General features: G+C 63.7%; 115 protein-coding genes, 1 tRNA gene, 1 pseudogene and 2 riboswitches (1 of these 119 only partly in view). Of the genes and pseudogenes, 66 read left to right on the top strand and 51 right to left on the bottom strand.

Features of this window, described 5'->3' with window-relative positions; translation table 11 throughout:
* Window positions 1-66 precede the first annotated feature (66 nt).
* The 3 genes from DSM104635_RS00005 (at window position 67) to recF (ending at window position 3,837) form a co-directional block, all read left to right on the top strand.
* A complete protein-coding gene (locus DSM104635_RS00005) occupies window positions 67-1,404 on the top strand; it encodes a DnaA ATPase domain-containing protein (protein ID WP_158764214.1) in 1,338 nt (445 codons plus the stop codon).
* A gap of 175 nt (window positions 1,405-1,579) precedes the next feature.
* Window positions 1,580-2,695 (top strand): DNA polymerase III subunit beta, encoded by a 1,116-nt coding sequence (gene dnaN / locus DSM104635_RS00010; RefSeq protein ID WP_158764215.1) that lies wholly within the window; start codon window positions 1,580-1,582, stop codon window positions 2,693-2,695.
* On the top strand, window positions 2,692-3,837 hold the full coding sequence (gene recF, locus DSM104635_RS00015) for a DNA replication/repair protein RecF (RefSeq protein WP_228445776.1): 1,146 nt from the start codon (window positions 2,692-2,694) through the stop codon (window positions 3,835-3,837). The genes dnaN and recF overlap by 4 nt, the downstream gene beginning before the upstream one ends.
* Here recF and DSM104635_RS00020 read toward each other — a convergent pair.
* On the bottom strand, window positions 3,834-5,384 hold the full coding sequence (locus tag DSM104635_RS00020) for an MHYT domain-containing protein (protein ID WP_158764216.1): 1,551 nt from the start codon (window positions 5,382-5,384) through the stop codon (window positions 3,834-3,836). The genes recF and DSM104635_RS00020 overlap by 4 nt on opposite strands.
* Before the next feature lie 183 nt (window positions 5,385-5,567).
* On the opposite strand from DSM104635_RS00020, the gene DSM104635_RS00025 reads away from it, so the two are divergent.
* From DSM104635_RS00025 to gyrB, 4 genes are all read left to right on the top strand, one after another.
* Window positions 5,568-6,839, top strand: a complete 1,272-nt coding sequence (locus tag DSM104635_RS00025) for a cytochrome P450 (RefSeq protein ID WP_158764217.1) — start codon at window positions 5,568-5,570, stop codon at window positions 6,837-6,839.
* A 90-nt stretch (window positions 6,840-6,929) separates the two neighbouring features.
* Window positions 6,930-7,550 (top strand): exopolysaccharide biosynthesis protein, encoded by a 621-nt coding sequence (locus DSM104635_RS00030; RefSeq protein ID WP_158764218.1) that lies wholly within the window; start codon window positions 6,930-6,932, stop codon window positions 7,548-7,550.
* A 41-nt stretch (window positions 7,551-7,591) separates the two neighbouring features.
* The gene (locus tag DSM104635_RS00035; RefSeq protein ID WP_158764219.1) at window positions 7,592-8,179 is read left to right on the top strand and encodes an exopolysaccharide biosynthesis protein; all 588 of its coding nucleotides are present in this window, start codon (window positions 7,592-7,594) and stop codon (window positions 8,177-8,179) included.
* A 105-nt stretch (window positions 8,180-8,284) separates the two neighbouring features.
* Window positions 8,285-10,714 (top strand): DNA topoisomerase (ATP-hydrolyzing) subunit B, encoded by a 2,430-nt coding sequence (gene gyrB / locus DSM104635_RS00040; protein ID WP_158764220.1) that lies wholly within the window; start codon window positions 8,285-8,287, stop codon window positions 10,712-10,714.
* 44 nt (window positions 10,715-10,758) lie between these two features.
* Here the strand turns inward: gyrB and DSM104635_RS00045 are convergent, their stop codons facing one another.
* Both DSM104635_RS00045 and DSM104635_RS00050 read right to left on the bottom strand, forming a co-directional pair.
* On the bottom strand, window positions 10,759-11,325 hold the full coding sequence (locus DSM104635_RS00045) for an NUDIX domain-containing protein (RefSeq protein ID WP_158764221.1): 567 nt from the start codon (window positions 11,323-11,325) through the stop codon (window positions 10,759-10,761).
* 16 nt (window positions 11,326-11,341) lie between these two features.
* Window positions 11,342-12,664, bottom strand: a complete 1,323-nt coding sequence (locus DSM104635_RS00050) for a hypothetical protein (RefSeq protein WP_158764222.1) — start codon at window positions 12,662-12,664, stop codon at window positions 11,342-11,344.
* A gap of 217 nt (window positions 12,665-12,881) precedes the next feature.
* On the opposite strand from DSM104635_RS00050, the gene DSM104635_RS00055 reads away from it, so the two are divergent.
* Together DSM104635_RS00055 and DSM104635_RS00060 are read left to right on the top strand one after the other, a co-directional pair.
* Window positions 12,882-14,375 (top strand): DNA-packaging protein, encoded by a 1,494-nt coding sequence (locus tag DSM104635_RS00055; protein WP_228445777.1) that lies wholly within the window; start codon window positions 12,882-12,884, stop codon window positions 14,373-14,375.
* A 131-nt stretch (window positions 14,376-14,506) separates the two neighbouring features.
* Complete coding sequence (locus DSM104635_RS00060; protein ID WP_158764223.1) at window positions 14,507-14,704, top strand: hypothetical protein; 198 nt, start codon at window positions 14,507-14,509, stop codon at window positions 14,702-14,704.
* A gap of 1 nt (window position 14,705) precedes the next feature.
* Here the strand turns inward: DSM104635_RS00060 and DSM104635_RS00065 are convergent, their stop codons facing one another.
* On the bottom strand, window positions 14,706-15,473 hold the full coding sequence (locus DSM104635_RS00065; protein WP_158764224.1) for a sulfite exporter TauE/SafE family protein: 768 nt from the start codon (window positions 15,471-15,473) through the stop codon (window positions 14,706-14,708).
* 128 nt (window positions 15,474-15,601) lie between these two features.
* Between DSM104635_RS00065 and DSM104635_RS00070 the strand changes: the two genes are divergently transcribed.
* Complete coding sequence (locus tag DSM104635_RS00070; protein WP_158764225.1) at window positions 15,602-16,048, top strand: c-type cytochrome; 447 nt, start codon at window positions 15,602-15,604, stop codon at window positions 16,046-16,048.
* A 406-nt stretch (window positions 16,049-16,454) separates the two neighbouring features.
* Window positions 16,455-17,003, top strand: a complete 549-nt coding sequence (gene thpR / locus DSM104635_RS00075) for an RNA 2',3'-cyclic phosphodiesterase (RefSeq protein WP_158764226.1) — start codon at window positions 16,455-16,457, stop codon at window positions 17,001-17,003.
* 188 nt (window positions 17,004-17,191) lie between these two features.
* Here thpR and DSM104635_RS00080 read toward each other — a convergent pair whose 3' ends face one another.
* Window positions 17,192-17,713: a hypothetical protein gene (locus DSM104635_RS00080; RefSeq protein WP_158764227.1), complete on the bottom strand. Its 522-nt coding sequence runs from the start codon at window positions 17,711-17,713 to the stop codon at window positions 17,192-17,194.
* Window positions 17,714-18,004: 291 nt separating this feature from the next.
* Between DSM104635_RS00080 and DSM104635_RS00085 the strand changes: the two genes are divergently transcribed.
* Together DSM104635_RS00085 and DSM104635_RS00090 are read left to right on the top strand one after the other, a co-directional pair.
* A complete protein-coding gene (locus tag DSM104635_RS00085; RefSeq protein WP_158764228.1) occupies window positions 18,005-18,586 on the top strand; it encodes a hypothetical protein in 582 nt (193 codons plus the stop codon).
* Window positions 18,587-18,656: 70 nt separating this feature from the next.
* A complete protein-coding gene (locus tag DSM104635_RS00090; RefSeq protein WP_158764229.1) occupies window positions 18,657-19,019 on the top strand; it encodes a UrcA family protein in 363 nt (120 codons plus the stop codon).
* On the opposite strand, the gene DSM104635_RS00095 is transcribed toward DSM104635_RS00090, so the two are convergent.
* Window positions 19,016-19,411, bottom strand: a complete 396-nt coding sequence (locus tag DSM104635_RS00095; protein ID WP_158764230.1) for a metallopeptidase family protein — start codon at window positions 19,409-19,411, stop codon at window positions 19,016-19,018. The two genes, DSM104635_RS00090 and DSM104635_RS00095, sit on opposite strands and share 4 nt — an antisense overlap.
* A gap of 56 nt (window positions 19,412-19,467) precedes the next feature.
* Here DSM104635_RS00095 and DSM104635_RS00100 point away from each other — a divergent pair, with 56 nt between their 5' ends.
* The 3 genes from DSM104635_RS00100 (at window position 19,468) to DSM104635_RS00110 (ending at window position 21,697) form a co-directional block, all read left to right on the top strand.
* On the top strand, window positions 19,468-19,923 hold the full coding sequence (locus DSM104635_RS00100; protein ID WP_158764231.1) for a hypothetical protein: 456 nt from the start codon (window positions 19,468-19,470) through the stop codon (window positions 19,921-19,923).
* Between the two features lie 55 nt (window positions 19,924-19,978).
* Window positions 19,979-20,410, top strand: a complete 432-nt coding sequence (locus tag DSM104635_RS00105; RefSeq protein ID WP_158764232.1) for a hypothetical protein — start codon at window positions 19,979-19,981, stop codon at window positions 20,408-20,410.
* A 114-nt stretch (window positions 20,411-20,524) separates the two neighbouring features.
* On the top strand, window positions 20,525-21,697 hold the full coding sequence (locus DSM104635_RS00110; RefSeq protein ID WP_158764233.1) for a ferritin-like domain-containing protein: 1,173 nt from the start codon (window positions 20,525-20,527) through the stop codon (window positions 21,695-21,697).
* A 66-nt stretch (window positions 21,698-21,763) separates the two neighbouring features.
* On the opposite strand, the gene DSM104635_RS00115 is transcribed toward DSM104635_RS00110, so the two are convergent.
* A complete protein-coding gene (locus tag DSM104635_RS00115; protein ID WP_158764234.1) occupies window positions 21,764-22,591 on the bottom strand; it encodes a hypothetical protein in 828 nt (275 codons plus the stop codon).
* Between the two features lie 89 nt (window positions 22,592-22,680).
* Here DSM104635_RS00115 and DSM104635_RS00120 point away from each other — a divergent pair, with 89 nt between their 5' ends.
* From DSM104635_RS00120 to DSM104635_RS00130, 3 genes are read left to right on the top strand one after another with little or no spacing between them, the layout of a single operon-like run.
* Window positions 22,681-23,118 (top strand): MmcB family DNA repair protein, encoded by a 438-nt coding sequence (locus DSM104635_RS00120; RefSeq protein ID WP_158764235.1) that lies wholly within the window; start codon window positions 22,681-22,683, stop codon window positions 23,116-23,118.
* Window positions 23,115-23,798, top strand: coding sequence for a helix-turn-helix transcriptional regulator (locus tag DSM104635_RS00125; RefSeq protein ID WP_158764236.1), 684 nt, complete (start codon window positions 23,115-23,117; stop codon window positions 23,796-23,798). Before DSM104635_RS00120 ends, DSM104635_RS00125 begins: the two co-directional genes overlap by 4 nt.
* A 49-nt stretch (window positions 23,799-23,847) precedes the next feature.
* Entirely contained in the window at window positions 23,848-24,987 is a 1,140-nt protein-coding gene (locus DSM104635_RS00130) for a hypothetical protein (protein ID WP_158764237.1), read from the top strand.
* Here the strand turns inward: DSM104635_RS00130 and DSM104635_RS00135 are convergent.
* The 3 genes from DSM104635_RS00135 to DSM104635_RS00145 are packed head-to-tail and all read right to left on the bottom strand — an operon-like array spanning window position 24,984 to window position 26,427.
* Complete coding sequence (locus DSM104635_RS00135) at window positions 24,984-25,514, bottom strand: DUF1254 domain-containing protein (protein ID WP_158764238.1); 531 nt, start codon at window positions 25,512-25,514, stop codon at window positions 24,984-24,986. The genes DSM104635_RS00130 and DSM104635_RS00135 overlap by 4 nt on opposite strands.
* Window positions 25,511-26,092, bottom strand: a complete 582-nt coding sequence (locus DSM104635_RS00140; RefSeq protein ID WP_158764239.1) for a DUF1214 domain-containing protein — start codon at window positions 26,090-26,092, stop codon at window positions 25,511-25,513. The genes DSM104635_RS00135 and DSM104635_RS00140 overlap by 4 nt, the downstream gene beginning before the upstream one ends.
* 35 nt (window positions 26,093-26,127) lie before the next feature.
* The gene (locus DSM104635_RS00145; protein WP_228445778.1) at window positions 26,128-26,427 is read right to left on the bottom strand and encodes a BolA family protein; all 300 of its coding nucleotides are present in this window, start codon (window positions 26,425-26,427) and stop codon (window positions 26,128-26,130) included.
* Between the two features lie 42 nt (window positions 26,428-26,469).
* Here DSM104635_RS00145 and DSM104635_RS00150 point away from each other — a divergent pair, with 42 nt between their 5' ends.
* The 4 genes and pseudogenes from DSM104635_RS00150 to DSM104635_RS20115 all read left to right on the top strand — a co-directional run bounded on the left by DSM104635_RS00150 (window position 26,470) and on the right by DSM104635_RS20115 (window position 30,344).
* Window positions 26,470-27,093: a J domain-containing protein gene (locus tag DSM104635_RS00150; RefSeq protein ID WP_158764240.1), complete on the top strand. Its 624-nt coding sequence runs from the start codon at window positions 26,470-26,472 to the stop codon at window positions 27,091-27,093.
* Between the two features lie 76 nt (window positions 27,094-27,169).
* Entirely contained in the window at window positions 27,170-28,153 is a 984-nt protein-coding gene (cobS, locus tag DSM104635_RS00155) for a cobaltochelatase subunit CobS (RefSeq protein ID WP_407703500.1), read from the top strand.
* 21 nt (window positions 28,154-28,174) lie between these two features.
* Window positions 28,175-29,050: pseudogene (locus DSM104635_RS20110) on the top strand (polysaccharide pyruvyl transferase family protein); the annotation flags it as partial.
* A 1,003-nt stretch (window positions 29,051-30,053) separates the two neighbouring features.
* A complete protein-coding gene (locus DSM104635_RS20115) occupies window positions 30,054-30,344 on the top strand; it encodes a 2OG-Fe(II) oxygenase (RefSeq protein ID WP_407703501.1) in 291 nt (96 codons plus the stop codon).
* Between the two features lie 33 nt (window positions 30,345-30,377).
* On the opposite strand, the gene DSM104635_RS00170 is transcribed toward DSM104635_RS20115, so the two are convergent.
* A complete protein-coding gene (locus DSM104635_RS00170) occupies window positions 30,378-30,797 on the bottom strand; it encodes a lysozyme inhibitor LprI family protein (protein ID WP_158764241.1) in 420 nt (139 codons plus the stop codon).
* Window positions 30,798-30,917: 120 nt separating this feature from the next.
* Here DSM104635_RS00170 and cobT point away from each other — a divergent pair, with 120 nt between their 5' ends.
* Together cobT and DSM104635_RS00180 are read left to right on the top strand one after the other, a co-directional pair.
* The gene (gene cobT / locus DSM104635_RS00175) at window positions 30,918-32,807 is read left to right on the top strand and encodes a cobaltochelatase subunit CobT (protein WP_158764242.1); all 1,890 of its coding nucleotides are present in this window, start codon (window positions 30,918-30,920) and stop codon (window positions 32,805-32,807) included.
* The gene (locus tag DSM104635_RS00180; protein WP_158764243.1) at window positions 32,807-33,796 is read left to right on the top strand and encodes an esterase-like activity of phytase family protein; all 990 of its coding nucleotides are present in this window, start codon (window positions 32,807-32,809) and stop codon (window positions 33,794-33,796) included. Before cobT ends, DSM104635_RS00180 begins: the two co-directional genes overlap by 1 nt.
* Here the strand turns inward: DSM104635_RS00180 and DSM104635_RS00185 are convergent.
* Together DSM104635_RS00185 and rpmB are read right to left on the bottom strand one after the other, a co-directional pair.
* Window positions 33,760-34,479: a site-2 protease family protein gene (locus DSM104635_RS00185; RefSeq protein WP_158764244.1), complete on the bottom strand. Its 720-nt coding sequence runs from the start codon at window positions 34,477-34,479 to the stop codon at window positions 33,760-33,762. The genes DSM104635_RS00180 and DSM104635_RS00185 overlap by 37 nt on opposite strands.
* Window positions 34,480-34,776 carry a 50S ribosomal protein L28 gene (gene rpmB, locus DSM104635_RS00190; RefSeq protein WP_158764245.1) on the bottom strand — a complete coding sequence of 99 codons (297 nt, stop codon included), beginning with the start codon at window positions 34,774-34,776 and terminating at the stop codon, window positions 34,480-34,482.
* A gap of 192 nt (window positions 34,777-34,968) precedes the next feature.
* Here rpmB and DSM104635_RS00195 point away from each other — a divergent pair, with 192 nt between their 5' ends.
* From DSM104635_RS00195 to DSM104635_RS00215, 5 genes are all read left to right on the top strand, one after another.
* Complete coding sequence (locus DSM104635_RS00195; protein ID WP_158764246.1) at window positions 34,969-35,760, top strand: DUF3108 domain-containing protein; 792 nt, start codon at window positions 34,969-34,971, stop codon at window positions 35,758-35,760.
* A 250-nt stretch (window positions 35,761-36,010) separates the two neighbouring features.
* Window positions 36,011-38,530, top strand: a complete 2,520-nt coding sequence (locus tag DSM104635_RS00200; RefSeq protein WP_158764247.1) for a helicase-related protein — start codon at window positions 36,011-36,013, stop codon at window positions 38,528-38,530.
* Window positions 38,527-38,820, top strand: coding sequence for a S4 domain-containing protein (locus DSM104635_RS00205; protein WP_158764248.1), 294 nt, complete (start codon window positions 38,527-38,529; stop codon window positions 38,818-38,820). Before DSM104635_RS00200 ends, DSM104635_RS00205 begins: the two co-directional genes overlap by 4 nt.
* A gap of 52 nt (window positions 38,821-38,872) precedes the next feature.
* On the top strand, window positions 38,873-39,214 hold the full coding sequence (gene fdxA / locus DSM104635_RS00210; protein WP_158764249.1) for a ferredoxin FdxA: 342 nt from the start codon (window positions 38,873-38,875) through the stop codon (window positions 39,212-39,214).
* Window positions 39,215-39,454: 240 nt separating this feature from the next.
* Window positions 39,455-39,982 (top strand): CarD family transcriptional regulator, encoded by a 528-nt coding sequence (locus DSM104635_RS00215; protein WP_158764250.1) that lies wholly within the window; start codon window positions 39,455-39,457, stop codon window positions 39,980-39,982.
* Window positions 39,983-40,043: 61 nt separating this feature from the next.
* Here DSM104635_RS00215 and dinB read toward each other — a convergent pair whose 3' ends face one another.
* Window positions 40,044-41,288: a DNA polymerase IV gene (dinB, locus tag DSM104635_RS00220; RefSeq protein WP_158764251.1), complete on the bottom strand. Its 1,245-nt coding sequence runs from the start codon at window positions 41,286-41,288 to the stop codon at window positions 40,044-40,046.
* A 196-nt stretch (window positions 41,289-41,484) separates the two neighbouring features.
* Between dinB and DSM104635_RS00225 the strand changes: the two genes are divergently transcribed.
* From DSM104635_RS00225 to relB, 3 genes are read left to right on the top strand one after another with little or no spacing between them, the layout of a single operon-like run.
* On the top strand, window positions 41,485-42,369 hold the full coding sequence (locus DSM104635_RS00225; protein ID WP_158764252.1) for an RNA polymerase factor sigma-32: 885 nt from the start codon (window positions 41,485-41,487) through the stop codon (window positions 42,367-42,369).
* A gap of 58 nt (window positions 42,370-42,427) precedes the next feature.
* Window positions 42,428-42,844, top strand: coding sequence for a hypothetical protein (locus DSM104635_RS00230; protein WP_158764253.1), 417 nt, complete (start codon window positions 42,428-42,430; stop codon window positions 42,842-42,844).
* Window positions 42,837-43,043: a type II toxin-antitoxin system RelB family anti-toxin gene (gene relB, locus DSM104635_RS00235; RefSeq protein ID WP_158764254.1), complete on the top strand. Its 207-nt coding sequence runs from the start codon at window positions 42,837-42,839 to the stop codon at window positions 43,041-43,043. The genes DSM104635_RS00230 and relB overlap by 8 nt, the downstream gene beginning before the upstream one ends.
* Here the strand turns inward: relB and DSM104635_RS00240 are convergent.
* Window positions 43,031-43,870, bottom strand: a complete 840-nt coding sequence (locus tag DSM104635_RS00240; protein ID WP_158764255.1) for a thermonuclease family protein — start codon at window positions 43,868-43,870, stop codon at window positions 43,031-43,033. The two genes, relB and DSM104635_RS00240, sit on opposite strands and share 13 nt — an antisense overlap.
* A gap of 47 nt (window positions 43,871-43,917) precedes the next feature.
* Window positions 43,918-43,994: transfer RNA gene (locus DSM104635_RS00245), tRNA-Arg, on the bottom strand.
* Between the two features lie 117 nt (window positions 43,995-44,111).
* Here DSM104635_RS00245 and DSM104635_RS00250 point away from each other — a divergent pair.
* Window positions 44,112-45,941 carry an NAD-binding protein gene (locus tag DSM104635_RS00250; protein WP_158764256.1) on the top strand — a complete coding sequence of 610 codons (1,830 nt, stop codon included), beginning with the start codon at window positions 44,112-44,114 and terminating at the stop codon, window positions 45,939-45,941.
* Here the strand turns inward: DSM104635_RS00250 and DSM104635_RS00255 are convergent.
* Both DSM104635_RS00255 and DSM104635_RS00260 read right to left on the bottom strand, forming a co-directional pair.
* Window positions 45,938-47,998: a PhoX family protein gene (locus DSM104635_RS00255; protein ID WP_158764257.1), complete on the bottom strand. Its 2,061-nt coding sequence runs from the start codon at window positions 47,996-47,998 to the stop codon at window positions 45,938-45,940. The two genes, DSM104635_RS00250 and DSM104635_RS00255, sit on opposite strands and share 4 nt — an antisense overlap.
* A gap of 58 nt (window positions 47,999-48,056) precedes the next feature.
* Window positions 48,057-49,472 carry a protein adenylyltransferase SelO family protein gene (locus DSM104635_RS00260; protein ID WP_158764258.1) on the bottom strand — a complete coding sequence of 472 codons (1,416 nt, stop codon included), beginning with the start codon at window positions 49,470-49,472 and terminating at the stop codon, window positions 48,057-48,059.
* 117 nt (window positions 49,473-49,589) lie between these two features.
* Here DSM104635_RS00260 and DSM104635_RS00265 point away from each other — a divergent pair, with 117 nt between their 5' ends.
* Both DSM104635_RS00265 and DSM104635_RS00270 read left to right on the top strand, forming a co-directional pair.
* Window positions 49,590-50,666, top strand: coding sequence for a hypothetical protein (locus tag DSM104635_RS00265; protein WP_158764259.1), 1,077 nt, complete (start codon window positions 49,590-49,592; stop codon window positions 50,664-50,666).
* Window positions 50,667-50,768: 102 nt separating this feature from the next.
* A complete protein-coding gene (locus tag DSM104635_RS00270; protein ID WP_158764260.1) occupies window positions 50,769-51,941 on the top strand; it encodes an MFS transporter in 1,173 nt (390 codons plus the stop codon).
* On the opposite strand, the gene DSM104635_RS00275 is transcribed toward DSM104635_RS00270, so the two are convergent.
* The gene (locus DSM104635_RS00275; RefSeq protein ID WP_158764261.1) at window positions 51,938-52,987 is read right to left on the bottom strand and encodes a lysine-2,3-aminomutase-like protein; all 1,050 of its coding nucleotides are present in this window, start codon (window positions 52,985-52,987) and stop codon (window positions 51,938-51,940) included. The genes DSM104635_RS00270 and DSM104635_RS00275 overlap by 4 nt on opposite strands.
* Window positions 52,988-52,989: 2 nt before the next feature.
* Window positions 52,990-53,481, bottom strand: coding sequence for a GNAT family N-acetyltransferase (locus DSM104635_RS00280; RefSeq protein ID WP_158764262.1), 492 nt, complete (start codon window positions 53,479-53,481; stop codon window positions 52,990-52,992).
* Window positions 53,482-53,631: 150 nt separating this feature from the next.
* On the opposite strand from DSM104635_RS00280, the gene DSM104635_RS00285 reads away from it, so the two are divergent.
* On the top strand, window positions 53,632-54,360 hold the full coding sequence (locus DSM104635_RS00285; protein WP_158764263.1) for a hypothetical protein: 729 nt from the start codon (window positions 53,632-53,634) through the stop codon (window positions 54,358-54,360).
* Here DSM104635_RS00285 and epmA read toward each other — a convergent pair.
* On the bottom strand, window positions 54,357-55,280 hold the full coding sequence (epmA, locus tag DSM104635_RS00290) for an EF-P lysine aminoacylase EpmA (protein WP_158764264.1): 924 nt from the start codon (window positions 55,278-55,280) through the stop codon (window positions 54,357-54,359). The two genes, DSM104635_RS00285 and epmA, sit on opposite strands and share 4 nt — an antisense overlap.
* On the opposite strand from epmA, the gene DSM104635_RS00295 reads away from it, so the two are divergent.
* Genes DSM104635_RS00295 through arsC form a run of 4 tightly spaced genes read left to right on the top strand, consistent with a single transcriptional unit; the run spans window position 55,279 to window position 57,734 of the window.
* Window positions 55,279-55,992 (top strand): elongation factor P, encoded by a 714-nt coding sequence (locus DSM104635_RS00295; RefSeq protein WP_267129061.1) that lies wholly within the window; start codon window positions 55,279-55,281, stop codon window positions 55,990-55,992. The genes epmA and DSM104635_RS00295 overlap by 2 nt on opposite strands.
* 9 nt (window positions 55,993-56,001) lie before the next feature.
* Complete coding sequence (locus DSM104635_RS00300) at window positions 56,002-56,463, top strand: AAC(3)-I family aminoglycoside N-acetyltransferase (protein ID WP_158764265.1); 462 nt, start codon at window positions 56,002-56,004, stop codon at window positions 56,461-56,463.
* Between the two features lie 3 nt (window positions 56,464-56,466).
* A complete protein-coding gene (bla, locus tag DSM104635_RS00305) occupies window positions 56,467-57,378 on the top strand; it encodes a class A beta-lactamase (protein WP_158764266.1) in 912 nt (303 codons plus the stop codon).
* Window positions 57,378-57,734: an arsenate reductase (glutaredoxin) gene (gene arsC, locus DSM104635_RS00310; RefSeq protein WP_158764267.1), complete on the top strand. Its 357-nt coding sequence runs from the start codon at window positions 57,378-57,380 to the stop codon at window positions 57,732-57,734. Before bla ends, arsC begins: the two co-directional genes overlap by 1 nt.
* 108 nt (window positions 57,735-57,842) lie before the next feature.
* Here arsC and DSM104635_RS00315 read toward each other — a convergent pair whose 3' ends face one another.
* Window positions 57,843-59,771, bottom strand: coding sequence for a M61 family metallopeptidase (locus DSM104635_RS00315; RefSeq protein ID WP_228445780.1), 1,929 nt, complete (start codon window positions 59,769-59,771; stop codon window positions 57,843-57,845).
* A gap of 147 nt (window positions 59,772-59,918) precedes the next feature.
* Window positions 59,919-60,099, top strand: a riboswitch (cobalamin riboswitch).
* A 28-nt stretch (window positions 60,100-60,127) separates the two neighbouring features.
* Between DSM104635_RS00315 and DSM104635_RS00320 the strand changes: the two genes are divergently transcribed.
* From DSM104635_RS00320 to DSM104635_RS00330, 3 genes are read left to right on the top strand one after another with little or no spacing between them, the layout of a single operon-like run.
* Window positions 60,128-60,934 (top strand): ABC transporter substrate-binding protein, encoded by an 807-nt coding sequence (locus DSM104635_RS00320; protein ID WP_158764268.1) that lies wholly within the window; start codon window positions 60,128-60,130, stop codon window positions 60,932-60,934.
* The gene (locus DSM104635_RS00325) at window positions 60,931-61,893 is read left to right on the top strand and encodes a FecCD family ABC transporter permease (protein WP_158764269.1); all 963 of its coding nucleotides are present in this window, start codon (window positions 60,931-60,933) and stop codon (window positions 61,891-61,893) included. The genes DSM104635_RS00320 and DSM104635_RS00325 overlap by 4 nt, the downstream gene beginning before the upstream one ends.
* Window positions 61,890-62,657, top strand: coding sequence for an ABC transporter ATP-binding protein (locus DSM104635_RS00330; RefSeq protein ID WP_158764270.1), 768 nt, complete (start codon window positions 61,890-61,892; stop codon window positions 62,655-62,657). Before DSM104635_RS00325 ends, DSM104635_RS00330 begins: the two co-directional genes overlap by 4 nt.
* On the opposite strand, the gene DSM104635_RS00335 is transcribed toward DSM104635_RS00330, so the two are convergent.
* The 7 genes from DSM104635_RS00335 to DSM104635_RS00365 form a co-directional block, all read right to left on the bottom strand.
* The gene (locus DSM104635_RS00335) at window positions 62,654-64,450 is read right to left on the bottom strand and encodes a long-chain-acyl-CoA synthetase (protein ID WP_158764271.1); all 1,797 of its coding nucleotides are present in this window, start codon (window positions 64,448-64,450) and stop codon (window positions 62,654-62,656) included. The two genes, DSM104635_RS00330 and DSM104635_RS00335, sit on opposite strands and share 4 nt — an antisense overlap.
* An 83-nt stretch (window positions 64,451-64,533) precedes the next feature.
* The gene (locus tag DSM104635_RS00340; RefSeq protein ID WP_158764272.1) at window positions 64,534-66,534 is read right to left on the bottom strand and encodes a hybrid sensor histidine kinase/response regulator; all 2,001 of its coding nucleotides are present in this window, start codon (window positions 66,532-66,534) and stop codon (window positions 64,534-64,536) included.
* Between the two features lie 233 nt (window positions 66,535-66,767).
* On the bottom strand, window positions 66,768-67,565 hold the full coding sequence (locus tag DSM104635_RS00345; RefSeq protein ID WP_158764273.1) for a hypothetical protein: 798 nt from the start codon (window positions 67,563-67,565) through the stop codon (window positions 66,768-66,770).
* Between the two features lie 43 nt (window positions 67,566-67,608).
* Entirely contained in the window at window positions 67,609-67,866 is a 258-nt protein-coding gene (locus tag DSM104635_RS00350; RefSeq protein ID WP_158764274.1) for a hypothetical protein, read from the bottom strand.
* A gap of 44 nt (window positions 67,867-67,910) precedes the next feature.
* The gene (locus tag DSM104635_RS00355; protein WP_158764275.1) at window positions 67,911-68,567 is read right to left on the bottom strand and encodes a hypothetical protein; all 657 of its coding nucleotides are present in this window, start codon (window positions 68,565-68,567) and stop codon (window positions 67,911-67,913) included.
* A 220-nt stretch (window positions 68,568-68,787) separates the two neighbouring features.
* Window positions 68,788-69,348 carry a hypothetical protein gene (locus tag DSM104635_RS00360; RefSeq protein ID WP_158764276.1) on the bottom strand — a complete coding sequence of 187 codons (561 nt, stop codon included), beginning with the start codon at window positions 69,346-69,348 and terminating at the stop codon, window positions 68,788-68,790.
* Between the two features lie 44 nt (window positions 69,349-69,392).
* Window positions 69,393-69,755, bottom strand: coding sequence for a hypothetical protein (locus DSM104635_RS00365; protein WP_158764277.1), 363 nt, complete (start codon window positions 69,753-69,755; stop codon window positions 69,393-69,395).
* A gap of 147 nt (window positions 69,756-69,902) precedes the next feature.
* Between DSM104635_RS00365 and DSM104635_RS00370 the strand changes: the two genes are divergently transcribed.
* The 4 genes from DSM104635_RS00370 (at window position 69,903) to DSM104635_RS00385 (ending at window position 72,644) form a co-directional block, all read left to right on the top strand.
* A complete protein-coding gene (locus DSM104635_RS00370; RefSeq protein WP_158764278.1) occupies window positions 69,903-70,547 on the top strand; it encodes a DUF5343 domain-containing protein in 645 nt (214 codons plus the stop codon).
* Complete coding sequence (locus DSM104635_RS00375) at window positions 70,547-71,125, top strand: Swt1 family HEPN domain-containing protein (RefSeq protein ID WP_158764279.1); 579 nt, start codon at window positions 70,547-70,549, stop codon at window positions 71,123-71,125. Before DSM104635_RS00370 ends, DSM104635_RS00375 begins: the two co-directional genes overlap by 1 nt.
* Window positions 71,126-71,508: 383 nt before the next feature.
* Window positions 71,509-72,063: a hypothetical protein gene (locus tag DSM104635_RS00380; RefSeq protein WP_158764280.1), complete on the top strand. Its 555-nt coding sequence runs from the start codon at window positions 71,509-71,511 to the stop codon at window positions 72,061-72,063.
* The gene (locus DSM104635_RS00385; RefSeq protein ID WP_158764281.1) at window positions 72,060-72,644 is read left to right on the top strand and encodes a GNAT family N-acetyltransferase; all 585 of its coding nucleotides are present in this window, start codon (window positions 72,060-72,062) and stop codon (window positions 72,642-72,644) included. The genes DSM104635_RS00380 and DSM104635_RS00385 overlap by 4 nt, the downstream gene beginning before the upstream one ends.
* Before the next feature lie 136 nt (window positions 72,645-72,780).
* Here DSM104635_RS00385 and thiC read toward each other — a convergent pair whose 3' ends face one another.
* The 5 genes from thiC to DSM104635_RS00410 all read right to left on the bottom strand — a co-directional run bounded on the left by thiC (window position 72,781) and on the right by DSM104635_RS00410 (window position 76,912).
* Window positions 72,781-74,631: a phosphomethylpyrimidine synthase ThiC gene (gene thiC, locus DSM104635_RS00390; protein ID WP_158764282.1), complete on the bottom strand. Its 1,851-nt coding sequence runs from the start codon at window positions 74,629-74,631 to the stop codon at window positions 72,781-72,783.
* Window positions 74,624-74,728, bottom strand: a riboswitch (TPP riboswitch). Its footprint overlaps the gene before it by 8 nt.
* Window positions 74,729-74,754: 26 nt before the next feature.
* Entirely contained in the window at window positions 74,755-75,315 is a 561-nt protein-coding gene (locus DSM104635_RS00395; protein ID WP_158764283.1) for a hypothetical protein, read from the bottom strand.
* Between the two features lie 6 nt (window positions 75,316-75,321).
* Window positions 75,322-75,732, bottom strand: a complete 411-nt coding sequence (locus DSM104635_RS00400; protein WP_158764284.1) for a hypothetical protein — start codon at window positions 75,730-75,732, stop codon at window positions 75,322-75,324.
* Between the two features lie 27 nt (window positions 75,733-75,759).
* Window positions 75,760-76,182 (bottom strand): hypothetical protein, encoded by a 423-nt coding sequence (locus tag DSM104635_RS00405; RefSeq protein WP_158764285.1) that lies wholly within the window; start codon window positions 76,180-76,182, stop codon window positions 75,760-75,762.
* 25 nt (window positions 76,183-76,207) lie between these two features.
* A complete protein-coding gene (locus DSM104635_RS00410) occupies window positions 76,208-76,912 on the bottom strand; it encodes a hotdog family protein (RefSeq protein WP_158764286.1) in 705 nt (234 codons plus the stop codon).
* 99 nt (window positions 76,913-77,011) lie between these two features.
* Between DSM104635_RS00410 and DSM104635_RS00415 the strand changes: the two genes are divergently transcribed.
* From DSM104635_RS00415 to DSM104635_RS00425, 3 genes are read left to right on the top strand one after another with little or no spacing between them, the layout of a single operon-like run.
* On the top strand, window positions 77,012-77,164 hold the full coding sequence (locus DSM104635_RS00415) for a hypothetical protein (protein WP_158764287.1): 153 nt from the start codon (window positions 77,012-77,014) through the stop codon (window positions 77,162-77,164).
* A gap of 3 nt (window positions 77,165-77,167) precedes the next feature.
* Complete coding sequence (locus DSM104635_RS00420) at window positions 77,168-77,986, top strand: helix-turn-helix domain-containing protein (protein ID WP_158764288.1); 819 nt, start codon at window positions 77,168-77,170, stop codon at window positions 77,984-77,986.
* Window positions 77,987-78,014: 28 nt separating this feature from the next.
* Complete coding sequence (locus DSM104635_RS00425) at window positions 78,015-78,485, top strand: DUF6265 family protein (RefSeq protein ID WP_158764289.1); 471 nt, start codon at window positions 78,015-78,017, stop codon at window positions 78,483-78,485.
* Here the strand turns inward: DSM104635_RS00425 and DSM104635_RS00430 are convergent.
* The 3 genes from DSM104635_RS00430 to DSM104635_RS00440 form a co-directional block, all read right to left on the bottom strand.
* Window positions 78,482-79,330 (bottom strand): pepsin/retropepsin-like aspartic protease family protein, encoded by an 849-nt coding sequence (locus tag DSM104635_RS00430; protein ID WP_158764290.1) that lies wholly within the window; start codon window positions 79,328-79,330, stop codon window positions 78,482-78,484. The two genes, DSM104635_RS00425 and DSM104635_RS00430, sit on opposite strands and share 4 nt — an antisense overlap.
* A gap of 90 nt (window positions 79,331-79,420) precedes the next feature.
* On the bottom strand, window positions 79,421-80,605 hold the full coding sequence (locus DSM104635_RS00435) for a mechanosensitive ion channel family protein (protein WP_158764291.1): 1,185 nt from the start codon (window positions 80,603-80,605) through the stop codon (window positions 79,421-79,423).
* A 37-nt stretch (window positions 80,606-80,642) separates the two neighbouring features.
* Entirely contained in the window at window positions 80,643-80,990 is a 348-nt protein-coding gene (locus DSM104635_RS00440; RefSeq protein WP_158764292.1) for a DUF423 domain-containing protein, read from the bottom strand.
* 66 nt (window positions 80,991-81,056) lie between these two features.
* On the opposite strand from DSM104635_RS00440, the gene DSM104635_RS00445 reads away from it, so the two are divergent.
* Window positions 81,057-81,989 carry an aldo/keto reductase gene (locus tag DSM104635_RS00445; protein ID WP_158767968.1) on the top strand — a complete coding sequence of 311 codons (933 nt, stop codon included), beginning with the start codon at window positions 81,057-81,059 and terminating at the stop codon, window positions 81,987-81,989.
* Here DSM104635_RS00445 and DSM104635_RS00450 read toward each other — a convergent pair.
* The 5 genes from DSM104635_RS00450 to DSM104635_RS00470 all read right to left on the bottom strand — a co-directional run bounded on the left by DSM104635_RS00450 (window position 81,986) and on the right by DSM104635_RS00470 (window position 88,352).
* Complete coding sequence (locus tag DSM104635_RS00450) at window positions 81,986-83,452, bottom strand: alpha/beta fold hydrolase (protein WP_158764293.1); 1,467 nt, start codon at window positions 83,450-83,452, stop codon at window positions 81,986-81,988. The two genes, DSM104635_RS00445 and DSM104635_RS00450, sit on opposite strands and share 4 nt — an antisense overlap.
* A gap of 58 nt (window positions 83,453-83,510) precedes the next feature.
* Window positions 83,511-84,875 carry an APC family permease gene (locus tag DSM104635_RS00455; RefSeq protein ID WP_158764294.1) on the bottom strand — a complete coding sequence of 455 codons (1,365 nt, stop codon included), beginning with the start codon at window positions 84,873-84,875 and terminating at the stop codon, window positions 83,511-83,513.
* The gene (locus DSM104635_RS00460; protein ID WP_158764295.1) at window positions 84,868-85,830 is read right to left on the bottom strand and encodes a hypothetical protein; all 963 of its coding nucleotides are present in this window, start codon (window positions 85,828-85,830) and stop codon (window positions 84,868-84,870) included. Before DSM104635_RS00460 ends, DSM104635_RS00455 begins: the two co-directional genes overlap by 8 nt.
* On the bottom strand, window positions 85,827-87,767 hold the full coding sequence (gene acs, locus DSM104635_RS00465) for an acetate--CoA ligase (RefSeq protein WP_158764296.1): 1,941 nt from the start codon (window positions 87,765-87,767) through the stop codon (window positions 85,827-85,829). Before acs ends, DSM104635_RS00460 begins: the two co-directional genes overlap by 4 nt.
* A 96-nt stretch (window positions 87,768-87,863) precedes the next feature.
* Complete coding sequence (locus DSM104635_RS00470) at window positions 87,864-88,352, bottom strand: Lrp/AsnC family transcriptional regulator (RefSeq protein WP_158764297.1); 489 nt, start codon at window positions 88,350-88,352, stop codon at window positions 87,864-87,866.
* A 97-nt stretch (window positions 88,353-88,449) separates the two neighbouring features.
* Here DSM104635_RS00470 and ald point away from each other — a divergent pair, with 97 nt between their 5' ends.
* Together ald and DSM104635_RS00480 are read left to right on the top strand one after the other, a co-directional pair.
* Window positions 88,450-89,562, top strand: a complete 1,113-nt coding sequence (gene ald, locus DSM104635_RS00475) for an alanine dehydrogenase (RefSeq protein ID WP_158764298.1) — start codon at window positions 88,450-88,452, stop codon at window positions 89,560-89,562.
* Window positions 89,563-89,976, top strand: a complete 414-nt coding sequence (locus DSM104635_RS00480) for a hypothetical protein (RefSeq protein WP_158764299.1) — start codon at window positions 89,563-89,565, stop codon at window positions 89,974-89,976. It begins immediately after the preceding gene.
* A gap of 2 nt (window positions 89,977-89,978) precedes the next feature.
* On the opposite strand, the gene DSM104635_RS00485 is transcribed toward DSM104635_RS00480, so the two are convergent.
* Together DSM104635_RS00485 and DSM104635_RS00490 are read right to left on the bottom strand one after the other, a co-directional pair.
* Entirely contained in the window at window positions 89,979-90,479 is a 501-nt protein-coding gene (locus tag DSM104635_RS00485) for a GNAT family N-acetyltransferase (RefSeq protein WP_158764300.1), read from the bottom strand.
* Window positions 90,480-90,565: 86 nt separating this feature from the next.
* A complete protein-coding gene (locus tag DSM104635_RS00490) occupies window positions 90,566-91,390 on the bottom strand; it encodes a hypothetical protein (RefSeq protein ID WP_158764301.1) in 825 nt (274 codons plus the stop codon).
* Window positions 91,391-91,582: 192 nt separating this feature from the next.
* Between DSM104635_RS00490 and DSM104635_RS00495 the strand changes: the two genes are divergently transcribed.
* The 3 genes from DSM104635_RS00495 (at window position 91,583) to DSM104635_RS00505 (ending at window position 93,753) form a co-directional block, all read left to right on the top strand.
* A complete protein-coding gene (locus DSM104635_RS00495; RefSeq protein WP_158764302.1) occupies window positions 91,583-92,965 on the top strand; it encodes a M1 family aminopeptidase in 1,383 nt (460 codons plus the stop codon).
* A 2-nt stretch (window positions 92,966-92,967) separates the two neighbouring features.
* Window positions 92,968-93,330 carry an MmcQ/YjbR family DNA-binding protein gene (locus DSM104635_RS00500; protein WP_158764303.1) on the top strand — a complete coding sequence of 121 codons (363 nt, stop codon included), beginning with the start codon at window positions 92,968-92,970 and terminating at the stop codon, window positions 93,328-93,330.
* Window positions 93,331-93,561: 231 nt separating this feature from the next.
* Window positions 93,562-93,753, top strand: coding sequence for a hypothetical protein (locus DSM104635_RS00505; RefSeq protein ID WP_158764304.1), 192 nt, complete (start codon window positions 93,562-93,564; stop codon window positions 93,751-93,753).
* 52 nt (window positions 93,754-93,805) lie between these two features.
* Here the strand turns inward: DSM104635_RS00505 and DSM104635_RS00510 are convergent, their stop codons facing one another.
* The 5 genes from DSM104635_RS00510 to DSM104635_RS00530 form a co-directional block, all read right to left on the bottom strand.
* Window positions 93,806-94,063 (bottom strand): YjhX family toxin, encoded by a 258-nt coding sequence (locus DSM104635_RS00510; RefSeq protein ID WP_158764305.1) that lies wholly within the window; start codon window positions 94,061-94,063, stop codon window positions 93,806-93,808.
* Between the two features lie 287 nt (window positions 94,064-94,350).
* On the bottom strand, window positions 94,351-95,475 hold the full coding sequence (locus DSM104635_RS00515) for an aromatic ring-hydroxylating oxygenase subunit alpha (RefSeq protein ID WP_158764306.1): 1,125 nt from the start codon (window positions 95,473-95,475) through the stop codon (window positions 94,351-94,353).
* Window positions 95,476-95,530: 55 nt separating this feature from the next.
* Window positions 95,531-96,403, bottom strand: coding sequence for a sterol desaturase family protein (locus DSM104635_RS00520; protein WP_158764307.1), 873 nt, complete (start codon window positions 96,401-96,403; stop codon window positions 95,531-95,533).
* A 138-nt stretch (window positions 96,404-96,541) separates the two neighbouring features.
* Window positions 96,542-96,796 carry a GIY-YIG nuclease family protein gene (locus DSM104635_RS00525; protein WP_158764308.1) on the bottom strand — a complete coding sequence of 85 codons (255 nt, stop codon included), beginning with the start codon at window positions 96,794-96,796 and terminating at the stop codon, window positions 96,542-96,544.
* 243 nt (window positions 96,797-97,039) lie between these two features.
* A complete protein-coding gene (locus DSM104635_RS00530; RefSeq protein WP_158764309.1) occupies window positions 97,040-98,485 on the bottom strand; it encodes an NAD-dependent succinate-semialdehyde dehydrogenase in 1,446 nt (481 codons plus the stop codon).
* Between the two features lie 168 nt (window positions 98,486-98,653).
* Here DSM104635_RS00530 and DSM104635_RS00535 point away from each other — a divergent pair, with 168 nt between their 5' ends.
* The 3 genes from DSM104635_RS00535 to clpB all read left to right on the top strand — a co-directional run bounded on the left by DSM104635_RS00535 (window position 98,654) and on the right by clpB (window position 102,397).
* On the top strand, window positions 98,654-99,499 hold the full coding sequence (locus DSM104635_RS00535; RefSeq protein WP_158764310.1) for a universal stress protein: 846 nt from the start codon (window positions 98,654-98,656) through the stop codon (window positions 99,497-99,499).
* An 18-nt stretch (window positions 99,500-99,517) separates the two neighbouring features.
* Window positions 99,518-99,694 carry a hypothetical protein gene (locus DSM104635_RS00540; RefSeq protein ID WP_158764311.1) on the top strand — a complete coding sequence of 59 codons (177 nt, stop codon included), beginning with the start codon at window positions 99,518-99,520 and terminating at the stop codon, window positions 99,692-99,694.
* A 111-nt stretch (window positions 99,695-99,805) separates the two neighbouring features.
* Window positions 99,806-102,397 carry an ATP-dependent chaperone ClpB gene (clpB, locus tag DSM104635_RS00545; protein ID WP_158764312.1) on the top strand — a complete coding sequence of 864 codons (2,592 nt, stop codon included), beginning with the start codon at window positions 99,806-99,808 and terminating at the stop codon, window positions 102,395-102,397.
* Between the two features lie 214 nt (window positions 102,398-102,611).
* Here the strand turns inward: clpB and DSM104635_RS00550 are convergent, their stop codons facing one another.
* Complete coding sequence (locus DSM104635_RS00550) at window positions 102,612-102,857, bottom strand: hypothetical protein (RefSeq protein ID WP_158764313.1); 246 nt, start codon at window positions 102,855-102,857, stop codon at window positions 102,612-102,614.
* Between the two features lie 170 nt (window positions 102,858-103,027).
* Between DSM104635_RS00550 and DSM104635_RS00555 the strand changes: the two genes are divergently transcribed.
* The gene (locus tag DSM104635_RS00555) at window positions 103,028-103,726 is read left to right on the top strand and encodes a phosphatase PAP2 family protein (RefSeq protein ID WP_158764314.1); all 699 of its coding nucleotides are present in this window, start codon (window positions 103,028-103,030) and stop codon (window positions 103,724-103,726) included.
* Between the two features lie 9 nt (window positions 103,727-103,735).
* Window positions 103,736-104,656, top strand: coding sequence for a pirin family protein (locus DSM104635_RS00560; RefSeq protein ID WP_158764315.1), 921 nt, complete (start codon window positions 103,736-103,738; stop codon window positions 104,654-104,656).
* A 139-nt stretch (window positions 104,657-104,795) separates the two neighbouring features.
* On the opposite strand, the gene DSM104635_RS00565 is transcribed toward DSM104635_RS00560, so the two are convergent.
* On the bottom strand, window positions 104,796-105,533 hold the full coding sequence (locus tag DSM104635_RS00565) for a class I SAM-dependent methyltransferase (protein WP_158764316.1): 738 nt from the start codon (window positions 105,531-105,533) through the stop codon (window positions 104,796-104,798).
* Window positions 105,534-105,766: 233 nt separating this feature from the next.
* Here DSM104635_RS00565 and DSM104635_RS20120 point away from each other — a divergent pair, with 233 nt between their 5' ends.
* The 4 genes from DSM104635_RS20120 to DSM104635_RS00580 form a co-directional block, all read left to right on the top strand.
* Window positions 105,767-106,096, top strand: coding sequence for a pirin family protein (locus tag DSM104635_RS20120; RefSeq protein ID WP_407703502.1), 330 nt, complete (start codon window positions 105,767-105,769; stop codon window positions 106,094-106,096).
* Complete coding sequence (locus DSM104635_RS19820) at window positions 106,020-106,481, top strand: pirin family protein (protein WP_228445782.1); 462 nt, start codon at window positions 106,020-106,022, stop codon at window positions 106,479-106,481. The genes DSM104635_RS20120 and DSM104635_RS19820 overlap by 77 nt, the downstream gene beginning before the upstream one ends.
* 84 nt (window positions 106,482-106,565) lie before the next feature.
* The gene (locus DSM104635_RS00575) at window positions 106,566-106,913 is read left to right on the top strand and encodes a hypothetical protein (RefSeq protein ID WP_158764317.1); all 348 of its coding nucleotides are present in this window, start codon (window positions 106,566-106,568) and stop codon (window positions 106,911-106,913) included.
* A gap of 235 nt (window positions 106,914-107,148) precedes the next feature.
* On the top strand, window positions 107,149-107,904 hold the 5' portion of the coding sequence (locus DSM104635_RS00580; RefSeq protein ID WP_158764318.1) for an elongation factor G. It continues 1,245 nt past the right edge of the window; the window shows 756 of its 2,001 coding nt (coding positions 1-756); its start codon is at window positions 107,149-107,151; its stop codon lies off the right edge, out of view.

The following is a 107,904-nucleotide window of genomic DNA, read 5'->3' on the forward strand; positions in this document are numbered from 1 at the left end:
ATGGAACGTCATGTTGAGGGAGCCCGCCGGGAAACGGCGGGTGTCGGGGCGGCGCGAGCCTATGAATTGGTCCGGAAGGAGCTGTTTGGCGAGTTCGGTGCGGATTTTTTCCGCTCGTACATCGACCCACTGCGCCTCGTAGCGGAGATGGATGGGGTCCTTCTCTTCCGCGCGGGGTCACAAGTCGCCAAGGAGCGGCTGACGCAGCAAGTCCAGCACCGGCTTGAAGCACGGCTGCGCGCGTACGAACCGCGCGTCAGCGCAACTCAGATTCTCCTGGAACACGAAATTCCAGACGACGTGCGCGCGCTTGCGCATGCGCGGATCGAAGAAGCGCGTCCGCAGCCGGTTGCTGCGCCGATGCAGGCGCAATCATTTCTGTTCGACACCTTTTGCCAGGATGGCTCCAATCAACGCGCGTACGCCGTTGCGCAGATGATTGCGTCGGGCGACGGTGAAGCCTTCCCGGTTTGGCTGCTGCATTCAGCGCCCGGCTACGGCAAGACGCATCTTTTAACGGCGATCGCGCGCGAAGCCGCAGTCCGCACGCCCGACCGCAAAGTGCTCATGATGACGGGCCAAGAATATCTCGAACAATTTCAGTCGGCCTTGCACAAGAAACGCGACTCTTCGGCGTTCAAGGAAATGGTCCGCGCGCCTGACCTTCTGCTGATCGATGATTTTCATCGCATCTGCGGTAAGAAGGCAACCGAAGAAGAAGCGTTCGACACCATCTACGAACTGACGCGCCGCGGCGGCCAAGTTGTGCTTGCTGCTAATCATGGCGCCGCCGGCATCGAAGGCTTGGATGACGTGCTGCGTGCGCGTTTGAAGGGCGCGGCGTCGTGCGAAATTCTAGAACCTGATGCGCCATTGCGGCGCCGCATACTCGATATGCGCTTACAGCATCATGCACGCTTGACGCCGGGCTTCTCAGTGGCTTCGGATGCGTTAGACATGATCGCTGAGCGTGTGCACGGGAGTGGTCGTGATTTAGACGGCGCTCTCAGCCAACTTCTCATCGAATGGAAGATCTCGGGAGGGATACAAGTGACGCTAGAAGCCGCCGCAAATGCTCTGCAGCCGCAATTGTCCGAAGCAGCGGAGCGACGCATCACCGTTCAGCTGGTGCAAAAGGTGGTCGCCCGTTCGCACAATATGAGTGTGCAGCAGCTGCTTGAGCGAACCCGACGTCATTCGATTGCGCGTCCGCGTCAAATCGCGATGTTCCTCGCGTGCCGCATGACCCATGCGTCGCTGCCGGACATCGGCGCGCGCTTCGGTGGTTTTGATCACACAACGGTAATGTACGCACGGGATCGCGTCGCCGCTTTGGTCGATCAGGACCCGGCTTTCCGCGCCGAGGTCGAGACCATCGCCCGCGCCATCCGTCGCGAGCCCTAAAGCTAGTCATTCCTGGCCGCCGCGCGCCCCAAATCTTGCAAATGGGGCTTGGGGTTCGCGTGGCTTCTGATAGTTTCTCACCCCCTGCGGACCGCGACTCAGGCGCGTTCGCAGGGGGTTTTCGTATCCGGCCCCCGAGCGGCATGCCTGGCGGGCCGAAGGCCAGGATGATGCAATGCGGTTGACTATCGAGCGTTCGGCGCTTCTGAAGGCGCTCAACCACGTCCAGAGCGTCGTCGAACGGCGAAATACGATCCCGATCCTGTCCAACGTGCTGATGTCCGCGCAAGGCGATAGCCTGCGGCTCACGGCCACCGATCTCGACATCGAAATCTCCGAAGGCGCGCCGGCCGAAGTTGAGCGCGGCGGGCAGACCACGGCGCCGGCGAACTATCTCTACGATTTCGTCCGCAAGCTGCCGGATGGTTCGGCGGTGAAGTTCGACGTTTCGGGCGACGATCCGCGGCTCTTCATCTCCGCCGCCAAGTCGCGCCTTCACCTTCCGGTCCTGCCGGCCGGCGATTTCCCGTCGATGCCGTCGGATGGATTCGAGACTAAGTTTGAGATCGAGCCGACCGAACTCGCGCGCCTCATCGACAAAACCCGCTTCGCCATCTCCACCGAGGAGACGCGCTATTATCTCAACGGCATCTTCTTCCACACGATCGACGCTGGCGGCGCCAAGCTCCGCGCAGTCGCCACCGACGGTCACCGCCTCGCGCTCGCCGACGCGCCCGCGCCGAAGGGCGCGGCAGGCATGCCCGGCGTCATCGTCCCGCGCAAAACCATCAACGAGCTGAAGCGCTTGCTCGATGACGCCGCCGACATGGTCGAGATCGCCGTCTCGCCGCAAAAGATTCGTTTCACGCTTGGCGACGCGGTGCTGACTTCGAAGCTGATCGACGGCTCGTTCCCGGAATACGCGCGCGTCATTCCGAAGGGCAATTCCAAGAAGCTCAAGATCGACAACAAGGCGTTCTCCGAAGCCGTCGATCGCGTCGCCACCGTCTCCGCAGAGCGCTCGCGCTCTGTGCGCCTCGCGCTGGAGAAGGACAAAGTCACACTCACCGTCAACAACCCGGACGCCGGCGTCGCCACCGAAGATCTGCCGGCCGATTATAGCTCCGACAGCATGGAAATCGGCTTCAACGCCAAGTACCTGCTCGATGTGGCCCAGCAGATCGAAGGCTCGGAAGCGGTGTTCGAACTGGCCGATTCCGGCTCACCGACGTTGGTGCGCGACGAAGCCGACGAAAACGCGCTCTACGTGCTGATGCCATTGCGGGTGTGACGCTGCACTCCCTTTATGTCTCGCGCCTCATGCTTACGGATTTCCGCAACCACGCTGCGCTCGATCTTGCGCTTGATGCACGGCCCGTGTGTTTGTTCGGCGCGAACGGCGCGGGCAAGACCAACATCCTCGAAGCGCTGACCATGCTTGCCCCGAGCCGCGGTTTGCGCGCCGCGACGCTTGTCGATGTCGCGCGCACCGGGGGAGAGGATCGCGCACAGCCATGGGCAGTGTCCGCGCGCGTTGTGCAAGACGGCGAAGAGTCCGTGTTGGGCGCCGGCGCCGAGCGTACGCCGGAGGGCGGCGTAAAGCGTGTCGCACGTCGCGACGGCATGCCGGCGACTGCCACGGAGCTCGCGCAAGCCGCTCGCATGACATGGCTGACACCCGCAATGGACCGGCTCTGGTCCGGCGCCGCAGGTGATCGCCGCCGCTTCTTCGATCGGCTCACGCTCGCGCGCGCATCAGAGCATGGCTCGGCGGCGGCGCAGTACGAGCGTGCCATGCGCGAGCGACAACGGTTGCTGGCCGACCGCGTGTTTGACGACGCCTGGCTCGGCGGCCTGGAGCGCGAGATGTCTGCACACGGCGCCGCGATCGCGGCAGCGCGCGTCGAGACGTTGCAGCGTCTACAGGAGGCCATCGATGCGCGGCCCGACGGCGCGTTTCCCAAGGCGATCCTCTCCCTCGACGGCTTGCTCGAAGCGCGCTTCGAGCGCGGCGCAAAGAGCGCCGACGTCGAAGAAGATTTCGCCGCCTTGCTGCGTGAGGTGCGCGGGCGCGACGCCGGTGCTGGCCGCGCGCTCGACGGCCCTCACCGCAGCGATCTGCTCGCGCGTCACGCCGCCAAGGATATGCCGGCCGACCAGTGCTCCACCGGCGAACAGAAAGCGCTCCTCGTCGGTCTGACGCTGGCGCAAGCGCGCGCGCTGTCGAATGACCCGGGCGCCGGCGCTTCACTGATCCTGATCGATGAAGCTGCCGCACATCTGGATTCGGTCCGCCGCGCGGCTCTGTTCGACGAATTGCTCGCAAACCCCGGCCAAGCCTGGCTCACAGGTACCGACGAGAACTTGTTCGAAGCCTTCGGCACGCGCGCGCAGCGATTCGAGGTAAAGGACGGCGTGGTGAGCGCCGCCTAGGCGGCGTGGCGCAATTCCGCCATCGGCGCGGGCAGACGCAGCGCAAAGGTCGACCCTTCGCCGGTCGCACTCTTCACCGTCACGTCACCGCCCATCAATTGCGCGAAGCGGCGTGTGATGGTGAGACCGAGGCCCGTGCCGCCGAACATGCGCGCCGTGCTGGCGTCGGCCTGGACGAAGGGCTGAAACAGACGCGCGATCTGAGCGTCGTTCATACCAATTCCGGTGTCGGCGACTTCAAACACGAGCCAGTCGCGGGCGTCGACGCACTCACGACGCGCGTTCAGTACGACGTCGCCGCCCTTGCTGAACTTGATCGCATTCGAGAGCAGATTGAGCAGGCATTGTTTGATCTTGAACGCGTCGCCGTATCCGGCGTCGAGATCGGACGCCAACACGATGCGTAACCGGGCGTCGCCGGTGACCGCAGCCGGCGCGACCGTGTCGATCGCCTCACGAGCCAGCGCCGCGACGTCGAACGGCGCCTCCTCCAATTCGACGCGGCCCGCGTCGATCTTCGAAAGATCGAGGACGTCGTTGATGAGAGCGAGCAGGTGCTGGCCTGCTGTGACGATGCGCTGAGCGTCCTGGCGCGCGCCTGCGTCCTCCAGATCCTCAGAGAGAATTTCGCCGTATCCGATGACGGCGTTGAGCGGCGTGCGCAGTTCATGACTCATGTCGGCCAGGAATTGCGCCCTGGCTTCGCTCGCGTCCTCCGCACGCCGCGTCAGCTCTTGCTGCCGCTTCGCGAGCGCTTCGAGCTCCGCGGTCCGCGTGGCCACGGTGTCGCGCAAGCGGAGGTTTTCCAGGCGCTGCCGATCCGAGAGATAGATGTCGGCAAACCCTGCCGCTACCGCCGCGACAAGGCACAACAGCACGGCAAATCCGACGACCACGCCCAGCATGGATTGTGAGATGGCGTCGGGGTCGATATCGGCGGTCCCGAACGGCGTCAGCGTCAGCGCCGCCATCGCCGTAAAATGCAGCGCGCAAATCGCGAGCAGCAGCGCGCCGCCCGCTTGCACAGCACGCCAGACGTTCGTGGAGACGAAGAAGACGAGCATGGCGCCGGCCGCGAACAGAATGCTCATCGCCACCGACGCGCCGACGTACGTAGCATCCCATTGCATGAGAGCGGGCGCTTCGACACCGGTCATGCCCAGGTAGTGCATCGAGATGATGCCGAGGCCTGAGAGGCATCCCGCGAGCGCTTTCCCTTGTAGATTGGCTGCTTTGAAAGCCAGCCAGAACGCGGCGGTCTGCGCGGCCAGCGAGAGAGCCAGCGAGCCAAAGAGCGGCGCAGCCGCAAAGCTCAGCGGCACGCCCACGTCATAGGCCGTCATTGCCACGAAATGCGTCGCCCACACGCCGAGGCCCGCGATCACGCCAGCGCCGATCCCCCACATCCGTCTGACAACGCCAGTGCGGACGGCGGTGCGGCTCAATAACAGGAAGGCGCTCGTGCTCGTGATCGCGCAGATCAACGCCGCAAGAAACAGGAGCCACAAATTGTGCTCCTGCGTGACGCAACCCAGGACACGCAGCATGGAATTTCTCGAAGAATTTGAACTCAGGTAACGCGCCGGTTAAGCACAAGGGTCGCTAAGATGGCGCTAACGCGCCTGACAATGCGGGTGCTTTCCGCTACGTCGGCTGTCCCATCTTGGGACGCGCGGCGTGACAAGAGCGCGAAAATTTGGTGCGATGCGCGCCCAGAGAGGCGCTCCCCCATGTCCAACCCAGGTTATGTTAGCCGGCACAACGAAGACTACGTCTTCGACTACGATCCGAACGAAGACGCCTGGACGACCGATCTCTCCACGCTGGACATGAGCCGCGGCGAGCGCTTCCGCGATCACACCTTCTGGCCGTTCTTCGAGCGGCTTCGGAAGGAAGATCCGGTGCACTACTGCCCGGACAGTCTGAACGGGCCGTACTGGTCCGTCACCAAGTACAACGACATCATGGCGGTCGATACCGATCACCAGCGCTTCTCGTCCGAGCCTTCGATCGTGCTGTTCGATCCGGAAGAAGATTTTCCGCTGCCGATGTTCATCGCGATGGACCCGCCGAAGCACGACGTGCAGCGCAAGACGGTCTCACCGATCGTCGCGCCGAACCATTTGGCGCAGATGGAGCCGATTATCCGCGAACGCGCGGGCGCGCTGCTCGATGCCGTGCCGCGCGGCGAGGTGTTCAACTGGGTCGACAAGATTTCGATCGAACTCACCACGCAGATGCTGGCGACGTTGTTCGACTTCCCATGGGAAGATCGCCGCAAGCTGACGCGCTGGTCCGATGTCGCGACGGCTGCGCCAGGGCAGGGCATCGTCGAAAGCGATGAGCAACGCCGCATGGAACTGATGGAGTGCCTGCAATACTTCAACGGCTTGTGGGATGAGCGCGCGAAGGCCCCGCCGAAGCCGGATCTGATCTCGATGCTGGCGCACGGCGAAAGCACCAAGGACATGCCGCGCCAAGAATTCCTCGGCAACCTCGTGCTCTTGATCGTCGGCGGCAATGACACGACGCGCAACTCGATCACCGGTAGCGTCTACGCGCTGAACAAATTCCCCGAACAGTTCGCCAAGCTCAAAGCCAAACCAGAGCTGATTCCGAACCTGGTGTCCGAGACCATCCGTTGGCAGACGCCGCTGGCTTTCATGCGGCGGACTGCCATTGAAGACGTCGAAATGCGCGGCAAACTGATCAAGAAGGGCGACAAGGTCGTCATGTGGTATGTCTCGGGCAACCGCGACGATGAAGTCATCGCGCACCCCAACGATTTCGACATCGAGCGCGAAAACGTGCGCCGCCACCTCTCGTTTGGCTTCGGCATTCACCGCTGCGTCGGTAACCGTTTAGGCGAAATGCAGCTGCGCATCGTCTGGGAGGAGATCCTGAAGCGCTTCGACAAGATCGAAGTGATGGGGGAACCCAAGCGCGTCTATTCGTCTTTCGTGAAGGGTTACGAGAGCCTTCCCGTGCGCGTCGCGAGCTAATCGCGTCAGAAATGGCGCAGCTTAATGGTGAACACGCCGTAGGGCAGTGAGCGGCTGGAACCTGGCCACAAGCATCGCGTTGGCGGTGCGATGGCTCATTCCGCGTCTTTCCGCGCCGCCGCGCACCCTGACGGCTTGTCGGACGTTTTCGACGAACTGAACAACAGCGTGAATCGCGAAAGCGAGACTGAGCACGTCCGCTTCGGCGTGCTGTTGAGCGCGGTCGGACGTCGCTCCTATGGGCCACTTCTGCTCATCATCGGACTGTTCGCGATTTCGCCCGCAACTATCCTTCCCGGCATGACGACGATCGCCGCGGCCATCACGTTGCTCGTCGCCGGTCAGATGGCGCTTGGTCTGAAGCGGCCATGGCTGCCGAAATTCGTGCTGAACCTCAAAGTGCCGCGCCGGCCTTTTTTGAAGTTCCTCGACAAGACGCGGCCGACGGTTGAGCGCATCGATGGCGTGTGGCTGCGCGAACGTTGGGCGTTCATGACGGTGCCGCTGTTCGTCAACGTCGTTGCGCTCTGCGTGATCGCCGCGGCGATGATCACGTTCCCGCTTTCGCTCATCCCGTTTGCGCCGCTCGCACCTGGAATCGCTGTCGTGATGTTCGGCCTCGGCATGACGGCGCGCGACGGCGTTTGGCTGTGTGCTGGCATCGTCCTCACCGCGGCTGCTTTCTGGCTCGCCGCGCCAATGATCCTATGAGCGCTGCATTGACGCGCGCGTGTCGCGAGCGTTGATGCCCCATGCCTGCGCAGACACTCGGCCACGTTCTCGATGAGATCTCCACAAAGGTGCGCGACGATGCGACGCCGGAAACGCTGACGCTCGGCGAAGTGATCGACGCCTTCGGCCGCCGCTCATACGGCCCACTCCTGCTTGTCATCGGTCTCTTCGCGATCTCGCCTGCCACAATTGTCCCGGGTCTCACCTGGCTCGCCGCCGCGCTGACGCTGGTGGTCGCCGGCCAGATGGCGTTGGGCCTCAAGCGCATCTGGCTGCCGCGCGGCGCGCTTCAGGCTGAGCTGCCGCGCGACGCCGTGCTGGGCGGCATCGAGAAGAGCCGGGGCTTCGCCAACCGCATCGACGGCCTCCTAAAGCCCCGCCTGACCTTCCTCAGCGGGCCTCCATTCGTGAATGTCGTCGCTCTCCTGTGTATCGCCGCCGCCCTCATCACTTTCCCGCTCGGCCTCATCCCGTTTGCGCCGCTCGCGCCAGGCATCGCGGTAGTGTTTTTTGGGCTCGGGATGGTCGCGCGAGACGGGCTCTGGCTGCTGCTCGGAACGGCCTTTGTCGGCGGCGCGATCTGGCTTGCTATGCAGGTGATTTTATAGGGCTTTTTTGCTCTGTATTTTCGCCCAAGATGCGGCATCAAAACCGCGACTTTTCCCCCGCCAATCCCTATATTGGCGTGTGATTTCCAACCCGATTCGATCCACATGACCGCTCCCCAAACCGCACCGGCGAGCGCGCCCGACTACGGCGCGGATTCCATCAAAGTTCTCAAAGGCTTAGATGCGGTAAGGAAAAGACCGGGGATGTATATTGGGGATACGGATGATGGGTCCGGTCTTCATCACATGGTCTATGAGGTTGTTGATAACGCGATTGATGAGGCTTTGGCGGGGCATGCGACCAGAGTCGAAGTGATTTTGCATCCGGATGGGAGTGCGGAGGTCACGGATAACGGGCGCGGGATTCCGACGGGGATCCATGAGGAGGAGGGGGTCTCGGCGGCTGAGGTGATCATGACTCAGCTGCATGCGGGCGGGAAGTTTGATCAGAATTCTTACAAGGTTTCCGGCGGGCTGCACGGCGTTGGCGTCAGCGTCGTCAACGCGCTCAGCGAGTGGCTGGACCTGCGCATCTGGCGCGACGGCAAAGAGCATTACATGCGCTTTGCGATGGGCGACGCGGTTGCGCCGCTGAAAATCGTCGGCGACGCGCCGCAGGACGAGGGCAAGACCAAGAACGGCACCGCGGTGCGCTTCCTCGCCTCCACGCAAACCTTCACCATGGTCGAGTACGACCGCAAAACCATCGAGCATCGCCTGCGCGAGCTCGCGTTCCTGAACTCCGGCGTCCGCATCATCTTCAAGGATCTGCGCGGCCCCGAGCCGTTCGAGGAAACGCTCTACTATGAGGGCGGCGTCAAAGCCTACGTCGCCCACCTCGACCGTTCACGCACCGCCGTCATCCCCGACGCCATCTATGTCATCGGCGAAAAGGACGGCATGACCGTCGAAGCCTCGATGCAGTGGAACGACGGCTATCACGAAAACACGCTCTGCTTCACCAACAACATCCCGCAAAAGGATGGCGGCACCCACTTGGCCGGCTTCCGCGGCGCGCTCACGCGCGTCGTGAACAATTACATGCAGAGCTCTGGGCTAGCCAAAAAGGAAAAGGTCGAGATCACCGGCGAAGACGCGCGCGAAGGCCTCACCTGCGTGCTCTCGGTGAAAGTGCCCGATCCGAAATTCTCGTCGCAGACCAAGGAAAAGCTGGTCTCCAGCGAAGTGCGCCCCGTGGTCGAAAACCTGGTCGCGGAAACGCTGGCGCGGTGGTTCGAAGAAAATCCGACCACGGCCAAAACCGTGATGGCCAAAATCGTGCAAGCCGCCGCCGCGCGCGAAGCGGCGCGCAAAGCGCGCGAAATGCGCCGCAAGTCGACGCTCGATATTTCCTCGCTGCCCGGCAAGCTCGCCGATTGCCAGGAGAAAGACCCAGCCAAGTCCGAACTCTTCATCGTCGAAGGGGACTCGGCCGGCGGCTCCGCCAAGCAGGGCCGCAACCGCGACAACCAAGCCGTGCTGCCGCTGCGCGGCAAGATCCTCAACGTCGAGCGCGCGCGCTTCGATAAGATGTTGTCGAGCGAACAGGTCGGCACGCTGATTACAGCGCTCGGCGCCGGCATCGGCCGCGGCGAGGGCGACATCGATCTTGAGAAGCTCCGCTACCACAAGATCATCATCATGACCGACGCCGACGTCGACGGCGCCCACATCCGCACGCTGTTGCTGACGTTCTTCTACCGGCAAATGCCGGAGATCATCGATGGCGGCTATCTCTATATCGCCCAGCCGCCGCTCTACAAAGCCACCAAGGGCAAGAGCGGGCGCTACTTGAAGGATCAATCCGAGTACGAGACCTTCCTGATCGAAGAAGGCTCGGCCGGCGCCGTGCTCGAAAGCGCCAGCGGCGCGCAATATGCGAATGACGATCTGAAGCGCCTCGCGCGTGAAGCCATGGCGGTGGAGACGCTGATCAAGCGCCTGCACGCGCGCGCGCCCGATAGCGTGCTCGAACAGGCCGCCATCGCCGGCGCGTTCGCGGCGGGCGCGGGCGATGCCGAAGCCAAGGAAACGGCGCGGCGCCTCAACGCGATCGCCGAAGAGGGCGAAGCCACCTGGGACGGGCGCTTCGATCCCGATGGCGCGTTGGTGCTGGAGCGTATTGTGCGCGGCGTCGCCGAACGCGCGACCTTGGATAAATTGTTCTTGAGTTCAGCCGATGCGCGCCGCCTTGCCGATCGCGCGCCGGCGCTCCGCGAAACCTACGCGGCGCGCGGCGTTTTGAAACGCGGCCAGGATTCAACCGAAATCAACGGACCTTTGTCGCTGCTGCACGCCGTCGAAGGCGCGGGGCAGAAGGGCGTTTCGATCCAGCGCTACAAAGGCTTGGGCGAAATGAACGCCGAACAACTCTGGGAAACCACGCTCGACGCCGAAGTGCGCACGCTGCTGCAAGTGAAGGTCGATCACGCCGATGACGCCGACGAGATGTTCTCGAAGCTGATGGGCGATGTGGTTGAGCCGCGCCGCGCGTTCATCGAAGAGTTCGCGCTGGAAGCGGACGTGGACGCTTAGGAAGCCATCGCTCCGAACTCCGCCCGCAACTCAACGTCATTCGTCTACGTTGGTAGGTCGAGGTCAAATTGAAGCTGTGCGCGTTGCGCGCGATAGAGGTCAGCAACGTCTCTCCCAAGATTGCTTTCCCAACTCAGTGGCAGCGAGTGCAGGCCACCGGGATACGAACGATCTAGTAGCTCCACCAGACCAGAGATCTTGTACCTCTTCGAGCCAAGCATTTCCTGCTCCGAGAGGAGGATATTTGGAGAACGCGAGGTCATCGACTGCAGGAAGGAGTTCGGCGACGCCTCGCATCGCAAGAGGAAAAACTGAAGTTCGTATGCCACAAGATCGCGCTTCGACTGCGAATACACGGGGCCATGCTCAAGCTCGGTAGTAAGCGGGAACAGGTTGAGCCCCGGCCTTTTTCGCAATTGGGGCACTTCCTCAAGCATTTCTCTATGAGCCGTTCGAGCGAGGCTATCGCGATCACGCTGCTCCTCGTGCCCACCGACAAAGTTTATGTCGTGCCACTTCTTGCTCCTTCTCATGAGGTAGAGCGCCTCGGTGCCCGCGAGGAATTTTGCGACCACAAAGCCGCACCGTGACCGTCTTGGTTCGCCGTTCATCTCGCACCCAAACTCATCACGAAAAAACCGACCTTCCCTTCAGAATCGCACGGGACCAACTTTCTAGCGCAAGTTCTTCCACCCGGGCATCTAGTTCGTCCCAACTGGTGAATCGACCAGTGAGATCATGCCCTCTGCCGCGTGCCCTACGAAACTCTTTCTTTCGGAGATCAGTTGCGGTGTGGACGTTGTCGATTTCTACCTGAAAGATGACGCCGAAATGCTTGCTGCTGTGAGGCTCGTCCGGATCCCAACAATATCCCTTCACGTTCGTTGCAAATTCTCGACTGAGGAATAGAGAGCGCATTAGTCTATCCAGCAATGCAGCCTTAAGTAGAGGTTCTCCGCTTTGGCCGTCCACTTTCGAGACGTGCGTTCCCTGCCACACGGTGGCCTTGCCAAAGAGCTTCGACTTCGGATCATTCTCCTTACGTTGAAAGATAAAGACGGTGTCTTTCGATGTCAGCACCCCTGCAGGAATAATTTGAACCACACTTTCCGTATTCTCGGCGTCAGCGCGGCGCATATAGGTGCCGTGTTGCCGAATACACTCAATCGCCACCTCAACGGAACTCGCGCTGAAGGAGCCGCCATCTTCAAGTGGGATTTTCTCGATCTCTTCCCGTGGCACGACGAGGATCTCGGGGTTTAGAAATTCCTCAAGGCAATCGACAATGTTGTTCGCAAGGTCTGCGTTGGACTCTCGGACGCTGCTACTGCCCGACGTATCTAGGCTCAAAATTTTCGGGAAGTCTTTCTCGTACTTGTCGGTCGCCGTTCGGACAGAACGCGTGATGGCGTTCAGGACGTCTGTATTCATAATGCTGCCGGGCTTCTTTGTAATTCGCTGCGCAACTTCGCGTTTCATCGCGGTGTCGGCATCAACGCTCATGACAATACTCAAGTCGATCAGCGAGCGCCACCGCTCCAAGAGCAGGAACGCTTCTATCGTGTCCGCCTCTTCTTGAGTCAATTCTCCTCGCTCTCGTTGGAGGAGTAGCCAGACAAGTGAGTCAAATATCCCTCGGTCGACAATAATGATGTCGGTGTCTGTCTCAATGTTCTCCAGCAACTCGGCCAACATCGATGTGGCACACCAGGTATTGAAGAAGAGATGCCCCTTCATGGGTATCGGGCACTGAGCCGCTCGCTCAGAGAGAATGTGAACTCGGAAGTTCTGACGTGAGAAGAAGTGTCGGACTGCCTCAACGGCCGTGCTCTTGCCGGCTTTGGGTGTGCCGGCGAACTCAATCACAAACGCTCTCGCACCGTATCTGAGATGCGAATGAACTTTGACCGCTTTCGTTTCCAGCGCGGTGACTTTATCGTCGATCGACATGGGCGCCTCTGTCTGAACTTGGCATTCAGTACTCCGACCCGGTCGTTCTCGCAAACCCCGGCAGACGGCGATAGAGCGATGGGCCGCCGCGGAGTCGAGAAATCTCGATGCATCACGTGTCCCGCGTCGGCGATATAGCTCTGCTGCCACATGCACCGAACGCGGGGATAGATTGAAGCCAATCCGACCGGGTCCGCCGCGCGCTTAAGCTCCGCGCATGACTGACGAAATCAAACTCAAGGGCACCATCACCAAACGTCTGCATCATAGTCCGGAAGTCTGGGCGCAGGCGAAGCGGGATTATCTTGCGGGCTATACGGCGTCGGCGGTTTCGGCGCATTACGGCATGAGCGTCGATGCGATCCGGAAGCGCGCGTCGAAGGAGGGGTGGTGCAAGGCGCATCACGTCGCGACGGCTGAGATTCCGCCGCCGCTGTTTCCGTTTCCGGATGACTCTCAGGCCGTGAAAACGGGGGATTCAGAATTCGCGTCGCGGTGGGATGAGATTGCGCATGCGGCGCAGCGTGCGCCGGCGCTGCCTTGGTCGACGTGGCTGTTTCAGGGTGGGCGCGGCGCCGGCAAAACGCGCGCCGGTGCGGAGTGGTTGGCGGCGCGGGCTGAGGCGGCGCCTGGTATTTTCGCGCTGATCGGTCCGACGCAGCATGATGTGCGCGAAGTGATGGTCGATGGGCCGTCGGGCTTGCGCAATCTGCCGGGGCGGGCGCGGCCTTGGTACGAGCGCTCGCGGCGGCGTTTGCTGTGGCCGAATGGCTCGGTGGCGTACGCGTTTTCGGCGGAGGAGCCGGAGCGCTTGCGCGGGCCGCAATTCGAGGCGGCGTGGGCGGATGAGTTTTGTATCTGGCCGCGTCCGAGCGAGACGCTGGCGATTTTGCGCATGGGGTTGCGGCTTGGCGTGGCGCCGCAGCTGGTGGTGACGACGACGCCGAAGCCGCTGGCGGCGTTGCGGGTGCTGCGCGCGGAGGCGTCGTGCGTGATGACGCAGGCGGCGACGGTGGTGAACGCGGCGCATTTGGCGCCGACGTTTCTCGATGGGCTGCATGCTTTGTATGGCGGCACGCGGTTGGCGGCGCAGGAGCTGGAGGGGCTGCTGGTCGATGGCGATGGCGCGCTGTGGCGTGCGGGAGACTTGGCGCGGGTGCGTGGGGCGCGGCCACCGGCGTTGGAGCGCGTGGTGGTGGGGGTTGATCCGCCGGCGGGTGCGGGTGGCGCTGCGTGCGGGATCGTGGTGGCGGGGCGGAGTGGTGCGCGCGCTGTTGTGCTGGCGGATCGAAGTGCTGCGGGGCTGTCGCCGCTTGGGTGGGCGACGCGGGTGGCGGAGGCGGCGCGGGAGTTTGGCGCGCACGAGATTATCGCGGAGGCCAATCAGGGCGGCGACATGGTGCGCGCGACGTTGGCCTCGGCGGGCGCGCCGTGCGCGGTGCGGCTGGTGCACGCGTCGCGTGGCAAGCGCGCGCGGGCGGAGCCGATTGCGGCTTTGTACGAGCAGGGGCGCGTGACGCATGCGGGCGCGTTCGTGGCGCTGGAGGAGGAATTGTTGGCGCTCGGTGTGAGTGAGAGCGAAGGCTTGCTCGATCGCGCCGATGCGTTGGTCTGGGCGCTGACGGCGCTGATGCTGGGCCCGCCGCCGAGTGAAGGGCCGCGGATACGGGGCTTTGATCTGGCGCCGTTTCCGCGTGGGTTGTCGGGATAGGGGGATTGGGCGCGCGTCTATCCCCGGTTTTTCCGGAGAAAGGCCAAGCCGATCAACGCACGCGCGGAAATCTATCCGACCGAGTTCTGGCTGCGCGCAGACTGCGTGCATTCGAACAGAGGAGAACCGGAATGGCGTTGATTGTGGTGCGGGACGTGAAAGCTGATCGTGAGCGGATCATCAACACGGACTACATTTTCCATTGCTACGAAGAAGAGGGCGGCGTGCGGATCAACTACTCGCAGGGTGTGTCAGGGCGCGACAGCGTCACGATCGCTGGCGGCTTGGATTCGTTTGCGAAGACCGTGGGCGCGCTGAAAGTCGGGTGAGCTAGCTCAAACTGCGCCACAGCATGTACGCGGCCACCGCGAAGACGACGCCGGCGAACACGCGTTGTAGGACGCCGCGTTGCTTCGAGAGATGCGTAGCGAAGGTTGCGCCGATGACGCCGCCGATTAGGCCGCCGCCGATGAAGAGGCCGGCGATGCGCCAATCGATCAGGCCGTCGGCGGCGTAGCTGATGGCGGTGGTCGCGCCAAAGGCGCCGACGGAGAAGAGCGATGAGCCGATGGCTTGGATCATGCTCATGCCGGTGGCGCCGATGAGGCCGGGCACGATGAGGAAGCCGCCGCCGATGCCGAAGAAGCCGGACATCACGCCGACGCCTTGGCCGTAGAGCAAGAGACGCGGCACCGCGGCTCGGCTGAAGCGCGCTTCGTCGGCGGGCGTGTCGGCGCGGCGGCGTAGCATGAAAACGCCGGCGATGATCATGACCAGCGCGAACAGCGGCAGCAGCACGTCGGGATTGGTCGCTTTGCCAATGGCGGCGCCGGCGATGGCGCCGATCACGCCTGCTGCGGCGAAGATCATGGCGTTGCGCCAGCGCACATGTCCGCGTCGGGCGTGGTTGACCAGATTTGCGAAGGCGTTGACCGAGACGGCGAGCGCGCTGGTGCCGATCGCGATGTGCGGATTGGCGACGCCGACGATGTAGAGCAACGCGGGCGTCGCCAGGATCGAGCCGCCGCCTCCGATCAGCGCGAGGATCAGCCCGACGGCGGCGCCGCTTAGGATGGCGAGGATGTCGGGCAGGGTCATCGGCGGCCCGACCGTGGCGTGATTTGGCGGCGCTGTCTCTTGTGCAGGCGCGAACAATTTGTTGCGAGTCGTTATCCGTTGAGGCGTGCGCGGCGGCGGCGTAAATCAGCGGCGCTGAATTGGGGGACATGATGCTCAGAGCTACGATAGTGATTGCTGCATTTGCGGCGCTGTCCGCGTGCGCGCCGCAAGAAACCGCGCCGTTGAGTGGAGACGCGCTGGTCGCGCGTGGCGATTATCTCGTGAACAGCGTCGTGCTGTGCGGCGATTGCCATACGCCGATGGGACCGCAAGGGCCGGATCAAACGCGTCGCCTGCAGGGTGGGCCGAACCTCACGACGCCGACTATCGACATTCCGTGGGGCGATGTTGTCCCGAGTATCGCGGGCACTCCCGCGTACTATACTGAAGATCAATTCATCGCGTTCTTGCAAACCGGCGTGCGTCCTGACGGTACGCATCCGCGTCCGCCGATGCCGCCGTATCGCTTGAACGAAGACGATGCGCGCGCTGTCGCGGCTTACATCGCGACGCTGCCGCGCGGTGGTGAAGAGCACACCGAAGACTCGCACTGAGTAAGCACAATTACGAATGCGCGTGATGTTTTGTCCGTCATGGGCGTTTCGATGCGTTCACGTTTTCTGTTCCGAGCTTGACGTTTGGGTGCGCGAGGTATTTCATTTCGCGTGTCGGAAGACATCTGCGCCGTCCGCCGGTTCCCGCTTGCAATGCTCTTGCAGCACACAACACCTGGGCCACGGCGCGCGCATAGTGTCTTCCCGTCCGACGAAATGACCGCGCGCAGCAATGGTGCTGCAAGGGAAGCGGGCCGCTCATAATCGAGCCGGCGTCAGGAGACGTTTCAGCGCATGGTGATGTAAGCGCGAACAAAGTGGCAACTGAGTTGCCGCTTTTTGCATGTGTTGTGCTCTGATTTTACGCACGCTTGCATGGCGCGCGTTGCACGCCGATTTTCTAGCCATGTCGCTTCGCTTGTTTGCCGCGCTCGATCTGCCTGACGACATCGTTGAGCGCGTGATGGCGCTGATGAAAGGCGTGCCTGGCGCCAAATGGCGGCCGCGCGAGAATTTGCATCTAACGCTGCGGTTTTTCGGCGAGGTGACCGAGCCTGTGGCGGATGATCTGGACGCTGCGTTGTCGTCGACCGCGGATGCGACTGCGCCGTTCGAGCTGCAGCTGAAGGCGGCCGGTTCATTCGGTGGCGCCGATCCGCACGCGCTTTGGATTGGCGTTGCGGTCGATCCCGCGCTCACAAAGCTCGCCGCCGATTGCGAGCGTGCGGCGCGGCGGGCAGGGCTGAAGGCGGAGCCGCTGAAATACAAGCCGCATGTGACGGTGGCGTATCTCAGCGCGGCGCCGCTCGATCGCGTGCAGGCGTTCGAGGCGCAAATGGGGTTGTTTCAAACGGATGCGTTTCGCGTTGAGCGCTTTGGTTTGTATTCCAGCGTGACGCGGAGGGGTGCGCCGAGTTTGTATCGGCTCGAGGCGGAATATCCGTTGTTGGGTTGAGCACCGAGCGAAGAAAGTTGGAGCGCGGGCCTCCTGGCCCGCTATGTGCGCCACGCCAAATCGCATGAGGTTCGCGCTTGAACGTTCCAAGCGGGCCAGGAGGCCCGCGCTCCAACCTGCAAACAACCAACAAAGAAAAAGCGCGGACCCGAAGGTCCGCGCTTAAACTTCAGCCGTTGTCGCAGTGCTTACGAAACCGGCGCGGGCTGCGGCGTTTCCGGGGCAGGCGGCTGGGTTTCGTTGACGAGCGTGGCCGGCGGCGGGTTTGGGCCCATCGCGCAGCAGCGCACTTGCACTTCGAGCACTTGGCCGTTGTAGCGGCACTCGGTGTCGCTCACAGAACGCAGGATCGCCATGCCGCCAGCGCGCGCGGTGTAGCGCGTTTGCGTGCAGCCGGTCAGCGTGTAGCCCGGATCGCAGGTGCCGGCGCGGGTGCGATTCACCGTGCGCGTGACGCACACGACGTTGCGGGCCATCGCCTGGTCGGCGGTGGATTGCGCGCGGTTGGCGACGCCGAACACTTCGGCAATGCGCGAGCCAAGGCTTGAGCGCACTTCTTCGGTGTCAGCGTGTTGCTTGCAGATGTCGGTGTCGGCGCGACCCGGATCTTGGGCGCACCATTCGGCAATGGTCTGATCGCCGGTGCGGTTGGCGCAGGCTCCGAGGAGCAGCGTCAGCGCGGCGGCGGCAAAGATGGAAGCAATGCGCATTCTGGCGCCTTTCCTTGGTTGTCCCCGGCCCCTTCAAGGACCTCAACGGTTACCGCAAAGCGGATGAGGGAAAAAGAATCAAGCCCTGTCTCGGTTCCGGGGAATCCTGCGTAAGGCGCCATCTTGCTGGCGCAGTTCCCGCCATTGTCCGAAGCCGGACCGACGGGTCGCTAAGATTACGGAAACGCAAGCGAAAGTGGGCCGCGCGGTCATTGGTATGAGCAGCCGGAACGCAAGCTAGGCGCACCGGGTTTTCTGGCTAAGGTGCGGATCGGAACTAGGGAGCACGCGATGTTGGGACGCTTGGCGGCGATTGCCGTGGTTGCCGCGCTGGCCGGATGCGCCGGTATGGAATCGGCCGGACGCAACGCCGCGCGCGATCCTGTCGCGTCGGCGCCGACGGCGGCGCCCGCGCCTCGTGTTGTGGCAAGCGCCCCGACACCCGCGACTGCGCCGCTGCCGGCGCCGGTCGCGAGTGCGCCGAGACCAACACCGGCGCCGATCGTAACGGCGACACCCGCGCCGCCGCCGCCGCAGGCGATCACGCCGCGCACGACCGCCGCGCCGGCAGTCGAAGACGACGAGCCGGCGCCAGTCGCTATCGACACCGCGCGCCGTTCGGGCAGCGACATCATCGTGCCTGGCGTGCGCGAGCGCCAAGTGCAGCCGCCGCGCGGCGATCCGCGTTCGACCTCGGAGCGTATGGAAGACATTCGCGCCTGGGACCAATGCGTGACGCGTGTGCAGGCTGCGTTCGAGAGTGATCCGATGAGTCCGCAGCTCGATTCACCGGAAGAATATTGCAGCCAGTCGCTGGGTATGGCCGAGCGCGACGCGGTGCCGCTCAGCCGCGGCGAGCGCCGGCGCAACTAGCAGGCGCTCACCATCGCGTGAGCGCACCAGGCTTCAGCAAGATAGTGCAAGCGGCGCGCGACATTGATGCGTGACCATCCCTGGCATCGACAGCAGGGAAGAGATCATCGAGTTCAGAGTGTCAGCGCCGGTCTTCTGCGCATTGTTTATCTGTATCGCGCTCGATATCGCGCCGACGGCGCACGCAACGCCGGAGAGCAAAACGGTGCGCGTCGATGATCTCAACCGGTACAGCGAAGCAGGCGCACATGAGTTGCTCCGGCGGATCGAACGCGCCGCCAGCGAAGTGTGCGGTGAGAGTTTTGCGCGACGCTACATGGCGGCGCGCCGGACTTACATGGAGTGTCGGCGCACAACGATATTGACGACTGTCGATCGTGTGGACGATGAGCGGCTGAACGCCGCTTACATCACGCGCTACGGCGCGTTCTAATCCGCTTGCTCAAGGATCGCGTCCATCGCTTCGTCGCTTAGGCCGAAGTGATGGCCGATCTCGTGCACGAGGACGTGCGAGACAAGCTCGGCCAGCGTGACGTCGCCGCGCTCGATCCATTCGTCGAGAATGGCGCGCCGGTAGAGGAAGACCATCGGTTGCGTCGGCGCCGGGTCCATAATCGATTGCTGGGTGAGATCGACGCCGTGATAGAGCCCGGTCAGCTCGAATGGGTCCTCGATCTCCATGTCCGCGAGAATCTGCTCGTCGGCAAAATCCTCGATACGAATCAACACCTCGCCGGCCATGGCGCGGAATTGCTTGGGCAGTGCGGACCAGGCGTCTTGGGCGAGACGATCAAAATCGTCGAGAGAGGGGGCGAGGTGGCTCATCGGTGCGGCTTCGAGTAACCTAGGCGCGGGCGGGCGCCAACGCGGAGGTTAGTCTCATGCGTCTCGTCATGCTCGCGCTCTTGTTCACAACTGCTGCTTGTTCGCCGGCCGCGGGGCCGCCGGCGGAAGAGCCTGCGCCTGTTGAAGCCGCTGCGCCTGCATCGGTTGATCTCGGACCCTACACCAACAGCTGGGACGCGGCGGAGTTCTCGCACTTCCGTCACACGTTGCAGGCTTCGGCGCCCGGCGCGCAGACGCTGACATTGCAAGCGCAGACAGATTCGCCGGGCGGCGAGACCGTGGCGGTGTATCCGATCGGCCCGGATGGCGAACGGCGCACTGTGCGCATCGTGTTCGTGATCGCGGACGGTGACGGCACGAGTGAGGACGCGACGGTGGACGTGCCGGCGGAAGGTTTGCCGGTCGAAGTGATTGTCGAAAACGCGGGCGGGCGCCGTCACGCCGGCAATTACACGATCACGCTCACGCCCGCGGCGACGCCCGCGCCGTGACGGCGATCACGGACACTCAAGCAATATTCAGTTTTCATGCTTCGAGGAGGCATCGATGCGTTTCATCCTATGCGCGCTCGCGCTTGCCGGGATTACGGCGACGGCGTCGGCGCAGACTTATCAAGTGCAGCCGAATGCAGTGCTGCAGGTCCAGCGCGCCAATATTCTCGACGGGGTCTGGAATGTTGGCGGCCTAGGGCAGCTCAGCCTCACGACGCGCCCGGAGGGCGCGCTGGAGGGTCAGCTCGCGGGCAAAGCGTGCCACGGCCAGTATCAGGGCAACGCATTCTCGCTCCTCTGCATGAGCGACGACCGCGGCCCGTACCTGATCTCGGGCGCGGCTTTTGAAGAACCGCCGGTGGCTACCACGGCGCGGGCGCGGATCGTGGCCCAGCCAGCGCGGATGGGCGGGCAGATCCACCAGACCTATCTGACCGCGCGCGGCCACACCGAAGAGGTCGCCCAGCTCAACGGAACACGACAGTAAACAGTAAGTTGACGCCCCCGTCATTTTTCTTGATTGCGGCGTTTCCCTCAGCTAGGGTGGGGAAATCAGAACAATGCCGCCAGAAATGGGCGGCTGACCGGGAGAGACGACGCGATGGCCGACTCCGCCGCCCTGAACTCAAGCATCCGCCAGATCACCAAGGACGAAGTCTACGACGCGGTGCCGCCGGACGATTTCAGCCAGATGCTGGAGATCGATCGCCACCTGAACCGCTCGTCCGCGTTCGACAAGATTATCTCTGCGACCCACGACCACTTCTGGGACCCGCTCGACAAGAAATACATCGACTTCGAGTCAGAGCCCTGGGATCTCGACACCATGGATCTGCAGCCGGACGAAATGGTCCCGGCGTTGCTGACCGACTACGTGCAGGCTCACTTCGAGAAGCATCCCGAGCTGCGCATCCGCTTTAAGAATGAGATCGCGCGCTGGTCGATGTCAGCCATTCTGCACGGCGAGCAGGGCGCGTTGAACCTTTCCGCTTCGCTCTGCCACGTGTTGCGCGATCCGGGCGCACAGGAATACGCCGCCAACCAAACGCGCGAAGAAGGCCGTCACGTCACGGCGTTCGCGAAATACATCATCGCGCGCTGGGGTTCGCCGCTGCCGTGCGGCTCAGTGCTTGCGGACTTGCTGCAAGAGATCGTGCACGCGCCGGAGGTCTATAAGAAGATCATCGGCATGCAGATGCTGGTTGAAGGCCTCGCCATGGGCGCGTTCGCCACCATCTATCAGCGCTGGAACGACCCGCTGGCGAAGAAGCTGACGCAGCTGGTGATGACGGACGAGGCGTTCCACCATAAGTTCGGGAAAATCTGGGCCGATCGCACCATTCCGAAGCTTTCGGAAGAAGAACACAACATCGTCGAAGATTGGGCCGCGCACTGCTTCCAAACGCTGCTGTTCAATCTCGTCGCGCCGCACCAGATGAAGGACATCTACGTCCGCTTCGGGCTCGATCCGGACAAGGTGATGGAAGGCTTCCAAGCCGTCGCCACCGACGAAGCCCGCCGCGAGCAGATGAAGGAAAGCACCAACATCTTCCGCGTGCTGGTGAAGACGCTCTGGAACGCCGGCATCATCACGCCGCGCACGGCTTCGTTCTACGCCATGTATGTGAACTTCGATGAGTTCAAAGCCGAAGGCGACGAAATGGTCGGCGATGCGATCGCCGATGAAGGCATCCAATATCTGAAGACCATCAATTTCGGCATCAACACCGGCGCATTGGACGACGTGAAAGCCTCGGCGATCGCGGCGGAGTAACGGCATTCCGCGCAAAACGAAGAGCCCGCCGATCGCTCGGCGGGCTCTTTTTGTTTGTCGGCATACTTAGCCGCGCGGATCAGGCGCTTGTTGCGGCGCGGCGGGCGCGCCGGTGACGCTGTCGAGCTGCTCCATGTTTTCACCGACGGCTTGTGCGGCGCCTTGCGGATCGATCAGCGCATAGCCTTGCGGCACGCCGAACAGCGAAGCGTCTTGCTCGCCGCGTTGCAGCGAGGTGGCTTCCCAGAGCGTGCGGCCGCTTTCGGTGACGCGCAGCACGATGCCGTCTTCGGTGATGCAGGCGACGCGGTCGACGCCCGGGGCAGGCGCTTCCTTCGGCGTCCATTCGCGGCCGGATTCGCCGGCGACTTCGCAGCGGCCCGTGGAGCGAGCGTTATCCGCGCCGAGTGCTGCCCATGCGGTTTCGAGCGGTTGCGGTGCGTCAGCGTCTTCAATGCGCACCGCGACGCCAGAGGCGGCAGTCGTTAGCGCAGGTGCTGCGGCTGTCGTGCCCGGAGCTGGTGTGGTTGTGGTCGGGGCCGCAGCAGGTGCCGCCGCTGGCGCAGCAGCTGGTGCGTTTGGCGATGTCGTTGCTGACGCAGCGGCGGGCGCACCGGAAAATGCAATGCCGGTCGGGTTCAGCACGTAAGCGGCGTTGGTGGATTCGTCGTAAACAATCGTGGCCTGACCGTAGGTCGGCAGCATCGCCTCAACGCGCATTTTCGGGCCGTCGCGATAGATCACGGTTTGAGTGCCCGCTCCGCCATTGGCGTCAGCGGTCGTGCCTTCGATCCGGTAGGAGACTTCGCCGAATGTGGGATAGCTCGGCGCGCCAATGCCGCAGCCGGCCAAAAGTGCTGCAGAAGCGGCAGCCGCGAGGAACATCATGCGCATGGGAGAGAATCCTTTGTTGTGATGCCAGCGAACGCGGCGCTGCGGTGCGCAGTTCCGCCCGCTTGTTCCCGGGCGCGTGGAGTGAGAAAATGCGGGCCATGGATGCGCTGCCGCTGCCACGTCCGGACGTCACCGCGCTGCTCGCGCGCGGCGTGACGCGTATGCTGCTGGATCATGGGCTTACGCCAATCCTGGAAGTTCCCCTCGCCAACGGCCGTCGCGCCGATGTGATGGCGCTAACGCCGCACGGTGAGATCTGGATCGTCGAAACCAAGTCGTGCTTGGCGGACTATGCGTGCGATGAGAAGTGGCCGGACTATCTTGAGTATTGCGATCGGTTCTTCTTCGGCGTGACGGAGACGTTTCCGCGCGATCACATTCCGGAAGAGGTCGGGCTGATCGTCGCTGACGGATTCGGAGGCGCGATTTTGCGGGAAAGTGTTGTGCGTCCGCTCGTGGCCGCGCGGCGCAAGGCGGTGACGCTGTTGTTCGCGCGGTTGGCGGCGCAACGGTTGAGCTTGCTGTGAGCGTGCATGAGACCACCCACGCGCGCGGCGATCGCATCGCGCCGCATCGGCATGAGTTGGGTTATGCGGCGCTGGTGTTGGAGGGCGCGTACGAGGAGTTAAGCGCTGACGGCGTTTGGCGCGTCGAGGCCGGCGACCTCATCGTGCATCCGGCGTTTCACTTGCATCTGAACCGGTTCGAGACGCGCGGCGCGCGCGTGCTCAACATCACGTTGCCGCATGCGCTGGCGCGCGCGCTCGACGCGCGGCGCTACGGCATTCTGCGCGCGCGCGATCCCGATCGTCTGGCGCGGCGCGCGACGAAGAATTCTGCCGATGCTGTCGGTGAGGCGCTTGCGGAAGCTGCGGCACGCTCGCCCGTGCCCGCGCGGGATTGGCTTGATCGGCTGGCGTCCGATCTCAGCGCGCAGCCGCAGCGGCGCATCAACAGCCTGGCGCGGCGCCACGGCGTCAGCGCTGAGCACGTGTCGCGCGCGTTTGCCCGCCGCTTCGGCATGACGCCGGCGCGGTTTCGCGCGGAGCAACGGCTCCAGACTGCCTTGCAGGCGCTGACCGAGAGCGCGTTGTCGCTGGCGCAGATCGCGGTGCAGGCTGGTTACGCCGATCAGGCTCATTTCTCGCGGGCAATTGCCGCAGCGACTGATATGCCGCCGGCGCGGCTGCGCGCGGCGCTGGCCTAAGATCAATTCTGTTCAAGAACCCGCGCCCAAGGCTCCCGACAATGGGGCCATGACAAACCTTGTCCGCTTCCTGGCTGCCAGTGCGGCGCTGTTCCTATTCGCCGCACCCGCCGAGGCCCAGCGCACCAACTGGCAGGTTCGTGGCGCGGAGGGGTTGGATGCGCTGTTGCTGATCGGGGCGGCGTCCGGCGACGTGATGCAGGCGACGCAATATCCGGACGAAATCGCCTGGGTGCGGAGCAATTTCTCGCCTGAGGGACTCGCGGCGCTCGACGCGTTGGATCGTGGCTTGCGCCAAGCCGATGGTACGCTGACGGGGCCGCGCCTCGTTCTGTATTTTTCCGCTGGGCCGTTCGACACGGTGGATGACGTGCTGGCGTCGGCGCGAGCGCCGGCGGAACGATTGCGCCCGAATTTGGAGCCGACACCGTATTGGGATGACGCGGATTGGTCAGCGACGATGGCGCTGATGCCGGCGGTGGAGACCGCGTTGCTGGAGTTGCGGCGCATCGGTTTTGAGCAGCGCTACGAAACCGAATGGGTGGGCGAGATCAATGAGGGGATCACGCGCAACCGCGTCGCGGTCGAACCTCATGACGTTGTCCCAGAGCAGGAACGCTTGTTGGGGCGCACCTTGGACCGAACGCTGGAAGTCCTAATCCTGCGGTTTTGCAAGCCATACGGCATACGCATTACTGGCCAGCGCTTCATCACGCACGAAAGCTATCCGGCGGAAACGCAGCTGCGCGTGGCGGCGCATGAAGTGTTTCATCCGCCGTTCGATGTTGAAGATTGGCGCTTCGTCGCGCGGTTCGCGCGGCTGCGCGACGATCCGTGGATGCGCGCGGTGGTCGAAACCCACAATCCGCAGTTCGGCTATAACTCGTTCGACGGCATCATCAACGAAGACTCGACACAGGCGCTCGATCAAATCGTTTCAGAGCGCATGGGCTTCGGGCGCGATCCGGGCGATCGGTGGCGGCGTTCGGACGGCGGCATGCATATGCTGGCGGCGGCGCTTTACCACGCCATGAAGGAAGACGGTTTTGATCGGCGTGGCGGGCGTTACGAGGACTGGCTCCTCAGCGCGTTCGATCGGGGCTTGCTGACGCCGGACGAAGTGCGCCGCCGTGCGCGCGCGGTTGTCGGCGCTGAAACGGTGGATCGCTGGACTCCCGCCGCACCCTAAGACGCTGGCGTCAAGCTCGCGACGCTGGCGCAGACGTCTTCGCGCGCGACTTGCGCGGCGGCGTTGTAGTTTCCTAGATCGGGCGCGAGGCGGCGGATTAGCGCGATGCCGCGTCCGCTGGGGCTTTCCACCACCATTGACGCGCCTTCCGGATGCGGCCGGCCTGCGCGCACCACTGTGATCTCGGCCCCGTACCGCGCTTCACGATCGTCGATGACGAAGAAGTTGTCGCTGTTGTCGGCATAAAGCGAGAGCGACCAATAGGCGTTCCAGGGCGTTGCGGTGATCACAACCGGCCCGTCGCTCAGATCGTATGAGCAAGCGGAGTACGCAAAGTCGGGCGAGGGGCGTACGATCTGGCGCGACAGCGGCGTGACGCGGTCGGCGAACTGCCACTGATTGGCGCCCGCGCCGCTGACCCGCTTGATCGCGACATTCATCATCACGCGCGGCGCGGCGTGGATGAAAGCGAAATGGCTGATCACCGCGATGGCGAGCGCCGCCCAGATGTACTTGCCGATGTTCATGCCGCTTCTCCCGCACAGGAGATGCGGGTGAGCTGCGGCAGCGTTTCTTCATTGGGCCGGAAGTCTCGCTGCGGATTGTAGACGCGGAGCGTGAGTGAGAAATTGCGCCGCGCCTCGCGGGAGGAGAGCCAGTACGTCGCGTCGCCGCGCACCGGCGCTATGCGCGCGCTCCAGCGGCCGGATGGAATGTGCGAGGCGTCGATCGAGGCGGCGTGGTCGCTGTTTTGCGCGAGGTAATTGTCATCAGCGTAGAGCGTGACCGACCACCAGCGTGCGTCGAGTTCACGTCCGGTAAGCTCGTAGATACAGCTTTCGCTGAGCGGCTCGCCGCGATCGTCACGGTCGAGGTTGAAATAGATCGCCTCGCGCGACGACAGCGCCAGTAAGCCGACGCGCGCGACGATGGCGCGTGTATAGGGATCAGCCGCAGTCGAGCCCGTGGCGCGATTGGTTGTCCATTGGCCGACCTCTTGGCCAAAGCTTGCGCCGCCAATCGACATCGCGCCCCACGCCGACGCCGCGCCAAGCGCTACGCCGGCGAGCACCGCCGCCATCCATGCCAGGACGCGCCGAAGCATGCCCTTTGTCCCCGCTCTTTCGGCGCCGCCTGTTCTCAGGCGGAACCTGCCTCAGCGGGTGTTTTGAGGTCGAGCGAGAGCGCATGCAAGCCCGTGTCGAACTCTTCATGGAGCGCCTGGTAAACAAGCCGTTGCCGCGCGACGCGGTTCAGCCCTTCGAAAGCTGTGGAAACGAGCGAAAGCTTGTAGTGCGTTTCGCCGCCTGGGCTTGCGCCGGCGTGGCCCGCGTGAAACCGCGATTGGTCCTGTAATTCGAACACACTTGGCGTGAACGCAGTTTTAAGCAGCGTTTCCATGCGCTCGAAGCGCGAAAGATGCGTTTTGTTGTCTGTCAATTCCTTGTCCGCTTAACACTTGGCGCCCATACTCGCCCTCTCATGGCAGAGACCTTCGCCTATCGCCCGAAGTTCGTCGACATCCGCGTCAAGAAACCTGGCGCGGGTGCGGTCGCGCGCGAGCCGGCCGAGCGGCCTTGCGACCATGTAGGATGCAAGCACGTCGGCAGCCACAAGGCGCCCAAGGGCCGCGATCACGAAGGTCAGTTCTGGCACTTCTGTGCGTCGCATGCGGCCGAGTACAACAAGCGCTGGAACTACTTCCAAGGCATGAGCGACGCCGAGCTCGCCGATTACAGGAAGAAGGAAGAGACAGGCCATCGCCCGACCTGGACCTTCCGTGGCGGACGGGGCGATCGGCTCGCCGCGGCCACGCGCGGCTTCCAAGCCGGACGGAAGGCAGATCCGTTCGGCATGTTCGGCAGCGGCGCGGCAAGCGCCGGCCCGGCCCCGAAAACCCGGCGCCGTTTGACGCGGCTGCAGGCACTGGCGCTTGAGGCGATGTCGTTGGACGAAAATGCCGACCAGGCCGCGATACGGGCGAAGTACGCCGAGCTGGTGAAACGCTGGCACCCTGATTCCAACGGTGGTGACCGTGGGGCAGAGGTGAGCCTGCAGAAGGTGCTGAAGGCGTACCAGACGCTGAAAGCCGGCGGGCTGGTCTGACCCCCGTCAATTCGCCGCTTTTCTCCGGATGCTGCGGCGCGGTAAGCTAGAGCTTATTCCCAGCTATCGAGACCACATGACAGCCGCCGACGACCTTTTGACCGCCAAGCCTGACAAGACGGTCTCCGCCCGTACGTTCGGCGTCGAATCCGACATGAAGATTCCGGCCTTCTCGAAGAAGACCGAGTACGTGCCGGAGCTGGACGACGCCTACCGCTTCGATCCGCAGACGACGTTGGCGATCCTGGCGGGCTTTGCGCACAACCGCCGCGTCATGGTGCAGGGCTATCACGGCACCGGCAAATCCACGCACGTGGAGCAGGTGGCCGCGCGGCTGAACTGGCCGATGGTGCGGATCAATCTGGATAGCCACGTCAGCCGGATCGATCTCGTCGGCAAGGACGCGATCGTGCTGAAGGACGGCAAGCAGGTTACCGAGTTTCGCGAAGGCATGCTGCCGTGGGCGCTGCAGCGGCCGGTGGCGATTTGCTTCGACGAATACGACGCCGGCCGGCCGGACGTGATGTTCGTGATCCAGCGCGTGCTGGAAGCGAGCGGCAAGCTCACGCTGCTCGATCAGAACCGCGTCATCAGCGCCAACCCATTCTTTCGTCTGTTCTCGACGACGAACACGATCGGCTTGGGCGACACCACCGGCCTCTATCACGGCACACAGCAGATCAACCAAGGCCAAATGGACCGTTGGTCCGTTGTGACGACGCTGAACTATCTCGATCACGACGCTGAAGCGGAAATCGTGACGGCGAAGGCGCCGGCCTACAACACGCCGGAAGGCAAGCGCACGATCATGGCGATGGTGCGGGTGGCTGACATGACGCGGAACGCGTTCATGAATGGCGACATCTCGACGGTGATGAGCCCGCGCACCGTGATCACGTGGGCGCAGAACGCTGAGATTTTCGGCGACGTCGGCCTGGCGTTCCGGATGACGTTCTTGAACAAATGCGATGAACTGGAACGGCCGACGGTGGCTGAGTTCTATCAGCGCGCCTTCGGCGCCGACCTGCCGGAAGCGGCGACACGGGTGAAGGTGGCTTAGATCGTCGCCGGGAGCGGGGCTATGGCTGACGACTTTCAAATAGGCATCGCGGGGACGTTCGATCTTCAGAACTTTGGAGATCTGCTGTTTCCGTTGGTCGCGGAAGCGGAGCTGAGCAAGCGCCTCGGCGCTGTAAAAATTCGCCCATTTGCGTACGCTGCGAAGGCCAGGCCCGAATGGCCATTCGATGTCGCCTCGGTCGTTGATCTTCCCGATGCGGTCGCCGACCTCGACGCCATGTTGATCGGCAGCGGCCATATCGTTCGCTTCGACAAATCGATCGCACCGAACTACGCGCCACCCAACGCTGATGTGCATCATCCGACAGGTTATTGGCTGATGCCGGCGCTTATGGCGCAGCAACATGGCGTGCCGGTGGTGTGGAATGCGATTGGGTCCTATGGCCCCACGCCGGCATGGGCCGAGCCGCTGATGCGCACGGCGCTGGACGAAAGCGCCTACATCGCCGTGCGCGATGAGGATGCCTTCAATACTTTGGCGCCACTGGTGAACGGCAAGACGATCAGTCGCGTGCCGGATACGTGCTTTGGCGTTTCCGCTCTCGTGGATGGCGCGCGGCGATCGCCAGAGTACGAAGCAATACGCGAAGCGCTCGGCCTCGATGAACCTTATATTTTTGTGCAGGCAACGAACCGTCTCGAAGCGTTCGGCGCGTTCATGCGCCAGCACGGCGATCGGTTGAGCGTGAAGAAGGCAATCGCCGTTCCGGTCGGCCTGGTGTTGGGCGACAGCAACGATCAGGTCGGCCGATTGTTCGATGGCCTGATGACGTTGTCGCATTGGCCTTCACCGGTGGCGCTCGCGGAACTCATTGCGGACGCACGAGCGGTCGTCGGCACGAGCATGCACATGGCGATCACGGCGCTTTCGTTCGGCGCGCCGGTATTTCGTCCGGCCAGCGCGTGGGGCAAGTACGCTGTACTGTCGCAGCATGATTCCGTTTTTGAGTTTCCCGAGACGGGCGTCATCGATCCAGATTGGTTTGAGGCCTGCCTCCAGCGTAGAGGACCCGGCGCCAAAGCGCTCGCGAACAAACTCGCACTCGAGCGATATTGGGATCACGTCGCGTCTATCGTGAAGCGGCCACGTGATACGTCGAAACGAGCGAATGCCGTGCTTAGCGGGTTCGGTCCACGTTTGCCGTTCGCCTTGGAGCTTCAAGCTGATCTCGAGCGCGGACTTGAAGCTGCGCGAGCGGATCTTGTAGGCGCCCTGGCGGGACTTGAAGGCACGCAGCAGGCCGTTGAAGCCGCGCAGGAGAATGCACGCGCCCTTGAGGCAGCGATTCAGGAGTTCGCGAGTCGCCTGGAGGCGCAAAGCCTCGAGGTTGGCAGGCTCAATCGCGAAGCCGAGGCGTTGCGCGCGCGTGCCGCCGCGGATGCGGCCTATTTGGCCGCCATGCAGAAGTCGACCTCGTGGCGCGTTACGGCGCCGCTGCGGTGGGCGAAGTCGAGGCTCGACGGCTCGGTGGGCGCCGAGAGCTCCATTCTGAAGTTTTCGGCGATTGCGGAGGAGCAGCTGAAGCGCGATCCGTTCGATTGGGCGTTCGCTAACAATGTGTTCGCCAGCTCGGATGCGCGTGCGCTCGCGCAGAGCTATCCGCACGACCAATTCAAAACAGTGAAGGGCTATGACGGCGAGAAGGGCTACGAGTACGAAGCCCGCGCGCTGATTCATATGGGACAGGACGAAATCGCGTTTGCCGATGGGCTCAGTGCGCAATGGCGCCGACTGGCGCGAGACCTCCTGTCGCCAAACTACCGCCAAGCTGTCAGTTCGCTGACGGGGCGCGATCTGACGTCTGCGCCAATGGAAGCTTACGTCTGCCATTTCGGCGCCGGCGCCGCTGGGCCCGCACGTGGACCTTCGCGAGAAGATCATGACCCATGTATTTTACTTCAACGAAGTTTGGGATTCAGAGGATGGCGGGTGCCTCAACATCCTGCGTTCGAAGGACATGAACGATCGAGTCGCGGAAGTGGCGCCCATCGTGGGCAACACTTCGATTCTCGTGCGGTCAGACACGTCGTGGCACGCGGTTTCGAAGGTGAAGCCGGGGACGGCCTCGCGCCGCAGCATGAACGTCATATTCTATCGCGATGGCGCGGTGAGTACAATGTGGCCGCCGGGTGAAACACCCTCGCTTCATGACTATCGGCCAGCGGCATGATGAGCGCCGAGGTCTCAGCGCTCATCACACAATCTACCGCGCTGCTAGCACAGCTTCCGCGTCACGCAGCTCTTCAGTGCGATCTTCGATTTGTTCCAGCAAGCAGCCACGCACCAGGGACTGGCGCATGCGCGATCCAACGTCTTGTTGCGTCAGGTAGCGGCATTCGGCGTCGCGGAACGTGATCCACGAGCGTTCGCTGACGCGGAGTGCTTCTTCCTGACCATACCAGCCACGGACGCGTCGATCGTTGCGATCATCGGCGCGGGCATCGGCGATGCGACGCTGGTACACTTGGTTCAAGCGGCGGTCAGCGGCAGCCAGTTGGGCGGCGGTCGCAGGGCCGAATTCGTCGGCGCCGCGGCCACGGCGATTGTCCTGGGCTTGGGCGCCTACGGTAAGAGCGCCGCCGAGCAGGGCGACGGCGACCAGCGTCGAGAATGTCTTGCGCATGTGAATTTCTCCTTCGTGGAGCCAACGCCGCGTCAACCGGCGCGTTCCGATCACAAGCGCGACACCAATTCGCGCACGGCGCTGTTCCCGGCGTGCGCGTAACGGGCTAAGCAGAAATCGATGTCCGCGAAGGAAACCCCGGCCGAACTGTTCAAGCGCTCGCTGGCGCAGACCACACGCGCGTTGGCGGGGGCGGAGGACGAGTTGGAAGTCACGTTCGGCGCCGAAGGGCCACGCTTGTCGCCGGGCAAGATCGTGTTGCCGCATCCGCCGCGTGTGATCTCGGACCCGGAAGCGGAGCGTCTGCGCGGGCAGGCCGATGCGTTGGCGTTGCGCGTCGCACACCACGATGAGGCCGCGCACAAGCGCTTGTCGCCGGTGCGCAACGTCGATGCGCGCGCGGCGTTCGACGCGATGGAGGAGATGCGGCTGCAGGCGCTGGGCGCCAATGCGTTGAAGGGCGTGTCGAACAATCTGACGGCAGTGCTGGCGGATCAGTATTCGCGCAAGGTGCAGGCGTCGGCGAAGGGCATGCCGCTCACCGATGCGCTGGCGCTGTTGGTGCGCGAACGGCTGACGGGACTGAAGCCGCCGGCCTTCGCGGCGGAAGCCGTTGACCTATGGCGGCCTGAGATTGAAGCCAATGCGGGCCAAGTGCTGAACACGCTCTCCGGCGCCGCGGAAGATCAAGAAAAATTTGCGCGCATCGCGCATCAGGCACTGCGCGATCTGCATCTGATGGAGAAGGACGTCGAAGGCGACGACGATCCTGACGACGACAGCCAAGGCGGAGAGAACGAACAACCGCCGCCGCAGGCCGATAATTCCGAAGGCCACGACGAGCAGGAGCAAGACGCGCCGTCCGATGTCGAAATGCTCGACAGCGATGTCGATATCGACACCGACCGCACCGTTTCGGTCGAGACCGATATGGATTCCGACGAGCAGGACGAGTCCGACCAGGATGATCCCGGCGATAAACCGATCCGGCCCAAGATGCGCAACGAGCCGGAAGATCCGAACGCGCACTACAAGGTGTTCACGCGCACGCACGACGAGATGATCACGGCGGAAGAGCTCTGCGACGGCGAGGAGTTGGCGCGGCTGCGCGCCTATCTCGATCAGCAGCTAAAGCCGCTGCAAAGCGTCGTCGGCCGGCTCGCCAACCGGCTGCAACGGCGGCTGATGGCGAAACAGAACCGCGCCTGGAGCTTCGATCTGGAAGAGGGCGTGCTCGATACGGCGCGGCTGACGCGCATCATCGTCGATCCGATGTCAGCGCTCACGTTCAAGCAAGAAGAGGACATGCCGTTCAAGGATACGGTTGTCACATTGCTGCTGGATAATTCGGGCTCGATGCGCGGCCGGCCGATCATGGTGGCGGCGCTCTGTGCGGATATTCTCGCGCGCACGCTGGAGCGCTGCGGGGTGAAGGTGGAAATCCTCGGCTTCACGACGCGTGCGTGGAAGGGCGGGTCGTCGAAAGAGAATTGGCTGCAAGCCGGGCGTCCGCCGCAGCCGGGGCGGCTGAATGATTTGCGCCACGTGATTTACAAAAGCGCGGACGCGCCGTGGCGGCGCGCGCGGCGCAATCTCGGTTTGATGATGCGCGAGGGGTTGTTGAAGGAGAACATCGATGGCGAAGCGCTGTTGTGGGCGCATGATCGCCTGATCGGACGACCTGAGCAGCGGCGCATCCTAATGGTGATCTCGGACGGCGCGCCGGTGGACGATTCAACGCTGTCGGCCAATCCCGGCAACTATCTCGAACGCCATTTGCGCGCCGTGATCCATTGGCTGGAGACGCGTTCGCCCGTCGAGCTGATCGCCATCGGCATCGGCCACGATGTCACGCGATACTACAAGCGCGCCGTCACCATCACCGACGCCGAGCAACTCGGCGGTGTGATGACTGAAAAGCTCGCGGAACTGTTCGACGAACCCGCCGGCGAGGATCGTCCGCCGCCGCGTTCGCCGCGAGAGCAACGCCAGCGCATGCAGGTGGCGTAATGCGCGCGCTTGTGCTGGCGCTGCTGCTTTCCGCGTGCATGCAATCGAGCGCGATCACCGTGCCGGAGCAATGGCGGGCGTTGCAGATCACCGCGACGCCGATCGATCTCGGTGTCGAGCAAGTCGGCCGTCTGCGTTTTCGCGGCGGTTTGGTGCTGACGTCAGAAGACGCCGAGTTGGGCGGCCTTTCCGGCATCGAGGTACTCGACGGCAATCGCGTGCTGATTCTGAATGACGACGCTGAGTGGTTCGAAGCGCAGTTGGTGCTCGATGAATCCGGCACGCTCGTGGGGTTCACCGATCTGCGCTACGCGCTGGCGCTGAACGAACGCGGCGATTGGTTTCTGAACGAGGACACCGGCGATTCCGAAGGGCTGACGCAATTGCTCGATGGGCGTTTCGCGGCGAGCTTTGAAGGCACGCAATCGATCCGCATCTTCGATATGAATCGCGATGGCCCGTTCGGGCCATCGGGCTTTGGCCCTCCGCTCGCGGGCACGGAAGGCTTGCCGGCAAACGCCGGTCTGGAAGCGATTGCGACATTGTCGGATGGTTCGTTGCTCGTCGGCGCCGAAGGCGGTGAACGCGCCCCGACGCCGCTGTGGCGCGTGCCGCTCGATGCGACCACACCGGCAGAACCGCTGATCGGCTTTCCGCTGGAGTTCGGCTATTCGCTCACGGGACTAGATCGCATGCCGGGCGGCGGCATCGTCGCGTTGCAGCGTTTCTATGCACCCGTCATCGGCGCCCGTGCCCGCATTTCTTACTTCCCCGAGAGCGCGTTGAACGCACGCGGGGAGACTCTGCCGGAGGTGGAAGAGTTGGGCGTGATCGCGCCGCCGATACCGGTCGACAATTTCGAGGGCATCGCCACGGCGCGGATGCCGGATGGAACGACGCGCATCTACATTGTGTCGGATGACAACTATAACAGCCGCCAGCGCACGTTGATCTACGCGTTCGACGTGGTGTCCGAAGCGCCGCGCTGACGATCGTATTGTGCCGCTCGCAGCTCGGCCCAGGCTGCGAGGCCCAGCAGGCCGGCGATGAACACAGTCCAGAGCAATTCCTGCCAGATCGCGTAGGCGATCAACGCCGCCGCTAGGAGCAGGCCGGTGATAGCGGTGACGATGCGCGCGGTGTTGCGCTGCATGATGTAGCTCAGCGCCGCGCGCAGGATGTGGCCGCCATCGAGCGGAAAGCCGGGGAGCAGATTGAACAACCCAAGCATCAGGCTGATGACGCCGAACGTGTTGAGCGCGTTGAGAAACCCAATGCCCTCCGGCGCCATTGTCGGCGCGAGCAATGGCAGCAGTGACGCAACCAGCACGTAGCTCGCCAGATTGGCGCCTGGTCCAGCGGCTGACACCGCGATCTCCTGCCAGCCATGTTTCGGCTGGCTCGCGAACTGCACGTAGCCGCCGAAGAACGTGAGCACGATGCGACGGCTCGGAATCTTGAGCGCCGCCGCCATCGCGGCGTGACCGAACTCGTGAATGATGATCGCCGCGAAGATAACGCCGACGAAGATGAGCGCGCTGACAAACTCGCCAGCGCCACCACGCAGTACAGCGGAGCCGACGACATAAAGCGCCAGCAACAAAAACGTCGGTTCAACTAAGACAGGTGCGCCGGCGAACGAGCCGATGCGAAGGCCGCTCTCGCGCGCCACCTAGGCGGCGACGGTTTCGCTAAGCTTCTTCTTCAGATTGCGGCGGATCTTGGCAGCGCGCGTGGAGAGCTGCTCTTCCTTCGCCTTCAGCAGATAGCCGTCGAGGCCGCCGCGGTGATCAACCGAGCGGAGCGCCGCTGCGGTGATGCGGAGCTTGTAGGATTGGCCCAGCGCATCGCTCGACAGCGTGACGTCGACGAGGTTCGGCTTGAACTCCCGCTTGGTCTTGATGTTGGAGTGGCTGACTTTGTGGCCAATCTGGCGATTGACGCCGGACAGCTCGCAGCGGCGGGACATGGGATTACGCTCTCAAACGCGGAAAAATGAAGGGCGGACGCTTACGGGAAAGGCCGCCCAGGGTCAAGGCGGCCTAGCGGTAGGGGGTGGCTTCCACGAAACAGCCCCAATTGGTTCATGGCGGGATCACAAGCGGGGGGTTAGGTGTTGCCGCTGCCTAAGCCGTATGGGCGGAAAAACAGGGTTGTTTCCATGAGATCGCTGGCCGTCGCTTTGGCCCTAGGATTGGCCGCGCTGGCGGGCTCCGCCTCGGCGCAGAGCGCTAACCGCACGTTCGTGGGCCAGTATGACGTCCACGCCCGCGGCGTTCTGGCCGGCCGGTTCGACTACCGGTTCACTCAGACCGGAAATAGCTACACGGCGACGGCCAATCGCGAAATGACAGGCTGGGTCGGGGCCGCGCTCAACCGCAGCCAGGACTATCGCTACGCCGTGCGTGGTACGATTGGCGCCAACGGCGCGCTGCGTCCGAGCGCTTATGAACACCAAGGCGGACGGCGCCGCGATGACCGGCCGAATGGCCGACTTATCCGCGCAGCCTTCACCGCAGATGACGTCGTGACGACGGCTCAACCCGGCAATCCGAACATGGGCGACCCGCCGGCCACAGCTGCCCAGCGGCGCGGTGTTGTTGATCAGCTCAGCGCCATTGCGACGCTTCTGACCTCGTCCGCGGACCCATGCTCGCGCACTTTGAATGTCTACATGGACGGTCGCGCGCGCTTCGACTTCGTGCTTTCGCCGAATGGCACGGTGAACGTCAATTCCGCGGCCTATCGCGGGCAAGCGGTGCGCTGCAGCGTCCAATTCCGTCCGATCGCCGGGTTCGGCGAGCCGCCGGAAGCTGCGACGCTGACCTTCCTGTTCGCCCGCACGACGAGCGGCATGTACGCGCCGCTGACCATCGAAATGCCGGCGGACGGTGTTGGGGTGGTGCGGCTCGAAGCGCGCCGCCTGACCGTCAACGGCACGGCGCTGCGCTAAGGCTCGTTGGCCTCAAGAAATGAAGGGCGCGCTGGCTTACCGCCGGCGCGCCTTTTGGTCTTGTGTGCTACTTAAGTGTTAACCACTAGATGTGGCCGTGAACGAGCGAAGAACGAATCAAACACAGTGATTCGCGATTGATTCGTTCTTGTTCCCTTCTGCTCACCGTTTGTCCTGAGCTTTACTCACCGGCTCCCCACCAGCGGAGCTTCGGCTTGAAATAGCCGTGAGACCGACCCATCGTTTTACCATGGCTGCGCGCGCCCGAGGCCGGGCGAACATCAAAGCGGTGTTGGGTCCCACCAACACCGGCAAAACCCACCTCGCGATCGAGCGCATGCTCGGCCACGCCAGCGGCATGATTGGTCTGCCGCTACGGCTGTTGGCGCGGGAGGTTTACGACCGGGTCGTGAAGGCCAAGGGCGAGACGGTCGCGGCGCTGATCACCGGCGAAGAGAAGATCGTCCCCGAGACCGCGAAGTATTTCGTCTGCACCGTCGAAGCGATGCCGCAGGACCGCGCGGTGGAGTTCGTCGCCATCGACGAAATCCAAGTCGCGCGCGATCTCGACCGCGGTCACGTCTTCACCGACCGCATTTTGAACGCGCGCGGCTTTGGCGAAACCATGCTGCTGGGCGCCGACACCATGCGACCGATGGTGAGGAAGCTGTTGCCCGACGCAGAGATCACGCGACGCGAGCGGATGTCGACGCTGAAATATGTCGGCGCGCGCAAGATCACCAAGCTGCCGAAGCGCTCTGCCGTCGTCGTGTTCTCGGCGGAGGAGGTTTACGCCATCGCTGAGCTGTTGCGACGCCATCGCGGCGGCGCGGCCGTGGTGATGGGCGCGCTTAGTCCGCGCACGCGGAACGCGCAGGTGGCGCTCTATCAGAGCGGAGAGGTGGATTTCCTCGTCGCGACCGATGCGATTGGCATGGGCCTGAACATGGACGTCGATCACGTCGCCTTCGCTTCGCGGCGCAAGTTCGACGGCCATTCCTGGCGCGATCTGCGGCCTGACGAAATCGCGCAAATCGCCGGACGCGCGGGGCGGTTCACGCGGGATGGGGATTTTGGGGAGACCGGTGAGTGCGAGCCGTTCGATGAGGAAATCGTCGAGCGGGTGGAGAACCATGAGTTCGAGACCATCGAGGCGGTGCAGTGGCGCAGCGATACGCTGAACTTCAGCACGGTGCCTGCGCTGATCGCGTCGCTGGAAACGCCGCCGTCGCAACCTGGGTTGCTGCGGGTGCGCGGCGCTGATGACGAAATGGTGCTGCGCCGCTTGGCCGACGATCTCGATATGATGGATCACGTGCGCGGGCCGGATGATGTGCGCCGTTTGTGGGAAGCGTGCCAGCTGCCGGATTTCCGCAAGCTGTCGAAGGACGAGCACACGCAGCTTGCGGCGCGCATTGCGGGCTACATCGTCGTGAAGAAGGGCCGTGTGCCGAGCACGTGGATCGCGGCGGAGCTCGATAAGCTCGATCGCGCCGAAGGCGATCTCGACGCGCTGCAGGCGCGCTTGGCGCAGGTGCGGACTTGGACGTATGCCGCGAGCCGTTCCGATTGGCTCGAAGACGCCGACGAATGGCGCATGCGTACGCGCGCCGTGGAAGACAAGCTCTCTGACGCGCTGCACGAGGCGCTGACGCAACGCTTCATCGATCGCCGTACGTCGGCGCTGCTTAAGGGATTGAAGCGCGAGGACGCGCTGCTCGCCGGCGTCTCGGAAGAGGGCGAGGTTACCGTCGAGGGGCACTTCGTTGGTCAGCTCGAAGGCTTGGAGTTCAGGCCCGACCCACGCGCGAACGGTCTCGAAGGCCGGGCGCTTCGCAACGCTGCGCTTCGTGCGCTGCGGCCGGAAGTGTCACGCCGTCTCGCGCGGATCGCGGCGGCTGCGGACGCCGACATCAGTTTGGGCCGCGACGGGCGTGTCTGTGTTGATGGCGCGGCCGTGGCGCGCCTGGCGCCGGGGCAGCCGGTGCTGAAGCCGCGCCTGGTCATGATCGGCGCGGATACAGCGGGCGGCGTTGAGCGCAACGCGGCGCACGAGCGGCTGGAATTGTGGCTGGCGCAAACAGTCGCCGCGGATCTGCGGCCGCTGGTGGCGTTGGAGACGGCTTGGCGGGAAGGGCGCTTGCCGGCCAACGCGCGTGGCTTGGCGTTCCGCTTGATCGAAAACGCCGGCGCGCTGGATCGCGTCACCGAGGACATTGAGATCGACGCTGAGGCGGAGGCTGTTCTGAAGCGCTACGGCGTTCGTGTTGGCCGACATTCGGTGTTCATGCCGCAACTGGTGCGCCCGCGCGCGGCGGCGACGCTCGCGGTGCTTTGGCATTTTGCGCACCCCGGCAAAACCCAGTCCGTGTTCCTGGCGCGGCCTGGCGCGCTGTCTGTACCGTTGGAACGGCCACGCTCGTGGGGCGAGTGCGCTGCTGCCGGTTTCCGCGCCTGTGGCCATGTCGCGGTGCGGCTTGATCTGGTCGAGCGGCTGGCGGAGTCGATTGAGCAACAGCCGGACCAGCTGGAGCCGATGCTTGCGCGCATTATTGGTCGCCCGGCGCGCGAGCTCGGCGGCGTGCTGATGGCGCTTGGCTATCATAAAGCGCCACCGGTTGAGGGCGCGCCGTCGCAGTGGCGGCATGCTTTGCGCCGCCGCAAGCGCAAGCCGCAATCAGCACAGCCTGACAATGCCTTTGCTGAACTCGCCAACCTGTTGCCGCCATCCGAAGCGCCGCCGCGCCGGCGGCGGAGTAAGACCGCATGAACGGCGAGGCGCGGCAACGCGTCGATGTCTGGCTGGTTCGCGCGCGGTTCGCCAAGACGCGCGCCGCCGCTGCGCGGCTCATCACTGAAGGCGGCGTGCGGCTCGAGCACAACGGTCAGCCGCGCCGGATTGAAAAGCCAGCGGTCGAACTCGCGCCCGGCGATATTCTGGTTTTGCCGCTACGCGGCGCGCTGCGAGCCATTCGCATCGAAGCGCTCCCAGCACGCCGCGGCCCCGCCGCCGAAGCGCGCCAGCTTTACAGCGAACTTGACGCAGAGCGGCTCGCTTGACGCTGCGCGCGCCTCCAGCCATGTCAGCCGCGCGGAAATTGGAACCCGGGCAATGACCTACATCGTCACCGACGCGTGCGTGAAATGTAAGCTCATGGACTGCGTGGAAGTCTGCCCGGTCGATTGCTTCTACGAAGGCGAGAACTTCCTCGTCATCCACCCGGACGAATGCATCGATTGCGGCGTGTGCGAACCCGAGTGCCCGGTCGACGCCATCAAGCCGGACAGCCAGGACGAACCCGACGGCAAGTGGCTCAAGGTGAACACCGAGTTTTCCAAGACCTGGCCGAACATCGTCGTCAAGGGCACGCCGCCCGCGGACGCGGATAGTTTCCGGGACGAAAAGGGTAAGTTCGAGAAATACTTCTCAACCGAGCCCGGAAGAGGCGACTGATCGAGCCCCGGCTCGCGGCCTTCCGAAACGCCTAAAACTGTGGTATACAATGCCCCAGAACAGGGACGCGCCCGTCGTGTCCGGCAGTTGGATCGCTTAGCCGCGCCAAAATCAGTGCTTCGCAGAGGAAAATGAGGTCGGACAGGCCAGATCTGTCCGTTTTTCATTCGTGCGGGCTGAATTGACGCAGGGGAAGCCCCATCTGTGACAACAACAAGATTGGGACCAGGAGTTCACCGCATGCAAACCGCCACGACGCCGAGTTCTTTCCGACCGGGTGACCATATCGTCTATCCGGCGCACGGCGTTGGCCGCGTCATGGGCGTGGAACAGCAATCGGTGGCTGGCTTGGCGCTGGACGTGTTCGTGATCTCGTTCGAGCAGGACAAGATGACCCTTCGGGTTCCCACCGCGAAGGCGAAGTCCTGCGGCATGCGCCCGCTCGCCTCCGGCGAAGTGGTCGATCAAGCCATGAAGACGCTGCAGGGCCGCGCCCGCATTAAGCGGACGATGTGGTCGCGCCGCGCCCAAGAATACGAAGCCAAGATCAACTCGGGCGACTTGGTGTCGATCGCCGAAGTGGTCCGCGACCTTCACCGCGCTTCCGACCAGCCGGAGCAATCCTATTCCGAGCGCCAACTCTATGAGAGCGCGCTGGACCGGATGGCTCGCGAACTGGCGGCCGTGGAAAAGGTCAGCCGCGATGACGCGGTGCTGAAGGTGACGAACTCGCTGGCGTCGAAGAAGCAAACCGCCGCCGCCGCCTAAGCCGCGCGACAAAGCTCATGCGAAAGGCCGGACGAGAGTCCGGCCTTTTTGCTTTTGTGGCTCAGAGATCCTTCTCGGCCAGGCTGCGGAAGTCATCCGGCACTGAGCTCAGCGAGCCGAGCGCCGCTGACGCATACGTCACCGCCTCCGCGCCGAAGCGATCGCGGATCGCGTCCATGGCGCGATCGGCGCGGCCGCGCGCCATGCCCTTGCGCGTGCCGGGGCGCAGGCCGTCGTCGGCGAGCTTGAAGGGAAGCTCCAGCTGCAAGACGGACTCGCCGAGATGCGAAGCGGAGATGGCGAGGAGGGAGATAGTCCGCTCGTCGGGATAGTCGCGCAGCACGCTGCCGACGAGGTCGATCGCGATCTCGGCCAGCATGGTCGTTGCCGAAATTGGCGCCGGCAACGTGATGGCGCGTGTGACGGCGCGCATATCGGCAAATCGCACGCGCACGGTCACGGTGCGGCACGGGCGATCTTTCGCGCGCAAGCGTCGCGCTATGCGCTCTGCCAAATGGAGCAAAACGGGCCGAAACACCTTCTCCGTTGCCGGTTTTCTACCCAGCGCGGATTGCGCGCCGGCGGATGTGGCGCGGCGATGGGTTTGGATTTCGCGCGGGTCTTTGTTCCAGGCGAGCGCGGTGAGTTTCCGGCCAACGGCTTTGCCGAGCAAGCGCTGCATCGCTTGCGGTGAGGATTGCGCGAGTTGACCAATTGTCTCGATGCCGTTGGCGGCGAGGCGCTCCTTGGTCGCTGGCCCCACGCCCCACATCAGCTCGACGGGCAAATTGTGCAGGAATTCGAGTTCGGTGTTGGGATCGACGATCACCAAGCCATCGGGCTTCGCGACTTGCGAGGCGATCTTCGCCAGGTGCTTGGTGCGCGCGACGCCGATCGATATCGGCAAGCCGAGCTCAGCACGGACACGCGCGCGAACGGTCTTTGCAATTTCGCCGGGCGCACCAAACAGCTGCGTTGATCCGCCGACATCCGCGAACGCTTCGTCGATCGAAATGCGCTCAACATCCGGCGTGTAGTCGCGCAACACGTCGATCGCCGCGTCGCCGAGGCGTTGGTATTCGGTGAAATGTCCACCGGTGAAGATGAGGTCGGGGCAAAGCTCCCGCGCGCGCCGGCCCGGCATGCCGCTCCGCACCCCGAACGCGCGCGCTTCGTACGACGCCGCCAGCACAACGCCGCCGCCGACCGCGATCGGCTTGCCGCGCAGCGCCGGATTGAGCAGCTGCTCGACCGATGCGTAAAACGCGTCCAAGTCCGCATGCAGGATGGCGCTGACGACTTCCATGACGCCTCTTTTCGAGATCGGAACATAAAGAGAACATCGTCTCGCAGTCAACCGCGTCGCCGCTCATCGCAATCACTGCGCGCGGACCCTGTTTCCTTGGCGCCATCGGGCTACCTCATGCGTTTCCACCCTTGCGGGGCGGCATCTGCCGCAGCCGGCGCATGAACCTGTCGCGGGCTCGCACGTAAGGGACCATATGGCGCTCACCGAAACCCTCGATCTCCGCCGTGGCTCACAGCGCTTCATGCGCGCCGCGATGAAAGCGCCGCTGCTGGCCGCCGATCACGAGCGCGATCTAGCGCTGCGCTGGCGCGATTTCGGTGACGAGCGCGCGTTGCACGAGCTGATCACAGCTTATCTCCGTCTCGTCATCGCCATGGCCGCGCGCTTCCGCCACTACGGCTTGCCGATGAGCGATCTTGTGCAGGAAGGCAGCGTTGGCTTGATGCAAGCTGCGGCGCGGTTCGAGCCGGAGCGTGAAGTGCGGTTCTCGACGTACGCGACGTGGTGGATTCGGTCGGCGATGCAGGATTTCGTGCTGCGCAATTGGTCGATCGTGCGCACCGGCACGACGTCGGCGCAGAAATCGCTGTTCTTCAATCTCCGCCGCTTGCGCGCAAAGATCGGCGACATTGGCGATAGCGGCATTAGCGCCGACGCGCGCACGCGCGTCGCGCATGCGCTGAACGTGCCTGAGCACGATGTTGAATCGATGGCCGCGCGGATGTCGGCGCCCGACCGCTCGCTCAACGCGCCGCTGACGGAAGAGGGCGATGGCGAATGGCAAGACTTGCTCGCCGCAGAAGGCGCCGATCCTGAAGCCGAAACCATGATCGCGCATGACACCATCGCGCGCGCCGATCTTGTCCGCGAAGCTTTGTGCGATCTGTCTGACCGCGAACGTCTCATCATCCGCGAGCGCAAGTTGGAAGAAGAGAGCGTGACGCTGGAAGCGCTGGGCGCTCGGCTCGGTATCTCTAAGGAGCGCGTGCGCCAGATCGAAGGCAACGCGCTGGAGAAACTGCGTCGCGCACTGATCGCACGCGTTGGCGATCCGGTGGCCGCGGGGTACGTCGGTTAGTGCTTGACAGCGTGTAACCTCTAGGTATCATATCACCCGTAGGTTACATGGGTGAACGATGAACAATCCTGAGAAAACAGTGACGCGGCGCCGGCGCGCCGTCACCGCGGGGGCGGCCGTTCTGCTCGCCGTGTTCGCGACGGCGATGACGGTCGCGCCCGCGGAGACATTGCGCAATGTCGATATCGTTCGCACCATCGGCTTTGTCGTTCTGGCGCTTGTGCTCGCTGTGCGCTCAACAACAGCGTTCAGCTTTGTCGGCCGCAATGCCGTGTTGGATGACGAACTTACCCGCGCCAACCGTGCCAGCGCTGCGCTCGTCGGTTTTTGGTCGATGTTCGTCGCCGCGCTTGCAGTGCTGGTGGCGAGCTTCTTCGAAACGGTGGCGCCGATGCAGATCATCCCGGTGATCATCGGCATTGGGGCCGTCACGGCAGCGTTGCGGTTTGTCGTGCTGGAGGGGCGGGGTGGCTGAGCCAGGGCTCGGCAGCAAACTCAAAGACGCGCGCTCGGCGGCAGGCCTTACACAAGCTGAGCTGGCCGAGCGTGTCGGCGTTTCGCGCAAGACGATCAATACGGTCGAGAACGGGGTGTTCATTCCGTCGACCTTGCTGGCGCTGAAGTTGGCCAAGGCGCTAAAATGCAAAGTCGAGGATTTGTTCTATCTCGATTGACCGACGGGCAGCACTTCGAGCTGCGACGAATGATCCAGGCAGAGCTGCGGCTCGTCGCGGAAAACGCCGAGCGGCCCGCGTACGCGGATGCGGGCGCCGGTGAGCGAGGCAAGCGCGGGACCATCCCATCGCGCGAAGCTTTCGCCGAACACGACGACGGAGAAGGGCGTCTCCGCCGGCGCGCCCTGCAACCGCAGAGAAGCGCGCCGGTCGAACACGCGCGCGTCGGCCACTTCCGCATCCACGATCCGATAGGGCGCCGCGCCACGCAGACAAGAGATGTCGGCCGCGATCGCTTGCGCTGCCGCCGCGCGCGCCGAGAGCGCGCTGTACTCGCGCCGACCCCAAAGCCCGCGCTCGGCTTGGCGCGCTTGCGCTTCCAGCGCTATCAGCTCGGCGCTGCGCGCATGATTGTCGTGACGGGGGCGCACGAACGCAGCGCCACGCGACACCATTTCGTGCTGCAACCAAAACCAGCGCCCGCCCTCGCTCTTCACGAACACATGCGCGATGGCGGCCTCGTCTGGGACTTCGGTTTGTCCTTCGCGCGGGCGAGGGACCCAGCGCCGCGCCCCGCCATAAGCCAGCAGCACCTCGCGGTGCAACGCCAGCGCTTCCAGTTCACCTTGCGCCTGAGCCGCGTAAGCATCCTCACCGCGCGGCGCGTCCATCTCCGCCAAGAACACGCGCAGTCCTGAGTCCAATTCCAGCGTATCGCCCGCATAAGCGCGCACGACGCGCCCCGTTTCTCCGCGTTCGAGCGGCCCGAGTTGTGGCCCGCACGCTGCGAGCAACACAAGCACGGCAATAGCAATCGCCTTCCGCATCGTGACTCCCCGCGTGGCCTGCCACCCGAAGCCTGAAGGGCGAAGGGTGGCGACCCCGGAGAGATTCGAACTCCCGACCATCTGCTTAGGACGCAGCAGCTCTATCCAGCTGAGCTACGGGGCCAACCGTGGCGGAGAGCTAGGGAAAACGCAGGCTCCTCGCAACCAGTTTGACGCTGGACGCGTACAAAGGGGCGGACCATCATGGGCCGCCGCTGGGGACGCCGGGGAGAGCCAAGAAATGGCGCATCGTTACGCCAATATGTGGTCGCGGGTGGCGTCAAGGCTCACCGCAATCGCGCATACGCGCGCCGGCGCGTTTCGTTGGGGCGTGTTTGTGGTGCTGTCGCTGATCTGGATCGGCGGCGGGCTGTATTACTGGCGCGATCAGGGCGTGCTGGAAGCGCTCTACCTCACCGTCAGCGCCGTGGGCATGTGGGACCAATATTTCGGCGCGCGGGACGTAACGCTGCAAGTGGTGCGCTACGCCGCGCTGGCGGTGCCCGTCGTCGGCTTGCTGTTTGCGTTCTCAGGCCAGCTTGGCCGTTCGTTGGCGCGGCTGTTCAATCTGGGCGCCGCGCATCACATCGTCATCGCCGGCGATAGTCCGGCGGCGCTTTCGCTGGCCAACGATTGCCGGCGCTACAAAGACAGCGTGATCATCGTCGCGGAGGATCTGCCGAGCGAAACCGCTTTGGCTCTTCGCCGCAAGGGCGTCACCGTGCTCGAGGGCGACGCCAGGCAAATCGAAACGCTGCGCTCGGCGCGCGCCCATCACGCGGCGCACGTCATCGCGTTCGAGCCGGACGACACCGCGAACCTTCAGATCGAAGCATGCGTGCGGCGCCTGGTCGGCGATCAGCGCCGCAAGCCGCCGATTGGCGTCCACGTGGCGACACGGTCACCGATGCTGCTGAAGGAAGCCCGCGAAATGCGCTCGGCGCAAACACGCAAAGCGAAGAACGCGGTGGCGCCGCCCGTCGATCCCAAGCCGTTCTCGCTGGAAGAGATCGGCGCGCGCGCGCTGGTGCAGGCACAAAGCCAAACGATTCTTTCGTTGGCGAAGCAGCTCAACCAAGATCGCGTGCACATCGTCTTCTTCGGCTTCGACCAGGGCGGGGAGGCCGTCGCCGAGCGCATCCTGGTCAGCTTGTGGTCGGCGCACTTCGAAGCGCCGCGCATCACCGTGCTGGCGCCAAATCCGGAAGCTGTCGGCGCAGGCTTCCGTGCGCGCCACCGCGAGGCGTTTGCGCATCCGGACGTCTGGGCCGCCGATGTCGCTTTCATGCCGTTCGACTGGGACGCCGCCTCGATTGGCGCGGAACTGCTGGATCAAGTCGAAAGCCAACGCGGTAAGCCGACGGCGATCGTCGTCTCCACCGGAGCCGATCCCGGGAATATTCATCTTGCGCTTGCGCTGAAGCGGGCCTGCAACCGCGGCCTGCGCTGGCCCGCGCCGATCTTCATGCACGAGTCGAGTCAGTCCGAGTTCTCGCAGCAATACGCCAAGGGCGACGAGACCGAGGAGCTCGACGCATATCTGCAGGCGTTCGGCGCGCATCAAACCACGGCCACGCGCGCGCGCATCATCGAGGGCAATCTGGATCGCGGCGCGGCGGTTGCGCACGAGCATTACAACAAGGGCCTCGGCAAGCGCGACGCCATGAGCATGAAGGAGCTGCAGTCGGCAATGCGTGATTGGAGCGACGTGCTCGAAACCTATCGCGCCGCCAATCGTGCCGTCGCTGACGCCGCGATGACGAAAGCGTGGGACGCGGGCTGGCGGCCGGTGAAGAAAGGCGAGAAGGGCGATACGCAGCCCGCCGTCGCGCCCGAACTGATCGACCGCATGGCGCGGCGCGAGCATGATCGCTGGATGGCCGAGCGCTTGGTCTCAGGGTGGCGCCCGACGGCGAACGGCGAAGCGCGCGACAACGAGCTCATGATCCACAACAAGATTGTGCCATGGGAAGCGCTCAACGAGGACGATAAGAACAACGACGTCGTTCAAGTGCGCGCCGCCATGGACGTCGCGCGCATCATGCACAAGGACGGCTTCGCGCGGCGCTAATCGCCGATGCGGCCGCCATCATCGCGGGTGACGATCACGACTGCCGAACGCGGCCACGAATCGCCACCGTCCGGAAAGTGCGACGTCGCCGGTTCGCCGAGCCAGCGCAATTGTGAGAAGTCCGTCCCGGCGACATCGTTGGCGCCGGGATGTTGCACCGCGCAGAGGAATGCACGCTCATCCGGGGCCATCAGCGGCCCGCAGATCTCGCTGCCTACTGGACCGACGAGGAAGCGCTTCATGACGCGCGGTCCTTCGGCGTTCACCGGTGTGCAGAGCACGCTATCGTTACAATCGGCGAAGACGCTATCGCCGCCGTCGGTCGCGATCCAGACGCGATGGGTAGAGTCGATGAAGATGTTGTCGGGGCAAGCGAAGCGATCGCCTGAGATGGTCGGCGCGCCTTTGTAGGCGGTGGAGACGTGCGCCAGTGGTCCGCCGCGCGTCCGCGCCGTCAGCGCCATTGAGTTGGGATCGCCGGCCATGACGAACACATCCCAGAGGAATGCCTCCGCGGCGCAGTCGCCGCCGGCTTCGTCGATGCGCAGGATGTGGCCGGTGAGATTGTTCTGCGCGCTCGTCGGACGATCGCTCTCGCGGCGTGGACTGCCGGGATGTTCGAATCCGCGCTCAATATTGTTGGTGCACACGATCAGCACGGGGCCGAGCCCGCGCCAATTGGCGTCGCACACGGCTTCGACATCCTCAGGCCGGTCCATCGGCGTCGCACCGAGCAGCCGCGCTGCATCGCGGACGCGCACCAAAAGATCGCCCTCGTCGCGAAAGCGGATCGGCGATTCTTCGCGCTCGGCCGCGGCGTTCGCCGCCTCCAGCGTGATCGCCAGCCAGCGGCCTTGGCCGTTTTCGAGGAATTGCGCGCAGTAAAGCTGCCCATCATCGAGCAGATTCATATTGGCGCGCCGGTCGGCAGGGTTGAAACGTCCGCGCGAGACAAACTTGTAGACGTGCTCGTCGCGTTGATCGTCGCCCATATAGACGGCGACGCGCCCATCGGCGGCGAGCGCGGTCGTGGCGCATTCGTGCTTGCAGCGCCCGAGCGCGGTGCGTTTCTTCGGCGTGCTGCTGGAATCGTAGGGGTCGATCTCGGTCACCCAGCCATAGAGCGACGGCCCGCGCGGATTTTCCGCGATGTTGAACTGGCGCGGCGCGAGCGCTGCGGGAAAGCCGCCGGCGGGATAGGCGAACGAGCTTTCATCGAGCGCGAAGGCCGGGTCGTCAAAGCGCAACGGATCAAGCCCGCGCGAGGAGCCGACGAAGAAACCGTCGAAGTTTTCTTCCGCAGTGAGATAGGTTCCCCACGGCGTGTAACCGCCAGCGCAGTTCGCCATGGTGCCGCAGCGCACCGCGTCAGTGGGTGCGCCGCCTGGGTCAGGTTCGTTGGCGTTGACGATCCGCGCGGCTTCCGCGATCCACGGGTGCCGCGCCGCTGGGCCGGAAAACTGCACCGGCGTGAACGGCGTGATGCGTCGGTTTCGTCCAGCGCCTGGCGTCGCGTTGGTGATCGCGCGCCAACCTTCGCTGCGGCGCTCCAGTTCCACCACGCTCACGCCGACGGCAGCGTAGATCGCCGACACGTGCTCGGCGGTGAAGGCGCTCGGCGCGGTGATGGCCGGGTACATCAAGTCCGGCGTCGCGTATTCGTTGTTGGCGCAGAGGATCATGCGATCCTGGTCCTTCGCCGGCGGAAACGCGTAGGTCGCCGGAAATAGCGCCAGCATGTCGTTGTTTTGGCCGAAGCGCTGCTCTTGTTCGGCGCGCGTCAGCGTGTTCGGGTCGAACACCGGCGCCGCCGTATCGAACAACCGATCACCCCACGCGATCAGCTTGCGCCAGGAATAACCAGGCGGCAGCGAGATCGTGTCGGCGTTGGTTGCCGCCACCGGCGCGAAAGCGGGCGTCGTCGCGACGGTTGATGCGGCGCCCACGGCTGTCGGCGTTGTGCAGCCAGGCAGCGCGAGCAGCGGCGTTGCCACGAGCCCGCCAAGCACCGTGCGACGCGACGCCACGATGTCGTTGAAATGCTTGGCACGGCTCATCGAGAACTCACGGAATTTGCGGCTGGCTTATTCAGCCCACACGACAAATGCGTGACATCTAGCGGAGTGCATCCCGCAGTTCGTCGATTTGCCGCAGCTTGGCTTCGAACAGGGACCAGTCGTCGCGCTCCGCGATCGCCGCCCACAGCGTTTCGACCTCGTCGATCACCATCGTTGTTGGTGTTGGACGCTGGAAGTAGGGGCGCGACAGGAACTCAGCGTTGCCGTCGCCGGTGCGCGCTTCCAGTCCTTCACGGATCGGTAGGAACGTCTCGTCGGCATAGAGCGCTGCCTGCGGGCTCGCCTTGGCGCGATCCACGCTGCCGCCGCCGCAAGACCAATCATGGAAGAATTGGTCATAACCGGCTTGGCTTGCCGTCAGCCAGTCGAACACGGTTTGCAGAAAGCGCAGGTCCGCGTCGAAATCTCCCGCGACCAGATTCAAGCGATCGAACATGCTGTGGCGCAGGCCTTGCTGGTACGCTGGCGCAAAGCGAATTAGCTCCGCCTCGAGCAATGACGCCCCGCACACGAGGCTCAACGCGCTGCCGAGTTGCGCCAACGCCCAAGACACGGCCTCCGGCTGGCGACCGAACGCGTAGAGCCCGCTCTCGTCGAAATACGCAGCAGTGAAGTCTGGTTGGCTGGTCGGGTTGAAGCGCCACGGGCCGTAGTCGAAGCTTTCACCGGTGACGTTGAGGTTATCGGTGTTCAACACGCCGTGGACGAACCCCGCCGCCATCCAGCTGGCGCAGAGCCGCGCATTGGCCTCGATGATTTCGCCAAACACCGCCGCCACGCGCGCCTCTCCAGCGAGATCGAGGTGTTTCGGATAGTAACAAGAACTGACATGTTCGATCAGCTGATGGATCAGGTCCGGTCGCTCGAAGAAGGCGAGCCGCTGGAACGTGCCGAACCGGATGTGGCTGTGTTGCAGCCGCACCAGCACCGAGGAGCGCGTCGGCGATGGCTCGTCGCCCCGGGTCAGCGCCTCGCCGGTCTCGAAGAGCGAGAACGCCTTCGACGTGTAGACGCCCAGCGCATCCAGCATCTCCGCCGCCAGCACCTCGCGCACGCCGCCCTTCAGCGTGAGCCGGCCATCGCCGAAGCGTGAATAGGGCGTCTGGCCCGAGCCTTTGGTGCCCAAATCGAGCAGCCGGCCGCGATCATCCCGCAGCTGCGCGTAGAGAAAACCGCGCCCGTCGCCAATCTCGGGATTGTAGGTGCGGAACTGGTGTCCGTGGTAGCGCATCGCCAGCGGCGCGTTCATGTTCCCTGGCAACTGCTCGAAGCGCGCGAAATACGCTTCCCACTCGGCATCGCTCAGCGTGTCGAGCCCGACGTGCGCGGCCCAGACCTGATTTCGCCGTCGCAGCACGTGCTGTGGAAATCGCGCCGGCGCCACAGGATCGGCGAACTCGGCCCCTAGCCTCTCGAAGGCAGGATCGGGCTGATAATTCGGCGCGATAGGCATGAATCATCCTAGGCGCGCGAGAGCTGCGCGTCATGCGGCCGCGATACGCGACGGGCCGTGACGCCGCCACACTTATGTGGCAATACCCGCGAGGGGCGCGGAGAGGACAAACTGGCGATGTCGGCTCGCGGTGTCGGACATCTTTTTGCAGCCGTAGCGACGCTCGCGCTTTGCGCGTGCGGCGACAGCGCTACGGGTTCAAGCAAGACCGAACAAAGCTCCGCCGAGCGCATCTCCGCGGGCCTCGACGTGTGCGCCCAGGGCAGCAACGAATTCGCTCAGCGCGTGTGCGAGAACCGCTCGCTGGCCGCGCTCGACAATCAAGTGCGCGAAACTTTGGTGACCGAGTCCGCCAGCGTCTCCGACGCCGGCGCCGCCATGCTGGTGCAGAACCAAACGCGTTGGCGCGAAGCGCAGCGCATCTCGTGCGGCATCATCGATCCGGACGCGCAGCCGACGACAGAACAGCAGCAATGCCTGGAAGCTGAATTCCGCGCCCGCGCGCAGGACGCAACCAACGCGGTGCAGGACGTCGGTGGCTACACCTTCCAGCGCATGGAGCTGGTGGACGCGACACCAGTGACGGCGGAGATCGCGGAAGCCTCAGGGCTTGGCGACGGCGCGCCGAACGCTGTCGTCCGCAACATCCGCTTCCCGCGCATTGATGGCGAACAGACGCCGGAGATCCGCCGCTTCAACGAGCTGGTGGCGCAAGAGCCGCAATTCCGGTTGTCGGACGCGACCAACGAAAGCGTCGATTACACCATCGCCTACGCCGGCCCCGAGCTGATTTCGGTGCGCTTCATCGTGAGCCAAGACACTCTGGGCGCCGCGAACGTCACCAACACGGTGAAGGCTGTCACCGTGCTGATGAACGAGGGCCGCGCACTTCTCGCTACCGACGTGTTCCGCGCCGGCACGCGCTGGGAAGATTTCATCACCACGCGCGCGGTGCAGACTATTGCGCGCCAATACGCGGACTATCCCAATTTCCCACCGCGCCGCGACGTCTATGAAACCGCGACCAAGCCGCATTTGTGGCTGATCACGGAGCAGGGGTTGTTGCTGTTGTTTCCGCCGCTTTCGTTCGGCGGCTCGCACGCCGATGGCGGCACCGAAGTGACGATCCCGTGGGCGGACCTGCGGCCATACCTGAACCCGGCCGCGCCGACGCCGATCCGTCCGAGCGCGTAGGCGAAGTCACTCCGACAATAGGAACGTAGGTGACGGGCGAATTGCCCTATTGCCCTGCTGCCCTACTGCCGTACTGCCGTTCAGATGGGTTCGCGGGGATCATTGGCGGCGCTGGTTGGCGTTGTGCTGATCGGCATGACGGGGTTCGGCATCTTCCTGCCGATCTTCCCGTTTCTCGCGCTTGAACTGGATGCAACGCCAACGGCGACAACCATCGCGATGGGCGCGTATTCGTTGGGCCAGTTGATGTCGTCGCCGTTTTGGGGCCGCTTGAGTGACAAGGTTGGCCGCAAGCCGATCCTGATCGCCGGCCTGATCGGCGGCGTCTTCTCCTATCTCTGGATCGCCCGTGCCGGCAGCGTCGAGGAACTTGGCGCCGCGCGGCTTTTTGGGGGCCTGATGGCGGGCAATATTGGCGCTGCGTTTGCCGCCGCCGCCGATCTCTCCGACGACCGCACCCGCGCGCGGAACATGGGGCTGCTTGGCGCGGCCGTTGGCTTTGCCTTCATCGCCGGCCCCGCTCTCGGCGCTTTCCTGATCGGTGCAGAACCAACGCGCGCTGAGTTCGCGCGCGTGTGCATAATCTCCGCCGCGCTTGCCGCCGCTGCCGCGCTCGTGGCGTTGCTGCTGTTTCGCGAAACGCTGCCAGCGCATGCGCGCACGCAATCCGAACACGATCGTCCGCGCCGCGTCGCCATGCTGATGTCGCGCCCGGCGCTGACGCGCTTCGTGGGCGTGATGTTTCTGATGATCGCCGCGCAAGCGCTGATGGAAACGACGTTCGGCCTCTGGGCCGATATCGAACTCTCCTGGGGCCCGCGTGAGGTGGGCTGGACGTTGGCCGCGCTCGGCTTTGGCGCTGTGTTGCTGCAGGGCGGCGGCGCGGGCGCGGCGTCACGCGCCATCGGCGAACGCATGACGCTGCTGATCGGCCTGGTGCTCTTCGCCGCCGGCTTGGGCGGGCTCTCCGTCTCGCACGAGCCCGCCACTATGGCCGCATCGCTCACCGCTCTAGTCATCGGCCTTGGTCTCGCAACGCCCGCGCTCAACGCACTGATCGCCGCGCAAGCTGCGGAGACCGAACGTGGCGCGGTGATGGGCTTATCGCAATCGGCGTCGGCGCTTGGCCGTGTCGCCGGTCCGCTTGGCGCCGGCGCGATCTTCGATGTGTGGGGTTCAGGAGCACCGTTCGCGGCGGCGGCGTTGCTGATCTTGGCGGCGTTGTTTGTGGCGCTGACTGAGCCGGCCAAGGAAGCGTTCGGCCGGACGCCTTAGTCTTCGTAGTCGCGCCAAACGCCGTTGCGATCGCGGACTTCGTAGCCCTTATCCGTTTCACGCAAGCTCGGCGCAGCCAGCGGCGCCTTGCCGTGGCCGCCGGGGATATCGAGGATGTAGTTCGGTTGCGCCAAACCTGACGCGCGTTCGTGCAGCGCTTGCGCCAATTGTTGGCCCTCCGCGATGGTGCAGCGGAAGTGCGACGTGCCAGGCGCCTTGTCCAAGTGATGCAGGTAGTACGGCTTCACCCGAAGCTCGACTAAGCGCCGCATCAGCGCTTCAAGTGAATCGGCGTCATCGTTGACGCCCTTCAGCAGCACGGTCTGCGACAGCATCGGCACGCCGCCGTCGACGATTCGTGCAATGGCGGCGCTAGCGTGCTCAGTCAGCTCGCGCGCGTGATTGGTGTGCAGAACAACATAGGTCGTCGCGCCATCCAGTCGCAGCGCCTCGACCAGATCCGGCGTGACTCGCAGCGGATCGACCGCCGGCACGCGCGTATGCCAGCGGATAATCTTGACGTGCGGAATCGCCGCCAGCCGCTCGGTGATCTCCCGCACGCGCCGCGCCGAGAGCAAGAACGGATCGCCGCCGGTCAGGATCACTTCCCAGATCTCATCGTGCGCGGCGATGTAGGCGAGCGCCGCATCCAGCTCGGCGCCATTGAGGGTGCCATCGCCCTCAGGACCCACCATTTCGCGCCGGAAGCAGAAGCGGCAATAGACCGGGCAAACATGCACCAGCTTTAGTAGGCAGCGATCACGATACCGATGCACCACGCCTTTTACCGGCGTATGCGCATCGTCGCCAATCGGGTCGCTCAGCTCGTCCGGCGCAATCTCCAGCTCGCGCGCGTCGGGGCGAAACTGCGCCGCAATCGGATCGCCTGGATTGGTTGGATCGATCAGCGCCTCCATCGCCGGCGTGATCGCCACCGCATAGCGGCTCGCGACGTCAGCTAAAACGTCGGCAGGTTGGAGCGCGGGCCTCTGGCCCGCATGCGCGCCGGGAGGCGCGCGCTCCAACCTGTTTGCGTCAGCACTCATAACTACAACCCAAACGCTTTCGCGTAACGCAGCTTGCCGCCTTGCTTCAGCGCGCCGGGTTTCAGCTCCAGCGCCATGAAGTGCGGACCTGAGAACGGAGCTTCCAATGATTCGGCCAGCGACGCCGAGAACCCAAACTTCGGATAATAAGCCTCGTGCCCAAGCACCACGATCGCGTCCAAGCCTAGCTCGGCGCAGCGCGCGTTGCCGGCGCGGATCAATGCGCTGCCGATCCCGCTTTTCTGAAATGCTTTCAGCACCGAAACCGGCGCCAACGCCGCGGCCTTGATCGTGTAGTCCGGTCCTTCGATCGCGAGCGGCGAATAGAAGATGTGGCCTTGGATCGCGATATCGCTCGCCGCAACAAGCTCCACCAACACGTCGCCATCGGCGCGCAATTTCTCGACCAGGTTCGCTTCTTCGGTCTGGCCGAACGCATGGCTAATAACGGCGCGAATGGCGGGATAGTCGCTGGGGGCTGCGTCGCGGATCACGGGCTGTTGCCTAGACGGATCGGGCGGTTTCCGCCAGACAAACACTGCATGAGCCGTCGCCTCCATCGCGCAATGGTCCTATCGCTCGCCCTCGCCGCATGTGACCGGGATGTGGCGGAGCAGAGGATTTCGGACGACGCAAACGTTGAAATGTCCGTGCGTCTTCCGCCTTCGGACGCCGCTTTCGCCGATGATCAATCGCTGCCGCCGGACGAGCGCGTTCGCGCCGCCATCGAGGGCTATCGACTGAGTTACGCATATGATGGCCCGCCGCCGCATGACGCCGCAACAGGTGAGTTGTTTTCATGCGGGGATGATTGGAGACGAGACGGCGGACGCGGCGGCCAAATCGGCACATACCGCATCGATGGCGACACCATCTGCATCGAGGAATCGCGTCGCAGTGATCGCAATGTTTGCCGTCGCTTCATTCGCCGCGAAGGTGATCGCGTTTTTCTCGACGACCCCGAAAGGGGCGAGATCGAGTATCTCGCGCGGCGGCAGGCATATTGCGCCCCCGATCCCGCCGGCGGACCATCGCTGGACGCGACGGGTATTGATGTGCGCGAACGCGACAACCTCAGCAACGCTGAACTTCGCGCCCTCGTGCGCGGGTCGACATTCTTCACGCCCAGGAGTGGCCTGGCGAGCAACCAGACTTTCAGCTGCGATGGGCGTTGGAGAGGTTCGGCGCCAGACCTTCGTGGGCGCTATCGAATCCAGGACGATCAGCTCTGCTTGGAGATTGGTCCGCGCAGCGGATGCCAGAAGCTCTTTCTTGTCGACGGCGACTACTACGCGGCCCCTTTGCTGCCTGATGAAAGGGCGATAAGCGCGTTGCGTTTCGAAGTCGTAGAGCGAGGCGCGTGTCCGCGTTAGCCCTGCGGGGTCCAGAGCACGTCGTTGATGTGACGCGCCCCTGTCGCTAGCATCACAAGCCGGTCAAATCCCAGCGCCACGCCACTTGACGGCGGCATATGCGCTAACGCTGCTAGGAATTCTTCATCGATCGGCCAGCGTTTGCCATAGCGCTTCTGCTTTTCCTCCATCGCCGCAACCAGCCGCCTGCGCTGTTCCACCGGATCAGTTAGCTCGCCAAACCCATTCGCCAGCTCCACGCCGCACGCATAAAGCTCGAACCGCTCGGCCACGCTCGCGTCGTGCGGGCAGGGCCGCGCTAAAGCCGCTTCGGCGATTGGGTATTCCGTCAGCAACGTCAGCGCGCCGTCTCCAAGATTCGGCTCGACATGCTTCACGATCGCCGCCGAGAACGCATCGCCATCCGACGGCAGTTCGATCGGCGAAAGCTCGGCAAATGCCTGACGCACCGTGATGCGCTCCGCCGCCGTGAATGGATCGCAGCTTTTGTCACGCCATCGGAGCATCGCTGCATTGGCCGCCCGCGCCGCCACGCGCGCGACTTCAACGCAATCGTCCATGATCGCTTCGTACGGCGCGCCGGCGCGATACCATTCCAGCATGGTGAACTCTGGCGCATGCAACGGCCCCGTCTCACCGCGCCGCCACGTCTTGCCGAGATAGAAAATGCGCGTCTCGCCGGCGGCCAGCAGCCTCTTCATCGCGAATTCGGGGCTGGTGTGGAGGTAGCGGCCATCAACCTCGAACGCTTCGATATGCGTCTCAGCACCGGGCGAGGCGACCAGCATCGCCGGCTCCACCTCCGTGAAACCCTGCCCCGCGAACCAGTCCCGCACCGCGCGCAAAATCGCGGCGCGCGCGTCCAGGAACGGCTTTCTGTCGGCGTGGCGGGCTTTGTCCCACCAGGGGGAGGGCGTCATGACGCTGCCCCGCTACAGGGCTGAGGCTTGGCCGCAACGGCAAATCTGGCTAGAGAAGCCCCCAATTCCGGTCCTTTCGACTGATTATGAGGCCCGCCGGCCAAAAACGTATTGGGCGGCGGCAAGTGAGGGTTACGTGGTCAAAGTCATCGCCAGCGACGTCCGCAAAGGCAACGTGCTCGAGCACGAGGACGGCAAGCTTTACGTCGTCATGAGCCACGAAACCTTCCGCCCCGGCAAGGGCACGCCGACCACCACGATCATTATGCGGCGCATCGTCGACGGCGTGAAAACCACCGCCGTGCACAAGACCTCCGACGGACTGGAAAAGGCGTTCGTCGAACAGGTCAAACACACTTTCCTCTTTGACGATGGCGATGCCGGTCTCGTCTTCATGAATCCCCAAAGCTACGAGCAAGTGCATCTCTCGCGCGACATGGTCGGCGATTCCGCGGCGTACCTGCAGCCGGAAATGGTGGTCGATCTCACCATGTACGAAGGCCAGGCGCTCTCCATCGAACTGCCGCCGCGTATCACCGCGACAATCGAAACCACCGAGCCCGTGGTGAAGGGCCAAACCGCGTCCTCGTCCTACAAGCCGGCGATGCTCGACAACGGCATCAAGACTATGGTGCCGCCGCACATCGGCCCTGGCACGCGCGTTGTGATTTCGACCGAGGACAATTCCTACGTCGAGCGCGCGAAGGATTGATCGCGCGCCATGGCGGACGGCTTCACCATCCGCAGGCTTGAGCCAGCCGACACCGCGCTTTTCCGCGCGCTGAACGCCATGTTCGGCAAAGCGTTCGATGACGCCGAAGCCTACGCTGGCGCGCCGCCGAGTGACGACTATCTCGAGTCTCTGCTGCGCAAGGATCACATCATTCCGCTAGTTGCGCTCGCGGATGACGCCGTGATCGGTGGCCTCGTCGCTTACGAACTCGACAAGTTCGAGCAGGCGCGGAGGGAGATCTACATTTACGATCTCGCGGTTGCGGAAACGCATCGCCGTCAGGGCGTCGCGGCTGCGTTGATCAAGCACCTGGGCGAGATCGCTTCTCGTCGCGGCGCTTGGGTGATCTATGTGCAGGCCGATTACGGCGACGACCCCGCCATCGCGCTTTACACCAAGCTCGGCCGCCGCGAGGACGTCATGCACTTCGATATCGATCCGGCGGAGTAGGCGATGCAACGAAGCGTTGAACTCACACGCCGCGCCACGCTTGTCGGCGGCGCCGCGCTCGCAGCCTGCGCCCCAATGGCGCCTGCCGATCCGCGCGAGAGCTACGTCCCACCGCCGGACGATCAGCGCTTTGCAGCGATCGAAGCGCGCATTGGCGGCCGTGTCGGCGTGGCCGCGTGGAACACCGGCACGGATGCATGGCTCGGCCATCGCCGCAATGAGGCGTTCGCCATGTGCTCCACCTTCAAGTGGGCGTTGACGGCGGCCGTGCTGCACACCGCCCAACGTGCCGGCGGTCCCCAGCTCAATGAGATCGTATGCTACAACCAATCCGACATGCTCTCGCACGCGCCGGTCACCAGCCAGCATCTCGAGCGCGGTTGGATGACAGTGGAAGAATTGTGCGCGGCCGCCGTTATCACCAGCGACAATCCCGCCGCCAATCTGCTGCTCGAGTTGCAATTCGGGCCAGAGGGTTTCACGCGGTTCCTCCGCGCCAACGGCGATGGCGTTACGCGTCTCGATCGCACCGAGCTTGCGCTCAACGAAAACCTGCCCGGCGACCCGCGCGACACGACGACGCCCGATGCGATGGCGCGCACGCTGAAGCGCTTTCTGCTCGAAGACGGCGTGCTCAACGCCGCCTCACGCGAGAAACTCACCGGCTGGATGGAGACGTCCACCACCGGCCTGAGCCGTTTGCGCGCGGGCCTGCCCGCGGGCTGGCGCGTTGGCGACAAAACCGGCACCTCCACCGCCGAGCACAACGCCACCAACGATGTTGCCATCGCCTGGCCGCCTGGCCGCGCTCCGATCATCATCACGAGTTATTTGAGCGAAAGCATGGTCGAGCTCGATGCGCGCAACGCCGCGCACGCCGAGATCGCGCGCATCATTGCGGGAGAGTGGGCCTAATGGCGAAGCGTGGTTTCATCATCTACCACAACCCGAAATGCACGACGTCGTGCAACGTCCTCGCCATGATCGAGGAAGCGGGCGTTAAACCCACGATCATCGAGTATCTGAAAACCGGCTGGACCAAACAACAGCTCAAGGATCTGTTCGCCGCTGCGGGCGTCACGCCGCGCCGCGCGCTGCGCGCCAAATCCAAGGAAGCCGAAGAGCTCGGTCTGCTCGATCCGAAAATCAGCAGCGCAAAAATCCTCGACGCAATGATCGCGCATCCCGCGCTGGTCGAGCGACCGTTCGTGACGGCGCCCAAGGGCACACGGCTCTGCCGGCCGAAGGAAATGGTGAAAGAGCTGCTCTGATCATCGCCTCAATATGGACCGCCGGCGCCCTCGCCGGCATTCGCACGAACGACCAAGCGCTAGCGTTCGTGTTGACGAAGAAGCCGGCGAGGGCGCCGGCGGTCCATATTAGCGCGAACGCGGCGCCAGGATCGCCCGGAGCCGATCCGTCGTCCCGCTCACGCGCTCCAGATGCGCGTAACGCAGGCCGCCGTGGTAATCGAGCTCAACGGTCCGGTACTGATCGCCGTTCTTCACCAACAAGTGGATCGGCTCGGCGCTATCCTTCGCCGCTGTGATCGAGCGTCGCAGCACATCGGCGCTGTAGGCCACATCATTCACCGCCACGACTTGCGTGCCGATCGTGATGCCCTGGTTGAAGGCTGGGCTGTCCCACTGCACAGCGCTGACGTTGCCGCCGTCGCCGAAGCTCAGACCGATCGAATAAGCAAAGCTTGCGTTCTTGTTGAGCGATTCAGAGTCGCGCTGATAGTCGCTGCGCTCTTCGGTGTAGACGAGGCGATAGCCGCCGCGCGTAATGCCATCGAGCGGCGGCTCTGTGTTGATACCTTCGATCCGCGTGCGCAGGAACGTCGCCCAATCGTGGCGATAGACCGCGTTCAATCCGGCAACGATGTCATCGAACGTGTAAGTCTCTGGAACTTGCCATTCTCCGTTGCGCACACCGAAGAAGGCGCGGGAGAAGTCGTCGAGCGAACGGCGGTTGCCGGTGCCTTCGCGGATCAGCGTGTCAGCGTCGAGCCAGATCAGCAGGCCTTCGGAATAATAGTCTTCGTTGCGCTGCCAGCTCCGCCACGGCGAGGGCCGCCGCGCGGATAGCACCGGATCCATCGTGGTATCGGCAACCGAGCGCCATTCCCGGCCTGACATGTTCTGATACGTCGCCGCCGTCAGCGCGAGCGAGTCGAGCGCTTGCTCGCGCGTCCAAAGGCCCGAGCGCGCCGTGAGGATTGTGCCCCAATATTGCGTCATGCCTTCATAGACCCAGAGCAGGCTGCCCTGCTGTGGCACCTCGTAGTTCGGCGTCCACATGTCGGCGGGACGGCGGAATTTGCCGTTCCATGAATGCACCATTTCGTGCGGCAACAATCCGCGCTCTGACGCTGAGCTATCCCAGTCGGTGAAGTATCCCGGATCAACACCATTCTCGCTCGAACGGTGGTGCTCGATGCCGACGCCACCCATGCGGTCACTCAACGAGAATAGGAAATCGTAGTGATCGTAGTGTTGCGAGCCGAACAGGCGATAGGCTTGGCGCACCAGATTACTATGCGCTCGAATTTGCTCCTCGCTGGCTTCGAGGAGGCGCGCCTCGTCGGCGACGACGTTCAGATAAACCGGCAGTCGCGCGCCGGGATCGAGATCGATGCGGCGGAAGTATCGGCCCGCGAACATCGGAGAATCCACCAGCGTTTCGAGATCGACTTCGGCAAAGCGCGTCACCGCGCCCTGCGTTTCCGCGCCATCAAGCGCCACCGCGAATTGCCAGTCCTCCGGCAGCGTGATGCTGGGGCGGAAACGAATCTGTCGCGCATAGTGGCCCGACGGATAGAGTAGTAGCGTTTCCCAGTTCAGGTTGAACATCTCGCGCGTCGAGACGATGCGGCCTTGCGCGGTCGCCGTCGGTGACACGAACTGATGCCGCGCCTCGATCTCGGTGACGCCAGCCGGGATGTCGAGATGGAACGCGAACACATTCACCGGATCGCGCCGCCACGGCAGCAGCTCGCCGTTGGCGCGAAACTCAAGGCCGGCGAACAGATTGATCGGCCCGCGCGGCGAATGCTTGCCTGGAATCCACTCGGCATAGAGCAGCGTCATTGGCCCCGGCTGCACCGGGATCACCTCACGCGCTGTCCAAATGCCGCGCAGCGTGTCCGTCGCGTCCACCTCAAGTGTGATCACGCCCGGGTAGGCGACGTCCTGCGGCGTTGCGACCGGCGGCGGCAGTGGTGCAAAATTCTGCGCCGAAGCCGGGATGAAACCCGCGCCAAACAAAGCGGTGGCCATCGCCGCGCCGCGCATTATGCTGGTCATGATCAATCCCCGAACACTTGGTCGGCCAATAACAGCGAGCGGCGTCGCTCAGGTCAATGCCACAACCCTAAGCGGCGAGGCATCGAGCGCTGGTTTGCGATGAATGGCGCAACATCGGCGGCGGATCGTCTTGGTTCCATGCAATTGCTTCGTGCGGATATTGCCGGTAAGCCGCTCGCGTCGGTTAAGGGAACGCGGTGCAAATCCGCGGCTGCGCCCGCAGCTGTAAGCGGCGAGCATCGAACCAAGCGCCACTGGAGCGATCCGGGAAGGCGGTTCGGCGCATCGACCCGTGAGCCAGAAGACCTGCCGACGGAGACGCCTGGGTCCGGGATCGTGGCCGTTGGAGGCACGCGTTGCGGTGGTTGATCTGTGCGATGGCGCTTGCATGCGCGCTCCCGGCGCACGCTGAACCGCGCCGTATCGTGTCGCTGGACTATTGCGCCGACCAATTCGTGCTCGCGCTCGCCGACCGCAACCAGATCGCCGCGCTCTCACGCGGCTCGCTGCGCGACGATTCCTATTTTCGCGATCGCGCGCGCGGCATCCGCCAAACACGCGGAACGCTAGAAGAGGTGCTGGCGCTGCGTCCCGATCTCGTCGTCCGCAATTGGGGCGGGCCGTGGGATGCGGAGGCGGTCTACGGCCGCTTTGGCGTGCCGGTGCTGCAAGTCGGCGACACGCCGGACTTCGTGACGGCGAGCGCGGATCTGCGCGACGCGGCGCGCTCGCTCGGCCACGCCGATCGGGGAGAGGCTATCGCCCGCGATCTAGACTCGCGTTTATCGCGCCTCGCGGATTCGGCGCCGCATCAGCGTAGCGCCGTTATGTACCTCTCCGCGGGCGGCGCAGTCGCAGGCTCGGGCACGATGATGGACGCGATCATCACCGCCGCTGGCGGGCGCAATCTGCGCACCGATGCGAGCTGGGCGGTGATGCCGCTTGAACGCCTGGTGGAAACACCGCCCGCGCTCATCGCGCTCGGCTTCTTCAACAGCGGCCGCGAGCAGGTGAACGCATGGTCGCCATCGCATCATCCAGCGTTGCGCCGCGCACTGCGTGAAGCGCGCACGGTCCAGCTGCCGACCGCAGCGATTTCATGCCAAGCCTGGTACGCCATCGACGCCGCCGAAACCATCGCCGCTGCGTTGCGCGCGCCATGAACGCATCGCTCCGCGCGTCGTTCGTGTTGGCGTTGATCGGCGCCGTCGCACTCGCTGCCGGCCTCGCGCTCGGCCCTGTCGCCACTAGCATCCTTGCTACCGACGAAACCTCCCGCGTCATCGTCTGGGAGATTCGCTTTCCGCGCTCGCTGACCGCCTGGCTCGTTGGCGCAGCACTCGGTCTCTCGGGCGCGGCGCTGCAGGGTTTGTTGCGCAACCCGCTCGCGGATTCCGGCGTGCTCGGGCTTTCTGGGTTTGCCGCGCTCGGCGCTGTGATCGCTTTCGCCTTCGGCTTCGCCGCGTTCGCTCCGCTGCTCGCGCTGCTGTTCGCGCTTCTGGCCGCAATGCTGGTGACTACCCTCGGCTGGGCCGCGCGCGGGCCGGCGAGCTTGGTGCTGATCGGCGTCGGCCTCTCCAGTTTCGCCGGCGGGCTAATCGCGCTCGCGCTCAATCTGGCGCCTAACCCCGGCGCGTTGGCCGACCTGGTGAATTGGACGCTCGGCTCCGTGGAAGGCCGTTCGCTCGAACACGTCGCGTTGGTTGCCGGATTTCTCGTCGTCGGCGCAGCGTTCATTTTCGCTGCCGCGCGCGGCTTGCAAGCACTCACGCTCGGCGAAGAAGCCGCCGCCGCGATCGGCGCAAATCTCACGCGCACGCGCACGCTCGTCGTGCTCGGCGCCGCCGCTTGTACGGGTGGCGCGACGGCTGTCGCTGGCGTGATTGGCTTTGTTGGCATTGCCGCGCCGCATCTGGTGCGCGCGCTCGCGGGCCACGACCCAGCGCGTTTGCTGTTGCCGAGCGCGCTGGCCGGCGGCGCCATGCTCGTGTGCGCTGACGTCGCGGTGCGATTGTTGCCGACGGATACCGAACTCAAACTCGGCGTCGCCGCAGCCCTGATCGGCGGGCCGGTGTTTGCGTTGATCGCGGCGCGCCTCGCTTCGCGGGGAGGCGATGCATGAGCGCGTTGATAGAACTCGTAGGCGTCAGTGTATTTCTCGGCGGCCGTCTGGTCGTCGAGGAAATCTCACTCGCTATCGAACGTGTACAAATCGTTGCGCTGCTCGGCCCAAATGGCGCCGGCAAAACGACATTGATGCGCGCCGCACTCGGTCTCGCGCCGATCGAGTTCGGCGCAGCGCAGCTGATGGGCGACGATCCGATGCTGTTGTCGGCGCGCGCGCGCGCCTTGCGCGCCGCGTATTTGCCACAGCGCCCGCAGTCGATCTGGCCTATCAATGTCGAACACCTCGTAGCCCTCGGTCGTTTCGCGCACGGCGCCGCGCCCGATCGCTTGTCGCCGCCGGATCAAGCCGCCGTCGATGCCGCGCTCGAGGCGTGCGCGCTGACGCCGCTGCGCGCGCGCCGCATGGACGAGATCAGCGGCGGCGAGAAGGCGCGCGCACATCTTGCCCGCGCGCTCGCCCAGCACGCGCCGCTCTTGGTGTTAGACGAGCCGACTGCCGGACTCGATCCGGCGCAAGCGCTGAGCGTCGCCGATATTCTCACGCGACACGCCGCAAGCAGCGGCGCCGTTCTTTTCTCCACCCACGACGTGGCGCTCGCTGCGCGCATTGCGCATCAAGTCGTTCTTTTGCGTGAAGGCCGCGTCATCAGCACGGGCGCGCCGCGCGAGGCGCTGACGCCGCAATCGCTCGAAGCAGCTTACGCGCGCAAGGGCAGGTTGGAGCAAATCGGCGACACATTGGTCGCCGTGTTCGACTAAAGCTTGAAGCCGCCGCTCTGAATCTTCGCGTATACCTCCGGCGTCACGCGGATATAGGTGTGCGTTTCCGGGCAATCGAAATAGAGTTCCTGCTCGATCTTAGCCGGATCGAAGCCGTCGCGCACCAGATCGACCTTGCGATACTTGAACGTGCCGGTCGTTTCGATCGCTGGCGTCATGCGAATGAAGAGCGGTCGCGCATAGTTCGGCAGCTCGCGCATCAGGAAGTCGCGCAAGCCGTCAAGCTTGAACTCCGCGCCGGGCGTGATCGCCGCCATGCCGGCGCGGCCGTCGATGCGATCGATTTTCACACCGTAGACGTTCGCTTCGTCAACGCCGGGATAGCGCGCGATCACTTCGGCCACCTCTGTGGTGGAAACGTTCTCGCCCTTCCAGCGGAACGTGTCGCCGATGCGGTCGACAAAATAGAAATAGCCCTCCGCGTCCTGGCGCATCAGATCGCCCGTGCGGAACCAGGCATCGCCAAGTTCGAACACGTCGCGCAAGACCTTGCGTTCTGAAGCGGCCTTGTCGGCGTAGCCGCTATAATTGTGACGGGCGTCGTCCTTGATCAGACCAATCGCTTCGCCTGGTTCGCCCACATCGGTCAGCAGGCAAAGGCCGTCCGGCCCACGCACGGGCGCCTCCGCTTCAACGTCGAACTTCACCAGACGCACCGCGAAACTACCACGCAGATAGCCGGGTATGCGCCCGATCGCGCCGGGTTGCCCGTCGAAGTTGAACATCGAGACGTTGCCTTCGGTCGAGCCATAGAACTCGAGAATGTTCTTCACGCCGAACCGCTCTTGAAACTCGGTCCACACCTCGGGGCGTAATCCGTTGCCGAACGCGAGCTTCAGCCGATGCGCGCGCTCTTTCGGATGCGGCGGCTGATTGACCAGGTAGCGGCAGAGTTCGCCGATATAGACAAAGATCGTGCAATCGTTGTCGGCGACGTCATCCCAGAAATGAGTCGCGGAGAACTTGCGCCGCAGCACCAGCGTGCCGCCATTCAGCAGCGCCGCGCCTACGCCGCACAAACCGCCCGTCGAATGATAAAGGGGCAGCGCGCAATAGACCTTGTCTTCCGCGTTGGAATTGGTCGCGCCCGCGAACGCCCGCATATAGAGCTGCGCCCGCGTGTGCGTGATCTTCGCCGCTTTCGGCATGCCGGTGGTGCCGGAGGTATAAATGTAGAGCGCGACATCGCGCGCCTTCAGGCCGGCGCGACGTCCGCGCGATGGGCGCTCCGGCGGCAGCTTCGGTTCGTGCAGATCGAGCTTGCGCCGGCTCTCGCCTTCGTCTTCGCCATCGATCACCCAATAAGTGAGCGGCTTGGCCAGACCAGCACGGATCGTCTCGACCGCGGCCAGCGTTTCCTTGTCGGTGATAACGTGTTGTGCGCCGGAGATGCGGAGACAATGCGCCAAAGCGGCGCCGGTTAGGTTGTTGTTGATCAGCGCAGTCGCGGCGCCGACCTTCGCAAGCCCGGCCCACGCGGGGATGTACTCGGCGCGATTGGGCAGCAGTAACGCGACAGTGTCGCCCGTCTTCACGCCTTGCCCATCGGCCCATGCCGCGAAGCGATTGGCCAACGCGTCGAGCTGGCGATAGGTGTAGCGCTGGCCTTCGAAGATGAGCGCGGTGTGGTCTTCAAAGCGATCGACCGCGTTCTCAAAATCGTCGCAGATGAGATCGTCGGAGTCGGAATCGATCTTGCGCACCCGCCACAGCGTGCGCGCCAAGCCGCTTAGAAATCTGATCTCGCGCCCGATCCGCGCCGCGGGGTTCATCACATGCTCCGAGGCGTACTTAGTGGGCTTCGAACCGAATCGAAACCGAGACGCAGCGTCACACGGCAATCGTTATTCGGCTGTTACGCGGCAAGCACGTCGCGCACGGCTTCGATCAGCGCGCGCTCGTCGAATGGCTTGCGCAGCAGCGTGGGGCGCGCTTCGGAGGCCTCAAGCGCATCCGCATCGGCGTAACCCGAAACGATTAGCACGCGCAGCGCGCCGTTGGAGCGGGCCTTGGCGTGCTCGGCAAGTTCGAGACCGGTCATGCCCGGCATAGAATAGTCCGTCAGGAGCAGATCGGGGAGGCGAGTTTCCAGCAGCCGCAAGGCCGCGCCCGCATCTTCGGCTTCCACTGCGTCATAGCCGGCTTCACGCAACGTCTCCGCCATGAACGTCCGAACGCCCGGTTCGTCGTCGACGACGAGCACGCGCTTGCCGTCTCCGCCGGAAAGATCGACGCGCGCCGGCGCTTCGACCTCGCCGTTTTTCACCGCGGGCGCCTGCGTTTTCGGCAGGACAAGCCGCACAGTTGATCCGCGGCCCGGCGCGCTATCGATCTCGACATGCCCGCCCGATTGTCGCGCCGCGCCGAACACTTGCGCGAGGCCAAGGCCCGTGCCTTTGCCGGCGGGCTTGGTGGTGAAGAACGGTTCGAAGGCGCGATCGACAACATCTTTCGGCATGCCCATGCCCGTGTCGCGCACGGCGAGATCGATGCAGCCCTCTTTCTCCGAAGGCTGTGCGATGATCTCGATGCGCCCCCCCTCTGGCATTGCGTCGCGCGCATTGATGACGAGATTGAGGATGGCGAGTTCGAGCTGATTGGCGTCGGTGCGCACCCACCGCGCTTCAGGATGCAGGCTAAATTCGAGAGTAGTGCCTGCATCGACGGAACGGCGGAGCAATTCTTCCATACCGGGCACAACCTCGTGCAGATCGACCGCCGCCAACTCCATTTGTTTTCCACGCGAGAAGGCCAGCAATTGCTTGGTCAATTTGTCGCCGCGCTGGGCGGCGTCGAGCATGTGCAGCGCGATCTCGCGCTGCTTGGGATCTTCGACGCGCTTCAGCAGCATGTTGAGGCCGCCAATGACGACGGTGAGCAGATTGTTGAAATCGTGCGCCACGCCGCCGGTGAGCTGACCGATGGCTTCGAGCTTCTGTGTCTGAGCCATGCGCGCCTCGGCTTGGCGTCGCTCGGCAAGATCGCGCAGCGCCCAAACAATCAGCGCCGCCGCCAACGCTAACGCGAGCAAAGCGCCGATGACAACGGAGAGGTACGAATACGTGCGCGGCGTATTGATCAGCGAGGAGGCGATGGCGATGTGCGTCGACCAGCCTGACGTCGGTGAGGTCACATAGGCCGTCGAACTCCGGAAGCCCTCCGAGGTAACGCCTTCGTAGATGCCGCTGGTTTCGCCGCTGACGATCGCATTGCGCACATAGGATGTGGCCGGCGTGCCGACGCGCCGTTCATAGTCAGCGCTGCGGGCGATGAAATTGCCTTCGCGATCGACCAAGGCCGTAATCGCTTCCGTCGGCGAGTGGCGCAGAATGACAGCCTGAAAAATCTGCGGATCCACCGCGACGGTTAGAAGATAAGAGCCATCGCCCCCGATGGGCACGTGCAAATACACACACGGACAATTCGGCCCGTCGCGCCGCACTTCGCCGACGCCGTTGCTGTTGACGGTGATGGCTGGATTGAGCGGCGCCGAACTCAATTGGAAGGATCGGCGGGTGCTGAAAATCTCGCGGCCGCTTTCGAGGTCGGACACGATCACGTTGCGCCAGTGCGGATTGAGCGACGCGAATTCGCGCGAGCGATCGTAAGCGGCTCTCCATTGCCGGCGATCGAACATGTCGGCGCTGGCGAGCACCTCCATCAGGGCGAAGTCCGATTGCAGGCGCGCATCGACCAGTTCGACGATTTGTTGCGCGTTCGTCAGAGTGCGGCGTTCGACTTCTTCGCGCTCGCGGCCAAACGCGAACGAGAGCTGGATCACCACCAGGATCACGATCGGCAACGCAAGCGCGGCGCCGATCAGTACAAACGATCTTTGACTGGGCGTGCCCTGCAAACTTTCCTCGCGCGGGCGCGACCTTAAGGGCCGTATCCGCCTGCGGCAATCGGGAACCCGGACCGGTTTATGTCTGGATGCGCTCGATCAGTGCGAAAGCGGGCAGAATTGCCAACATCCAGGTGATCAGAATGGCTTGGCCTTGCATCTGCGTCATCCTCGTTTGCTCGAGAATGTTTCTAGCTGCGCTCCGTTGCGGCGGTGTTTCGCGATCGTTTCACAGTCGTGGCGATTTAGGGGCAGCCTTGCCAATGCGCCGCCAGCGCATCGCGCCAGGCTTGTTCGCCTTCGTGGCCATCGGCGACGCGTTGCAGTACGAGCGAATAATTGTCGTAGCCCGGATGGTTCGGTTCGTTGAAGCGGGCTTCGACGACGTAGCCTTCGCGGGCATCGAGCCAGAGTGAACCGTTGAGCGCACCGCCGACATCGTAGCGGATCGTGTCGCGGTTCTGGCGTTGCGCTTCGCCGATGAAAGTAGCATCGGCGCGGCCGCGACTGGTGACGAATGGGCCGCTGCCGCTTTCGTCTGGCCAGGTGAGGACGACGAAGAAGGCGAAGTTTTCGCGCGGCGCCGCACGGCCTTCCATCATGGCGGAGATGTCGGCGAGATCGAAATCGTAGAGACGGTAGGGCGCCGGGATGCGTTCGAGGCGTTCGTAGACGCTGGCTTGGGGCACTTCGACGTTGATGGTGCGATCGTTCAAGTTCGCGTTGAAGGTGGCGAAGGCTTCTTGGGTGCTTTCGCGGGTTAGGCGGCCGCCGATTAGTTGCGAGGCTTCGCCTCGGGTGAGATCGAATTGTGCTGTGACGTAGGCGGCGTTGGTGCAGTTTTCGACTTGCTTCGATACCGCGACCCGGGCGCGGCTTTCGCGGTGGATGATGATGCGCTCCGGCATGGTGCCGTCTTGGTTCGAGCGGACGTAGAACGCGGTGCGGCCGACCGGGTCGGTGGCTTCGGCGGGAACCGCGGTGGAGGCGGCGCTTGAGCAGCCGGCCAGGAGGAGGGCGGAGAGGAGGGCGTTTCGGATCATGTCCCGGAGATGCTCGCCCGGCGCGATTGGATGCAGCGCGCGCTCAATTCGCTTTGTCGCCCTCGGGGTAGGCGCCGGCGTGATCCATGAACCAGCGGCCGGGCGGGTTGACCATGTTGAGGAAGCGGAGCGCTTTTTCGTCGGCGATTTCCTTTGACGGAAACACGTCTGGCCCGCCGTGGATGCCAGGGAACAGCGTGCCGAGCGGAAAAATGTCGAGCACGCGATAGACGCGGTAATAGTTGCGCCAGCCCTTCGCGGGCGGCGCGTGCGGGATCGGGGAGGGTTTGAGCTCCAGCATAAGGGTTAGGTGAGGCGCGGGCGCTGGAAGATCAAGCGCCGGTGCTAGGTGGAGTCGAATGCGCCGCTGGCTGTGAGCGCCGCGTCGTACGAGACCCAGAAATCGTCTTCGCCGATGAGCGGGATCAGCTCGGCCGCGTAGTGCAGCATCGGCCGCGCGCGATGGGGCGTGGCGTAGAGGCGGGCGGCGAGACGTTTGGCGTAGGGTGCGGGATCGTTGAACACGCGCAGCAGCGCTTCGGCACGCTCGGCGAGGGGCCAGGCGGAGTAGAAGCGGCGCTCTCTTGGACCGCCGGCTTCCTGCCGGCATTCGGTGTTTCGACTTTCACCGGCCTGCGCCGGTTGCAACGCCGGTTTGCCGGCTGGAAGCCGGCGGTCCGAGAGCGAGAAACACCGAAAGCTCACGCGCCAATCTTCCGGCGCGTCGGCGCTGAAACCGATTTCGCGGCGCTTTCGCGTGCGGCGCGGCCAGAGGAGCGGGCGCGTGTTTGGTTTTGGCAGCGCTGCGGCTTCGAGCAGCAGGAGTTGACGCATTAGCGTTTCACCAGCGCGGAGCCATTTGGTGATGAGGCGCCATTGATCGCGCAGCAGCGTGTGCTCCGCCGCGATCTCTTGCGGCGCGCCGAACAGGTTGAACAGCGTCAGGATGAAATCCTGCGCGATTTGCCAGTGGCGGCGATTGGTGTGGCGGGTGTCGAACATTTGCGCGGGGAGTTTAGCGCGGGGTGGGGGCGGTCGGATTCAATGAACCCTCTCCCGCGCGAGCGAGAGAGGGCAGGGTGAGGGTTAGCGCTGGAGTTGGACGCGGTTGGCGCAGTGAAAGGTGCGGCGTTCTTTGTGGAAACGGTGGTGCTCCACCCTCACCCTGCCCTCTCCCTCCCATTGGAGGGAGAGGGTTCTAGACGGGTGCAATCCTCCGGATTTAGCTTCGGCAATCCGCCAGCACGCGCTGGAGCATCGCGTCGTGGCGGATGCGGGTGGTGTCGCCGGCGGCTTGGACGGCGAAGCCTTCGGCGCTGGCGGCGATCGCGTCGAGACGGGGATCGATGGCGCGGACTTGCGCCGAGATGTTCGGCAGGCCTTCGTTGAAGCTGCGCGCGTCGAACACGTAGCGCGCGCCGGGGGTGATGATGCCGAGGCCGGTCGGTTGATCGGGCGTGAGCTCGATGTCGCGCGTGAGCGCGATCGTGCGGCTGGCGCGATTGCAGACCCAGGTGAACGACGCTTCGGTCTCCTCGCCGCCGAACGCCGCGCTGGTGAACGCGCCGTCGCCGGACGCAGTGTAGAACCAGCGGCCGATCAGTTCGGGATCTTGGTCGACATCGTCCCAGGTGAACGCGGGATTGTCGGAGAGCGCGTTGGGATCGCGGATGGTGGTGTTGGTTGATGCTGTGGCTGACGACTGCGCGGCTGGTGACTCAGCCGCAGGCTGAGTCGGCGGCGCGGGCGGGGTGCAGGCGGTTAGGAGGAGGGCGAGGGGCATGATTGACACTGAGCGCATTTCCCTAGCCATCCAACTTTGCTGCATCAGCTCTGTTCGTCTTCCTCGGAGGGATCTGTTTCGAGCATTCCGAGCGCGAGAGCCCAGACTGACTCCGGATGATTTTGATCAATCTGCGGCCACGCACGCGAGTTCTTGAACGACTTGAAGGTGTAGGCTTTCGCGCTTTCGAGCCCCTGAACTTTTAGAACAACAAATCCCCTGTCGGTGCGGACCATTGTTAAGCCAAGCTCCCGAAGAGCTTCGTCGACTTCCGCCAGGTGCGCGTCACGGAGGTAGGTGCGCTTTCCTATGACCCGCAATGTGCGCTCTGAAACTCGCATTCGAGGCTGAGCAAACTCTATAAACATCAGGCTGGCGTAGGCGGCGACTTCGCTTGCAGTTCTCATCGTCCAACTCCTGGTCCATTAGAACCACTGTATGGTTCATAAGAACCAATAATCAGACCAAGTCAAGCGGCATACGGATTGCCGCACATCCCCCTTTTGTTCCCAGGCCGAATCGGATAAGGAACAAATCGAGAAAGGTTTCAACCAATGGCTGCAGCCAAGCTTCCGTATATGACCTCGCCGGGTGTGATCCCAAAAATTCTTGCAAAGATGCAGGAGGCGAGGCGACCGGATCGATTTACCCAAGATTTCCTTGCCAACAAGCTTGGTCACTCGGGCGGCGGTTCGATGCCGATAATCCCGCTGCTTAAGCGGATGGGCTTCTTGGCATCTGACGGCACGCCTACCCCGCTGTACGATCGGTTTCGCGATCCAGCGACGCAGGGTGCTGCCGTCGCAGAAGGAATGCGCACGGCGTACTCAGAACTTTTTGATCGCAGTGTCTACGCGGGCGACCTTTCGAAGGACAAGGTTCAAGCATTGATCATGGAGGTTACCGGCGGTGCAAAAGATGATCGCACCGTCGAGTTTACGCTCTCGACTTTTTGGGCGTTGAAGCAAATGGCCGATTTTGAAGCATCACTTGACGCTGGTGGAGAGAGGGCAAAGCCGCCTCTCTCCGCGGTGGAGCAAGAACGTCAACTCCCGGTTCATACGCCGCGCGTGTCTGCCGGCGCAGATGTTGGATTGAACTTGGCTTACACGATCAATCTCGTTTTGCCCGAGACGACAAATCCTGATGTCTTCGCGGCCATCTTCCGTTCTTTAAAAGAAAATCTGTTGAGGCCCTAGTGCGAGCCGAAGATGCCATTCGCCTGTTCGGTTTGAATAACCTCGCGATCGAGTCGGAACTCCGCCGAGTCGAGGACTCAATTGATGTTGATCTTGGCCATCGCCGACGTGGTCAGGAGGACACGGATCAGGCCTATTACCCGCAGTTCTCTGAGAAGCTCAGGGACGAAGCTGCTGCCATGGCTGGTCACTACGCGATCTTCTACTGTCTGGAGAATACCATTCGGACAGTGATCGTCGAGCGCATGAAAGAGCACTCTTCCAACTGGTGGGACGAGAAAGTGCCCGAGGCTGTGCGGAAGAACGCGCAAGCAAATAAGAACAAGGAAACGAGCACGGCAATTACGCCCCGATCTGCGGATCTGATTGACTACACGAACTTCGGAGAGCTCGGTGAAATCATAAAGATCAATTGGGATGTATTTGGCGATATGTTTCGTGATCTTCGGGCGGTCGAGCGAGTGCTCGCGAACCTCAATACTCTCCGCGCGCCGATCGCTCATTGTAAGGCGCTGGCCGATGACGAAGTCGTGCGTCTGCACCTCAGCCTGAGAGATTGGTTCCGACAAATGGAGTAGTACGATGAGTGGGCAGTACTATATCAGCGATGATTATATTTACGGCCCAACCGACAGCGGCCGATTCTATGTCTCGGACGGATACATTTATGGACCGCGCAATAGCGGCAGGTACTATATCTCTGACGGCTATATCTACGGCCCGAAAGACAGCGGAAAATTCTACATTTCCGACGGCTACATCTACGGTCCCGGAATCCCGCCGTTCTTGCGAGATGACTAACCGCCTTCTCTTGGTGCGCCTGACCCTAACTTCTGGCTTGCGGCAAAGGGCTAATCGGCATTACAACCATAGGGTGTAATGCCGAAAAGGGCCGTTCTGCATGGATTTGTCTGGGTTTGCGCGGTTTGTTGATGCGGAGGGGCGGTGTTCTGATCCGCGGATGATCAACGCGGTGGCGGCGTATTGCGGCGTGTCGTTGGCGGGGCCGGAAGACATCGCGCATGCGCGCGCGCTCTGTGCGGCGACGATTTCCGAGAATGTCGTCAGCGTCGAGACACTGCAGCAGGTGCAGAACATCACGGGCGCCAGCGTGTTCGTTGCGCGCGAGCGTGGCGTGGTCACCGGCATGACGGCGTTCTTCCTGGTGCGCGCCGAAGGCATGCGCGCGCTCGACGAAGGGCGCTTCGATACGCTGAACATCGATCCCGAGCTGATCTGCCGGCCGCGCGAGAAGCCGGCGGGCGGGTATGCGTGGGGCTTCGCGGGCTCGACCGATCGCGGCGCGGGGCGCGCGGTGAAAGCGTCGGTCGCGGTGCGCGAGACGTTGTTCTGGGCGCTGCCGGGTTATACGCGCGCGGCGACGGATGACGGCGCGCGGCTGATCTTCGGCTCGCTCGGCTTTGTGCCGGTGGCGGGCGATCCGTCGCTGGCGCGCTATGAGGGGCGTGATCAGCCGCTGATCGGACTGCACGCGTCGGCCGCCGAAGCGGCATGAACGCAGCGCGCCCGGCGGTGGAGGTCAGCGTCGTGCGCACGCTCGACCAGCTGCCGCAAATCTATGCGCTGCGCGGCATCGTTTACATGGGCGAGCAGGATTGTCCGTTCGAGGAAGAGTTCGACGGCAATGATCTCAGCGGCGCGACGCATCTGGTGGCGCGGATCGGGCGCGAGCCGGTGGGGGCGATCCGGATTCGTTGGTTTGCGGGCTTCGCTAAATTGGAGCGCGCGGCGGTGCTGCGGCGCTATCGCGAGAGCGGCGTGGCGCATGCGTTGTGGAGCGCCAGTGCGGCGATCGCGGCGCGCAAGGGCTATCGCTTCGTGCTGGGGCATATCGAGCCGCGGCTGCTTGGGTTTTGGGAACGCTGCGCTGGGTTTCGCTTGCGCGAGGGGCGGCCGCCGTTTCGGTTTTCCGATCGCGACTATGTCGAGGTGATCGCGGAGCTGCCGGCGTGCGCCGATGCTGTGACGTTGAACGCGCCGCCGCTGGTGCTGCTGCGGCCCGAGGGCGCGTGGGATGTCGCCGGCGTGCTGGATGACAGCGTCGCGCGCGATGCGCGCGTGCGCGGGGCGGCTTGACTCTGAACCCTCTCCCTCCTTTGGGAGGGAGAGGGCAGGGTGAGGGTGGAGCGCAATCGTCAAAGAATGGGAGCGCGGCGCTCCGCGCCGCATGCGCGGCGGAGCCGCGCGCTCCAACCTGCAAACGCCGGCGGCGCTAGTCGATCGGGGCGCGCTTTTTGCCCGTCGGATGCACGTAGATTTCGCTGCCGACTTCTTTGAATTTTTCGCTCATCTCGGCCATGCCGCGTTCGGCTTCTTCTTTTTTCGCGGCGTAGTCGCGGACGTCTTGGGTGATTTTCATGCTGCAGAATTTTGGGCCGCACATGCTGCAGAAGTGTGCGGTTTTGTGCGCGTCTTTGGGCAGCGTTTCGTCGTGGTAGGCGCGGGCGGTGTCGGGGTCTAGGCCGAGGTTGAACTGGTCTTCCCAGCGGAATTCGAATCTTGCGCGGGAGAGGGCGTCGTCGCGCGTGCGCGAATAGGGATGGCCTTTGGCGAGGTCGGCGGCGTGGGCGGCGAGCTTGTAGGTGATGACGCCGGTTTTAACGTCGTCTCGATCGGGCAGGCCGAGGTGTTCTTTCGGCGTGACGTAGCAGAGCATCGCGGTGCCGAACCAGCCGATCATCGCCGCGCCAATGGCGGAGGTGATGTGGTCGTAGCCGGGGGCGATGTCGGTGGTGAGGGGGCCCAGCGTGTAGAAGGGCGCCTCGCCGCAGACGGCGAGCTGCTTATCCATGTTGGCTTTGATCTTGTGCATGGCGACGTGGCCGGGGCCTTCGATCATCACTTGCACGCCGTGCGCCCAGGCGACTTTGGTGAGTTCGCCGAGGGTTTCGAGTTCGGCGAATTGCGCGGCGTCGTTGGCGTCGGCGATGGAGCCGGGGCGCAAGCCGTCGCCGAGTGAGAAGCTCACGTCGTAGGCGCGCATGATTTCGCAGATCTCTGCGAAGTGGGTGTAGAGGAAGCTCTCTTTGTGGTGGCTGAGGCACCACTTGGCCATGATCGAGCCGCCGCGGCTGACGATGCCGGTGACGCGCTTGGCGGTGAGGTGGATGTAGGCGAGCCGCACGCCGGCGTGGATGGTGAAATAGTCGACGCCTTGCTCGGCCTGTTCGATCAGCGTGTCGCGGTAGACTTCCCAGGTGAGATCTTCGGCGACGCCGTCGACTTTTTCGAGCGCCTGGTAGATTGGCACGGTGCCGATGGGTACTGGACTGTTGCGGATGATCCAATCGCGGATGTTGTGGATGTTGCGGCCGGTGGAGAGGTCCATCACCGTGTCGGCGCCGTGGCGGATGGCCCAGACCATCTTGTCGACTTCCTCGGCCATGGAGGAGGTGACGGCGCTGTTGCCGATATTGGCGTTGATCTTCACGAGGAAGTTGCGGCCGATAATCATCGGCTCGAGTTCGGCGTGGTTGATGTTGGCCGGAATGATGGCGCGGCCGCGGGCAATTTCTTCGCGGACGAATTCCGGGGTGACGAAATCGGGGATCGATGCGCCGAAGTCTTCGCCGTCGCGGATGAAGGGCTGCGTTGCTTCGCGGCGCATGTTTTCGCGGATGGCGACGTATTCCATCTCCGGCGTGATGATGCCGCGGCGGGCGTATTCGAGCTGCGTAACCGTGGCGCCAGCTTTGGCGCGGAGCACTTTGTTCATCACCGGGAAGGCGGGCGTGAGTTTTTCGGGTGAGACGTTGCCGTTGTCGACGTCCTGCACGGTGCGGCCTTCGATCTCTTCGACGTCGCCGCGCGCGCGCACCCACGCTTCGCGCGTGCGGGCGAGGCCGGTGTTGATGTCGATGGCAGCGTCGGCGTCGGTGTAGGGGCCGGATGGATCGTAGATCGTCACTGGTGGTTCGTTGGCGGTGTGATGCACCGCGACTTCGCGGAATGGCACACGCAGATCCGGATGCGCGCAGCCGGACGCGTACACTTTACGAGAGCCAATGAGCGGGCCGGTCGTGACCGCTGGTGTAAACGCGGCTTGGTTCTCGGGCTTATTCATAAGCGCTCCTCCCTCCGCCGGTGCTAACCGGTTCAGGTTCGACGGGTCAGGGCGGGTTGCCCAATCTCAGCCGCGTGCGGCCCCCCGGGAATGACGCTGCTCTACGCCCCGGGGGCGCGCGCTTCAAGGGCGGAGCGTATCCTGGATCAGCTGCTTCAGCTTTTGTGCGTCGGGGAGCCCGGCGATGCGGCCGCGGAAGTTGTCGCGCTTGTGTTTGCCGGAGGGGCCGTAGTCGAACAGCAGCACGTGGGCGTCAGAGCCGCCGCCGCGCGCGTCCATGACGTGGAAGTAGGACGCGTCGTAGTCGATCAAGCCGCGCCGCGACACGATGATGAAGCGGCGATCCGTCAGCGCGTAGTGCGTGCTCCAGCTATCGAGCAGGGCGGATGTGTGCTCCCAAGCGGCGCGCAGGAAGAAGAAGCTCAGCACCAGGGAGAAGAGCAGGGCGCCAGCGGGAAGCGCGAGCCACGGATCGAGCGCTACGGGAAACGATTCCGGGATGGCGCTCGAGACGACGTTCCAACCGATCACGATGACGAATGCCGTCATTGCCCAGACAATGACGACGACGGGAAGTCGATTGCGGAACAGCGCGTGCGCCGCGGGCTGATGGCGCCAGACGACGCGCTCGCCCGTCGCGAGATGGCGGGAGACGGGATCGTCGCTGGATCGTCGCGCGGTCACCGCGCGTCAGACATTCTTGGCGAACCAACCGACATAGCTGAGCCAGGCGCCGAGCAGGCCCAGCACGAGCGTGATGCCCAGCAGCATGGGGTGGGTGTCGGCGACTTGGCCGGCGATGTTGATCAAAACTTCCGGCATCACCATCAGCATGGCGCCCCGGACGACGAGAATGAGCGCCAGCATGGTGAGAAGCGTGGCGGCGGCGGAGCCCAGATGGTGGTGCGCGGTGTAGAAGACGAGGCCGAGCACGAGCGTCCAGATGCCGGTGATCATGACCAGCGGTGCGTCTTGCATCATCGTCGGCATCAGCATCGGAAACGTCTCGTAGCGCGAGAAGATCATGAGGCCGAGGAGGATGAGGAAGGGTCCCGCGACGCGGGCGCAGAATCGTGTAGCGGCGACTTGCGCTTCGTTCATGCTGTCTCCCCGGAGCACGGCGTGAGCCTAGACGGCGGCGGTAGGCTTTGCAAACCAGCCGACGAAGGTGAGCCAGGCGCCGATCAGGAGTGCGATGAGTCCGGCGATGATGAGCGCGGGGCCGGCGCCTGTGATCGCGGCGTGCGCGAGGCCGGCGATGATGCTGGGTGCGAACATCAACAGCACGCCGCGGATGATGGTGGTGACGGCGAGGAGCGAGATGACGATGGCGGGAAGGCCTTTCCAGTGATGATGGAAGACAAACAATGTGACGCCGCAGATGAGCGTGAACATGCCAGTGACGAAAGCGAGCGGACCGTCGCTGAGGATGCCGGGGACGATCAGCACGATGTCGTCCATGCGCGCGATCACGACGGCGCCGGCCAGGAGCAGGATCGGCCCAACGATGCGGGCTGCGATGCGGGTCGCAAGGGCTTGAGAGTCGGTCATGGCGTCACCTCGTGTGGCAACGCTCCTAGGCCTGTTTCGGTTCGATCCAAAGCGCTTCCGCGCGCGCGATGACAGCGCCTTGCGCGGTGTAGAGCACGGCGGCGCCCCAGTGCTTGCGGCCGTCTTCGCGGATCGGCCAGGCGGCGACGATCAGCTCTTCGCCGGTGCGCGGGAGTGCTGCGTCGATCGATGCGGTGAGGCTTGCGAGGAGCGCCGGTTTGCCGGCATGCGTGAGCGCCCAATAGCTTGGGCAATCGAGTGCGGCGTGGATGAATTCGGGGCGGACGATGCCGTTTGCGTCGGCGAGATCGGCGCCAGGAGTCCAAGTGCACGCGACCATGTCGCGGCCTTCGACTTTGCCGGTGAAGAGGTCGAGGCCGTCGTGCGCGGGACGTGACTGGCCGCAGACGAAGCAAGTTGGGTAGCGATGGTCGGCAAAGCCGGCGTAGCGCTTTGCTGCGTCGCGCGCCTCGGCGAGCGTAGGCGCAGGCGGGGCGACGAGATCGAACGCGACGGGTTTAGCCTCGCCAACGAGGACGTCGCCATCGTGCAGTGTGGCGAGGTAGCTATCGGCTTCGAGAGTGAGCGGCTTTTCCAGTGGCGGGGGCACACGCAAAATCGCTTGCGAGGGGCCGTCGATTTCTTTCGCCAGCAATCCGCAGACGTAGCCGCCATTGCCTGAGCCGGGCGGGCCGTTGAAGCGGGATGCGATGGAGATGGTGCGGGTCATGCGTGTGTTGTTCGCCTGGAAAGCGAGGCGACACTAGCGACGTTGGTTACACTTGTCGCGCGCCGCACTCCTGCCACAGTGCGGCGCGACGGAGACGCCATGGGCACGCCTGCGGACTACACCATTATTGTGCTGCTTGTGGCGCTGGGCGTGGGCGTGTGGACCATGTTCGATCGCGTCGTGTCGATGCAGCGCGATGTCGAGGCGATCAAGCGCAAGCTGGACGTGCTGGATCCGCCGGGTCCGACCTGAGCGATGACTGCCCCGGACTATCGCGAGTATCCGCCGCGGCCGGCGCTCCGGGATTATGTGCGTTGCGTGTGGACGTTCGTTGCGCCGGCGGATGACGCGCCGCAGCCGATCGCGCCGGATGGATGCTGCGAACTGATCGTGCACGTGCGGGCGCCGTATCTGGAGCGCGGCGAAGGCGGCGATGTGGTGCAGCCGCGCGTGCTGTTTGCGGGGCAGATCACTGAGCCGCTGAATCTGGTTGCGCAGGGCGAGACCGGCGTTGTTGGCGTGCGCTTTCAGCCGTGGGCAGCGCGGGCGTTCTTGGGCGCGGATGCCAGCGGCGCGACGGACAAGCGGGTTGATCTTGCTGCGCTAGACGGCAAAGCCGCTGCGATGCTTCCGCGTGCGCAGGCTTCAGTCGAATCAGGGTCTTGGGTTGATGCCGCGCAGGACTACGTCGCGACGCGGGTTTGGAATGCGTCGATCGATCCGCATGTGCGCGCCGCTGTGGAAGCGCTCGAGGCAGAGCGCGAGGCGCCGGCGCCATCGGGCTTGAGCGAGCGGCAATGGCAGCGGCGGTTCAAGGCGGAGGTTGGGATCTCGCCGCGAGAGCTGCAGAGCGTGTTTCGATTTCGCCGCGTGTTCGATGCGATAGAGCGGCCAGGGCCGCCGGGATGGGTCGAGGCGGCGCTGGCGGCGGGGTATTTCGATCAGCCGCAGATGGCGCGGGATTTTCGGCGCTATCTTGGGCTCTCATCGCGGCAATGGGCGGCGCAGCGTGTTGGCTTGGCGAAAGCGCTGATGTCGGAAACTTACAAGAAGGATGGCGCCGGGCCGCGCTAGGTGCAGGCTTGGATCAGGGGAGACGCGCGTGCGCATTTTGGCGGCAATCGGTTTCGCGTTGGGCTTGAGCGCGTGCGGAGTCTCGGCGCAAGGGGCGGCGAGCACGTCGCCCGACTGGATCAGCGGCTATTGGCTCTCGTGTGTTGACGGGCGCGAGACGGCGGAGAGCTGGATCGGCGCTGGCACGGGGACGTTGCTCGGTGCGAATTCAAGTGGCGGCGGGTTTGAGTTCTTGCGCATCGCGGCGAACGAAGACGGCGGTTTGAGTTATTACTCGATGCCGAACGGCGCGTCGCCGCCGACGGCGTTCGCAATGACGAGCTATGCCGATCAGCGCGTGGTGTTCGAGAACCCGCAGCACGATTTTCCGCAACGCATCGTCTATGAGCGCGATGGCGACGTGATGGTGGCGCGGATTGAAGGCCCGATGGACGGGCGCACCGAGTCGATGGAGTGGCGCTTCCAGCGCGCGGAGCAGGATGCGCACTGTCCGGCTTAGGCGTGCGGTGTGACCCAGAGGCGGCGCTCGGCGGGATCGAGCGTAATTGTGAGCTGGCGTAGCAGCTCCATGCCGACATTGCCGTGCGGCAGACCCTCCATGAAGGTGATCTCGGGATTGGTGATGTTGAGTGGGCCGACTTGGGCCGCGCCGTTGAGCGTGGCGCGATAGAGTGTGCGCTCGCCGTTGATGAGCCGCGCGCGGCCGGCTTCGACCAGCGGCGTTGAGAGCGGCAAAGTGTCAGCCATTTCGCGCGGAAGCGCGAGGCTGGCGGGAGAGCCGGTGTCGAGATGCGCGAGCAGGCGTTGGCCGGTGGGGAGCGTGACCCAGATCGACGGCAGCGGGCGCGGGCCGTCGTCGTAGGGCGTGGCTTCGGTGGTGGGAATGGTGGCGGATGATTTCGTCAGCGGCTGCATGCGCGCGTTCTGGAAGTCGAGCAGCAGCAGATTGCCGGTGAAGATGTTGGCGCTGAGCACGGCGACCGTGTCGGGCCGGAGCATCGGAATGGCGATGGCGCGGAAGTCCGGCACGGCGACGCCGTTCATGGCGGCGTTGATCACCGTGGTCATGAAGCCTTCGATGGTTTCACCACCGGCGCCGCTGCGCACGCCAGCCACGCCTTCGTTGGGCAAGCTCAGCTGCTCGGCGAGCGGGCGATGGATGGCGGAGCCGGAGGCGCCGGTGTCGAAAATGGCTTCGCCTTGATCGGCGCCGTTGATGAAGAGCCGCACGCGTGGTTGGCCACGGCGGAGATCGAGCGGGATGGTTGCTGTGTCTTCGGCGAATGCGATTTGCGCGCCGAACGGCGCTGCGGCGGCGGCAAACAGGAATGCGCGGCGGTGCATTGGCAATCTCCCCAAGCCGCGCACGCTAAAGGCGCCGTGTTTCAGCACTGTGTCAGCGTGTGCGACGAACGGCGCGGAGATGGCGACGAACTACCTGGTGGAGGGCTCCGGCATGACAAGCACGGTCTGCTTGGCGGCTAGATCGATGTCGGCGGCGTCGAAGGCGAGCTTGATGCGGCGCAGGTATTCGCGCTGCACCATCCATTGCTTGCCCGGCGCGGTTTTGATGCGGGCTTTCAAAGTCACGCCCGCATCGGTGAGCTGATCAACGCCAACCACCTCGATGGGCGAGAGAATGAACGGCGCGAACGAGTCTTCCGCTTTCAAGTCATCGCCGGTTTGTTTCATCAGATCGAGCGCGGCGATTGCATCCGCGCCATGCGAGACAGCGAGATTAAACACGGCGAAGCTGAAACTCTTGGTGCGGTTGTGGATCACTTGCGCTTCGGAATAGGGGAAGATGTGCAGCGTGCCGTCGAAGTCGCGCAGCTTGATGGTGCGGATCGACATTTCCTCCACCGTGCCGCCGAAGTCGGCGATCATGACGACGTCGCCGACGGAGACCGCGTCCTCGATGATGAGGAAGATGCCGGTGAGAAAATCTTTCACGACGGTCTGTGCGCCGAAACCGATTGCGAGGCCGACAATGCCGGCGCCAGCGAGCAGTGGTCCGATCTCCACGCCGATCTCGGAGAGCGCCATCATGGTGGCGGCGATGACGAGCGCTGTGGTGGCGACGCCGCTCAGCACGGGCGCGAGTGTGCGGACTTGCGAGGCGCGGCGTACGTTCTTGGCGCGGCTGGCGACGCGGGAGAAGACTTGGCGGATGGCGAGTTGCGAGAGCTCGATCGCGGCGAGCGAAAGCACGATGATCAGCAAGATGCGCCCGGCGATGGCGAGGACATCGCCGACGCGGCCCTTGGTGAGTGTTTCCAGGTCGAAGCCCCAGACGCGGGCGACGATGATTAGCGCGGTGACGAAGATGGCGGCGCGCGCGATGCGCTTGCTCCAGCGGCCGATGGCGACGCGTTTCCGTGGTGGAGCGTTGGGATCGGGCGGCGCGAGGCGCTCGGCCAGCGTCTTCAGCACCAGATGCAAGCCCCACATCAGCAGCAGCGCGCCGACGAACACGAGCACCGAAAGGCCGCCACGGATCGCGGCTTGCTCCGGGTCGAGCGTCAGCACGCCGTTGATGAAGCTTTGCAGCTGTTCGGCGAGCGTGGGGCCGGCGGATTCGCTTGACGCGGGAGTGGGCGTTGCGGTGTTTGGAATCATGAGCGCGATAATAGGGCTGCGCGTGGCGATTTCGAGTTCAGTCGCGCGGTTTCGTGAGGGCAAGTACGACCCAACCGGCGATTAACGTGATGCCGCCGACGGGCGCCAGCATGATCAGCGCGCTCGAATGCGTGATGGCGAGAATGTAGAGCGCGGTCGCGAACAAAGCCGCGCCGCCAAGGATCATGGCGCCGGCGATGAGGTTCAGCACGCCGTCGCGGTTGGTGATGGCGAGTGCGGCGGCGGCGGCGATAAGCTGGATGAAGGCGCCGAGATGGATGCGCTCGAGATCCTCCGGCGCGGGATGCAGCGCGTGCGACGCGATCACCAGCATGATGAGCGCAATGGCCCCGGAAAGGGCGGTCGCCACATTGAGCCAGCGCATGATCGCTCCTAGGTAGGGCGCTAGTGATAGCGAGTGGCGCGCTGGCGTCCAGGTAGGAGCGGCATGATGCAGCAGAAGCGCGAACTCGGACGCAGCGGGATCAAGATCACGCCGCTTATGCTCGGCGGCAATGTGTTTGGCTTCACGGCCAACGAAGCGGCGTCGTTCGCGGTGCTGGATGCGTTTGTGGATATGGGCGGAGACGCGATTGACACAGCGGATGTGTATTCGAGCTGGGTGCCGGGGCATGCCGGTGGCGAGAGCGAGACTGTGCTGGGCAAATGGTTCACGCTTGGCGGTGGGCGGCGCGAGAAGGTGGTGCTCGCGACCAAAGTCGGCATGTGGGACAAAAGGCTGGGGCTGACGCGGCAGAACATTCTCGATGCGTGCGATGACTCGCTGAAGCGGCTGGGGATCGAGACGATCGACCTCTATCAGTTGCATCGCGATGACGAGGAGACGGCGCCGGAAGAGTTCATGGGCGCGCTGGGTGAGTTGGTGAAAGCCGGCAAGGTGCGCGCTGTTGGTTTGTCGAACTTCAAGCCGGCGCGGATGCAGGCAGCGATCGCTGCGGGCGGACCGAGGATCGAGACGCTGCAGCCGGAATATTCGTTGATGAGCCGCGAGATTGAGGCGGATCTGATGCCGCTGTGTGAGCGCGAAACCGTGTCGTTGATCACGTACTTCGCGCTGGCGAGCGGCTATCTCAGCGGGAAATATCGTAGCGCCGAGGACAAGACGAAGAGCGTGCGGGGTGGGCGCATGGACAAGTATCTTGAGGGTAATGGGCCGACTGTGCTCGCGGCGATGGATGCGGTGAGTGCGCGCACGGGCGCGACGTTGGCGCAGATTGCGCTGGCGTGGATCATGGCGAAGCCGGCGATCGGTGCGCCTATTGCGAGCGCAACCAGTGTCGATCAGTTGAAAGAGCTGATGGGAGCTTTGGCGCTTGAGTTGAGTGCGGACGACATCGCGGAATTGGATCGCGCTAGCGCCTAGGGCGCTTCGGGTAGCGCGAAATTTAAGCGATCCGGCGCGGCGACGCAGGCAGCGTTGAGCGGCGCTTGCGGGTCGGCGAGGAAAGCGAGCGTCATTTCCCAGCCGCAGCGGCTGAATCCGGCGCCGTGTGACGCCCATGGAAAGATGACGTGGCGCGCGTTCGGCAAGGTTTGGGTCATGGCGGCTTGCCATGCGGGCGGCGTGGCAGCGTCGAACGCGCCGGAGAAGATGAGGACGGGCGCTTCGCTCGTGATGCGCTCGTTGTCGCGCGGTGTGGCAGCGCGGAGGCCGGCGGAGTCGCAGACGCCGGGCGGCACGGTGGATTGATCGACGCCGGAGAATTCGAGAAAATCTGTGCGTTGGCGGCGGATCGCGGCTTGATCTTCGAAGGCGTATTCTTCGTTGCACCAGATAGCGATGCGCTGAAGCCAAGGATAGTTCGACGCGCCGCCATCGAGGATTTCTCGCAGTGCGCCGGTCTCGCCGCGCGCGATGGCGTCGATGCGGCGTGGCAGTTGCTCGATGGATTGCCTGTCGTAGAGCTGATCGAGCAGCGCGGTGGTGAGCACCCAAGGTGTGACGCGGACATTGGTGTGGCCGGAAGGGTCCGACGCATCTTCGATCGAAATGGTGCGAAGGCGGCGGCGGGCGCTGGCGATGATGTCGGTAAATTGCTGGCGCAGGTTGGGATAGGCATGCGCGCATGATGCGTCGGTGGCGCAGGCGTCGAACACCATGTTGAGCGAACGGCGCATGTTGGTTGAGCCGAACTCGTCGTAGTTCACTTCCGCCGGCATCGGCGTGTTGAGGATGACGGCGCGCACGGATGTTGGGAAATCGCGCGCGACCTGCAGCATGACGCGGCCGCTGTAGGAGAGCCCGTAGAGATTGACTTGGGTGTAGTCAAACGCGCGGCGGAGGTCTTCGATGTCGGCGGCGACCTGCGTGGAGGTGAAGCCGGTGAGATCGATGTTGGCTTCGCGGGCGCGGTCGGCGCACGTGCGCGTCACGGCGATGCGCGCGCGGGCGAGGGCGTCGCCGTCGATCTGGCCTGTGCCGGCGCGGCGTCCGGCGGCGTTGTATTCGGGGCAGCGCAGTGCGGGATTGGTTAGCACTGTGCCGCGTTGCTCGAGATAGATGAGGTCGCGCGTTTCGAGCACGGGATGCGGGCCGGGGATGCGCGCGGGGATCGAGCGCACGCCGGGGCCGCCCATCATGATGATCAGCGGCGTCGCTGGCGTGGCGGCGGCGCTGCGCAGGCGCATGTACGCGATGGCGATGTTGCGGCTGTTCGGATTGGCGCGGTTCTCAGGCACATGGAGATAGCCGCAGTCGGCGGTGACCGTTTCAGCGACTGTTGTCCAACCTGAGCAGGCGGTTGGTTCGAGTCGAATGTCAGTCTCGGCGTGCGCGGCGCCGATGAAGGCGGTGGCGACGGCGAACACTGCGGCGGTGAGTTTCATGGCGCTTGTATACAAGGCGACGGCGCCGTTTGCTCAAGCAGTTGGTCGCAAGGCGCGGTTAGTTCGGCGGAGAAGCAGCCGGTTTGGCGCGCGCAACGAAGAAAAGCGCGATGATTCCGGAGCCGAGAACGCAGAGGCTGACGAGCGCGCCGGCGCCGGTTTCCGCCGTGACGTAGCTCAACGCGGACCAGAGCATCGCGACGCTGGAAAGCGCGAACAGGATCGGCAGCACGGGGTAGAGCGGTGTTTTGAACGGGCGCTCGGCGTTGGGTTGGCGGATGCGTAGCACGATGACGGCGATGCCGCTCATGGCGAGGAAGAGCCAATAGACGGGCGCGGTGTAGTCCACGAGTGTCGCGAAGCCTTGGTAGAACGCGCCGAACACCACGAGTGCGAGTGAGATGATGCCTTGCGCCCAGATTGCGGCGGACGGGATTTGGCGTTTCTCGTCCCATCGGCCGATCCGTTTGAGCGCGGGCCAATCGTGCGCGCAGGCGTAAGTTGTGCGACCGCCGACGACGATGGTGGCGTTGATCGAGGTGATGACGGCAAACGCGATGGCGAGCGCGGTGATCACGCCCGCCCACGGGCCGAAGGCTTTGGCGATGAGATCGGCGGCGGGCGCGGTGGAGGCGGCGAGGCCCTCGACACCGAGGCCGTACCAGAATGCCCAGTTCACAGCGAGATAGAGTACGGTGATCAGCGCCGCCGCCATCACGAGCGCGCGCAGCATGCCGCGTTTTGGATCGCGCACTTCGGCGGAAAGCGTCGCGACTTCGCTCCAGCCGCCGAACGCGAGCAGGGCGTAAACGAGCGCGTAGCCGAAGCTTGGCGGTGGTGCGGCGATATTGGTGAGGTTGAGGCCTTCGACGGCGGGCACGCCTTGCAGGATCAGCGCGAGCGCTGCGGCGACAATCGCGAGAAGCCCGACGACTTCGAGGCCGGTGAGGCTGTAGTCGGCGGCGTCGTGACCTTTGCCGGCGCCGCGGAGATTGAACGCGGTTAGGATGATCACCGAAAGCGCGGCGTAGAGCGGCGGGCCGATTGTGCCGAGTGGAATGACAACGTTGAGATAGTCGCCGAGCACGTAGCCGAGCAACGCTACGGAGCCGCTGTTGATGACGGTGAAGCGCGCCCACGCGAACAGGAACGACCAGTTGCGGCCGTAGGCGAGGCGGAGGAAGTGGTAGTCGCCGCCGGGATGCGGGAAGGCGGTGGCGAGTTCGGCGTAGCAGAGCGCGCCGACGAGCGTGATGAGTCCGCCGAGCGCCCAGGCGGCGAACAACCATTCCGGTGAACCGGCGGCTTCGGCGACGGCGGCGGGCGAACGAAAGATACCGGCGCCGACGACCATGCCGACCGCGAGCATGGCGACGTAGTTCGCGCTAATGTGTCGGCGCGGGGCGGCGGCGAGGTCAGTCATGAACCAAGTCACGCGGCGAGTCGGGTGCGCGAATGAGGCGGCGGAAACGTGCATACTGCTCGTCACCCAACCACACGGCGTTCGCCATCAAGCAGCGTGGATGATAGGCATCGCGATCAAGCCAGGACCAAGGTTCGAAGCGTGCGCCTATGCTGACAAGGGTCGCATCAATGATCTCAACCTGATCGACCCAGGTGTTCGAGACCGGGAACGCGCTGTCGATACGCGTGCTGCCGCCATCGCGGAAGTGAACCTCGTAGACCGGATCGTCGGACTCTCTTGAAACATGATTGCAGCCGACTTCCACGCGCGTTGCGTCAGACCAAGACCGGATCGTGGGTGACGGAAGAAACGTGTGTCGCTCTTCATAATGATCGGCGAAGTATAGAGTGTAAGTGTTGAGTTCGCGGAACGTGACGATGGCTGCAAGAGCTAAAGCGCTGGCCGCAACGATGGCCGCTGGTTTCATCCAGGCAAAGGTTGCGCGACTAACATATCGGGCTGGGTCGTGTTCGTCCCGAAGCTCTTCCATCATTCGCCGGATACCCCAACGAGCGCTACGCTCGCTGCGCTGATCCGGTGCATTGGCGGAGCCGACGATGGTTTCGTAGAACTCGCCGGCTGCGAGCCGTCGCGACAGCATCGGAATCACGCCGATGATGACCCCGCTCGCGCCGATCCATGCAAACAGCGCGATGAGCAGGCCGATGCCGAAATTGTGATGGTAGAGTAACGCGCCAGATGTCTCCGCGGCGGCACGAGCATTGAGCTCCAACAGTGCTTCCAACACAGCCCACAATATCGTGCCGACGGCGAAACCGCCGATCATCACAACCAGCACGCCGACGCTACTCAACAATGGTATTCGAAGCGGCCGCTGCTCAGCGACATATGACGCGACGTGTCGCGGCACGCCGAGCGCGATCAGGTCGCGCTCTACGTTGGGGTCACTCACGCGCCAGCTCGGTTGGCAACAAGATCATCCACAACGCTCGGATCAGCCAACGTGCTCGTGTCGCCGAGATTGCTGACGTCATTTTCCGCGATCTTGCGCAGGATGCGGCGCATGATTTTGCCGCTGCGGGTTTTGGGTAGGCCTGGCGCCCATTGGATGATGTCGGGCGAGGCGGTTGGACCGATTTCGCGGCGCACGGTTTGGATCAGTTCGCGCTTGAGGTCGTCGCTCGGCGTGACGCCGGCTTTGAGCGTGACGTAGCAATAGATGCCTTGGCCTTTGATGTCGTGCGGGTAGCCGACAACGGCGGCTTCGGCGACTTTGGTGTCGGCGACGAGCGCGCTTTCGATTTCGGCGGTGCCGATGCGGTGGCCGCTGACATTGAGTACATCATCGACGCGGCCTGTGATCCAGTAGTAGCCGTCTTCGTCGCGGCGGCAGCCGTCGCCGGTGAAGTACATGCCGGGGTAAGTGCGGAAATAGGTTTCGAAGAAGCGTTTGTGGTCGCCGTACACGGTGCGCATTTGGCCGGGCCAGGAATCCAGCAGCACGAGATTGCCGCTGGCAGCGCCGTCGAGGAATTCGCCTTTGTCATCGACGAGCGCGGGCTTGATGCCGAAGAAGGGGCGTGTCGCGGAGCCTGGCTTCATCGCGGTGGCGCCGGGGAGGTTGCCGATCAGGGACGCGCCGGTTTCGGTTTGCCACCAGGTGTCGACGACGGGACAGCGGGAGTCGCCGACTGTGCGATAGTACCAGAGCCAGGCTTCTGGGTTGATCGGTTCGCCGACCGTGCCGATGAGGCGGAGGCTTGCGCGCGAGGTGCGCTTCACGGGTTCTTCGCCGTCGCGCATGAGCGCGCGGATCGCGGTGGGCGCGGTGTAGAAGGTGTTGACCTTGTGTTTGTCGATCACCTCCCAAAAGCGCGACACGGTCGGGTAATTTGGCACGCCTTCGAACATCAGCGTCGTCGCGCCGTTCGCGAGCGGACCGTAGACGATGTAGGTGTGGCCGGTGACCCAACCGACGTCCGCGGTGCACCAGAAGATTTCGCCGTCTTTGTAGTCGAAAATGTATTGGTGCGTCATCGCGGCGTAGACGAGATAGCCGCCCGTGGTGTGCAGCACGCCTTTCGGTTTGCCGGTGGAGCCTGACGTGTAGAGGATGAAGAGCGGATCTTCAGCGCTCATTGGTTCGGGCGCGCACTCGGCCGAGACGGTGGCGGCTTCGTCTTCGTAGACGACATCACGACCGTCTTGCATCGAGACGCCGGCGCCGGTGCGGGTGACGACGATGACGCTGGTGACGCCGCTCGCGTGCTCGAGCGCTGCATCGACATTGGCTTTGAGCGGGATGATCTTGCCGCCCCGGACGCCTTCGTCGGCGGTGATGACGGTCTTGGAGTCGCAATCCTTGATACGGTTGGCGAGGCTTTCCGGTGAGAAGCCGCCGAACACGACTGAGTGGATGGCGCCGATCCGTGTGCAGGCGAGCATCGCGTACGCCGCTTCCGGGATCATCGGCATGTAGATGGTGACGCGGTCGCCTTTGCCGACGCCGCGTTTTTTCAGCACGTTGGCGAAGCGGCAGACTTCGGCGTGGAGTTCGCGATAGGTGATTTGCGATGAATTGTTAGGATCGTCGCCTTCCCAGATGATGGCGACAGAATCGCCGCGTGTTTCGAGATGGCGATCGATGCAATTGGCGGAGACGTTCAAGGCGCCGTCTTCGTACCAGCGGATGTGGAAGTCAGCTTCGTTGAAGCTCGTGTCTTTGACCTTGGTGTAAGGCTTGATCCAATCGAGCCGCTGACCTTGCACGCCCCAGAACGCTTCGGGGTCTGCCAGCGCGCTGGCGTGCATCGCCTTGTATTTCACGTCATCGACGTAGGCGCGCGCGGCCCATTCGGGCGGGACCGGGATGACGACGGGATCGGACATGCGGGCGTTTCCTCTTCGCCGGTTTTATGGACCGCCGGCGCCCTCGCCGGCAATCGCCAGCGCTGGCCGGCGAGGGCGCCGGCGGTCCATATTCGCTTAGTGCGCGATTGACGCCGCGCGCCTGAACACGGTGCGGATGGTGAAGTTCGAAACGAGGCGGCGGACGCCAGGGAGACGCGACAGCGTCTCGCGGTGGACGCGCTCGTAGCCGTCGTCTTCTCCGATGGTGATGCGGAGCAGGTAGTCGCTCTCGCCCGTCATCAAGTGGCAGTCCTGGACCTCTCGGCATTTGGCGACGGCGCGTTCGAAGCTGGCCATGGTTTCGCTGCGCTGATTTTCCAACGTGACGGCGACGAACACGGTGGCGCTGCGGCCGAGCGCTTTCTCCGAGAGGATCGCCGCGTAGCCCTCGATGACGCCGGCGGCCTCCATCGCTTTGACGCGGCGGTGGCAGGCGGATGGGCTGAGCCCGATGCGTTCCGCCAACGCTGCGGCGGTGAGGACGCCGTTGCGTTCGAGCTCGATCAGGATCTTATGGTCGAAATCGTCGAGCTGGACGGGAGAATTTTCCGTGGAAGCGGTCATGGTGCAATAATCTTAGCGTGATTTGCTCTGATTATAGCGAAATATCCAAGAAAATGCACGCGCTTTGGGATAATTCAGCGCGCAATAGGAGAATCTCATGCGCGTCGGCTGCCCGAAGGAAATCAAGGTTCATGAGTATCGCGTCGGCCTGACGCCTGAGAGTGCGGCGGAGCTGGTCCGCGCTGGGCATGAAGTGTTCCTGGAGACGAAAGCCGGCGAGGGCATCGGGGCGCCGGACAGCGTCTACGAGAAGGTCGGCGTGAAGATCCTTCCGAACGCGGACGCGGTGTTCGAAACGGCCGAGATGATCGTGAAGGTGAAGGAGCCGCAGGCGGTTGAGATCGCGCGGCTGAAGCCGAAGCACACGCTGTTCACGTATTTGCACCTCGCGCCGGATCCGGAGCAGGCGGAAGGCCTGATGAAGTCGGGCGCGACGTGCATTGCATACGAGACGGTGACGGATCGTGATGGCCGCCTGCCGCTTCTGAAGCCGATGTCGGAAGTCGCGGGCCGGATGTCGATTCAGGTTGGCGCCTATTTCTTGGAGAAGGCGCACGGCGGACGTGGCGTGCTGATGGGCGGCGTGCCGGGCGTGCGGCCGGCGGATGTCGTGATCCTTGGCGCTGGCGTCTCAGGCTACAATGCGGCGCAGATTGCTGTCGGCATGCGCGCGCGCGTGACGGTGTTCGATAAGAATCCGGCGCGCTTAGAAGAGCTAGACCGCGAGTTCAACGGGCGATTGGAAACGGTGTATTCGACATCTGCGGCGATCGCGGAAGCGATTAAGGAAGCGGATGTTGTGGTCGGCGCCGTGTTGGTTGCCGGCGCCGCTGCGCCGAAGCTGATTACGCGTGACATGCTGAAGACGATGCGGCAGGGCTCGGTGTTGGTGGATATTTCGATCGACCAAGGCGGTTGCTTCGAAACGTCGAAGGCGACCACGCACAGCGAGCCGACCTTCATCGTCGACGGCATCATCCATTATTGCGTCGCCAACATGCCGGGCGCGGTGTCGCGTACCTCGGCGTTTGCGTTGAATAACGCGACGCTGCCGTTCGCGCTGGCGCTGGCCAACAAGGGCTACAAGCAAGCGCTGATCGACGACCCGCACTTGGCCAATGGCTTGAATGTGTACGAAGGCGCGATCGCGCACGAGGCGGTGGCGAAGGATTTGGGCAAGCCGTTCAAGAAGCCGAGCTGGTTGGGCTAAGTGTCAACGTATCGGGTCGCCGAGCGTGTCGTCACGCTCGGCGGTTTGTTTGTGAACCTGCCGGGCATGATTATTCTGTTCGGCGGATGGTGGCTCGAGTTCTACTTCGTTGAGCGATACGAGGTTCAAATCAATCTTGGCCCGGTGCTCAACGTCAGTGTCGCGGTGATTGCGCTCGCAATGCCGTTGGTCTTGGCGTGGCTTTGGTGGTCTGTAACTGTACCGCGTTGGAAAATCTGGGCGCTTGCCCGGTGCCGTGATTGGCCGACGCTTGAGCGCGTAGCGATCCGTGATCGATTGATCTGGGACGAGCGTGATTGGTTCGGTCGGGCGATGGCGCGAACGGAGATTTGGACACCAAACTTGCGCAAGCGCTTTGCGGACTTGCGCCGCGCCGGCGCAGCTGAGACCTGATCTCAGCGCGAAAGGTCGAAGCGCTTTCGCACGCGATCTACTGGCGTGCCGTCCTTTAGCGGCACGCCAACGCGCCGGTCGTAGTCGATAAATCCCATGCGGCTATAGAACGCCAGGCCGCCGGCGTTGTCGGCGCGGATGGTGGCGTCGATGGTTTTGATGTCGGCGGCGCGCGCCGCTCTTACGGTTTCGGCGAACAGTGCGCGGCCGATACCGCCGCCGGTGTGGCCGACGCGCGCGTACGTGCCGATGTAGGCCCATCCATCAGGGAACGGCTCTTCCGCGTTGGGCCACAACAGAACCTGGAATCCCAACAAGCGGTCTTCATCCTCGACGATCGTGCAAGAGAGCAGGTACGGCGGGGAGATGAACTCGCGGTCCATGCTCTCGGGCGTGAAGGGCTCTTCGTAGGCCGTGGTGCCGCCGATGGCGATGATCTCGTTGATTAGCGCCGCCATTGCGGCGGCGTCGTCGGCGGTGGCGCGGCGCGTGCTTAGCGTCATCCGCCTATGATGCGATCGCGTCGGCCGCGTTCAAGACCCTAAAGCGCATTTGGCGGCCGGCGCCGTGAGACGCCGGCCTGAGCAGTTCAAGACGCCGGACTGGGCGACAGCACGTCGTTGAAGCGAATGCTGCTCCTTGGCCGGTCGTCGAGCGAGCCTTCACGCGATCCGGCGAATACCGCGACGACCCAGATCAACGCGGCGAACAGCACGAGCAGCATCCACCACAGGCGCTGAAGCGGTTCGCTTTGGCGCATCAAGTCGGCCCAGTGCCAGGCGGCGGCCATTGGTTGCGGCGACGGTGAGAGATAGCCGGTCGCGGCGACGATGCCGGTGACGGTGAGCAAAGCGAGCAGCGTAAGCGTGATGGCCTGGCCGCGATTGCTGAGCGGCGCGGCGACAACGCCGATCGCGAACGGCAACAACACCGGGATGAGGTGCTGCTTCAGTTCGAGCGGCAAGGCCTGGAACGCAGGCTGTGTGGCGACGAAATAGACGCCGGCCGCGGGCAGGAGCGCGATCAGGCCGGCGGTCACATAGCGCTCAGATTGCGGTGAGGTCTTGTTGGCGGTGCGCGACGCGATCGCCGCCAGCGCCCACGCCGAGAGCCGCACCACGGCTGTGAGAGTCACGAAGAAGAGGCCGACGCCGGCGGCAAGGAGCGCCGCCATGAAGAGGTAGCCGAGCACTTGGCCGAGCAGGGGCGCGCCGCTGGTGAGTGTGTCGGCGATCTGTTCGCCAGCGCGGCCGAGGATCAGCACGGCCGCCCAGGCGACGACGATCGCAAGGGCTATGGCGATGATTGCGCTGAGCAGGGTCAGCGCGCCCGGCGCGGCCGCGGTGGCGCGGTCAAACCATTCCTTGGATTTCTCGCGAAGCCGCTCGATGCGGCTGCCGGCAACGTCATTCATCGCTTGTCCCTCCGAGATCGCTGCCATCAACCCAGAGCCCTTGGCGGCGAGTGTATCGTGTCAAAGCCCAGGGTGTGAGCAACGTTGGGACGAACGGTGCTTATGATTTTTGTTAGATTGGAACCGATCAGGCGCGACGACTGGCCGGCGCTCACTGTGTCATAGACGTTTGCGACGGAGGTGGGGAGCGCGATGGCGAAGCTGTGGGGGATGGTTCTGGCGCTGGCGCTGGGTGCATGCGCGAGCGGTCCGCGTGGCTGGGAGAACACTGGGCAAGAGACGTTCGCGACCGCTCAGACGCGCTGTCAGATCGGCACGCAGGAGGTCGACGGCGCGCAGTGGGAAATCTGCATGAACGGGTTCGGCTGGTGGCAGACCACGGGCGTGATCCACGACGGCGGCTACGATGTGCTGCGCGTGTATCTCACCGTCACACCGGACACAGAGACGCGGACGATCGGGGGCTGGCAGAGCATGACGCTGCGCGCCGAGCGCGAGCTCACTGAAGTGCGGTTTGACGCCAACGCCTTGACGCTTGCTGAAGCCACGATGGATGGCGATCCGATGATGTCGCGCATCGAGGACGGGAAAGTGGTCTTCACCTTTCCGTATCCGATCCGGCCGGGGCGATTGGTGACGCTGCGCTTCAACTATGCTGGCGCACCCGCGCGCGGTTTGGTTTGGGAAGAAAACGGGCTCTACACTAGCTACTTCACATGTGACTGGATGTTCTGCGCATTGGATCGGCCGGGCGACGCGTTTGAGTTCTTCTCGGATTGGCGCAAGGCTGAGGACTGGCGAACGCTTGAGACTGAGATTGCGCACGCTTATCCGGCGCACGTGCAGGGTTTTGCCGCTGGGCGCTGGGCCGAGGTGCGCGAGCGCGCCGGCGAAACAGATTTCGTCTACGCCAGCATGCACGGCAGCGAGGCGGATCTGCGCGCCATGTTCGCCGACACGCCGCGGATGGCGGCGTCCTTTGAGCGTCGCGCTGGCTTGCCGTTTCCGCATGCGACCTACACGCAGCTGCTGGTTCAAGGCGGCGCGGCGCAGGAGGGGGCGGGGTTTGCGATCCTGGGCGATGACGTTGTGCGGCCGGTGTTGACCGATCCGCATGAAGACTGGGCAGCGGCGCACGAGATGGCGCATGCGTATTGGGGCGATCTGATTACGCCGAAGGATTGGTCGCACTTTTGGCTGAGCGAGGGGCTGACGACGTTCATGGTCGCGGCTTGGAAGCAGGAGCGCTGGGGCGAGGCGGACTATCAGCGCGAGATCGGGTTGGCGACGACGCGTTGGACGCGGGCGCGCGATGCGGGATGGGATAGGCCGCTGGCGTTTGCGGCGGCGTATCCGGATTTGCGTACGCGCCGCGCGATCCAGTATTCCAAGGGCATGCTGTTCTTCGTCGAGCTGCGACGGGCCCTGGGTGAGGAAGCGTTCTGGCGCGGGATCGCGACGTACACGCGGGCCAATGCCGGCGGCGTGGTCGAAAGCGCGGACATGCAGCACGCGATGGAAGAGGCGAGCGGGCGCGATCTTGACGCACTGTTTGCCGAGTGGGTGTATCCGTAGCCATGGCCGTCACCGCCGCCCGTGCGCGCAAGTTGGCGCTGTCGTTGCCGGACACGGCGGAGGTCGCGCATTTCGATCGCGCAGCGTTCCGCACGCCGCGCAAGATTTTCGCCACGCTCGCGGGCGATGGCGCCGATCTGAACTTGATGTTCGACCTGGCGACGCAAGAATTCTTCTGCGAGCACGCGCCGCAAGCGCTCGCGCCGCATCCGAGCGGGTGGGGCAAGCAGGGCGCGACGTGGGTCGATCTGAAGCGTGTCGATGAGGACACGCTGCTCTCGGCGTTGAAGGCGGCGCACACTTTGGCGGCGCCGACGCCCAAGAAGGTCAAGAAAGCAACAGTCGCGAAGAAACGGAAGCGCTAGGCGCCTTGGCCGGTTTCGCGGCGTGGCGATGCGCGGCACGCTTCGATGGTTCGCCGCAATTCGCCTCAGAGGCGCGCGCGTCGATCACAACTTTGTGGATGCGCGTCCGCAATGGACCCGGCGTGCATCCTCTGAGTTAATCGTGTGGCGCCCACTCACCACCCCAGGCGCCGGCTGAAAGGTTTTGTTCAGCACTACTGCGTTAATGTGAAAGGGTTCGGAGTAACTGCCATGCTCGAGAAGAGAATTGGCGAGCCTTGTCCGACCTGTCAGACGCCGCTGCAACGGCGCCGCTCCACATTTCGCACCATCGTCGGCGACGTCGCGTTCTGCGCGCGGTGTTGTTCCTCGTTCGAATTGTCGAGCCTGACAGAGGACGACGTTCTCGCGGCGTTCGGTCCGCCGGAATTCGCGCCGACCTGAGGCGCGGCCAGTGCTGAGCTGACGCCGGGCCGCAGCCCGGCGGTGCCCATTTTCATCTGTTGTCCAATTGCGCGCGTACCGCGGCGAGACCATCGCGCGTGATGCGATAGGGTCCGCCTTCGCGGCTCATGATGAAGCCGCGGCGGCGGAGCTTTCTGAAAATTTCGAGCGTGCAATCGTCCAATCGCCAACCATCGCGGTTGAGGCAGTCGATTTCGACGATGTCGCCTTTGTCGTTCTTGATGTGATGGATCACGCCGCCTTGGGCGAGCGCGTGCAGCGTGCGCTGCTCGTACTTCGAAATATTCACTGGAAGATTGCCTAGTCTGAACGCGGTCGTTCGCCCCTCGACAGGCTCGGGGCGGCTCAGAACGGGCGGGCGTTACGCACGCGGCCCGTGGCGTCAGGCAATCTCGTTACACATAGGCGGCGGGTGTTTGGCAAAGATTGTGTTCGAAAGCAAGTCCCGCTTTCCCGGCCGCATGCCCCGCGAAGGCGGGGCGAAGAGCCGGGATCCATCGTTGCGGACATCGTCGCGTTTGAACGATGGGTCCCGGATCGCACCCCGACTTTTCGCGGGGTTGCGTCCGGGAAGCGTTACGCTGGAGCGCGTTCCAGTTTCGCTTCAGGTATCAGATCGCGCATGCGATTGCCGAAGGAGATGAGGCAGACTTCGCTCGGTGACAGTGGTCCCGTCGCGTAGCTGGAGCTTTCCATGCCTTGCTGCACGCCTTCGATCAGAACGGTGTCTTCGGCGTTGACTTGGCGGTTGATGCGCCAGTTCAGATAGCGCGCGGCGTGCATTTCGCGGCTGGCGCCAGAAGACGTGTCGGGATGCACGTAGGCGATCTCGCGGATCATGGTTTGCGTGGCGCTGACCGGCACGAATTGCATGAAGTCGACTTGGTCCGGATAGATGTCGAACGCGATGTTGGGCCAGAGTTTGTAATAGGCCCAGAGGCGGCGGCGTTCGGCGGGGATGTGGTCGAACGCGCCGAGCAGCTTTTGGTATTGGCGTTCGGGCCAATGGTTCGACGGCGTCTCGGTGACGCGGCCCCACATCTTATCGATCCAGGGCTTGGACTCGATCTTGTAGCTGCCCGCAAGCAGGCGTGAGAGGCCGGGATGCGCGACGGGGATGTGCATGCCGTCGGAATAATTGTCGCCGACGTTTTTCCAGTTCACCGGGCGCGGGCGGAGCGTGACGCGGCCGTTGGGGATGAGCTTTTCCAGCTCGAACGCTTCGAGCTCTTCGGCATAAGGCGCCATCATTTCTTTCACGCTGGGTAGCCCTGGCGCGAAGCGGATGAAGATGAAGCCGTGCGCTATTTCCTGATCGACGGGTTTGAGGCCGAGCACATTGGCGTTGAGGTTCTCGAAGCCTTGCCATTTTGGCGCGCCGGCGAAGCTGCCGTCGAGCTTGTAGCTCCAGGCGTGGTACGGGCAGACGAATCGGTGGCCGCATGAGCCGCGCGCTTCGGTGGCGATCTTGCCGGCGCGATGGCGGCAAACATTGTGGAAGCTGCGCAGTTGGCCGTCTTCGCCGCGCACGGTGACGACGCGTTCGCCGAGAATGTCGAGCGTGAGATAGTCACCGGTGTTGGGCGCATCGTTGATGTGGCCCATGATGTGCCAGGCTTGGGCGAACACCTTCTCGCGCTCCAGCTCGAAGAAGCGTTGGTCGGTGTAGAGCCAAGCGGGGAGGGACTGGGGCGCGGTCATGCGCCTATTCTTACGTCATTCTGGGCGAGCGAGGCGAGACCCAGAATCCAGGGGATCATAAGGCTGTGTTGGTGGCCCCTGGGTCCTGGGCTCGCGCTGCGCGCGCCCCAGGATGACGAGTGACGGCGTGTACCAGCACTCTCAATGGCCAGAGCAATTGCGAAACCGGATCGCGGCCGATTGCGTCGCGCACGCCCAGCGGCGCTGTGCACGGGCCTGGCGTGTGATGGGTGCGGAAAGCTTGATCGAACACGCTGAACACGGTGGCGAAGTTCGCGCCGGCGCCGTCGGCGTCGCGGATGTGGTGCCAGCGGTGCATGGCGGGAGAGACGAAGACGCGGCCGAGCGGGCCGTAGGTCCACGGCAAGTCCATATGGATGAAGAGGCCGTAGTAGTGGCGGATGTAGGCGTTGAGCATGATCGCTTCGGGCGGGAAGCCGAGGAGCGCGAGCGCTGTGGTGTCGATCAGCGACGTGGTGAGGCGGTTGAGCGGGTGGAAGCGGACGCCGGTGGTCCACGTCATTGCGGCGTCGCTGTGATGGATGGCGTGCGCGGGCCACAGCAGCGGCGTGTGTTCGAGGCGATGGCGCCAGTAGCCGACGAAATCACCGATGAAGACGGCGATGAGCGTGACGAGCCAGAGTGGCAGTGCTGACCATGTGTCGGGCGCGATGAGGCGGATGCCGTTTTGCTGCATCAATGCGCTGACGGCGCCGAGTGCCAGAACCAGGAGCGGCGTTACCGCGACGATGTCGAAGGTGAAGAGCGCGAGGTTCGTGCGTACCTCGGGCGTCGCAGCGCGGGCGGTGCGGAGCGATTCAACGCCGCGTGCAGCGAAGGCGATCGCGGCGAAGATGAGCGCCGGGATGACGAGCGCGCGTGCGCTATCGAGCAGCGCATCCCAAGAGGTCAAGACAAAGCTCGTCATTCCGGGGCGGCCGGAGGCCGAACCCGGAACCCAGGGGCAAACGACGCGCTTGTGGCCCCTGGGTTCCGGATCGCGCTCCGCGCGTCCGGAATGACGAGCGTGGTTAGTTCGTCAGCCATTTGAGTGGAGTTTAGCGCATCAAAGCAGCTTCGCCAGCATCGCTCGAAAGCGGCGGTCGCGTTTGAGCGAGACTTCGCGGCTCATGGCTTCGCGGCGGGTGGGGTAGCGCTCGGCATAGAGCAGTACCCAGGCGCGCCCGCGTGTGGAGCGTGCGCCGAGGCCAGCGTTGTGGAGCGCAAGGCGCGCATCGATGTCGACGCTCCAGCCGACATAGGTGCGCCGATCCGCGCCAAACGCGCTGCCGAGGACATAGACGTAGCCGCAACTAATCAATCGCGCTGCCCGATTGTGGTGGACGGCTTCGACTCAACCGTCGCAGGCGTCGGCTTGAAAGCCAGACCATCACTACTCCAAGAGCAGCAAACGCTGCTCCTGCCGCTTTGGCTTCGCGTTCGCCCTCCACAATGCGGCCTGATAGCCAAAAATACCCCACGCTCGTCGCTGACAGGAGCAACAGGATGCCCATCGCGAGCAAGGCAAGATAGAATGCCCGATGAATCCAAGGCGCGACGCGGATCAATCGAATCCCCCGAAGTTCACGAACTTAGTCTCGAGATATTCTTCCAAGCCTTCTACGCCGCCTTCGCGGCCGAGGCCGCTTTCCTTGACGCCGCCGAACGGGATGACTTCGTTGGAGAAGATGCCGTCATTGATCGAGACCATACCGGCGTCGATGCGTTCGGCGACGCGCCAGGCGCGGTTGACGTCCTTGGTGAAGAAGTAGGCAGCGAGGCCGAACTCGGTGGCGTTGGCGATGTCGACGGCTTCGTCTTCGGTTTTGAAGCGGATCAACGGCGCGACGGGGCCGAAGATTTCCTCGCGGTTGACGCGCATCTCCTTGGTGACGTTGGCGAGGACGGTGGGGGTGTAGAATTGCGCGCCGGCGGCGTGTTTATTGCCGCCGGTGAGCGCGGTCGCGCCGGAGGCAAGCGCTTCGGCGACCATGCGTTCGACTTTCTCGATGGCTTTGGCGTCGATCAGCGGCCCGATCTCGACGCCGGCTTCGTCACCGGGGCCGACTTTGAGTTTGGCGACGGCTTCGGTGAGCTTCTTGGAGAAAGCGTCGTAGATGCTGTCTTCCACCAAGATGCGGTTGGCGCAGACGCAGGTTTGGCCAGCGTTGCGGAATTTCGACATCACCGTGCCTTTGACGGCGAGGTCGAGGTCGGCGTCGGCGAACACGAGAAGCGGGGCATTGCCGCCGAGTTCGAGCGACAAGCGCTTCACAGTGGAGCCGACGCAGGCGGCGCCAAGTTTCTTGCCGACTTCGGTGGAGCCGGTGAACGAGAATTTCCGCACCAGCGGGCTCTCGCACATGGCTTTGCCGATCTCGGCGGTGTGATCGTGCGTCGTGACGACGTTGAAGACGCCTTTCGGCACGCCGGCCTTTTCCGCAAGCTCCGCCAGCGCGAGCGCAGTGAGCGGCGTTTGTGAGGGCGGCTTCAGCACGATGGTGTTGCCGGCGGCGATGGCGGGCGCGGCTTTGCGGGTGATCATCGCCATTGGAAAATTCCACGGCGTGATCGCGGCGCAAACGCCGATCGGCTGTTTGATGGTCACGTAGCGGCGCGTCGCGGTGGTGGTCGGGATGGTGCGGCCGTAGGCGCGTTTCGCTTCTTCGCCGAACCATTCCATGAAACTTGCGCCGTATGCGGCTTCGCCTTTGGCTTCGGCGACCGGCTTGCCGCCTTCGAGCGAGATCAAACGCGCGAGGCGGTCGATGTCGGCCATCATCAGATCGAACCAGGCGCGGAGAATTTGTACGCGCTCCTTGGCGGGCTTTGCGGCCCAGGCCGGGAAAGCGGCGTGTGCGGCGGCGATGGCTTCTTCGGTCTCGCGCGCGCCGAGATCGGGGACACGGGCGATGACTTCCTGGTTCGCCGGGTTGAGCACGTCGAACCGCTTGGCGCTCTCGCGCCACTGGCCGTTGATGTAGGCGTCTTGGCGGAACGAGGTGGCCATATTCCGTGTTCCCTTTGCAGTAGCGAGGTCTAGAGTCATTCCAGGATCGCGAAGCGATACCTGGAATCCAGGGCCGATGGTAAGATGGTTGCCCTAGATTCCAGATCGCGCTCCGCGCGTCTGGAATGACTTATAGCTTACACCTGATGCCTGACACCCGAGGTGCTCATGAGCTGGAAGGACATCCTAGTCATCGTCTCCGAAGCTGAGGGCGATGAGCCGGCTTTGGCGCTGGGCGAGGCGTTGGCCAAACAGTGCGCCGATTGCCACTTGGCGGCGGCATTCCTCACGCCGTTGCCGGATGAGCCATTGGCCTATGAACCGACGGTGGTGGCGGGGGTTTGGGCCGAGCTACTTGGGCGCGCGCGGCAAGAGGCCGAGAGCGAGCGCAAGCGGGTGGAAACGCGGCTGGCTCAGTCGAGCAAGAAATATGACCTGCGCAATGCCGAAGCGCTGTCGCGCGACCTCGGCCGCGTCGCGGCGGTGCATTCGCGCTACGCCGATGTCGCTGTGATGACACGGCCGTTCGACGGTCCAGGCGCGGAGTTGCGTGAGGAAATTATCGAGGGCGTGCTGTTTCACTCCGGTCGCCCGGCGCTGATTGCGCCGCCGGGATGGAGCGGGACGGGCATCGGCAAGCGCGTCGTGGTGGCGTGGGATGCAAGCCGCGAAGCGACGCGCGCGCTCTCGGAGGCGGATGACATTTTGGAGTTCGCGGAAGCGGTGACGGTGCTGACCGTGGACGCCAAGTCGAAGATGTTCGGTCACGGTGATCAGCCCGGCGCGAATATCGCCGCGCACTTGCAGCGTCGCGGCCTGCCGGCGGAGGTGCGCAACGTCGATAGCCAAGGGCGCGCGGCGTCGTTGGCGATCATGGAAGAAGCGACGGCGCTGGGCGCTGATCTCGTGGTGATGGGCGGATACGCGCATTCGCGTTTGCGTGAGTTGGTGTTCGGCGGCGCGACGCGTGAATTGTTGCGGACGGCGACAGTGCCGCTGTTGATGGCGCATTGATCAGAAAAGGCGGCGGGGATGGACTTCAATTTTTCGATGCTGGACGGCGTGCTGGGCGTCGCGCTGGTGATCGTGATCATCTGGATGGTGTTCAAGTTGGCCACGCGGCTGGTGCTGGGCGCGATCCTCGCGGTGGTGATCGCCGTGGTGTTCTTCGGCGTGCACCTGAGTGATTTCGGCATTCGGTTGGGATAAGGGCGCCTCTTGTGTCACCGGCGCGCCACACCTAGTTCATGGGCACAACACAGCTCATGCCACGTTGATCCGCCGATTGGGGGTTAAGGTGGGACGCCGTAAGGGTCGCTCATGGATATGGAAAAGCTCACCGAGCGTGCGCGCGGATTCGTGCAGGCCGCGCAGACGATCGCGATACGGGAACAAAACCAACAACTCGAAACGCAGCACCTGCTGAAGGCGCTGCTGGATGACCGCGAAGGTCTGGCCGCCGGGTTGTTGACCAGCGCCGGCGCCAATGCGCGTCAAGCGGCCGACGAAGCCGACAAAGCCGTGCAAGCGCTGCCGAAGGTGCAAGGCGGCGGGGATCGCATGTATGCGGCTGTTTCGTTCAACCGCGCGCTGGATGCGGCGGATCAGGCCGCGACGAAGGCTGGCGACAGCTACGTGACGGCAGAGCGTCTGCTGTTCGGCTTGGCCATCGCCGACGGCAAAGCGTCCGAGATTTTGAAGAAGTCGGGGCTGACGCCGCAGAAGCTGGAAGCGGCGATTGCCGAATTGCGCCAAGGGCGCACGGCGCAATCCTCCTCGGCTGAGGATCAGTACGATGCGCTGAAGAAATACGCGCGCGACCTCACGGAGGACGCGCGTAAGGGTAAGCTTGATCCGGTGATTGGCCGCGACGAAGAAATTCGGCGCACCATCCAAGTGCTGTCGCGACGCACTAAGAACAATCCGGTGCTGATCGGCGAGCCGGGCGTCGGCAAAACAGCCATCGCTGAAGGCTTGGCGCTGCGGATTATCAATGGCGATGTGCCGGAGAGCTTGAAGCACAAAAAGCTGCTGGCGCTCGATTTGGGTTCGCTGATCGCGGGCGCGAAGTTTCGCGGTGAGTTCGAGGAACGGCTGAAGGCCGTGTTGAACGAGGTGATCGCGGCGGAGGGCGGCATCATCCTCTTCATCGATGAAATGCACACTTTGGTTGGCGCTGGCAAAGCCGATGGGGCGATGGACGCATCGAATTTGCTGAAACCGGCGCTGGCGCGGGGCGAGTTGCATTGCGTCGGCGCGACGACGCTGGATGAGTATCGCAAGCACGTCGAGAAAGACGCGGCGCTGGCGCGGCGCTTCCAGCCCGTGTTCGTGGATGAGCCGAGCGTCGAAGATACGATCTCAATTCTGCGCGGACTGAAGGATCGCTATGAGCAGCACCACGGCGTGCGCATCTCGGATGCCGCGATCGTGGCTGCCGCTCAGTTGTCGCATCGCTACATCAGCGACCGGTTCTTGCCGGATAAAGCCATCGATCTGATGGACGAAGCAGCGTCGCGGCTGCGTATGCAGGTCGATTCCAAGCCGGAGGAACTAGACGAACTCGACCGACGCGCGTTGCAGCTGAAGATCGAGCTGGAAGCGCTGAAGAAGGAAAAGGATTCTGCGTCGCGGGATCGGGTGACGAAACTCGAGGAAGAGATCGCGCAGTTGGAGACGCGTTCTTCGGAGCTGACGTCGATTTGGTCGGCGGAGAAGCAGAAGCTCGCCGTGACGTCGAAGTCGAAGGAAGAGTTGGAGAAGCTGCAGACCGAGTACGAGCAGGCGGTGCGGCGCGGCGATCTCGCGCGCGCGTCTGAACTCAAGTACGGGCGCATTCCGCAGCTCGAGAAGCAGATCGCTGACGCTGAAAAGGTCGGCGATGGCGGCGGGCTGGTGAAAGAAGTGGTGGACGCCGAGGCGATTGCCGGCGTCGTCTCGCGTTGGACCGGTGTGCCGGTCGAGAAGATGCTCGAAGGCGAACGCGCGAAGCTGCTGGCGATGGAGGATTCACTGCGCGGGCGCGTGATTGGGCAAGAACCGGCATTGCGCGCGGTGGCGGATGCGGTTCGGCGTGCGCGCGCGGGGTTGCAAGACCCGAACCGACCGATTGGCTCGTTTATGTTCTTGGGCCCGACGGGCGTTGGCAAAACTGAGCTGACGAAAGCGCTCGCCGAATTCCTGTTCGACGACGAGCATGCGCTGACGCGCGTCGATATGTCGGAATACATGGAGAAGCACTCGGTCGCGCGGCTGATTGGTGCGCCTCCGGGCTATGTTGGCTATGAAGAGGGTGGTGCGCTTACCGAAGCGGTGCGCCGCAGGCCCTACCAGGTGATCCTGTTCGATGAGATCGAGAAGGCGCATCCGGATGTGTTCAACATCTTGCTGCAAGTGTTGGACGATGGACGCCTTACCGACGGCCAAGGCCGCACCGTCGATTTCAAGAACACTATTTTGATCATGACCTCGAACGCCGGCGCCACGTATCTGGCTGATCAGCCGGAAGGCGCCGATGTCGAGGATGTGCGGAAGTCAGTGATGGACGAAGTGCGCATGCGCTTCCGGCCGGAATTCTTGAACCGGATCGACGAGATCATTCTGTTCAAGCGATTGGAGCGCGCGCAGATGGGCGCGATCGTCGATATCCAGCTGAAGCGTTTGGATAAATTGCTCGCGGCGCGCAACCTCAGCATGGAGTTGGAGGGTCGTGCGAAGAACGAGCTTGCCAAGCGCGGCTACGATCCGGCTTGGGGTGCGCGGCCGCTAAAGCGCGTGATCCAGAAGGATGTGCAGGATCCGCTAGCGCGGCTCATTCTCGAAGGCCGCGTCAAGGATGGCGACCGCGTCGTCGTCACGTTCGACGGCAACGATTTTCTGTTCAACGGCGCGAGCGACAAGAAGGCGGCTTAAGTCCTCTCCCCTTGGGGGATAAGACAGACCGCAGCGAAGCGAAGGTCAGATGAGGGGTGCTGGCGCAGCCCTTCGAACGTCCGCACCCTTACCCTTCATCTGCGTTTGCTTCGGCAAACGCTGTCCTTTCCCACAAGGGGAGAGGACGCAAAATAAAACGGGCGGCGCCTCCAAAAGCCGCCGCCCGTTTCCCCGTTCTCTTTGTCAGAGAGACTTAGTTCGTCTTCGCGTCGTCATCCGTCGCGTGTTCGACTTCGGTCGCGGCGTCGTTGACGGCGCCTTCAACGGCTTCGCCAGCTTCGTTCGCGGCGGCGCCGACTTCTTGACCGGCTTGATCAAGCGCTTGGCCGGTGTCTTCGGCGGCTTGGTTGACGTCCTGTTCGGCAGCGTCTTGAGCAGCTGGGCTGCAGGCGGCGAGGCCGAGGGCGGCGATGGCCGCGAGGGCGACGAAAATTCTCATTCTTCTCTCTCCTGGGCGATAGCCCCGGCGGACCGTATGACGGCTCCGTATAAGCTGGTAGCGCAAAAACGGGCGGCGCAGCGTTCGCTTTTGCAGGGCTCGGCGCTGGAACTTTTGCGCTTTCACCGGCCTTGTGATCGAAATTGCGGGTGATAACCGGGGTTTGCGCGATGCTGAGAGTTTCCGACTGGGCCGGCTTCGCCAAACGCGAGCTTGGACTGACCACCGTCTTTCTCGGCTTTGCGCTGCTGGCGCTTGGATTCCTGGCGCTCGATCGTGCGATGGGCGGCCATTTCGATCAGTCGCTCTTGATCGCTTTGCGCACGCCCGGCGATCTCGACAATCCGGTCGGCCCGCCGTCGTTCGAGGAAGCCGTCCGCGACATCACCGCGCTCGGTAGCTTCGCGGTGTTGACATTGGTGACGGTGGTGGCCGTCGTCTTTCTCGTCGTCAGCAAGAAATACGCGGAAGCGACGACGCTGCTCTTTGCGGCAGTGCTAGGCCAGGTGCTGAGCGAGACGATCAAGGCGTTCATCGGCCGGCCGCGCCCTGATCTCGTGGCGCATGTCGTCGATACGACAAGCGCGAGCTTTCCAAGCGGACATTCGATGATGTCTGCCGCGATCTTTCTCACCATCGGCGCGATGCTGGCGCGCGTGCAGGCGAACTGGCGGTTGAAGTCTTACATCCACGTGGTCGCGCTGCTGCTGACGCTGATGGTGGGCGCGAGCCGCGTCTATCTCGGCGTGCACTGGCCGACAGACGTGCTGGCAGGTTGGTGCTTTGGCGCGCTGTGGGCGATCCTGTGCTTGACCGTGGTGGCTTGGTTGACGCGGTCAAAGGATGACGGCGGGCCGCCGGCGTCCTAGATTGGGGGCATGAGCATCCGACCTGGCGACGAGCAAACACCAAACGAATTGCCTGAGCATGGCCCTGTGCTCGAACGCATCGAGCCGAAGCCGCGCGACCTGGGCGATAACTTCTTTGTCCGCCGCGCGCTGCCGGCGATCGAGAAGCGCATGGTTGGGCCGTTCATATTCTGGGACGAGTTTGGGCCGGTGCAGTTCGAGGCCGGCAAGGGCATGGACGTGCGTCCGCATCCGCACATTAATCTTGCGACTGTCACCTATCTGTTCGAAGGCGAGATCTTTCATCGCGATACACTGGGATCGGCGCAGGCGATCAAGCCAGGCGACGTCAACTGGATGAATGCCGGCCGCGGCATCGCGCATAGCGAGCGCACCGCGCCGGACCTGCGCGCGACGGGCTTTCCGATGGCCGGCATTCAGTCCTGGGTGGCGCTGCCGGAAGCGCAGGAAGAAAGCGAGCCGTTCTTCAAGCACTATGCGCAAAGCGAGCTGCCGGTGTTGGAAGAAGGCGGCAAGGTCGTGCGCGTGATCGCGGGCAAGCTGTTCGGCAAAGCCTCGCCGGTGAAAACCTATTCGGAGATGTTCTATGCTGACGTGCAGCTTGATACCGGCGCTTCGCTGCCGCTCGATGCCGATCACGAGGAGCGCGGCGTTTATCTCGTTGAAGGCGAGATTGAAGTCGCGGGCGAGCGGTTCGAGCGTGGGCGTTTGCTCGTGTTCCGGCCGGGCGACGCGGTCACGATCAAGGCCGTGACGCCGGCGCGCTTCATGGCGCTAGGCGGCGCCAATCTCGGGCCACGCCACATCTGGTGGAATTTCGTCTCTTCGCGCAAGGAGCGCATCGAGCAAGCCAAAGAAGACTGGAAGGCGGGCCGCTTCGGTACTGTGCCGGGGGACGACAAAGAATTCATCCCGTTGCCGGATCGCTGAGACGCGGTGATTGTTGTCACAGTCATCGCGCTTGTTGGCGGGGTGGTGCCTTGGGGCGGCGTAGGCGCTGGCGTGTTGGGTTGTTGCGACTGGACTTGCGCGCCGGAACGCAGGTCAATGACGACGAACGTTAGGCTAGTCAGCGACGGCGCGCCCAGCCAAGCACGGCAGGTGGTTGCAGGACAGCGCCATAGGCGGGCGCGTTCTTCCACCAGTCTTCGAACTTTTCGAGGTCCGAGACGTCTTGCCCGAGCGCGCGTCGTTGTTTCCGCGCCGCTTCCAAAACGCGCGCCATACCTTCCTTGCGCGCTGTCATAGGGCCCATTGGTGAGGCGCCTTCGAACCCCCAATCGGAAATATCCAACCCGGCGGCCAGGAAAACTTCCGGCAGGCGAACGCCCATATGATTCTGCACACCTTTCAAGATGCCGGCGCCCATTGACTGCGAGGCGTCGCCACCGCCTCCAGGTGGTTGGGGCCAGATGTCGCCGCGCGCGCCGTCGTACATGTTGAGCTCATGAAATGCGATTGCGCCGCCGGGCCTCACCACGCGCGCCACACTGCGGACCGTCGCGAGGGGATCGGCTTGGTACATGAGCACGTATCGCCCAATAGCGATGTCGAACGGTGAGTCCGCCGGTGGTGCATTGATATCGCCTTGCACGAACGTGACATTTGCAAAACCGGCGTCAGCGGCACGACTGCGGGCGTGAGTTACGTGATCAGGGTCCCGGTCCATGCCAACTACACGCCCCGCAGGGCCAACGATTTCCGCAGCAAGCAGCGCGACATCGCCCGCACCCGTGCCGAGATCAAGGATCGACATGCCCTCGCGCGCGCCCGCGTTGCGCAGCAGGCGCTCAGTCAGTGGGCGCAAGAGCTCCGCTTGGCTGGACAGTCGCGCTCGCTCGCGATCCGAGCTTTCAAGGGGGTAAGAGTTCATTCCCCGACAATAGACATAGCGGATGACGGAACAAGCACATGCGGCGTACAATCGCGTCCATGGGCATTCGCTCTGGCGACGAAAAACCCCCGAACGAAGTTCCAGAGCACGGACGGTGCTCGAACTGATCGAGCCGAAGCCGCGCGCTGCCGGCGATCGAGAAGCGCATGGTGGGGCCGTTCATTTTCTGGGACGAGTTCGGACCTGCGCAGTTCGAGGCGGGAAAGGGCATGGATGTTCGTCCGCATCCGCACATCAATCTCGCCACCGTCACCTACCTCTTCGAAGGCGAGATTTTCCATCGCGATATATTGGGCTCGGCGCAGGCGATTCTGCCGGGCGACGTGAACTGGATGAACGCTGGGCGGGATCGCGCATTCAGAGCGCACCGCCCCCGACCTGCGCGCCAAGGGTTTTCCGATGGCGGGAATTCAGTCCTGGGTGGCGCTTCCGGAATCGCACGAAGAGAGCGAGCCGTTCTTCAAACACTACGCTGAGAGCGAACTGCCGGTGTTGAACGAAGGCGGCAAGATCGTGCGCGTCATCGCGGGCGCGCTCTACGGCAAAGTCTCGCCGGTGAAGACCTACTCGGAAATGTTCTATGCCGACGTGCGTCCGGAGGCGGTCGAGATTGCCGGCGAGCGGTTCGAGCGGGGACGGCCGCTTGTGTTTCGCCCTGGTGACAAGGCGACGATCAAAGCCGTGACGGCCGCGCGCTTTATGGCCTTAGGTGGCGCCAATCTTGGGCCGCGGCATCTGTGGTGGAATTTCGTGTCCTCGCGCAAAGAGCGGATCGAGCAGGCGAAGGAAGATTGGAAAGCGGGCCGCTTCGGCGCTGTGCCGGGCGATGATAAGGAGTTCATCCCGCTGCCTGAGCACTGAGCCTGAAGAATTGGCTTGAATTCGCAAAGCGAGACGTGTTGCTGGCGCGAGGAGTAGGTGATGTCTGGTGGACAAGCACGCCTGATGGCGCTGGTGGAAAAAAACTACACGGCCGAGCAACGGCAGAAGATGCAGCAGCTTCCGCGGCAGGAAGAGTTGCGCATCAACGCGGGCTGGGATTCGCTGTTTGAAGACATCGCGAAACTCGGCCCTGATCCCGATACAAGGTCGGCGAAAGCGCAAGAGCTTGGCAAGCGCGCGCACGCGCTCCTGAAGGATTTCTCTCAGGGCGACGCGGGCATCTTCACGTCCGCGGTCGCGATGAATCGCGACATCGCCAGAGATCCAGATCTCGCGCGCTTGCGAGGACAGGAGTACTGGCCGTTCATCGACAAGGTGCTGACCGATCTCAAGCTGATCGACCGCGCTTGAATTGGTGGCGCGGAGAGTTTGTATCGCCGTTGACTTAACCATGCTCCGTGACCGTTCGCGGAACAGGCGCATGAGATTCACCTGAAAGGCAGGCGTCTGCGAACGACATGACTTGAATTTGTTTCGGTTCGTGAAACAGTAGCCTCTTCGGCCTGGACAGGCCGGTCATAAGCGAGAAGCGGCGCCTGCCGCTCGGCGCCGCCCCATCCCGAGAGGGAACAGAGGAGGCAGCGTCATGGCTGAAAGCAAATCCGCCAACATCGTGAGGGCAATTGCCGTCGTCGGTCCGACCGGGGCGGGCAAGACGGCGTTGATCCAAGCTCTGGCATCAGCCGCCTCGGGCGGATCGGGGTCAGCCCCGACCGCGGCGGGCCAGTCCACTGAAACCAGCTTCACCGCCATCGACTTCATGGGCGACCATTACGCGCTGATTGATGCACCCGGCGCCGTCGACTTCCTCGCAGATTCAGATTTCGCACTGCCCGCCGTGGACTTGGCGATCGTCGTCGCCGATCCCGATCCGGAAAAGGCCGTGTTGGTGCAACCGTTCCTGAAGGTGCTCGAGGATCAGAACATCCCGCGCGCGCTGTTCATCAACAAGATCGATCAGGCGCGCGGACGCGTGCGCGATCTGTTGGAAGCGCTGCAGCCGGTGAGCGCAGTGCCCCTCGTGGCGCGGCAGATTCCGATCTGGGAAGATGAGAAGGTCACCGGGTTCGTCGATCTCGCGCTGGAGCGGGCCTATCATTACGAGGCGGGCAAGCCGTCGAGCGTGATCGACATTCCGAAGGAATTGGCGGAGCGCGAAACCGAAGCGCGCTTCCACATGCTGGAACAGCTCGCCGATTATGACGACACGCTGATGGAGCAACTGCTTTCCGACACCACGCCGGATCGCGACACGGTGTTCGCGGACTTGGTGCGCGAGCTGCGCGAAGGACTGATCACGCCGGTGTTTTTTGGCTCGACCGCTGGCGGTCACGGCGTGCGG

Source organism: Terricaulis silvestris, from assembly GCF_009792355.1.
Lineage (GTDB): Bacteria > Pseudomonadota > Alphaproteobacteria > Caulobacterales > Aquidulcibacteraceae > Vitreimonas > Vitreimonas silvestris.

What these genes read in the sequence shown, in the direction of transcription:
- dnaN (WP_158764215.1), top strand. Translation starts at nt 1,580, where the DNA reads ATGCGGTTGACTATCGAGCGTTCGGCGCTTCTGAAGGCGCTCAACCAC.
- DSM104635_RS00020 (WP_158764216.1), bottom strand. Translation starts at nt 5,384, where the DNA reads ATGCTGCGTGTCCTGGGTTGCGTCACGCAGGAGCACAATTTGTGGCTC.
- DSM104635_RS00025 (WP_158764217.1), top strand. Translation starts at nt 5,568, where the DNA reads ATGTCCAACCCAGGTTATGTTAGCCGGCACAACGAAGACTACGTCTTC.
- DSM104635_RS00030 (WP_158764218.1), top strand. Translation starts at nt 6,930, where the DNA reads ATGGCTCATTCCGCGTCTTTCCGCGCCGCCGCGCACCCTGACGGCTTG.
- DSM104635_RS00035 (WP_158764219.1), top strand. Translation starts at nt 7,592, where the DNA reads ATGCCTGCGCAGACACTCGGCCACGTTCTCGATGAGATCTCCACAAAG.
- gyrB (WP_158764220.1), top strand. Translation starts at nt 8,285, where the DNA reads ATGACCGCTCCCCAAACCGCACCGGCGAGCGCGCCCGACTACGGCGCG.
- DSM104635_RS00045 (WP_158764221.1), bottom strand. Translation starts at nt 11,325, where the DNA reads ATGAACGGCGAACCAAGACGGTCACGGTGCGGCTTTGTGGTCGCAAAA.
- DSM104635_RS00050 (WP_158764222.1), bottom strand. Translation starts at nt 12,664, where the DNA reads ATGTCGATCGACGATAAAGTCACCGCGCTGGAAACGAAAGCGGTCAAA.
- DSM104635_RS00055 (WP_228445777.1), top strand. Translation starts at nt 12,882, where the DNA reads ATGACTGACGAAATCAAACTCAAGGGCACCATCACCAAACGTCTGCAT.
- DSM104635_RS00060 (WP_158764223.1), top strand. Translation starts at nt 14,507, where the DNA reads ATGGCGTTGATTGTGGTGCGGGACGTGAAAGCTGATCGTGAGCGGATC.
- DSM104635_RS00065 (WP_158764224.1), bottom strand. Translation starts at nt 15,473, where the DNA reads ATGACCCTGCCCGACATCCTCGCCATCCTAAGCGGCGCCGCCGTCGGG.
- DSM104635_RS00070 (WP_158764225.1), top strand. Translation starts at nt 15,602, where the DNA reads ATGATGCTCAGAGCTACGATAGTGATTGCTGCATTTGCGGCGCTGTCC.
- thpR (WP_158764226.1), top strand. Translation starts at nt 16,455, where the DNA reads ATGTCGCTTCGCTTGTTTGCCGCGCTCGATCTGCCTGACGACATCGTT.
- DSM104635_RS00080 (WP_158764227.1), bottom strand. Translation starts at nt 17,713, where the DNA reads ATGCGCATTGCTTCCATCTTTGCCGCCGCCGCGCTGACGCTGCTCCTC.
- DSM104635_RS00085 (WP_158764228.1), top strand. Translation starts at nt 18,005, where the DNA reads ATGTTGGGACGCTTGGCGGCGATTGCCGTGGTTGCCGCGCTGGCCGGA.
- DSM104635_RS00095 (WP_158764230.1), bottom strand. Translation starts at nt 19,411, where the DNA reads ATGAGCCACCTCGCCCCCTCTCTCGACGATTTTGATCGTCTCGCCCAA.
- DSM104635_RS00100 (WP_158764231.1), top strand. Translation starts at nt 19,468, where the DNA reads ATGCGTCTCGTCATGCTCGCGCTCTTGTTCACAACTGCTGCTTGTTCG.
- DSM104635_RS00105 (WP_158764232.1), top strand. Translation starts at nt 19,979, where the DNA reads ATGCGTTTCATCCTATGCGCGCTCGCGCTTGCCGGGATTACGGCGACG.
- DSM104635_RS00110 (WP_158764233.1), top strand. Translation starts at nt 20,525, where the DNA reads ATGGCCGACTCCGCCGCCCTGAACTCAAGCATCCGCCAGATCACCAAG.
- DSM104635_RS00115 (WP_158764234.1), bottom strand. Translation starts at nt 22,591, where the DNA reads ATGCGCATGATGTTCCTCGCGGCTGCCGCTTCTGCAGCACTTTTGGCC.
- DSM104635_RS00120 (WP_158764235.1), top strand. Translation starts at nt 22,681, where the DNA reads ATGCGGGCCATGGATGCGCTGCCGCTGCCACGTCCGGACGTCACCGCG.
- DSM104635_RS00130 (WP_158764237.1), top strand. Translation starts at nt 23,848, where the DNA reads ATGACAAACCTTGTCCGCTTCCTGGCTGCCAGTGCGGCGCTGTTCCTA.
- DSM104635_RS00135 (WP_158764238.1), bottom strand. Translation starts at nt 25,514, where the DNA reads ATGAACATCGGCAAGTACATCTGGGCGGCGCTCGCCATCGCGGTGATC.
- DSM104635_RS00140 (WP_158764239.1), bottom strand. Translation starts at nt 26,092, where the DNA reads ATGCTTCGGCGCGTCCTGGCATGGATGGCGGCGGTGCTCGCCGGCGTA.
- DSM104635_RS00150 (WP_158764240.1), top strand. Translation starts at nt 26,470, where the DNA reads ATGGCAGAGACCTTCGCCTATCGCCCGAAGTTCGTCGACATCCGCGTC.
- cobS (WP_407703500.1), top strand. Translation starts at nt 27,170, where the DNA reads ATGACAGCCGCCGACGACCTTTTGACCGCCAAGCCTGACAAGACGGTC.
- DSM104635_RS20115 (WP_407703501.1), top strand. Translation starts at nt 30,054, where the DNA reads ATGACCCATGTATTTTACTTCAACGAAGTTTGGGATTCAGAGGATGGC.
- DSM104635_RS00170 (WP_158764241.1), bottom strand. Translation starts at nt 30,797, where the DNA reads ATGCGCAAGACATTCTCGACGCTGGTCGCCGTCGCCCTGCTCGGCGGC.
- cobT (WP_158764242.1), top strand. Translation starts at nt 30,918, where the DNA reads ATGTCCGCGAAGGAAACCCCGGCCGAACTGTTCAAGCGCTCGCTGGCG.
- DSM104635_RS00180 (WP_158764243.1), top strand. Translation starts at nt 32,807, where the DNA reads ATGCGCGCGCTTGTGCTGGCGCTGCTGCTTTCCGCGTGCATGCAATCG.
- rpmB (WP_158764245.1), bottom strand. Translation starts at nt 34,776, where the DNA reads ATGTCCCGCCGCTGCGAGCTGTCCGGCGTCAATCGCCAGATTGGCCAC.
- DSM104635_RS00195 (WP_158764246.1), top strand. Translation starts at nt 34,969, where the DNA reads ATGAGATCGCTGGCCGTCGCTTTGGCCCTAGGATTGGCCGCGCTGGCG.
- DSM104635_RS00200 (WP_158764247.1), top strand. Translation starts at nt 36,011, where the DNA reads ATGGCTGCGCGCGCCCGAGGCCGGGCGAACATCAAAGCGGTGTTGGGT.
- DSM104635_RS00205 (WP_158764248.1), top strand. Translation starts at nt 38,527, where the DNA reads ATGAACGGCGAGGCGCGGCAACGCGTCGATGTCTGGCTGGTTCGCGCG.
- fdxA (WP_158764249.1), top strand. Translation starts at nt 38,873, where the DNA reads ATGACCTACATCGTCACCGACGCGTGCGTGAAATGTAAGCTCATGGAC.
- DSM104635_RS00215 (WP_158764250.1), top strand. Translation starts at nt 39,455, where the DNA reads ATGCAAACCGCCACGACGCCGAGTTCTTTCCGACCGGGTGACCATATC.
- dinB (WP_158764251.1), bottom strand. Translation starts at nt 41,288, where the DNA reads ATGGAAGTCGTCAGCGCCATCCTGCATGCGGACTTGGACGCGTTTTAC.
- DSM104635_RS00225 (WP_158764252.1), top strand. Translation starts at nt 41,485, where the DNA reads ATGGCGCTCACCGAAACCCTCGATCTCCGCCGTGGCTCACAGCGCTTC.
- DSM104635_RS00230 (WP_158764253.1), top strand. Translation starts at nt 42,428, where the DNA reads ATGAACAATCCTGAGAAAACAGTGACGCGGCGCCGGCGCGCCGTCACC.
- DSM104635_RS00240 (WP_158764255.1), bottom strand. Translation starts at nt 43,870, where the DNA reads ATGCGGAAGGCGATTGCTATTGCCGTGCTTGTGTTGCTCGCAGCGTGC.
- DSM104635_RS00250 (WP_158764256.1), top strand. Translation starts at nt 44,112, where the DNA reads ATGGCGCATCGTTACGCCAATATGTGGTCGCGGGTGGCGTCAAGGCTC.
- DSM104635_RS00255 (WP_158764257.1), bottom strand. Translation starts at nt 47,998, where the DNA reads ATGAGCCGTGCCAAGCATTTCAACGACATCGTGGCGTCGCGTCGCACG.
- DSM104635_RS00260 (WP_158764258.1), bottom strand. Translation starts at nt 49,472, where the DNA reads ATGCCTATCGCGCCGAATTATCAGCCCGATCCTGCCTTCGAGAGGCTA.
- DSM104635_RS00265 (WP_158764259.1), top strand. Translation starts at nt 49,590, where the DNA reads ATGTCGGCTCGCGGTGTCGGACATCTTTTTGCAGCCGTAGCGACGCTC.
- DSM104635_RS00275 (WP_158764261.1), bottom strand. Translation starts at nt 52,987, where the DNA reads ATGAGTGCTGACGCAAACAGGTTGGAGCGCGCGCCTCCCGGCGCGCAT.
- DSM104635_RS00285 (WP_158764263.1), top strand. Translation starts at nt 53,632, where the DNA reads ATGTCCGTGCGTCTTCCGCCTTCGGACGCCGCTTTCGCCGATGATCAA.
- DSM104635_RS00295 (WP_267129061.1), top strand. Translation starts at nt 55,279, where the DNA reads ATGACGCTGCCCCGCTACAGGGCTGAGGCTTGGCCGCAACGGCAAATC.
- epmA (WP_158764264.1), bottom strand. Translation starts at nt 55,280, where the DNA reads ATGACGCCCTCCCCCTGGTGGGACAAAGCCCGCCACGCCGACAGAAAG.
- DSM104635_RS00300 (WP_158764265.1), top strand. Translation starts at nt 56,002, where the DNA reads ATGGCGGACGGCTTCACCATCCGCAGGCTTGAGCCAGCCGACACCGCG.
- bla (WP_158764266.1), top strand. Translation starts at nt 56,467, where the DNA reads ATGCAACGAAGCGTTGAACTCACACGCCGCGCCACGCTTGTCGGCGGC.
- arsC (WP_158764267.1), top strand. Translation starts at nt 57,378, where the DNA reads ATGGCGAAGCGTGGTTTCATCATCTACCACAACCCGAAATGCACGACG.
- DSM104635_RS00315 (WP_228445780.1), bottom strand. Translation starts at nt 59,771, where the DNA reads ATGACCAGCATAATGCGCGGCGCGGCGATGGCCACCGCTTTGTTTGGC.
- DSM104635_RS00325 (WP_158764269.1), top strand. Translation starts at nt 60,931, where the DNA reads ATGAACGCATCGCTCCGCGCGTCGTTCGTGTTGGCGTTGATCGGCGCC.
- DSM104635_RS00330 (WP_158764270.1), top strand. Translation starts at nt 61,890, where the DNA reads ATGAGCGCGTTGATAGAACTCGTAGGCGTCAGTGTATTTCTCGGCGGC.
- DSM104635_RS00335 (WP_158764271.1), bottom strand. Translation starts at nt 64,450, where the DNA reads ATGAACCCCGCGGCGCGGATCGGGCGCGAGATCAGATTTCTAAGCGGC.
- DSM104635_RS00345 (WP_158764273.1), bottom strand. Translation starts at nt 67,565, where the DNA reads ATGATCCGAAACGCCCTCCTCTCCGCCCTCCTCCTGGCCGGCTGCTCA.
- DSM104635_RS00350 (WP_158764274.1), bottom strand. Translation starts at nt 67,866, where the DNA reads ATGCTGGAGCTCAAACCCTCCCCGATCCCGCACGCGCCGCCCGCGAAG.
- DSM104635_RS00355 (WP_158764275.1), bottom strand. Translation starts at nt 68,567, where the DNA reads ATGTTCGACACCCGCCACACCAATCGCCGCCACTGGCAAATCGCGCAG.
- DSM104635_RS00360 (WP_158764276.1), bottom strand. Translation starts at nt 69,348, where the DNA reads ATGCCCCTCGCCCTCCTCCTAACCGCCTGCACCCCGCCCGCGCCGCCG.
- DSM104635_RS00365 (WP_158764277.1), bottom strand. Translation starts at nt 69,755, where the DNA reads ATGAGAACTGCAAGCGAAGTCGCCGCCTACGCCAGCCTGATGTTTATA.
- DSM104635_RS00370 (WP_158764278.1), top strand. Translation starts at nt 69,903, where the DNA reads ATGGCTGCAGCCAAGCTTCCGTATATGACCTCGCCGGGTGTGATCCCA.
- DSM104635_RS00380 (WP_158764280.1), top strand. Translation starts at nt 71,509, where the DNA reads ATGATCAACGCGGTGGCGGCGTATTGCGGCGTGTCGTTGGCGGGGCCG.
- DSM104635_RS00385 (WP_158764281.1), top strand. Translation starts at nt 72,060, where the DNA reads ATGAACGCAGCGCGCCCGGCGGTGGAGGTCAGCGTCGTGCGCACGCTC.
- thiC (WP_158764282.1), bottom strand. Translation starts at nt 74,631, where the DNA reads ATGAATAAGCCCGAGAACCAAGCCGCGTTTACACCAGCGGTCACGACC.
- DSM104635_RS00400 (WP_158764284.1), bottom strand. Translation starts at nt 75,732, where the DNA reads ATGAACGAAGCGCAAGTCGCCGCTACACGATTCTGCGCCCGCGTCGCG.
- DSM104635_RS00405 (WP_158764285.1), bottom strand. Translation starts at nt 76,182, where the DNA reads ATGACCGACTCTCAAGCCCTTGCGACCCGCATCGCAGCCCGCATCGTT.
- DSM104635_RS00410 (WP_158764286.1), bottom strand. Translation starts at nt 76,912, where the DNA reads ATGACCCGCACCATCTCCATCGCATCCCGCTTCAACGGCCCGCCCGGC.
- DSM104635_RS00415 (WP_158764287.1), top strand. Translation starts at nt 77,012, where the DNA reads ATGGGCACGCCTGCGGACTACACCATTATTGTGCTGCTTGTGGCGCTG.
- DSM104635_RS00420 (WP_158764288.1), top strand. Translation starts at nt 77,168, where the DNA reads ATGACTGCCCCGGACTATCGCGAGTATCCGCCGCGGCCGGCGCTCCGG.
- DSM104635_RS00430 (WP_158764290.1), bottom strand. Translation starts at nt 79,330, where the DNA reads ATGCACCGCCGCGCATTCCTGTTTGCCGCCGCCGCAGCGCCGTTCGGC.
- DSM104635_RS00435 (WP_158764291.1), bottom strand. Translation starts at nt 80,605, where the DNA reads ATGATTCCAAACACCGCAACGCCCACTCCCGCGTCAAGCGAATCCGCC.
- DSM104635_RS00440 (WP_158764292.1), bottom strand. Translation starts at nt 80,990, where the DNA reads ATGCGCTGGCTCAATGTGGCGACCGCCCTTTCCGGGGCCATTGCGCTC.
- DSM104635_RS00445 (WP_158767968.1), top strand. Translation starts at nt 81,057, where the DNA reads ATGCAGCAGAAGCGCGAACTCGGACGCAGCGGGATCAAGATCACGCCG.
- DSM104635_RS00450 (WP_158764293.1), bottom strand. Translation starts at nt 83,452, where the DNA reads ATGAAACTCACCGCCGCAGTGTTCGCCGTCGCCACCGCCTTCATCGGC.
- DSM104635_RS00455 (WP_158764294.1), bottom strand. Translation starts at nt 84,875, where the DNA reads ATGACTGACCTCGCCGCCGCCCCGCGCCGACACATTAGCGCGAACTAC.
- acs (WP_158764296.1), bottom strand. Translation starts at nt 87,767, where the DNA reads ATGTCCGATCCCGTCGTCATCCCGGTCCCGCCCGAATGGGCCGCGCGC.
- DSM104635_RS00470 (WP_158764297.1), bottom strand. Translation starts at nt 88,352, where the DNA reads ATGACCGCTTCCACGGAAAATTCTCCCGTCCAGCTCGACGATTTCGAC.
- ald (WP_158764298.1), top strand. Translation starts at nt 88,450, where the DNA reads ATGCGCGTCGGCTGCCCGAAGGAAATCAAGGTTCATGAGTATCGCGTC.
- DSM104635_RS00485 (WP_158764300.1), bottom strand. Translation starts at nt 90,479, where the DNA reads ATGACGCTAAGCACGCGCCGCGCCACCGCCGACGACGCCGCCGCAATG.
- DSM104635_RS00490 (WP_158764301.1), bottom strand. Translation starts at nt 91,390, where the DNA reads ATGAATGACGTTGCCGGCAGCCGCATCGAGCGGCTTCGCGAGAAATCC.
- DSM104635_RS00495 (WP_158764302.1), top strand. Translation starts at nt 91,583, where the DNA reads ATGGCGAAGCTGTGGGGGATGGTTCTGGCGCTGGCGCTGGGTGCATGC.
- DSM104635_RS00500 (WP_158764303.1), top strand. Translation starts at nt 92,968, where the DNA reads ATGGCCGTCACCGCCGCCCGTGCGCGCAAGTTGGCGCTGTCGTTGCCG.
- DSM104635_RS00505 (WP_158764304.1), top strand. Translation starts at nt 93,562, where the DNA reads ATGCTCGAGAAGAGAATTGGCGAGCCTTGTCCGACCTGTCAGACGCCG.
- DSM104635_RS00515 (WP_158764306.1), bottom strand. Translation starts at nt 95,475, where the DNA reads ATGACCGCGCCCCAGTCCCTCCCCGCTTGGCTCTACACCGACCAACGC.
- DSM104635_RS00520 (WP_158764307.1), bottom strand. Translation starts at nt 96,403, where the DNA reads ATGACGAGCTTTGTCTTGACCTCTTGGGATGCGCTGCTCGATAGCGCA.
- DSM104635_RS00530 (WP_158764309.1), bottom strand. Translation starts at nt 98,485, where the DNA reads ATGGCCACCTCGTTCCGCCAAGACGCCTACATCAACGGCCAGTGGCGC.
- DSM104635_RS00535 (WP_158764310.1), top strand. Translation starts at nt 98,654, where the DNA reads ATGAGCTGGAAGGACATCCTAGTCATCGTCTCCGAAGCTGAGGGCGAT.
- DSM104635_RS00540 (WP_158764311.1), top strand. Translation starts at nt 99,518, where the DNA reads ATGGACTTCAATTTTTCGATGCTGGACGGCGTGCTGGGCGTCGCGCTG.
- clpB (WP_158764312.1), top strand. Translation starts at nt 99,806, where the DNA reads ATGGATATGGAAAAGCTCACCGAGCGTGCGCGCGGATTCGTGCAGGCC.
- DSM104635_RS00550 (WP_158764313.1), bottom strand. Translation starts at nt 102,857, where the DNA reads ATGAGAATTTTCGTCGCCCTCGCGGCCATCGCCGCCCTCGGCCTCGCC.
- DSM104635_RS00555 (WP_158764314.1), top strand. Translation starts at nt 103,028, where the DNA reads ATGCTGAGAGTTTCCGACTGGGCCGGCTTCGCCAAACGCGAGCTTGGA.
- DSM104635_RS00560 (WP_158764315.1), top strand. Translation starts at nt 103,736, where the DNA reads ATGAGCATCCGACCTGGCGACGAGCAAACACCAAACGAATTGCCTGAG.
- DSM104635_RS20120 (WP_407703502.1), top strand. Translation starts at nt 105,767, where the DNA reads ATGGTGGGGCCGTTCATTTTCTGGGACGAGTTCGGACCTGCGCAGTTC.
- DSM104635_RS19820 (WP_228445782.1), top strand. Translation starts at nt 106,020, where the DNA reads ATGGCGGGAATTCAGTCCTGGGTGGCGCTTCCGGAATCGCACGAAGAG.
- DSM104635_RS00575 (WP_158764317.1), top strand. Translation starts at nt 106,566, where the DNA reads ATGGCGCTGGTGGAAAAAAACTACACGGCCGAGCAACGGCAGAAGATG.